This is a genomic window from Tsukamurella sp. II2bb, assembly GCF_057815145.1.
This window is the reverse complement of record NZ_JBYPZI010000002.1, coordinates 1-114,268: the sequence shown is the minus strand read 5'-3', so window position 1 is coordinate 114,268 and position 114,268 is coordinate 1. Positions and strand designations below refer to the sequence as shown.

The following is a 114,268-nucleotide window of genomic DNA, read 5'->3' as shown; positions in this document are numbered from 1 at the left end:
AAGTTGCGGCCATCGCTGAACGGCACGTAATCGTGCGGGTGCCAGTCCTTCGCCACGCGGAGGTGGCGGTTGATGTTGTCCTCCACCACGGGCTCGAGCTCGGTGAGCAGTTGCAGGTCGGTCAGTGTCGACATGATCAGCGCCTCGGTCGGGAAACGAACGTCCTCGATGGTAGGGCAGCGGTACGGCAGGCGCAGGCGAACGCGTCGTACAAGAACCCTCGTTAACCCTCGTTGCCGACGACGCCCGCACCGTCGCGCCCGCTCGGCAGCCGGCCGGCGGACGGGCGGGCGAGGTCGTACTGCGCGAGAATCCTCGTACCAGACACCGAGCCCGGGAGCAGCATGACCACACCGTCCGCGGATCGATCCACTGAGTCCGCGCAATCCGCTCAATCCGCCGAGATCGCCGCCGACGAGACCGGTGACGTCGCGCGGGGACTGAGCATCGGCGCCGGCGCGACGGTTCTTTTCCTGTTGCTGCGACTCCTCGCGGTGGCGGATTGGAACTGGAACACGGCGAGCGCGATCATGGCGGTGACCGACATCGACGGCGCGCTGACCATGTTCTTCGGCACGCTCATGGCCGACGCGGCGTTCACGGGAGCGCTCGTGGTCCTCCTACTGCCGCTCACCCTGCTCACCCTGGTGTGGCCGCTGCGCGGCATTCGCAGATCCGCCGTCGACACCGGCCTGATGCTCGCCCTGTTGATCGCCGCCGCCGCTGCACTCTCGGCCACGTACCGCTACGTCTGGGTGCCGATCGGTGCCGTCGTGGTGGGCATCGCGCTCGTCGCGATGCGCCTGTCCTGGCGGCGCGGCCGGCTCAAGCGGCTCATCGATCTGGTGTTCCGGCGCGTCTCGATGATCACGGCGATCGGCCTGCTCGCGCTCGCCGCCCTGGTCGACACGCCGTGGGTGCCGCTCGAGGACGTCGTGACGACGACGGGGACCGTCCACGGCTACGTCCTCAAGGCCGAGCCCGGCTTCCTGACAGTGCTCACCGAACCGGACCGCGAGGTCCGCATCATCACCACGGCCGACGTGCTCGAACGTCGCGAGCCCACCGAGGGAACATAATCGGACCCCGGTCCGTTACAGTGCTCGAAGGGTCCGGAAGGGACCCGTTCGGGAAGGACAGGCCATGCAGTTCGGAGTCTTCACCGTCGGCGATCTGAGCGCCGACCCCACCACCGGGAAGACGATCAGCGAGCACGAGCGGATCGAGGTCATGACCGCCGTCGCGCTCAAGGCCGAGGAAGTGGGCCTCGAGGTCTTCGCCGCGGGCGAGCACCACAACCCGCCGTTCGTACCGAGTTCCCCCACCACGCTGCTCGGATACATCGCCGCAAAGACCGACAAGCTTCTGCTCAGCACCTCAACGACGCTCATCACCACCAACGATCCGGTGAAGATCGCCGAGGACTACGCGATGCTGCAGCACCTCGCGAACGGACGCGTGGATCTCACGCTGGGCCGCGGCAACACCGGCCCCGTGTACCCCTGGTTCGGCAAGGACATCCGCCAGGGCATCCCGCTGGCCGTCGAGAACTACCACCTGCTGCGCCGGCTGTGGCGCGAGCCCGTCGTGGACTGGGAGGGCCGGTTCCGCACCCCGCTGCAGAGCTACACCTCGACGCCCGCACCGCTGGACGGCACGCCGCCCTTCGTCTGGCACGGCTCGATCCGCTCGCCGGAGATCGCCGAACAGGCGGCCTTCTACGGCGACGGCTTCTTCCACAACAACATCTTCTGGAACAAGGAGCACACCGAGCAGATGGTGAATCTGTACCGGCAGCGCTTCGAGCACTACGGGCACGGCTCCGCCGATCAGGCGATCGTCGGCCTCGGCGGTCACGTCTTCATCGGCGACACCGAGGCGGAGGCCAAGCGCCGGTTCCGGCCCTACTTCGATAACGCGCCCGTCTACGGCCACGGGCCGTCGATGGAGGAGTTCGAGGCGATGACGCCGCTCACCGTGGGCACCGTCGATCAGGTCATCGAGAAGACCCTGGCCTTCGCCGACTACGCGGGCGACTACCAGCGGCAGCTGTTCATCGCGGACCACGCGGGGCTCCCGCTGGAGATGGTGCTCGAGCAGATCGAGATCCTCGGGACCCAGGTGGTGCCGGTGCTGCGCAAGGAGTTCGAGCTGCGCCGACCCGCCCACGTGCCCTCGGATCCGCCGACGCACGAGTCGCTCGTCGCGGCCGGGCCGGATTCCCCGCACCACCTGGTGCTCCCGGCCCAGGACCGCGTCGCGCAGGATCTCGTCGCCGCGAAGGAGGCCTGACGGTGTCCCGTTCCCTGGTCGTCGTTTCGGGCGGCGTGTCCGAGCCCTCGTCGACCCGACTGCTCGCAGATCAACTGGCCGACGCCACGCGAGCCGCGGTCTCGGCGCGCGGTGAGGCGCTGGAGGTGACCGTGATCGAGGTCCGCGAGCTGGCCCGCGACCTCGCGACGGTGATGACCACCGGCGTCGCCACGCCCGCGCTCACCGCGGCGAAGGACGCGATCTCGGCTGCGGATGCGCTGATCGCCGTGTCTCCGGTGTTCACCGCGAGCTACAGCGGCCTGTTCAAGATGTTCTTCGACGCCCTCGACCCCGACGCCCTCACCGGGGTGCCCGTGGTCGTGGCCGCCACGGCCGGGACGCCGCGGCACTCCCTGGTGCTCGATCACGCCCTGCGCCCGCTGTTCAGCTACCTCCGCGCGCAGATCATGCCGACCGGCGTCTTCGCCGCCACCGAGGACTTCGGTTCGTCGGAGCTCGCGGCCAGGATCTCTCGGTCCGGGGCGGAGCTCGCCGACGCGCTCGTCCAGGCCGACGGTGCCGTGGCCGGCTTCGGCGGCCCCTCGGACCTGGGCGCCCCGAAGCGGTCCGGGAAGACGACCGAGCTGGGCCCCGTCCCCGACTTCGCCGACCTGCTCCGCGGCCACACCGGCGATTGACCCGACCTCAGCTCGGCGCGTCCGTGTTGCGGGATCGAGACCGTCGCACCATGACCTACCGGGGCGGTGCCCCGCCTGACGCGACCGGCGTCGGGTCCGTGAAGGTCACAACGGCATAGCGCCTGGAACGCGCACCTCGTCGTCGAGTGCGGAACGCCGTGGCGCCTCGGCATCGTCGGGCAGCTTGCCAAGGAGGGCGAGGACGACGCAGCCCAGGGCGGCGAAGCCCGGCCAGACGAGGACGAGCACCCAGGAGGCGAGGTCGCCGAGGAAACCGCCGGAGTGGTCCGCCGGCGCGAAGACGTTCGCGCCGTTCAGCCGGATCTTCGGGGCGGCGGTGAAGTCGAGCCCCGGGGCGCCGGGCCCAGTGAATCGGGCGTCGACGACCGCCTGGCCGAGGACGACCGCGATCGCCACGCCGATCACAGCGGCGCCGAGCGTCATCGCCACGCCCCGCGGCGTGCGCCGCCGGCCGCGGAACAGGCCCACGGCGGTGAGCACGCCGCCTGCCGCGGAGATCGCGACGAACATCGCGGTCGCGACGAAGAAGTTGTCGAACTGGTCCGAACGGAGCACCGGCTGCCCGCTGCCCAGGACCACGCCGCTCACCCCCGGCACCGTCGTCCCCCAGACGAGAGCGGCGGCAGCGCCGAGGACGGCCCCGACCACGGCGGGGACGACCACCTGCGGGGTGGAGCGGGTCGACGTGTGAGTAGCCATCGCCGATCAGCCTATCGAGCGGACCTCTACGAGGCCGGTTCAGCGTTCCCCGCTCGACGAGTCGAGCTCGCCGTGGCGCGAGCACCGCGCCGTCCACCCGTGCGGGTGGACCTGGACGATCATCCGGCGCGCGCAGTACGTGCAGTACCGCGGCGGCTCGAGCCCGAGGAGGGCGGCGGTGAAGACGGGCGCCCCGTCGGCGAGCGGTTTGCCGGTGTAGACGTTGAACACCGGCTGCGGGTCGGCCACAGTGGTCACAGCGTCTCGTTGAGGGCCTTGATCGGCATCTTCAGCTCGCCGAGCAGGTCGAGATCGGTCTCGGCCGGACGCCCCAGGGTGGTGAGGTAGTTGCCCACGATCACGGCGTTGATGCCGCCGAGGATGCCCTTCTCCGCGCCCAGGTCGCCGAGGGTGATCTCGCGGCCGCCGGCGAACCGCAGAATGGTCCGCGGCAGCGCGAGCCGGAACGCGGCCACTGCCCGCAGCGCCTCGTTCGGCTCGAGCACGTCGAGGTCGCCGAAGGGCGTGCCGGGGCGCGGGTTGAGGAAGTTGAGCGGCACCTCGTCGGGCTCGAGCTCGGCGAGGTTCGCGGCGAACTCCGCCCGCTGCTCGAGCGTCTCCCCCATGCCGAGGATGCCGCCGCAGCAGACCTCCATGCCGGCCTCGCGGACCATGCGCAGGGTCTCCCAGCGCTCCTCCCACGAGTGGGTGGTCACGACCTTCGGGAAGTGCGAGCGCGAGGTCTCGAGGTTGTGGTTGTAGCGGTGCACGCCCATCGCCTTGAGCTCGTCGACCTGCTCCTGCGTGAGCATGCCGAGGCTGCAGGCGATCTGGATGTCGACCTCGTTGCGGATCGCCTCGATGCCCGCCGCCACCTGCGACATGAGCCGCTTGTCCGGCCCGCGCACGGCCGCGACGATGCAGAACTCGGTCGCACCCGTCTTCGCGGTCTGCTTCGCGGCCTCGACCAGCGACGGGATGTCGATCCACGCGGAGCGCACGGGCGACTCGAACAGGCCCGACTGGCTGCAGAAGTGGCAGTCCTCGGGGCAACCGCCGGTCTTGAGGCTGATGATGCCCTCGACCTCGACCTCGGGCCCGCACCACTTCATCCGCACCTCGTGCGCGAGCTGCAGGACCTCGTCGAGCTTCTCGTCGGGCAGCTGCAGCACCGCCAGCACCTGCTCCTGCGTCAGTCCCTCGCCGCGCTCGAGCACCTGCTCGCGCGCGACCTCGATGATGTCGGCCAGAACCCCGGTCATGTGAACTCCCTCGTCGGCTGTGCTCGGTCGGCTGCGGTCTGCGACACACCTACGCGTCGCGGGCTATCGAGCACTGTACAGCGTTCAATTCGTGAACGGTGTTCAAGGCTTCCATCACGCGATCCCCGTGTGCCGCGCCAGCCAGTCGGCGTCGAACCACGACGCGGCCTCGGCCCGGAACCGCTCCGGGCCGAGCCGGGGCGCACCGTCGGGGATCCTCCCCACGATCGGCACGCCCGTGACCTCCGGCAGGTCGATGACGTTGCACTGTTCGGCCAGGCCAGGGGCATCGGGCCAGCGGGCGAGCACGACGCCGGCGCACCGGACTCCCCCCGCCTCCAGCGCACGGGTCGTCAGTTCGGTGTGGTTGAGCGTGCCGAGCGCCGGATCGGCGACGACCACGACCGGGGCGCCGAGATCACGTGCCAGGTCGATCAGCGTGAACGGCGTTCCATCCTCGTCGACCCCGAGCCGCACCAGCACGCCGCCCGCCCCCTCCACGAGGACGGTTCCCTCCTGCGACCGGCACACCGTGGCGGCCTCGTCCCGCCCGAGCGGGGCCTTCCCGGCCCGACGGGCAGCGGTCAGCGGCGCGAGCGGCTCGGCGTACCTGCGGTGTTCGACGGTGACCGCTCCCGGCACGAGGCGCGCGACCTCGGCGGCATCGGACAGCTGACCGTCCTCGTCGCGCTCGGCACCGTCGGCGACCCCCGTCTGCGCGGGCTTGACGACGGTGACTGGCCCGCGCTCCAGGAGCGCTGCGGCGAGCGCGGCCGTGGCAACGGTCTTGCCGACCCCGGTGGAGGTGCCGGTGACGCAGACGATCATGCGACGGCCCGCCGGATCACGGCGACGGCGGTCGCGATCTCGGCGTCGGTGAGATCCGCGCGCACGGTGATCCGCAGGCGGGAAGTCCCCTCCGGCACCGACGGTGGCCGGAAGCAGCCGACGTGCACCCCCGCGGCCGCGCAGGCGTCCCGGGCCGCGACGGCGCGCTCGGGCTCGCCGAGCACCAGCGAGACGACTGCCGAGGTCGGCTCGGGTGCGCCGATGCCCTGCGCGAGGGTGCGGGCGCGATCGAGCACCCGGCCGGCGAGCGCGGGATCCGCACGCAGCTCCGCCAGGGCGGCCGCCGCCGCGGCGACCGCCGCCGGTGCCAGGCCGGTGTCGAAGATGAACGGACGCGCAGCGTCGACGAGGTGCGCGCGGACCCGCTCGGGACCGAGGACGACACCGCCCTGCGAGCCGAGCGCCTTGGACATGGTGGCCGTCACGACCAGGTCCGGTTCGCCCGCCAGGCCCAGCTCGTGCACCAGTCCCCGACCGCCGTCCCCGCGGACGCCCAGCCCGTGCGCCTCGTCGACCACGAGGGCCGCGCCATGGGCGCGGGCCGCCGCATGCAGCTCGGCAACGGGCGCGAGCACGCCGTCGGCGCTGTAGACCGAATCGGTGAGGACGATCGCACGCTCCTCGGCACGATCGGCGAGGGCGTCTCGAACGGCGTTCACGTCACCGCGCGGGGTGACGACGATCCGGGCGCGGGAGAGCCGGCAGGCATCGACGAGAGAGGCGTGCGATCCGCCGTCGGAGACGACGAGCGCGCCCCGGCCCGCGAGGGCGGTGACGACGCCGAGGTTGGCCAGGTAGCCGGAGGAGAAACACAGGGCCGACTCGGCGCCCACGAACTCGGCCAGGTCGCGCTCGAACTCCTCGTGCAGCTCGGTCGTGCCGGTGACCAGCCGCGATCCGGTCGCTCCGGCGCCCCAGACGCGGAGCGCATCCGCCGCGGCGTCGAGCACGCGGGGATGGCGACTGAGGCCCAGGTAGTCGTTCGAGGCGAGGTCCAGGCCCGGCTCGTCCGGGCGGCGGGCGGTCAGCGTGCGCCGCAGCCCCGCTTCGACGCGGTCGGCGGCGTAGCCGTCGAGCCAGCTGAGAGGGTCGACGTGGACACTCGCGCGAGCCGGAGCCTGAACACCCCGGCGGGCCGGGACTTGAACACCGTTCATGCTGCCACTGTAGCGCTGCGGTCGGCGGCCGGGATGAGACGCCAGTAGTGCGCGCGGCTCGGACCGTCGCCGGGCGGTCTCGACGCCCCGACGCGCAGGTCCGGGTCATCACACCCGAGCGATGAATCAGGGCTGCCGCAGGGTCGCGCGTACCGCGGCCGAGGCTCCTCGGCAGATCGTGGCGACGTCGTCGGGGGTGCAGACGAACGGCGGCATCGTGTAGACGAGGTCGCGGAAGGGACGCAGCCAGACGCCGGCGGCGATCGTCGCGTCGGTCGCGGCTGCCATCTCGACGGGCCGGTCGAGCTGGACGACGCCGATCGCCCCGAGCACGCGCACATCGACGACGCCGGGCACCTCGCGCAGAGGGGCGAGCCCGTCCCGGAGCCCCGCTTCGATGGTCGCCACGCGCGCCGCCCAGTCCTGCGAGAGCAGCAGCTCGGTGCTGGCCACGGCGATGGCGCAGGCGAGCGGGTTGCCCATGAAGGTGGGACCGTGCATGAGCGCCCCCTGGTCCGAATGCGCGATGGTGAGCGCGACCTCGTCGGTGCAGAGCATGGCGGCGAGCGTCAGGTAGCCGCCGGTCAGCGCCTTCCCGACGCACAGGATGTCGGGCGTGATCCCGGCGGCGTCGCACGCGAAGAGCGAGCCGGTGCGCCCGAAGCCGGTGGCGATCTCGTCGCAGATCAGCAGGACGCCGTGCCGCCGGGTGATCTCGCGGAGCGCGGCGACGTAGGCCGGCGGATGGAACCGCATGCCGCCCGCGCCCTGGACCACCGGCTCGATGATGACTGCCGCCAGCTCGTGGGCGTGCTCCCCGACGAGGCGATCCAACTCGGCGACATAGGCCTCGTCGAACTCCGCCGGCGGCGCGGGCGCGAAGACCTGCGTCGCGAGCACGTCGGTCCAGAGGGAGTGCATGCCGCCGTCGGGATCGCAAACGCTCATCGGGGTGAAGGTGTCGCCGTGGTAGCCGCCGCGCCAGGTGAGCAGCCGGTTGCGTCCGGTCGTGCCGCGGGCGCGCCAGTACTGCAACGCGGTCTTCACGGCCACCTCGATCGACACCGAACCGCTGTCGGCGAGGAAGACCCGGTCGAGACCGTCGGGCGTGATCCGCACCAGGAGTTCCCCCAGGCGGGCGGCGCTCTCGTGGGTCAGGCCGCCGAACATGACGTGCGACATGGTGTCGATCTGCGCCTTCGCCGCGGCGTCGAGGACGGGGTGACGGTAGCCGTGGATCGCGGCCCACCACGAGCTCATCCCGTCGACCACCTCGGTGCCGTCGCCCAGGCGCAGGCGCACTCCCTCGGCGCCGGTCACCACGCGCACTCCGGACGCGCCGGGTGCGGCGTACGGGTGCCACAGCGTCCGAGCGTCCGCGGCGAGGATCTCATCGGGCGTCATGGGGGATCACGGTAGTCCCTCACGATTTCCGGTTCTGCTGATGTGGACGTGCTCCAGCGCATGTCTACCTCCCCCCGACGGGAAATCGTGAGCGATAGGGTGGCCCGATGGCGGAGATCAGCGGCACTGGCCCCTCGGCGCGACCGGTCGGCTCCACCTACCGCCTGCAACTCGGCCCCTCCTTCGGATTCGACGATGCCGCGCAGCGGATTCCGTACCTCGCCGACCTGGGCGTGACCCATCTGTACCTCTCCCCCGTACTCGAAGCCGTCAGCGGCTCCGCACACGGCTACGACGTCACCGATCCGACGACGGTGCGCGCGGAGCTGGGCGGCCGCGCCGGGCTCGAGCGACTCGCCGAGACGGCCCACGCCGCCGGTCTGGGCCTGGTCATCGACATCGTTCCCAACCACCTGGGCGTCGGTCGGCCGGAGCAGAACCCGTGGTGGTGGGACGTGCTCACCCACGGCCGGAAGTCCACGTACGCGCACTACTTCGACATCGACTGGGATCCCCGCAACGGGGTCGGAGGCAAGCTGGCGCTCCCCGTGCTGGCGACCGCGGAGGATGCGCGGGCGATCACCGTCGACCGGAGCGGCGCTGCGCCGGTTCTGCGCTATCACGAGCGCACCTTCCCGATCGGGCGCGACACCGGCGGCGATGCCGAGCACGTGCACTACGCCCAGCCCTACCGTCTCGTGCCGTGGAAGGCCCCGGTGCGGACCTATCGACGATTCTTCACCGTCGACGATCTCGCCGCGGTCCGCGTCGAAGATCCGGAGGTCTTCGCCGCGACGCACGCCGAGATCGGGTCGTGGTTCACGGACGGCATCGCCGATGGGCTGCGGGTCGACCATCCCGACGGCCTCGCCGACCCGGTGGACTACCTGCGGCGACTGCGCGAGCTCACCGGCCCCGACGCGTGGATCGTGATCGAGAAGATCCTCGAGCCACGCGAACCCCTCGAGCCCACCCTGCCGGTGGCCGGGACCACCGGCTACGACGCGCTCCGCGAGCTCGGTCACGCACTCCTCGATCCCGCCGGGGAGCCGGGTCTGAGCGCGATCCACGAGCGCTGGACCGGGAACGACGGTGGCGCGGGTCCCCTGAGCGTCGCCCGGAACGAGATCGCCGACGAGCTCGCGCACGGCGACCTCGGACCCGAACTCCGGCGGCTCGCCCGGGCCGCGCTCGGCGAGTCGAAACCGCGGTCCCTCGCCGGGCCGTCGGCACAGCTGGTCGAGCGGGCCATCGTGCGGTGGGCGCGCGAGACGCACTACTACCGCGACGACTACCCGGTGCTCGCCGAGACCGCCGCACGTCTGCGCGAGGACGTCCGGACCCGCTCCCACTGGTGCGACGACGTCGAACCCGGCAGCGGCGCCGCCTTCGACCTGGTCGCGGGCGCGCGAGATCGGGGCGCCGAGACCGCGGCGCGGTTCCCCCAGTTCACCGGTGCGCTCACCGCGAAGACGGTCGAGGACACCCTGTTCTATCGGACCGCCCGCCTGCTCTCGCTGCAGGAGGTGGGCGGCGCACCGTCGGACTTCGGGCCGAGCGATCCGCACCCGGCCCTCGCCCGGCGCGCGGCGCAGTGGCCCGCGACGATGACGACGCTGTCGACCCACGACACCAAGCGCGGCGAGGACGTGCGCGCGCGGATCGGTGTGCTGAGCCAGTGCCCGGACGACTGGGCGGCCGCCCTCGAGTTGTGGATGCCGCTGCTCCCCTCGCCGCCCGACCCGCTGACCGGCCTGTTCCTCCTCCAGACCGCGTTCGGGGTGTGGCCGGTGGACGGCGTGATCACCGACGAGTTCCGGGGACGGTTGCGCGCCTACGCGGAGAAGGCCATGCGGGAGGGCCGGATCGGTACCTCCTGGTCCGCGCCCGACGGTGCCTTCGAGGCGGCGGGGCACGCCTTCCTCGACGCGCTCCTCGACGGCCCGGTGACCGGCGCGATGACGGATCTCGTGGGAGAACTCGCCCCGCACGGCCGGTCGGACTCCCTGGCCCAGAAGCTGCTGCAGCTCGCGGGGCCGGGCGTCCCCGACGTCTACCAGGGCACGGAGCGTTGGGAGGACTCCCTCGTCGACCCCGACAACCGGCGCCCCGTGGACTGGGCGGCGGCGGACGATTCGCACCCCAAGCAGCGGCTCGTACGGGCCGCGCTGCAGCTGCGGCGCGAGCGCCCGAAGAGCTTCGTCGGGGGTTCGTACGCACCGGTCCTCGCCGACGGGCCGGCCGCGGACCACCTGCTCGGCTTCGTGCGCGGATCGACCGGTGAACGTCCGGATGTCGCAGCCCTCGCGACCCGGCGTTCGCTCGTTCTCGACCGGTGCGGCGGGTGGCGGGACACTCGGGTGTACCTGGGCGACGGACCCTGGACGGACCGCCTGACAGGGCGCGTCATCGCAGGTCAGCCGCCACTTTCCGAGGTCTTTCTCGAACATCCTGTCGCCCTTCTGGTCCGCGACTAGAAAACTTGTCGGTGGCTTCGCGCACACTCAGGGCATGAACAGCGAAACCCCGCGGCCGGTCACCACGGCACTCGTCCAGTCCGCCACCGCGCGCGCCGGCGTCAGCGGCAACCGGATCCGCGCCTCGTCGCTCGCGCGGGTCGCGGAGTCGCTGCGCGACCACGGCCTCCCGGCCGATCTCCTGCCCACCGGTCGCCTGGTGCTGATCGCCGGCACCTCGCGCCTCACGGCGCAGACGCTGCCCGGCGGCGCCATCGAGGTACGCGCGCTGCGCGAGGGCCGCAACTCCGTCCTCGGACTGCTGGACGATCCGGAGGAGGTCGCGCACCTGCTGATCCGCTGCGCGGGCATGGCGTCGGCGTGGGAACTCACCGCGGAGATCCACGATCGGCTCATCCTCGCAGGTGATCGCACGGTACTCGCCGAGGTGCCGATGAGCGATACGCTCTACGTCCGTCTCGGTGAGCGTACGTTCATGGAGGTCTTCGCGGAGGATGCCAGCGCATGCCTGGGGGCTCCCGCCACGGTCACCCTCACCACGCACATCTGCACCCACTCGCTCGACGATGTCTGGCGCTTCCGCACTCTCGACCAGCACGACTATCGGCCCATCGGCTGCATCACCGGTGGCCGGCACGAGACCGCGGAATCGGCGCTGGCCACGGTGGAACGGCATCGTGCAAGGACGGCGGAGTGGGAGAAGCTGCATTGACCGCTATCGTTGCCACCGATGTCCACCTCTCCCTCCGGCACCGGTCACCTCTTCGAGGTCTGGGCGCCGTGCCCGCACCGCGTGCGGCTCTGGCTCGATGGCGCCGTCCACGCGATGCATCACGACTCCGACGATTGGTGGCGGGTCACGGTGCCCGCCGCGCCGGGCGCCCGGTACGGCTACCTGCTCGATGACGACGCGACGGTGCTGCCCGACCCGCGTTCGCCGCGCCAGCCCGACGGGGTGCACGCCGCGTCGGCGCTGATCGAACAGGTCGACGGGCCGCGGTGGGCGGGCCGGGAACTGCGCGGCGCCGTCGTGTACGAGCTGCACATCGGCACGTTCACCCCCGCCGGCACGTTCGACGCCGCGATCGAACGACTCCCGCACCTCGTGGAGCTGGGCGTCGGCTTCGTCCAGGTGATGCCGGTCAACGCCTTCAACGGCGAGTACGGCTGGGGCTACGACGGTGTCGGCTGGTTCGCCGTGCACGAACCCTACGGTGGGCCGGCGGGCCTGGAGCGGTTCGTCGCGGCCGCTCACGGCCTCGGCCTCGGCGTACTGCTGGACGTGGTGCACAACCACCTGGGGCCGTCGGGCAACTACCTCGGACGGTTCGGTCCGTACGAGACCGACGGCGCGAACACCTGGGGCCGGACGATCAACCTCTCCGGCGACGGCAGCGGCGAGGTCCGGCGGTTCATCCTCGACGACATCGCCTGGTGGTTCCGCCGCTACGGCGTCGACGGCCTGCGACTGGACGCGGTGCACGCGCTCGTCGATCACTCGGATCGGCACATCCTGCAGGACGCCGCCGCGCTGGCCGCGGAGCTGTCGGCCGAGCTGGGCCGGCCGCTGGCACTGGTCGCGGAGTCCGACCTCAACGATCCGCGGCTGGTCACTCCGGCGGCGCTCGGCGGCTACGGCCTCACAGCCCAGTGGGACGACGACGTGCACCACGCCGTCCACACCATCGTCTCCGGCGAAAGACAGGGCTACTACGCCGATTTCGGTAGCCCCGAATGCCTGGCGACGGTGCTCACCGGGGGCTTCTTCCACGCCGGCACGTACAGCTCGTTCCGGGGACGGATGCACGGCGCCACGATCGATCCGGAGCGGGTGGCACCGTCGCAGCTCCTGGCGTACACCTGCACGCACGACCAGGTGGGCAACCGAGCCCGCGGCGACCGGCCGTCCGAGTACCTCTCGGACGGACAGCTCGCGGTGAAGGCGGCACTGGTGCTGTTCTCCGCATTCACCCCGATGCTGTTCATGGGCGAGGAGTGGGGCGCCCGGACCCCGTTCCGGTTCTTCACCAGCCATCCCGAGCCGGAGCTCGCCCGCGCGACCGCCGAGGGCCGGCGGGCGGAGTTCGCCGAGCACGGCTGGCCGCCCGGCGACGTGCCCGACCCGCAGGACCCCGCGACCTTCGCCGCCTCGCACTTGGACTGGTCCGAGGCGGCGCAGCCCACGCACGCGCGGCTCCTGCGCGTCTACCGCGAACTCATCGCCCTGCGCAGGGACCCCGTGCTCGCGGACGACGACCTCCGGGCCGTCCGCTGCGACCATCCGGGCGAGCCCACGTGGTTCGCGGTCCACCGGGGCGATCTGACTCTGGTCGTCAACTTCACGGCGGATCCGGTCACCGCGCCGTTCACCGGTGAACCGGTCCTCGCCTGGCAGTCACCGGAGGTGCAGCCGTCCACGACCACGCTGCCGGGGCACTCCTTCGTGGTCCTGCGCCGTGCAACCTGAACCGAATCCGCCGACCCCCTGTTGCTAAGCGGTTGCTTTGTGAGAACCTTGCGCGTATGCGAATCGGATTGGGCATCAACTACACGGACGGGTTCAAGGCCACGGCCGACGAGGTCCTCGACCTGGAGCGGGCGGGACTGGACATCGTCTTCGTCCCCGAGGCGTACTCGTTCGACGCGGTGAGCGCGCTCGGCTACCTCGCCGCGAAGACGGAACGCGTGCAACTCGCGTCCGGCATCCTGCAGATCTACACCCGCACTCCCACGTTGACCGCGATGACCGCCGCGGGACTCGACAACGTCTCGGACGGCCGGTTCATCCTTGGCCTGGGGGCGTCCGGACCGCAGGTGATCGAGGGCTTCCACGGCGTGAAGTACGACGCGCCGATCGGCCGCACCCGCGAGATCATCGAGATCTGCCGTCAGGTCTGGCGGCGCGAGCGCCTCGACCACCGCGGCAAGTACTACCAGATGCCGCTCACCAAGGAGGACGGTGGCACCGGGCTCGGAAAGTCGCTGAAGCTGATCAATCATCCTGTGCGCGAGCGCATTCCGGTCCTGCTGGCCGCGCTCGGCCAGAAGAACGTCGCGCTGGCCGCCGAGGTCGCCGAGGGCTGGCAGCCGATCTTCTTCCTGCCCGAGAAGGCGAAGGACGTCTGGGGCGAGGCGGTCGCCGAGGGTAAGGCGAAGCGCGATCCCGCGTTGGGCGAGCTCGATGTCTACGCGGGCCCTTCGCTGGCGATCGGCGAGAACGTGGACCACCTGCTGGGCTTCGTCAAACCGCACCTCGCGCTGTACATCGGCGGCATGGGCGCCAAGGGCAAGAACTTCTACCACACCCTGGCCACCAACTATGGCTACGGCGCGGAGGCCGACCGGATCCAGGAGCTCTACCTCGCGGGCGACAAGGCCGCCGCGGCGGAGGCCGTCCCGGACGAGCTGGCGCGCAGCGTCTCCCTGATCGGCCCGAAGGGCTTCGTCAAGGAGCGGGTCGCGGCGTTCGAGGAGGCCGGGGCCACCGTGCTGAACGTGACGCCGATCGCCGAGGACGCGGCGGGCCGCGTGAAGCAGATCGAGCTGCTCCGCGACCTCGTGTAGTCGCCGACTCAGCGCTCGCGGGGGGCGGTCCGGGATGAATTCCGGGCCGCCCCCGGTTGTCATTTCAGTGACCGAAGCATCCTTCCCCCTCCCTCGCCTGTCCCTGCTCGAGCTCGCCCCCGTCGTCGACGGTGCGTCCTTCGGTGACGCCCTGCGCGACACTGTCGCAACCGCGCAGGAGGCCGAACGCCTCGGCTACGAGCGGGTCTGGGTCGCCGAGCATCACTCGATGCCGGGCATCGCGAGCTCCGCCCCGGCGGTGCTGATCGGCCAGATCGCCGCGGCGACCTCCACGATTCGGGTGGGCTCCGGCGGCGTGATGCTGCCGAACCACCAGCCACTGGTCGTCGCCGAGCAGTTCGGCACCCTCGACGCCCTGTTCCCCGGCCGCATCGACCTCGGGATCGGCCGCGCGCCCGGCACCGACCAGCTCACGGCGCACGCGCTGCGCGGCGGCCGGGTCAGCGAATCCGTCGACGACTTCCCCCAGGCGCTCGCCCACCTGCGGGCCTTCCTCCGCGACGACTTCCCCGCCGATCACCCGTATGCGGCCATCACCGCCACGCCGGGCATCGGCTCCAACCCCGAGATCTGGCTCCTGGGCTCGTCGACGTTCAGCGCGAAGCTGGCCGGCCTACTCGGCCTGCCCTTCGCCTTCGCACGGCACTTCGCACCGCAGGCCACCCTGCCGGCGCTCGCCGAGTACCGCGAGACCTTCCGCCCCGGCGATCTGGACGCTCCCAACGCGATGCTGACGGTCACCGTCGTCGCCGCGGACACGGACGAGGAGGCGCAGCGCATCGCCGCGCCCGCGAAGGCGTCGATGTACCGGGTACGCACCGGAAACCCCGGCCGGATGCTGACCTACCAGCAGGCCGCGGCGCAGCCCCTGACGCCCGAGCAGGAACACGCGATCGCCCCGACCACCTCGGCGTGGATCGTCGGCTCGCAGGAGACGGTCCGCGACGAGCTGCGCGAGCTGCTCACCCGCACGCAGCCGCAGGAGCTGATGATCTCCGGCATGATCCCCGGGCGCGACGAACGCGCGCACAGCCTCGCGCTGATCAAGGGCGCGGTCGACCAGCTCGGTTGACGCTCAGGCGGTGACGTCGCCGTTGAACAGGACGCGGGTGGGGCGAACCCTCACGACGATCTCCTCGGGCACGGCGTTGCGCCGGCCGAACTCCTCGCCCCGCTCGGCGCCCATGTAGCGGACGCCGCAGGCGGTACAGATCGTCAGCAGGTAGTCGGGGTCGTCGACGAACTCCGCGACGCCCTGAACCTGGGCGAACGCGTAGGGCGGCTCCTGCAGGTCGACGGACACCGCCACGCGCGGGTCCTTCGCCAGCAGGCGCCCCTTCGGGGTGTCCCGGCCGGTCGCGAAAACGAGGGCGCCGTCGTCCACGACGAACCAGACCGGAGTGGTGAGCGGGCGTCCGTCACCGGCGAGGTAGGCGAGGTGACCGGTCCGCGTTCCCGCGCTCAGGAAATCGACGACGGCCAGGGTCAGGTTCTCGCTGATCTGCATGGGGTCGAGGCTACGTCTCCACCCGGATCTCCACCCGACGGTCGATCCGCTGCGGGCCCGATCGCGACAGAGTGATGCACATGAATACAGCAACCACCGTAGTCATCGCCGTTCTCGCCATCGGCTGGATCTTCTACCGCCAGCTGCAGGCCCGACCGCTCAAGGACAGGACCTCCCGTATCGCGCTCGTCCTCGCCGCCGTCGGCCTGGTCCAGACGGTGCAGTACGTCTCGACCGGCGGAGAGGTCGGCGCGGGCCACGCGATCGCGGCCGCGCTCGGCCTGATCATCGCCGTGGCGCTCGCCTATCCGCGGGCGCTGACCACCAAGGTCTTCCCCGGCCCCGACGGCCGCTACCTGCGCCAGGGCACGGCCGCAACGATCGGCCTGTGGATCGTCGCGATCGGCCTGCACATCGCCGTGGACATCCTGGTCCCCCTCGCGCTGGGCGATCACACCGGCCGCGGCTTCGCCGGCGTCACCACGATGCTCTTCATCGGCGTCACGCTCTACGCCCAGTCCTGGTTCCTCCAGCAGCGCGTCGCCGCACACCGCGCGCAGCAGCCGATTCCGGTCTCCTGACCGGACGGACTCAGTACGGACGGTCCAGCAACTCGCCGTCATCCGCCCACGGGTCGAGGACGCGGCTGATGAACCACCGCCGCAGAACTGCGCCCTGCGTGGCGCCGGTCCGCTCGAGTGCCACCACTCCGCGTTCGATCTCGGCGATACTCGGTGAGGTTCCTCTCACGGGGTTACCCGGTGGACAACAAGGGGGCGATCGACGGTGTCTGTGATCGGGGACGGAATCCGGCTCCGCCACGCCAGCACGGTGACCAGGAGTCGACGATGATCCGCTTCACCGACTTCCTGCCCGTGCCGCACCCCGAGCGCACCAAAGTGAAGTTCAACATGCGCGCCGGCCGCGATGGGGGCAACGCCTGGGACCTCATGACCGGCGACGATCCCGAACTGTGGCTGGACATGAACCGCCACCGCGAGAAGAACAACACGAACAACAACATGGGCTCCGCGGAGTACCTCCTGGCGTTTGCGCAGTACTACCCGTACGGACCCCAGTACTTCATCTTCGGAGGCGCCTTCCGCGTCACGAATTCGGTTCCCACGGTCTTCGGCGGACCCGGCTACGACCTCGAGCTGCTGGACCTTCACTCGGAGTACATCCAGCGGCTGATCGTCAAGCTCGAGGTTCCCGTCGGACGGAACGTCTACCTGCGCAAGTACCTCGGTCTACAGGAGAGCGAACTCAACCCGGAGGTGTACGAACTCGCACCGGACACGAAACTCGGCACGTTCCCGGGTTATAACACCGTTCGACTCAAGCACCACGAGCTGCAGAGAATCATCCGGAACGACGAGCCGAGCTGGAAGGACGCTCTCTCCAGCGTCAAAGGCGTCTACGTCATCGCCGACACCAGCAACGGTCGCCTGTACGTGGGGTCCGCGTCGGGCGAGGCCGGCGGCCTCTGGCAGAGGTGGTCCGGGTACGCACATCTCGCGAATCTGACGGGCGGCAACAAGGAGCTCACACGAATTCGATCCGAGCTCGGCGATCAGCACATCATCGACAATTTCCAGTACTCGATCCTTGAGATCTTCGATCCCAAGACGAAGGCCGAGACGATCCTGCTGCGTGAGTCCTTCTGGAAGAACGCGCTCGATAGCCGCCGTCATGGCATGAACTCGAACTGACCGCCACCCGACGTCATGCCGAACTCCTGTCAGATGAGCGTTCGCGTGCACGGGCTCGCGCACCGTCATCACCCGCTGCAGCCGCCACCGGCTCAGTTCCGTCTGGTGCTCCGTCAGCGTGTTCCGGTAGCGCTCCTGTCCTCGGTGCTCGCACCGGTCCCCGGAGCGGGCACGGTGGCGAAGGAAGGCGGCGACGCCGCCTCGGGTGGGTACGTGATACGACGCACACTTCAGTCAATTACTTACCGTAGCTATGCTTAGCCTCAGCTGGACCACACAGCTCATCCCGAGGAGGTCTCATGGGCTTACGCAAAGGTCTATCCCTGCTTGCAACGATCGGCATTGCATCGATGTTGATTCTTGGCGGTCCGAGCGCCGGGATCGCCTCCGCGGTTCCTTCGTACCCGGTCGGGAATGAGGTCTACACCAGCAAAGACGACATTCCGAAGAACGGCGTCGGCTACAACGTCGCGGAGTTGCTGCGGAACTACTCCGAGCCCGCCGGTCCCTCCATCATCCTCCCCAAGGGAATCGAGAGCACGCTGAGCGTGGCGAACGCCAAGGCCGTGACCGACCAGGTGGCGATCTCGGATACGTCGACAGCGACACTGTCCGTCGACATCTCGAAGTGGAGCACATTCATTCCGGCCAGCGCCTCGTTCTCCAGGTCCTACGGAGTCACGTACACGCAGGGCACGACGAAGACCTTCACCCAGACCGATCAGATCAAGATCACCCCCAAGGTCGAAGGGCTTTCCGCAACGCCCTACTACTACAAGACGCAGATGAGCGGCGACCGGTGGATCTACCGAGACGGCAAGCTGCAGCAGGCGAACATCCAGCCCAACAGCTTCAACGCCGACATCGTGTACGCCCAGGGCTGGGAGATCAAGAGATCGAACGGATCGCCCGCCGTCGCCGGCACCGACTACTAGACCACCGACTACCAGACGAGGATCGAAACCGATGGCACTCCGACTCTCCACCTCGGGACCGAAGTCGCACTCGAGTCTTTTCACGGCTGCCGCAGCCGTTGCCCTGTGTGCGGGCGTGGCTCTCGCTTCTGCGCCAGGCACGGCCGTTGCGGACAGCGGACCGATCAAGTTCATCGAAGGCAGAACGGGCAACGACTACTACAAGTATCCCGATTCGTGCACGGTCAAGGCGATCCAGGGTAAGGATTCCGACACGCGCTACGGAATGACCGTGTTCTGCGGGAACACCGGACAGTTCAGCAGCTATCTTTTCCAGTACACGAACAGTTACGGCGAGAACATCCGGACGACCAAGCCCGTCGGCATCGAATGGTATCAGCCGGTTCGGATTCTCCCTGGCGACGATCCCTTCATCCAGACCGACCTGGTGATCACCCCGAAGAACTGATCCGGCCCGACGGGGAGCTACGTCAGGTAGCGGTACGCCGGAGACCCCGGCTCGAGCCGCTCGCAGTGCAACCGCGAGGAGTCCATCCGCTGCAACAGCGCACCGAGGTCCCCGGCCCGCCCCAGCTCCACACCTACGAGCGCCTCACCGGTGTCCCGGTTGTTGCGCTTGACGTACTCGAACAGCGTGATGTCGTCGTCGGGGCCGAGGACGTCGTCGAGGAAGCGGCGCAGGGCGCCGGGTTCCTGCGGGAAGGCGACCAGGAAGTAGTGCTTGAGCCCCTGATGCACGAGCGATCGCTCGATCACCTCGTTGTACCGCGAGACGTCGTTGTTGCCGCCGGACAGCAGGCACACCACCGTCGCGCCGGGCTCGAACCGCAGCTGCGAGAGCGCCGCCACCGACAGCGCGCCCGCGGGCTCCGCGATCACGCCCTCGTTCTGGTACAGGTCCAGCATGGCGGTGCAGACGGCGCCTTCGTCGACCTCGATGATGCCGAGCTCGCCGGACCTCACGTCGCAGACTTCGTGCGCCGGCCAGACCGACGCGCCCTCGGACACGGCGACGTCGTACCCGATCGAACCGATCCGCTTGACGGCGGCACCGTCGACGAAGGGGTCGATGGTGGGCAGGTCGACCGGCCCCCCGGCCTCGAGAGCGCGCGCCAGTGACGGCGCCCCGGCGGGCTCGGCGCCGACGATCGTCGCGGACGCGGACTGCGAGCGCAGGTAGCGCGTGATGCCGGCGAAACAGCCGGCGCCGCCGACGGGCATCACCGTCACGTCGGGCACGACGCCGCCGAGCTGCTCGACGAGCTCCACGCCGATGGTGCCCTGCCCCGCGGTGGTCCGGGGATCGTCGAAGGCGTGCACCCAGGTCGCGCCCGTGGAAGCGACGTCGGCCTGCGCGGCGGCCGCCGCGGCGTCGTAGGTCTCGCCAGTGGCGATCAGCTCGACGTACCGGCCGCCGTGGGCACGGATGCGGTCGCGCTTCTGCTTGGGTGTGGTGGTGGGCACGTAGATGCGGCCGTGCACCTCCATCGCCCGGCACGCGAAGGCCACGCCCTGCGCGTGGTTGCCGGCCGAGGCCGCGACGACGCCCGCGGCCTTCTCGGCCTCGGTCAGCTGCGCCATCAGGTTGTACGCGCCGCGGATCTTGTAGGAGCGGACCACCTGCAGGTCCTCGCGCTTGAGGTAGACCTTCGCGCCGGTCAGCGCGGAGAGCCGCTCACAGTGCTGCAACGGGCTCACCGACACGACGCCGGCGAGCCGCGCGCGGGCGTCGATGATCGAGTGCACCGTCAGGTCGGCGGCGGCACTGGACATCGATGAAGGCGACATGCCCACCATTTTCCCACCCCGCCGGAACGCGCCTCACCCCACCCGCCGCACTCTGCCATCATTGCCAGGTGTTCGACAGTGACCGCATGCGCTTCGGGTTCGCCGCCTCAGTCATCGGAATGGCCTTCGCGGCGTTCACCCTCCGCTGGAGCGAGCACCTCCCACTCGCTCCGATCCTCGCCGCGGTGCTGTGCGTCGTGGTCGTGGCCCGGGCTGTCCCGGCGGCCCGCCTCACCGAACGCGGCTGGATCGCCGTGGAAGCGGTCGGCGCCGTTGCCGGCGCCGCGCTCTTCGTGCTGCAGCAGAACCCGGGCACGGGCGTCGTGCTCTACACCTCCGCCGTGTACTACGGGGTCCGCTTCCCGCAGCGGGTATCGATCCCCCTCGCGGCGCTGCTCGGCGGCACCGTCGCGGTGGGGCTCGGACTCCAACGCTCAGGGGATTTCTGGATCGGCCTGACGATCGCGGTCACCGTGTGGGCGGGCATCGCGCGACGGACCCGCCGCGAGCGCACGCAGGCGCTGGAGCAACTCGTCGACCAGACCCGACTCACGGCGGAGTCGGAGGCCCGCGGCAGTGCGCTCGCCGAGCGCGCCCGCATCGCGCGCGAACTGCACGACGTCCTCGCTCACACGCTCTCGGGCGCGGGCATGCAACTCGAGCTCGCCGACGCGCTGCTCGAGGCCGACCGCCCCGGGGACGCCCGCGCCGCCGTCCAGCGCGCCCGCCGCGCGATCGCCGACGGGGTCACCGAGGCCCGCAGCGCGGTCCATGCCCTGCGGGAGGACACCGTCGACCTCCCGACCGCGCTCGCCGCGCTCGCGGACGGGCCCCGGGAATCGGTGCACTCCGGGCCCGTCGAGCTGACGGATACGCAGGCGCGGGCGGTGCTGCGGGTCGCGCAGGAGGCGATCACCAACGCCCGGCGGTACGCGGTGGGCGCGCCCGTCACGGCCAGCCTCTCCGCCACGCCCGACGGTGCCGAGCTCACCGTCGTCAACGGCCCCGGTACCGCGAGCGGGATCCACGGCTCCGGCATGGGGCTGATCGGCATGCGCGAGCGAGCGTCCGAGGCGGGCGGCACGCTCCACGCCGGCCCCACCGGCGACGGCGGCTGGGCGGTCCGCCTGATCCTGCCGCCGTCCGCCTCCCCGACGAAGGAGCTGTGAGTGAAGGACATCCGCGTGGTCGTGGCCGACGACCAGGGCACCATCCGCGACGCCGTGGCCGCGATGCTCGACCTCACGCCGGGGATCAGCGTGGTCGGCGTCGCCGCCGACGGCGTCGAAGCGGTCGCGCTGGTGCGGGAACAGCGCCCCGACGTCCTGCTCACCGACCTGCGGATGCCGAACCTCGACGGTGCCGGCGCCACCGAGCGCGTCCTCGCGGACGCCCCCGAGACCGCCGTGATCCTCCTGACCACCTTCGACGACGAGGAGTCGATCCTCCGCGGCCTGCAGGCCGGCGCCCGCGGGTATCTCACCAAGAACGCGGGACGGACCGAGATCGCCGCGGCGATCACGGCGGCCGCCGCGGGACAGTCCGTGCTCGATCCGCAGGTGCAGCAGCGCCTGCTGGCGTCGGCGACAGGGGGCTCCGGAGCCGGTCGGGCACCGTCGGGCCCGCCGACGGTGCCGCCCGCGGATCTGACGCCCCGCGAGACGGAGGTGCTGCGGCTCATCGCCGACGGGCTGACCAACCGCGACATCGCCGCGCGCCTGTTCGTCAGCGAGTCGACGGTGAAGACGCACATCAACAATCTGTTCGCGAAGGCGCAGCTCCGGGACCGCGCGCACGCCGTCCGGTACGCCTTCGATTCCGGGATCGCCGCATCCGGTCAGGGCGATTGAAAACCTTCTTCTCTGCGCGCCAACGACTTACGGTCGATCATCATGGCGACAACGATTCTCTCCCCGCCGCGGGCGGTGTTCGGCTCGTCCGCGGACACCCCAGGCGACGCGGTGCGGCTGGTCCCGCGCCGGCGTCCTGGACGCTGGCTCGCCGCCGCCGCGGTGGCCGTGCTCGGCGCGATGCTGGTGCACACCGTCCTCACCAATGAACGCTTCCACTGGCCCACGGTGGCGCACTACTTCACCCAGGCCGCGATTCTCAAGGGCCTCTGGCTGACGCTGTGGCTCACCGCCGTCACCTTCGCGGCGGGCTTCGTTCTCGGGGTCGGTCTGGCGGCGATGCGCCTGTGGGGCGGTCCACTGCTCCGCGCGGTGTCCTTCGGCTTCGTCTGGATCGTGCGGTCCGTTCCGCCGTTGGTGCTGCTGCTCTTCTGGTTCCAGCTCGCCTCGCTGTATCCGAAGCTGTCGCTGGGTATTCCGTTCGGGCCTGAGTTCGTCACGGTCGACACCACCCATCTGATCAGCGGCCTGGTCGCGGCGTTCATCGCGCTCACCCTCGACGTGGCCGCCTTCGCCGCCGAGATCGTGCGGGGCGGGCTGGTCTCCGTGGATCCGGGACAGACCGAGGCGGCGCGGTCGCTGGGCCTGAGCCCGCGCCGCATCTTCCGCCGGATCGTCCTCCCGCAGGCGATGCCCGCGATCATCCCCGCGTCCGGCAATCTGCTGATCGGGCTGCTCAAGTCGACGTCGCTGGTCAGCGTCATCGCCGTGACCGACCTGCTGTACTCGGTGCAGCTCGTCTACAACCAGAACTTCACCGTGATGCCGCTGCTGCTGGTCGCCACGATCTGGTACATCGTGATCACCTCGGTCCTGGCCGTGGGCCAGTACTTCGTGGAGCGTCGCTTCCACCGTGGTCGACTGGGCGTCCGTCCCTTCCGGGAGGTCCTCGCCGACGCGGCGCGGCTGCGCCCGCGGCTCCCCGTGCGCGCGGCGGGTCACCGCGGATGAGCGCCGTCGAGGTCCGCGGGCTCCGGAAGTCCTTCGGCGGCACCGAGGTGCTGCGCGGCGTCGACCTGGACGTCGCACCGGGCGAGGTCGCCATCATCCTCGGCCCCTCCGGGTCCGGGAAGTCGACGTTGCTGCGGTGCATCAACCACCTGGAGCGGCCCGATGCGGGCTATGTCCGGGTGGACGGCGACCTGATCGGCTACCGCGAAGGCGGCAAACGGGTCGGGTTCACCGGCCGCCGGGAGCGGAGCGAGCGGGGCCAGTCCAGCACCGTCCTGCGCGAGCTGCACCCTCGGGACGTGGCGCGGCAGCGCCGCCGCATCGGGATGGTCTTCCAGCAGTTCAACCTCTTTCCGCACTTCACCGTGTTGGAGAACCTCGTCGAGGGCCCGATCGCCACCGGCGTCTCCCCCGCCGAGGCGGCCGACCGCGGACGCGAGCTCCTCGCCCGCGTCGGGCTCGCGGGCCGTGAGAGGGCGTACCCGTCGCAGCTCTCGGGCGGCCAACAGCAGCGGGTGGCGATCGCCCGCACCCTCACGATGCGACCCGACGTCGTGCTCTTCGACGAACCGACCTCCGCGCTCGACCCGGAGCTCGTCGGCGAGGTACTGGCGGTGATCCGCGACCTCGCCGAGTCGGGCATGACCCTCGTCGTCGTGACGCACGAGATCGGCTTCGCCCGCGACGTCGCCGACACCGTGATCTTCATGGACAACGGCCGCATCGTCGAGACCGGCCGGCCCGAAGCGATCTTCGCCGACGCCGAGCACCCCCGCACCCGCGAATTCCTCGCGGCCGTGCGCTGATCCCCGCTACATCCGAATCCGAGGAGACCCCATGCGCAGCCGCGCCCTACTCGCCCTGCCGCTGATCGCCGCCGCCACCGTCCTCGCGGCGTGCGGCGGTTCGTCCGATCCGGCGGCGCCGAGCTCGGCCTACCCGATCCCGACGCAGGACGTGGTGTCGTCCGTCGCCGTCGATCCCGCCGCTCAAGCCCTGCTTCCGGCCGGAACGAAGGAACTGACGCTGGGGCTGACCCGGCAGCCCGGCATCAACAACCTGCCCCACGCCGGGGAGGTGCCGGACGGCAACCCGGTGGGGCTTGACGTGGACCTGCGCAACGCCGTGGCGAAGGCGCTGGGCGTGACCTGGAAGCAGGAGATCGGGACCTTCTCCACGATCATCCCCGGCGTTCAGAACGGCCGGTACCAGGTGGGCCAGGGCAACTTCGGCGTCACCAAGCCGCGCCTGGAGGTGGTCGACTTCGCGACCTACCTGAACGACGGGCAGTCCTTCGTCGGCTCGTCGAACTCCGGCCTGACGAGCGTGAAGACGCTGGAGGACCTGTGCGGCAAGAAGATCGTCACCGGCTCGGGCACCACCTTCCAGCAGATCCTGGAGAAGGGCGTGCAGCAGTGCACGTCGAAGGGCAAGCCCGCGTACACCGTCCAGTACCTGGACGACCAGGGCGCCGTCATTCTCAGCTTGCAGAACAACAGGGTGGACGCGTACTTCGGCCCCACGCTCTCCCTGCGCTACCTGGTGGACAAGGTGCCCGGCACGAGGTTCCTCGGCGAGTACTCCACCACCGTGGTCGGTTTCGTGACTGCGAAGGGATCGCCGATCGCGCCGGCGATCTCGCAGGCGATCAACACGCTGATCGCGCGCGGCGAGTACCAGAGGCTGTTCGAGAAGTGGAAGGTCCCGTCCTCCGCGCTGCCGAAGTCCGAGGTCAATCCGGCCGCGGGGTTCTGACCGGTGACGATCGAGTCGCTCGCCTTCCTCACCCCCGGCAACTACGCCGACGAGAATCCTGCCGCCGGACTCGAGGACACCCTGCGGCTCATCGAGTTCGGTGAACGCCTGGGCTACCGCGGCGCGTGGGTACGACAACGCCATCTGGAGCACGGGATCTCCTCCGCAGCGGTCTTCCTCGGCGCGGCCTCGCAACGCACCAGTGCGATCGAGCTGGGCACCGCCGTCATCCCGATCGGCTACGAGAACCCGTTCCGGCTGGCGGAGGATCTCTCCCTCGCCGATGCGTTGTCGCACGGCCGGATCCAGGCGGGGTTCTCGACCGGGATGCCGCACGCGGATCTGCTCGCGGACGTGGTCTTCGACCAGCGCCCGACCGAATCCGGGTACGCGCGGGTGGCGCGCACCGTCGAGCACCTACGGGGCGCGTACCTGGGCGACGAGGGCACCCGGATCGAGTCTCCCGGCAACGTGCAGCGGCCCCGCCTGCAGCCGCACGCGCCGGGTCTCGCCGACCGATCGTGGTACGGCGGAACGTCTCTCGGGTCGTCGCGGTGGACCGGCGAGTCCGGCCTGCACCTGCTCACCGGCAACATCGTCTCGGCCGCGGGTATCGACTCCGATGATTTCGGCACCGTGCAGGCCGCTCTGATCGATGCCTTCCGGCGCGCGGGCGGCGAGGGCAGGCGGGTCGCCGTCGGGCGGGTGATCGTGCCCACCGACAGCGCCGACCGCGCCACCGCGGCGCGCTACCGGGAGTACGCGCGGTCGCGCCACGACCGCACCCTCGCAGCGCACGGCGAGAAGCGCACGCTGTTCGCAGAGGACCTCGTGGGACCGATCGCGGAGATCGCCGAACGGCTCGCCGCAGACCCGGCGTTCACCCCGGAGACGGGACCGGTCACCGAGTTCCGGCTCGAGCTGCCCTACGAGTTCGACGTCCGCGACTACGAGCAGATCCTCACCGACGCCCTCGCCCTGCTCCCCGCGACCGCCTCCGCCGCCTGACGGGGTGAGGAGCACATCATCCGTAGACCCCACTGCGATGGCCGACATCGACTACCAGGATCGTGAGCACACCGTCGCGGATGTCACACAGGACTCGATAGTCACCCACGCGGTACCGCCAGATCCCGGGCCGATCGCCCGTGAGCCCCTTTCCCCGCGTCCGCGGATCATCGAGCGCACCGATGGCATCCATGTAGTCGAGAATCCGTCGCGCTGTCGCTCGGTCTAGTCTCCTGAGCTGCTTGACGGCCCCGCGGTCGTACGCGACGTCATAGGCCAAGTTCACGCCTGGCATCGGCGGCCGACAGTGCTTCGTCGCCGCGTTCGAGTGCCGCCACCGCGGTGAGGTAGTCGGCTCGGTCTTCCAAATACCGGGTCAGCGCCTCTTTGACGTAGAAGCTCTTGGACCGGCCGGTATCCCGAGCGAGCTGGTCGAGCTGCTGTTCCAGGAGCGGTTCAAGTCGAACGGTGAGCATGGCGACCTCCTACCACACAATTGTATTGCGTGTAATACAGCAGGTCAAGGCTAGGTCCGGGTCTCACGGAGGGTGCGGACGAGATTCTTCTGGATCTTGCCGGTCGCGGTCTTGGGAAGGGCTTCGACGAAGACGATCTCCTTGGGTGCTTTGAAACCCGCGAGGTTCGCGCGGGCGTACTCGAGGAGGGCGTCACCGTCGGCCTCGCTCGACGGTGACGTGACCACGAAGGCCGTCACGGCCTCACCCCAGCGCTCGTGCGGGGTGCCGACCACGGCGACCTCGGCCACGGTGTCGTGGCCCAGGAGGACGCGTTCGACCTCCACCGAGGAGACGTTCTCGCCGCCCGACTTGATGATGTCCTTGGCGCGGTCGGTGAAGTAGACCACGCCCTCGTCGTCGAGATAACCGATGTCGCCGCCGTGGAACCAGCCGTGCGCGAAGGCCTCCGTGTTGGCGGCGGCGTTGTTCCAGTAGCCCTCCATGAGTTGCGGCGAGCGGTAGACGATCTCGCCGACCTCGCCGGGCGGGAGGAGGGCACCGTCGGGGCCCATGATCGCGACGTCGGTGGAGACGGTGGCGGGACCCCACGAATCGTCCTTGACACCCTGGTGCCCGGCCCACTGGAGCTCCGAAGCCGGCGTCGTCTCGGTCTGGCCGGAGCCGAGAATGATCGCGGCGGAGGCGAACCGGGCGCGCAGCGCCGCGAGGAGTTCGGCCGGCATCGGCGCCATGGCGTACATCCCCGCGACGAGGAACGAGGTGTTCTCGTCGTTGAGTTCGGGCCGGGCGAGCAGGGCGGCCCACATCATCGGCAGCAGGGTGATGTGGGTGACCCGGTGGTCGACGAAGGCCCGCGCCAGCTTCTCGGGGTCGAATCCCCGCAGCAGCACCGCGGTACCGCCGGTGATGAGAGTCGGCATCATCAGCGCGTCGAGCGCGGTGACGTGGAAGAGCGGCAGTGCGATCGGCTGCACCACGGGCACGGTGTCCGGGCGCAGGCCGAGGCCCAGCGCGGAGGACAGCGCCGAGATGTGCACCGCCACATGACTGGTGACCACGCCCTTCGGGCGCGCGGTGGTACCGGAGGTGTACAGGCAGTGCAGCACGTCGCGGTCCTCGACGATCGTCTCGACCACCGAATCGTCGGGATCCAGGACCGCCGGGAACGCGGTCGACGGTACGCCTCCGACCTCGGCCGGTACCTCGCCCGCACCGTTGGAGACGACGTACACGGCCTCCACCGCGTGTTCCGCGGCGCCCAGGGCGGCGGTCAGCGCGGGGACGAAGACGTCCTCGGTGATGACGGCGCGGACACCGCTGTCACCGAGCTGATAAGCGACATCCCCCGGCGCGAGCATCAGATTGAGTGGCATCGCGACCACGCCGAGCTTCGCGCACGCGAACAGGGAGACCGCGAACTCCCAGCGGTTCTGCATCTGCAGCGCGATCGCGTCGCCCCGCCCGAAACCGCGCGCCTGCAGCCCGCGCGCGAGCGCATTGGAGCGGCTCTCCAGTTCGCGGTAGCTGACGGTGTGCTCCCCGTCGACGATGGCGATCCGATCGCCGAAGGATCGGGCGCCGCGGGTCGGAAGGTCTCCGACGCAGACGCGATGAGTGAGGTTCACCGCGAGGGGATCGATACCGGACATATCGGGGCGCATCGCTCGGCTCATGGCGGCACCGTAGCCCGTCCGCGGCGAACGCGCGCGGGGAACGGGTGAAGATGCGCTAACCGACGCGCCGGGCGGCCCCGTCCTGCTGCGGAACCGGAAGCCCGAGATGATCCCGGAGGGTGGTGCCCGCGTACTCGCCGCGGAACGCTCCTCGCTCCTGGAGCAACGGCACGACCCCGTCGAAGAAGTCGTCGAGACCGGTCGGCGTGAGGTGGGGAACGAGGATGAAGCCGTCGGCGGCATCGGCCTGGACGAAGGTGTCGATCTCGTCGGCCACCTGTTGCGCCGTGCCGACGAACTGCGGCCGGGTGTTGAGCTCGATCACGAGCTCACGGATCGACAGCCCGCCGGCCTCCGCGCGAGCGCGATAGGCCGCCACGATCTCCCGCGGGTCCGCGTGCAGCACGCGCCCCCGCACCGCCGGGGCGTCGTAGACCGGCTCCACGTCGGGCAGTGGACCATCAGGATCGAAGGATTGCAACTCCCGGCCCCACACCTGCTCGAGGAAGTTGAGCGCGGTCTGCGGCCCGACCTGGCTGCTGCGGATGTCGCGGGCCTTCTCCTGCGCCTCCTCCGCGGTGTCACCGATGACCGCGGCCGCCCCGGGGAAGACCTTGAGCAGGCCGGGATCGCGGCCGCGGTCGGCGGCTCGCCGTTTGACGTCGGCGTAGAACGCACGGCCGCTCTCCAGGGAGCCGTGGCGGGTGAAGATCGCATCCGCCTGCGCCGCCGCGAAGTCCCGCCCCTCGCCGGAGTCGCCCGCCTGCAACAGAACCGGGTGCCCCTGCGGCGAGGGCGGCAGCGGCCCGCCGCCTCGCACATCGAACTGCGTTCCGTGATGGACGATCTCGCCGCCCCAGCCGTCCCAGACCTTCCGGGCGACGGTGACGAACTCGTCCGCCCGCCGGTACCGGTCCGCGTGCGCGAGGAAGCCGCCACGCCGGAAGTTCTCGCCGGTGAAGGCGTCCGAGCTGGTGACCATGTTCCAGGCGGCGCGTCCGGCACTGAGGTGATCGAGCGTGGCGAACTGCCGGGCCACGTCGAAGGGCTCGTTGAAGGTGGTGTTGATCGTGCCGGCGAGACCGATCCGGTCGGTCACCGCGGCGAGCGCCGCGAGCACCGTGAAGGTGTCCGGCCGGCCGACGACGTCGAGATCGTGGATGCGGCCGAGGTGTTCGCGTAGCCGCAGTCCCTCGGCGAGGAAGAAGAAGTCGAACTTCGCGCGCTCGGCGGCGCGGGCGAGGTACACGAAGGAGTCGAACTCGACCTGGCTGCGCGCCGCCGGGTCGGACCACACCGTGTTGTGATTGACCCCGGGGAAGTGTGCGGCGAGATGGATCGGCTTGCGGTGCGTCCCTTCCCGTACCGGGACGCCGTCGGGTCGGGTGGTCACAGAAGCCCCCATTCCTTCGCCAGGAGTTCATGGCTGCGCAGGCGAGCCGCGTGGTCGTGCGTGATCGAGGTGATGACGAGTTCGTCGGCCCCGGTGCGCTCGGCGAGCGCACGCAGGCCGTCGGCGACGCGACCGGAGTCCCCGACGAACTGCGTGTCGGTGCGGTCGGCCACCGCCGCGCGCTGGTCGTCGGTCAGGCCGGCGCTGTCCCTCGGGTAGGCGATCGCGCCGGTGCCGGTGCGGATCGAGTGCACCCAGGCGGGGAAGCCCGCCGCCAGATCCCGTGCCCGGGAATCGGTCTCAGCGACCACGACGTCGGCGCTCACCACGACGTGCGGCGCTGCGAGCCGCTCGGACGGGCGGAAGGCGTCCCGGTACGCCCGAGCCGCCTCGACGGTGGTCGCGGGGCTCACGTGGTAGTTGGCCACGAAGGGCAGCCCGCGAGCGCCGGCGAGCTGCGCACTCTCCCCCGCACTGCTGCCGAAGATCCACACCGGCACGTCGCGAGCCGCCTCGGCGACGGGCGAGCGCAGCGGATGTCCGCCGGCGGTGTAGGTGCCGCCGACCAGGGCGAGCACGTCGTCGACCTGCTGCGTGTAGCTCGGGGGCTCGGCTCCCGGGTGGTAGAGCTGCTCGTATCCGGCGACGATCGCAGGATTCGGCGCCGGCGCGCCGGCCGGCGGCGTGCGCAGGCGCTGTCCGGTGCGGCCGAGCCCCAGGTCGACGCGGCCCGGATGCAGCGCCGCGAGCACCCCGAAGGCGTCCGCGACGGCCGGTGCGGTGGTGAAGCCGATCAGTACCGCCGCCGAGCCGACGCGGATCCTGCTGGTGCGGGCCAGGATCTCACCGATGAGGACGGCGGGAGCGGCGCTCGCGACATGCGCGAAGTGGTGCTCGGCCACCCAGTACCGGCCGTACCCCCAGTCCTCGGCGCGGCGCGCCAGGTCCAGCGTGTTCCGCAGGGCGTCCGCCGGGGTCGACCCGGCTGGGATGGGCGCGAGATCGAGGACGTTCAGCCCGGTCATCAGGCGCCCCGCACGGCGGCGAAGCGGTTGGCCGCGGGCCCGAGCGCCAGGATCTCGCGCAGGGATCCCGACCGCGGCGCACCTGGGAGCAGCGGGACGAACGCCGAACGGAGCCGCGGTAAGTCGACGGCGTTGACGCCGGGGCGCAGCCGGGCACCGTCGAAGCCGAGGGACCGCCACCCGGCGACGGTCCGGGCGAGGCCCTCCCCCGTCCCGGCGAAGACCCGGGTGTCGTCGGCGGCGGGTTCGCGGCGGTCCAGCTTCTCGATCCGGCGCAGCGCAGTCCGCTCGGAGTCCGCCAGGTGCACCGTCACATCGACGATCAGCACCGGGACGCCCGCGGCCCGGAGCCGGCGCGCGGTCGCGGCCAGCTGCTCGTCGGAAGCCGCGGGAACGATCGCGACATCGGCGTCCGCGGCGACGGACTCCGATGCGGCGTCGGTGACCCGGACCACGACCGGTGGCCGGCCCTGCGGCGGGCGCGGGGTGATCGACGGGCCCTTCACCGAGAAGTTCTCGCCCTGGAAGTCGATGTAGTGCAGCCGGTCCCGGTCGATGTACCGCCCGCTCGCGACGTCCTTGACGACCGCGTCGTCCTCCCAGCTGTCCCAGAGGTCGCGCAGCACCTCGATGTACTCGCGGGCCTCCAGCGCCTGCGCGGACGCGTCCTGGGCCCCCTTGCGCCCGAAGAGCGCGGCGTCGGCGGCGGCGCCGGTGGTGGCCGGGAGAACGCCGGCCCGCCCACCGCTCACGTAGTCGAGCGTCGCGATCGCCTTCGAGGCGTGGAAGGGCTCGGTGTGGGTGGCGGTCACGGTGGGGACCAGGCCGATCCGCGGGACCGACGGTGCCACCCGGGCCGCGAGCAGCGTCGCGTCGAAGCGGCCGGAGAGGCGGTCCCGGGCGGTCAGCGAGAAGGAGTCCGCGAACGTGACGAAGTCGGCGGCGGCCGCCTCCGCGGAGCGGGCCAGCCCAACCCAGTGCTCCGCGGAGGTGGCCTCCAGTGGGTCCGCGCCGACCTCCGCGAACGCTGCGGGATGCCAGCCGAAGGGCTCCAGGGCGATCCCGAGGACAGGGCGAGAGGTAGGCGCGGTCACGGATTCGACAGTAGGCCGCGCGGTTTCGTCTGTGACCCCTTGCGCTCAGCGTGGATCCAAGGGAATCCTCAGGCGACGAGAGCGGCGAGGGTCGCAGCCGCGACCATCGGCGGGCCGTGCGGCACCGCCCGATCGCGGGCGGCCAGCGCCCATGTCACGGTGAGGACCTGCGCGGCGAGAATCGCGAGCAGTACCGCAGGGACGCCGCCGGACCAGCCGACGGCAGCGCCCAACGCGGGTGCCAGCTTCACATCGCCCGCGCCCATGCCGCGGGCGAGGAAGGCCGCGCCGTTGACCGCCGTCCAGAGCGCGGCCCCGAGGAGCGGGGCGGAGGCACCGTCGAGCCCGGCCCAGAGCGAGCCGAGCACCGCGGCGCACGCGGCGGGCAGTGTCAGGACGTTCGGCAGACGCCGTTCCCGCACGTCGAACCAGCACAGTGCGGCGCACCACACCGTGAAGACACCCCCGAAGAGCCCCCACTCCACGGGGCCAGTGTGTCAGGGTTGCAGGGCCTCGCGCAGCGCATCGGGAATCGGGATGGAACCCGAGCCGTCCGTGGCGATCACCGCGTACACGATCCGCCCGGCGACGGCCTCGGTCGGCTGATCGGCGTCGAGGTCGGTCACGAAGACGAAGTCGATGGTGAAGCTCTTGGTCCCGATCCGGCCCGGCCGCATGACGAGCTCCGAATCGCCCTCGTCGGTCAGGCCCGCGGCGTAGTCGAGTTCGACGTGCACGACCTGCCAGTCGTAGCCGGCGGCGAGCTGCACCTCGTACGACAGCCCTCGGTCGACGAAGAAGTCGCCGATCGCGGTGTCGATGTAGCCGAGGTACCACATGTTGAACAGGACGCCCTGGCGGTCGATCTCGTAGTAGCGCGGCCGGAACCGGTAGCGGAAATCGGTCATCATGCCTTCCTCGCGGCGGCCAGCGCCGCAGTCATCGCCTCGCGCGGCGCGGGGCGGCCGGTGAACCACTCGGCCTGCCGGAAGGCCTGGGCGAGCAGCATCGTCAGTCCGCCCGCGGTCCGCGCGCCCCGGGCCGTCGCGGCGGCCACGAGCTGCGTGGGCCACGGGTCGTAGGCGACGTCCGCCACTGCCGGCGCAGCCGACGACAGCGCGTCGATGAGCGGGGCGTCGTCGGACTGGGTCGAACCGGGCAGCGTGGAGACGACGACGTCGGCCTGCGGCACGGACTCCGGCGTGAGTGGGGCCCACGCGGCGGTGAGCCCGAAGGTCTCGGCGCACGCGAGCGCCCCCTGCGCGCGCTCCTCCGAGCGGGCGAGCACCGTCGTGCGGCGAAAGCCCCGGCCGGCCAGCGCGGCGAACACCGGGCGCGCCGTGCCGCCGGCACCGACCACGACCGCGGATTCGCCGGTGGCCCCGCACTCGACGAGGAGGCCGTCGGCACCGTCGACATCCGTGCAGTCGGCGAGCCAGCCCGCGTCCGTGCGGACCAGGGTGTTGGCGGAGCCGATCGTGACGGCGCGGTCGGTGCGCTCGTCGGCGAAGTCGAGCGCGGCGAACTTGCCGGGCATCGTCACCGACAGGCCCACCCACTCGGGGCCGAGCCCGCCGACGAGGCCGGGCAGGGCCTCGGCGTCGCACTCGATCCGCTCGTAGGTCCAGTCCAGGCCGAGCGCCGCGAAGGCCGCCCGGTGCAGCACCGGCGAGAGCGAGTGGGTGATCGGCTTGCCGAGGACGGCGGCGCGCCGGGTCACGACCCGCACCCGACCGTGAGGAACTTCGTGTCGCACGCCTTCTGGCGGTTGCGCTCGTGCTGCGCGAAGTCGTCGGTGAACAGCGTGGTCCCCTTGTTGTCGACGGTGACGAAGTACAGCCACGGCCCCGGCGCGGGGTTCTCGGTGGCGACCAGCGCGGCACTGCCCACGGCGCCGATCGGCGTGGCCGGCAGGCCCGTCTTGGCGTAGGTGTTCCACTCGGTCTTCTTGAGCAGCTTCTCGCCCGCGACGTCGATGCCGGTCACGGCCTCGCCGTAGTTGACCGTGGAGTCCATCTCCAGCTTCTGGTTCTTGGCGAGACGATTGAGGATCACCCGCGCGACCTTGGGGTAGTCGTCGGGCTGGTTGACCTCGCGCTCGACGATCGACGCGGAGACCAGCACCTCGTAGGGCGCGAGCTTCGCCGCGGACGTGCGGCTGGCGCTCAGCAGTCCCTGCGCCTCGTACTGCTTCGCGGACGCGCTGATCAGCTGCTTGAGGATCGCCTGCGGCGACGCCGACGGGTCGATCTGGTCCCAGGTGCCGGGCGCGATCAGGCCCTCGATCCGCCGGTGATCGCCCTTGAGCCGGTTCACGGTGGCCGCCGCCCACTCGGGGACCCCGAGGTCCTCGACGGACGCGGCCGAGGCGACCTTGACGAAATCGGCCTTCGGCGTCTGCTTCTTGGTCCCGCCGTCGGTGTGCGCGGTGGCGGCGGAGAGCTGGCTGAAGATGCCGAGCGAGACCTTGTTGTCCTTGTTGCGCTTGTCGTCGAGGACCGCGCCCGGCGAGACGTTGAGCATGCCGACGCGGTGCGCCCGGGCCGGATCCACCAGCATGGTCACCGCCTCCGACGCCGGCAGGCCCTTGCGCAGCTCGTAGTAGCCGGCCGAGATGGGCTTGTCCCCCGCCGCGCGGTTGAACGCGCCTACCGACTTCACGACGCCGGCGTCGACCAGGCTCTGCGCGAAGTCGGAGTTGTTCTGGCCGATGACGTGCACGACCACCTCCGGGCCGGCCTGGCCGGTCGGGAAGTCCTCGGGCGCCCGGCCGCCGAACAGGGAACCGCGCACCGTCCACAGCACGCCGCCGACGACCACCAGGAAGACCGCGATCAGCGCCAGCAGCGCGACGCGGCGCCGGCGCTTGATCCGGGCCTGCTGCTGCGCGATCCGCCGGCGCTCGGCGCGGGTGGGGGGCCGACGCTGCTGCTGCCCTTCGATCGACACCGGGTCGGCGCGCTGGTTGTTCCACCCGTCGCTCACTCGTCGACCTCCTCGGGGCCGGGGACCGGCCGCCGCTCATCGAGCCACCCCTGGAGGATGGCCACCGCAGCGGCCTGATCGATCACCGCTCGCTGCTCCTTCGCCCGCACCCCGTTCTCGCGCAGCGCCCGCTGCGCGGTGACGGTGGTGAAGCGCTCATCCGAAAAACATACCCGCGGCGGTGTTGCATTCGCGGCACCGAGTACGTCGGCGAGCCGTCGGGCGAAGGTCTCCGCCATCCGCGCCGACGAGCCGCGCTCCCCCCGGAGGGTGCGCGGCATGCCGACCACGATCTCGACCGGCTCGTAGTCCACGACCAGCTGCGCGATCCGCCGCAGATCCGAACCGTCCTTGGCCGCGCGGACCGTTTCGACGGGTGTCGCCAGTATTCCGTCCGGGTCCGAGACGGCCACCCCGATGCGGGCCTTACCCACGTCGAGGGCCAGCCGGCGGCCCCGCTGCCACGACGACACCGTCAGGCGCCGACCGTCCGCACGACCTCTGCGCGGATCGCGGCGAGACCGGCGTCGATGCCCTCGGCATCGGTGCCCGCGCCCTGCGCGAGGTCGGCCTTGCCCCCGCCGCGGCCGCCCACCGACGGGGCGGCGGCCTTGACCAGGTCGCCCGCCTTGACCCCCAGGTCCTGGGCCGCGTCGTTCGCGGCCACGACGAAGGGCACCTTCTCGCCGTCGACCGCGAACAGGGCGATCACCGCCGGCTCGGCACCGAGACGGCCCTTGAGCTGCGTGACCAGGCCGCGGAGCTCGCCGGCGGTCACGCCCTGCGGCGCCCGCGCCGCCACGAGCCGGACCGCGCCGACGCGCTCGGGGCTCGACGCCAGCTCGGCGAGCGCCGAGAGCGCCGCCTGCGCGCGCAGCTTCTCGAGCTCCTTCTCCGCGTCCTTGAGGCGGGTGACGAGCGACTCGACCCGCGCGGGCACCTCGTCCGAGGGCACCTTCAGCGAGGACGACAGCGCGGAGACGAGCGCGTGCTCCTTGGCGAGGTACTTCTGCGAGTCGAGGCCCACGTAGGCCTCGACGCGCCGCACGCCGGAGCCGACGGAGCTCTCGCCGAGCAGCGTCACCGGGCCGACGAGGCCGGAGCTGGCGACGTGCGTGCCGCCGCACAGCTCCATGGAGAAGGGGCCGCCGATCTCGACGACGCGCACCCGCTCACCGTAGTTCTCCCCGAACAGGGCCATGGCGCCGCGCCGCTTGGCGGTCTCCAGATCCGTGACGTCGGTGTGCACCTCGTAGTCGGCCTGCACCGCCTCATTGGTCACGCGCTCGATGTCGGCGCGCTGCTGGTCGCTCAGGCCGCCCGACCAGCGGAAGTCGAACCGCAGGTAGCCGGGCTTGTTCAGCGAGCCTGCCTGCACGGCGTTGGGGCCGAGCACCTGGTGCAGCGCGGCGTGCACGAGGTGGGTGCCGGAGTGCCCCTGGGTGCTCCCGTGCCGGTGCGCGGCGTCGACCGCGACGGTGACGGTGTCGCCCTCGGCGACCTCGCCGGAGGCGACGGTGCCCTGGTGCCGCCACAGCGTCTTGGCGACGCGCTGCACGTCGGTCACGACGATCTGCGCGCCGGCGGCGGTGGTGATGGTGCCGATGTCGGCGAGCTGGCCGCCGGCCTCGGCGTAGAGCGGGCTGCGGTCGAGCACGATCTCCACGTCGTCGCCCTGGTGCACGACCGGCACGCGGACACCGTCCTTGACCAGCCCCAGGACCTGCGCGTCGGAGACCAGCTCGTCGAAGCCGGTGAACTCCGTCGGGCCGCGGTCGATGAACTCGCGGAAGACCGACAGGTCGGCGAGCGCCGACTTGCGCGCGTTCGCGTCGTCCTTGGCGCGCTGGCGCTGCTCGGTCATCAGGGCCCGGAAGCCCTCCTCGTCGACGGTCAGCCCGGCCTCGGAGGCCATCTCCAGCGTGAGGTCGATCGGGAAGCCGTAGGTGTCGTGCAGGGTGAAGGCGTCGTCGCCGGAGAGCACCGTCCGCCCGGCGGACCTGGTGGAGTCGACGGCGTTGCCGAACAGCGTCGTGCCCTGCTCCAGGGTCTTGAGGAAGGCCTGCTCCTCGCCGGTGGCGACGGTGCGGATGCGCTGCGCGTCGTCGGCGAGCTCGGGGTACGACGGGGACATCGTCGAGATGACGGTGTCGACGAAGGCACCCATCGTCTCGCCGGTGGCGCCGAGGAGGCGGGCCGAGCGGACGACCCGGCGCAGCAGGCGGCGCAGGACGTAGCCGCGGCCGTCGTTGCCGGGGTTCACGCCGTCCTGGATGAGCATCACGGCGGTGCGGGTGTGGTCGGCGATGACGCGGAAGAGGCGGTCGTGCTCGGCATCGCCCGCGTTGTACTTCTGGCCGGTGAGGCCCTCGGCGCGGTCGATCACGGGACGCAGCAGGTCGGTGTCGTAGACGTTGTCGACGCCCTGCAGCAGGAAGGCGACGCGCTCGACGCCCATGCCGGTGTCGATGTTCTTCTTCGGCAGCTCGCCGAGGATCTCGAAGTTCTCCTTGCCGCCGCCCTGGCCCCGCTCGTTCTGCATGAAGACGAGGTTCCAGATCTCGATGTAGCGGTCCTCGTCGGCCTCGGGGCCGCCCTCGGCGCCGTACTCAGGGCCGCGGTCGTAGAAGATCTCCGAGCAGGGGCCGGCGGGGCCGGGGATGCCCATCGACCAGTAGTTGTCCTTCATGCCGCGGCGCTGGATGCGCTCCGGCACCTGGCCGACCTCGAGCCACAGGTCGCGGGCCTCGTCGTCGTCGAGGTAGACGGTCGACCACAGGCGCTCGGGATCCATCCCGAAGCCGCCCTCCTCGACCGGATTCGTCAGCAGGGACCACGCGAAGCGGATGGCGTCCCGCTTGAAGTAGTCGCCGAAGCTGAAGTTGCCGGCCATCTGGAAGAAGGTGTTGTGCCGGGTGGTGATGCCGACCTCTTCGATGTCCAGTGTGCGGACGCACTTCTGGATGGACGTGGCGCGCTCGTACGGCGGGGTCTGCTGGCCCAGGAAGTACGGCACGAAGGGCACCATGCCGGCGATGACGAACAGCTGATTCGGGTCGTTCAGGACCAGCGACGCACTCGGCACCTGGGTGTGTCCGGCCTTGACGAAGTGGTCCGTGAACCGCTTCCGAATCTCATGGGTCTGCACAACGATCCTTCGTGTTCGATTTCGATCTCGACCTATGAACCTTACCGGCGACGCAGGATCCCGCGCAGCCGCGTTACCCGCGGGCCGATCTCGCGCTCGAAGCCGTGGTCGGTGGGGGCGTAGTAGTCGACGCCGACCAGGTCGTCGGGCGGGTACTGCTGCGCGGCGACGCCGCCCGGCACGTGGTGCGGGTAGACGTACCCCTGGGCGTTGCCGAGCTTCTCCGCGCCGGCGTAGTGACCGTCGCGCAGGTGCGGGGGCACGGGCCCCGCCTTACCCGCGGCGACGTCGCCGAGCGCCGCTCCGATCGCGGCGACGACACCGTCGGACTTGGGCGCCGAGGCGAGGTGGATGGTGGCCTGCGCCAGGGCCAGCCGGGCCTCCGGCATGCCGATCAGCTGCACCGCCTGCGCGGCGGCGGTGGCGACGAGCAGAGCCTGCGGGTCGGCCATGCCGATGTCCTCGGAGGCGTGCACCACGAGGCGCCGGGCGATGAACCGCGGGTCCTCGCCCGCCGCGATCATCCGGGCCAGGTAGTGCAGCGCCGCATCCACATCGGAGCCGCGGATCGACTTGATGAACGCGCTGATCACGTCGTAGTGCTGATCGCCCGCGCGGTCGTAGCGCACGGCCGCGGTGTCGATCGAGGACTCGACGGCCTCCAGGGTGATCTCGGCCGCGCCCTCCCCCAGCGTCACGTCGGCGGCGGCCTCCAGCGCGGTGAGCGAGCGCCGGGCGTCGCCGCCGGCCAGCCGGACCAGGTGCTCGCGGGCCTCGTCGGCGATGGTGAGCGCACCGTCGTAGCCACGGGGATCCGCGAGCGCACGGTCGATGAGCTCGGAGATGTGCGCGGGCTCCAGCGGGCGCAGCTGCAGGATGAGCGAGCGGGACAGCAACGGCGAGACCACCGAGAAGCTGGGGTTCTCCGTGGTCGCCGCGACGAGCAGCACGACCCGGTTCTCCACGGCCGCGAGCAGCGCGTCCTGCTGGGCCTTGGAGAACCGGTGCACCTCGTCGATGAAGAGCACCGTCTGCTCGTCCACCAGCAGGCGCCGGCGGGCCAGCTCGATGACGGCGCGCACGTCCTTGACGCCCGCGGACAGTGCCGAGAGCGCCTCGAACCGGCGGCCCGTGGCGCCCGAGATGAGCGAGGCGATCGTCGTCTTGCCGGTGCCGGGCGGGCCGTACAGGATCACGCTGGCGGCACCGGCACCGTCGATGAGGCGGCGCAGCGGCGTGCCCGGCCCGAGCAGGTGCTCCTGGCCGAGGACCTCCTCGAGGCTCGCGGGACGCAGGCGGACCGCGAGGGGGGTGCCGCGGTGCGTGGGGACGAACTCGACCGGTCCCCGGGCCGACGGTGCCTCCGCCGGCGCCCCGAGGTCCCCGTCGTCGCCGAACAGGGACCCGGTCACCGGACGCGGACCTCCGCGGGACGGCTCATGGCGCGCGGACCTGCGCGGCGGCCGCGAGGGCGAAGTCGTGCACCCGCGGGTCCGCGGCGGCCAGGCGGTCCCAGCGGGCGGCGAGATCGGTGTTCGACCAGGCCGGGAGGCTGTCGAGGTGCCCGGCGTCGATGCGGCTGGCGGAGTCGAGCCCGAGGGCCCAGTAGGTCGCGAGGGTGAGCCAGGCGAGCTTCGCGGTGGTGACGTGGCGGCGCAGCGCGACGTCGTCGGCGAGGCGGGGCCACAGCCGCACGACCTCGGAGCGCCAGGCCTCCACGATCGCCACGTCGAGGTCGGACGAGTGGCCGTCCTGGACGCAGTCCGGGTAGGTCAGCAAGACGTAGGCCACGTCCAGCGCGCCGTCGCGGAAGCCCGCCCACTCGTAGTCGAGGAAACGCACGGCGCCGCCCACGACGTGGGTGTTGTCCGGGCCAACGTCCGACGGGCTGAAGGCGCGGAACGGTCCCTCGGTGAACAGGGCGACCGCGGCGTCGAGCACGGCGCGGGCGGCCTCGTCGATCCCGCCGAGGGCGAGCGGCACCGCCTCGGCGGCCCGGGCGGCCTCTCCGGCGACCGGGTCGTTGCGAGAATCGGTGTGCTCGCGGCGGGCGAGCACGGACAGGTCCCGCTCGCGGCCGTAGGTGCCGGCGTGCATGCGGCCGAGGGCCTGCGCCCACGCGGAGAGCACCGTCGCCGCGCCCTGTGCGGGCGTGCGGCGCAGCACGTCCGCCATCGTCTCGCCCTCGCCGAGGTCCTGCAGGACGAGGATGCGCTCCTCGGCGTCGGACGCGAGCAACTGCGGACCGGGCCGCGCGTCGACGGGCAGCGCCGTCGCGAACTTGTAGGCCGCGCCCTCCCGGGCGAAGGCCTCGGCGTGATCGCGGTCGGAGTGGTCGGCCGCGCGGAGCTGCTTGATGACTACGGAACGCGGCAGGAACGGGTTGTTGTGCAAGACGCGGACCCGCATCACCAGGGTGCGGCCGGAACCACCCAGATCCTCCGGTTCTCCCAGTTCAACGGGTGCGCCGACCCGGCGACCCAGCAGGCCCTCCACCGCAGTGAGGGCCGCCCTCGTCGTCTCGTACCCCAGCGCGGCAACCATCGCCTCCAACCTACCTCAGCGGCTCGTCCGGGGTGGCTGCGTGCTGAGCCCCGAGAATGTCGTGCAGGATCCGGTGCACGATCGCATCGCTGCGCAGGAAGTAGCGCACGACGCGGCCGTCGCGTTCGGCGCTGGCCCACCCCGCGTGGCGCAGCACCCGCAGCGCCTGCGAGGCGGCGTTCTCCCCGATCCCGGCGAGGGCTGCGAGCTCCCCGACACCCATCCCGGGGCGGGCGTGCATGGCGGTGAGCAGCCGCAACCGCGTCTCGTCACCGAGCAGGGCGAACCTCGCCGCCCACTCGCTCAGGTCCTCGACATCGACCTCCGTCATCGAACCCCACTCCATCCGACATCTTTGTGATTGGACAGATATAGTCCTCCGCATGCGCAGAGCCGGCCGTGTCCTCGGCCTTCTCACGATAGCCGCCCTCGCGACGTCAGCCTGCTCCTCGGCGCCCGCGTCCGACGGGGACCGCCTGGTCCTGGCCGAAACGCAGGAGCTGGGCGCGTTCAACCCGCTCCTGGGCTACGGCGAGCTCGGGGTGTCCCCGCTCTACGACGGGCTGTTCCGCCCCGACGCACCGTCGGACGCCGCGGTCCCGAACCTGGTTCCCGCGCTCGCGGACGCGGCACCCCAGCGGGTGGCCCCGCGCACGTGGCGGATCCCACTGCGCTCCGGGGTCACCTTCTCCGACGGCAGCCGCTTCGACGCCGCCGACGTGGTCGCCACCTACGACGCAGCCCGCGCCCCCGAGGTCGCCGCCGACATCGCCACGCACGTCGCGCCCGTCGAGGAGGTGCGGGCCGACGGCGAGAACGCCGTCACCGTCCGCCTGACCACTGACGCCGATCCGACTCCCTACCTGCTCCTGGGCATCGTGCCGTCCGAGCGGGTCGAGGCGCGGCCCGCCGCGCAGTGGTCGCTCAACCGCGATCCCGTGGGCACGGGCCCGTACCGTCTCGAGTCCGTCGCGAACGACCAGGCGGTGCTCGTCGCGCGCACCGACCGCGGCGAGCCGCCGGCCGTGCGCCGGGTGGTCTACACCCTGGTCGCCGACGACAACGCCCGGGCGCAACGCATCCGGGCCGGGGAGATCGACGGGGCCTCCCTCCCGCCCAAGCTCGCCGCGTCGCTCGACGGGCGAGGCGGAGTCCGGACCGTGACCGTCAAGTCGTCCGACTGGCGCGGCGTCTCGCTGCCCTCCGGGAACCGGTTCGCCGCCGACCCCGTCGCGCGCCGGGCGATGAACCTCGGCGTCGACCGGGCCGGCCTCGTCTCGGGCGTCCTGGGTGGCGCCGGCGAACCCGCGAGCACGCCCTACTCGTCCGTGTACGGCGCCGCGTACGAGCCCGCCGCTCAGTTCGGCTTCGACCAGGACAGGGCCCGCCGGCTCCTGGACGAGGCGGGCTGGCTCACCGGTCCCGACGGCACCCGTGCCCGCGACGGGCAGAGCGCCGCGTTCCCGCTGCTCTACAACGCCTCCGACTCGGTGCGGCGCGACCTCGCCGTCGCGTTCGCGGCCGCCATGAAGGCGCTCGGCATCGTCGTCACGCCGCAGGGCAGCAGCTGGGACGACATCGAGAAGCGCACCGGTGACGCCGCGATCCTGCTCGCCGGTGGCGAGACGCCGTTCAGCATCGACTCGCAGGGCTACGACGCGCTGCACACCCGGGTGCCGGCCTCCTCGCCGTACAGCAATCCGGGGAACTTCACCGCGCCCGGTCTCGACGGTCTGCTCGATCAGGCCCGCGAACTCGCCCCCGGTCCGGCCAAGGACGAGGCGTACCGCCGGATCCAGCTCACCTACGCGGCCCAGCCCTCCGGGGTCTACCTCGCGCACCTGCATCACGTCTACGCCGTGCGCTCCTCGGGCTGGACTTTCGCCGCGCCGATCCTCGAGCCCCACTCGCACGGTGTGAGCTGGGGGCCGTGGTGGAATCTGCCCTCGTGGCGACGCTGACCCCGGCGCGGCGCAGGCGGCGCGGCCCCGCGATCGGCCGCCTGCTGGTGACCCGCGCCGCCGTTGCCGTGCCCCTGCTGGGCATCGTGTCCGTCGCGCTGTTCGCGCTGGCGGACCTCTCCCCCTTCGATCCGCTCGCGACCTACCTCGGCGCCGATTACCAGTCAGCGACACAGGCGCAGCGCGAGGCGGCGCGCGCCGCGTACGGCCTGGACGCGACGTGGTGGTCGGCGTGGTGGCACTGGATCAGCGGGCTCCCGTCGGGCGACCTCGGCTGGTCGGCGACGCAGCGCCGGCCGGTGACGGAGGTGCTCGCGTCGGGCCTGCCGTTCACCCTGGGTTTGTCGGCGGCCGCACTGGTCCTCGCCGCAGCCCTGGCGCTCGTGCTCGGCGGGGTCGCCGGGATGCGACGCGGCAGTACGCTCGACCGCGCCGTCTCCGGCCTGGCCACCGCGCTGGCGGCCACGCCGCCGTTCGTCATCTCCCTGGTGCTGGTCGCCGTCTTCGCCGTGGCGCTGCGCGCCCTGCCCACCTCGGGCGCGCGCGGCCCGGGCGACCCGTACACGCTGGGCGGGATCCTCACGCACGCCGTGCTGCCGCTGATCACGCTGACGCTCTCGCAGCTGCCGTGGCTCCTGCTGTCGATGCGCTCCGCCGTGGTGGACGCCGCCGATTCCGATGCGGTACGCGGGGCGCGCAGCCGCGGGATCAGCGGCCCCGGCCTGCTCCGCCGGCACATCGCGCCCGTCGCGGTGCTACCGACGCTGGCGCTGCTCGGCACGCGCCTGCCGGAAGTGATCGCCGGCGCGGCCGTCGTCGAGGTGGTCTTCAGCTGGCCCGGCCTGGCCGCCACGCTCGTCGACGCTGCGATGGCACTCGACTTCCCGCTCTTCGCCGCGCTGTCGCTGCTCGCGGCGGCCGCCGTCCTGATCGGCTCCGCGGCGTCCGACGCCGCCGCGATCTGGCTGGACCCGCGGATCGAGATGGCCGGATGAGGCGCGCCGCCCCCTGGGCCGTGCTGGCGGCGCTCGTCGTGGCCGCGCTCGCCGTGCCGTACCTGGCCGGCCCGCAGACGGCGGACTTCGGGGCGGCCCTGCTCCCCCCGGGCTCCGGCACGGCCCTCGGGACCGACCACTCCGGCTACGACATCGCGGTGCGCACGGCCTCGGCCCTGCGGATCTCGCTCCTGCTCGCCGCTGTCTGCGCGGTCCTGTCGACACTGCTCGGCCTGTTCGTGGGCACGGCCGCCGCCGCGGTGGGCGGTTGGTTCGACGCGGCGCTCATGCGGCTCGTGGACGGCGTGAACGCGCTGCCCCACCTGGTGGTGGGCGTGGTCATCGCCGCGCTGTGGCGCGGGGATCCCGTCGCGATCGTGGCGTCCATCGCGCTCACGCACTGGCCGGCCGTCGCCCGCGTCGTGCGGGCCGAGCTGCTCTCGACGGTCTCGTCGGGGTGGGTGGAGTCCTCGCGCCTGGCGGGCGCGAGCCGGCTGTTCATCGCGCGGCGGCACATGCTGCCCGCGGTGAGCGGCCAGGCACTGGTGGCGGCCGTCGTGCTGCTGCCGCACGCCGTCTGGCACGAGAGCACGCTCTCGTTCCTGGGCGTGGGCCTGTCCCCCGACCGGGCGAGCCTGGGATCGCAGCTCGGCGAGGCCCGGGGCGACGTCCTCACCGGGGCCTGGTGGACGTTGGCGGTGCCGGGCGCCGCCCTGGTCCTGACGGCACTCGCCTGCGCGGCCTGCGGCGCGAGCCTGCGCCGCGCGACGGCCGCACCGACGCCGCAGGTGTGGCGATGACGGCCTGGACCCGCGCGCTGACCGTGCGGGCCGGTGCGGCGACGGTGCTCGACACAGTGGACCTCGATCTGCGAGCCGGAACGCTCACCGCGCTGGTCGGCGAGTCCGGGTGCGGAAAGTCGATGGTCGCCTCGGCGCTGTGCGGCCTGCTGCCGGCGGGGACCGTCACCACGGGCGAGGTGACGGTGGCCGGCCGGACCCTCGGGCAGGACGACGCGGCGTGGTCGGCGGTGCGCGGGCACGTGGTGGGCCTGGTGCCGCAGTCACCGGTCACCTCGTTCACCCCGGTACGGACGCTGGGCTCGCAGCTCGAGGAGGTGATCCGCACCCTCAACGGCACGCGCTCGGCCGCGCAGCTCTGCGCGGCGGCGAGCCTGCCCCCGGAGGCCCTGCCGCTGTACCCGCACGAGCTGTCCGGCGGGATGGCGCAGCGCGCGGCCCTGGCCGCGGCGGTCGCGGGCGCACCGTCGGTGGTGCTGGCCGACGAGCCGACGTCCGCGCTGGACCCGGACACCGCTCGCGGGGTGCTGAGGCTGCTGCGCAACCTGGCCGACGACGGCGCCGCCGTCCTGGTGATCACCCACGATCTGCCCTCGGTGCTGGCCGCCGGGTGCGAGGCGCTGGCGGTGATGCGCGCCGGCCGAGTCCTCGTGCAGGGCCCGCCCGCGCATGTGCGGGCGGCCGCCGTCGCCGACGACTACATCGCCGCGTTCTTCGAGGAGGTCCGATGACCGTAGTGCCGATCAGGGTCCGCGGCGTCGTGGTGCGCCGCGGCGGTCGCACCGTCCTGGACGGGGTGGACGTCGACGTCGAGCCCGGCGTCTGGACCGGGGTCACCGGCCCTTCCGGGGCCGGCAAGACGACACTGCTGCGCGTGCTGGCGGGGCTGCTCGCGCCGGACGCCGGCACCGTCGACCATGGCGACGGTGCGCCGCGCCCCCGGCCCGGCGCGGTGGCGCTGCTCGCGCAGCATCCGCGAACGGTGTGCAATCCCCGGTGGACGGTGGCGCAGGTGATCGCCGAGCCCCTGCGCATCGCGGGACGGCCCGTCGACCGCGGCGCCGTGGAGGCCGCCGCCCGACGCGCCACCCTGGACCCGGATCTGCTGGACCGGTTCCCGTCCCAGGTCAGCGACGGTCAACTGCAGCGGGCCTGCGTGGCCCGCGTACTGCTGCAGGAGCCCGCGTTCGTGTTCGCCGACGAGCCGGCGGCGATGCTCGATCCGGTCGCGGCGCGGGCGGTGCTGCGGGTGCTCGAGGAGCTCAGCGATGCTGGCACCGGGATCGTCCTGGTCAGCCATAACGGGCCGCTGGTGCGGGGCCGGTGCACGACGCTCGTCGACGTTCAGTCGAGCGGCGCGACGTCCACGGAGACGTCGATCCTCGATCCCTTCGAATCGGTGTAGATGACGCCGCGCAACGGCGGGACGTCCTCGTAGTCGCGGCCGAAGGCGACGGTGACATGCCGCTCGTCGACGAACTTGTTGTTGGTCGGGTCGAAGGGCAGCCAGGCGCCGCCCGGGAGCCAGACCGCGGCCCACGCATGGGTCGCTCCCGCGCCCACCACCCGGTCCTGTCCCGGCGGCGGCTCCGTGGCGAGGTAGCCGGAGACGTACCGCGCGGCGAGCCCCTTGGACCGCAGGCACGCGATCGCCACCCGCGCGAAGTCCTGGCACACGCCCTCCCGGCGCTCCATCACCGTGCCGACACGGGTCGAGACGTTCGTGGCGCCGGACTTGTAGGCGAAGTCGGTGTAGATCCTCGTCGTCAGCTCCTCGACGGCCTCCACCAGCGGCTTCCCGGGCGTGAAGACGGTGTCGGCGTAGGCGCGCACGGCGTCGTCGATCTCGGGCGGACGCTGGTCGAGCCGGAACTGCGCGGCGATCGCCCCCGCCTCCCCGACCGGGCGGGCGAGCTCCCACGGGGCCAGCGCGGGGCCCTCGTCGGTGATCGACCGGTCGAGCGGGTCGACCTCGACGAGTGACTCCCCGCGCACGAGCAGCCGGGTGTGCGGCGTGGTCACGTGGAAGTAGGTGTCGGTGTTGCCGAAGGCGTCCACCCCCTCGGAGCGGTCCGAGGGCTCGGGGCCGATGGTGATCGCGTGCTCCTCGACCCGCTGATCGGGAAGCTCGCGCGGCGACAGATAGCACCGGCCGAAGCTGGAGGTGACCTCGGCGTCGTAGGTGTAGGTGGTCTCGTGCACCACGCGGTAGCGCCGGGTCGACGAGTCCTCGGTCCGGCGGGAGAAGCTCAGGCCCACGACTGCACCCCCACCCAGATCGGCCGCGCCGTGGCGGGCGGCGCGAACCGCGTACGCTCCAGCACGTCCGAGATCCCCCGTAGCCCCTCGTCGACGGCGTCGAGCAGGCTCTCGAGTTCCGTCCGGCGGCCGTCGGCGACGATCTCCGCATCGTCCGGATCGAACCGGCCCAGGCGCGCGAGCGCCTCGCCGACGGTGCGCTCGCAGGTGGGGCTGCGCAGCTCGTCGGGCAGCTGCGCCAGGTCCGCGGCCAGCGCGGTCAGCGCCGCGACCAGCGAGCGCGGGTTCGTCGCGTCGAGGAACATCAGCTCGACGGCGGCGCCCGCGCGCAGCACCGCACGATGCCGGCGGCGGTAGGTCACCGCCGACTCGCAGCTCACCAGGTAGGCGTCGAGCAGCCCGGCCTCGACCTCGGCGGCGTTCTCGGGCACGACCATCGCCCGGGTCACCGCGGACAGCTGCAGGCCGCGTTCGATCCGCCGGCCCGCGTCCATCATCAGCCATGCCGGGTCCTGCACCAGCGACTCCCGGCCCAGGCCGGCGAAGGCGAGCAGGGAGACCAACACCTCGCCGAGCGTCTGGTCCAGCTGCTCCCCCGCATCGTCGACGTCGGCGGCGAGCCGTCCGAGCGACCGCTCGGCGCCGCTGAGCACCAACCACGTGTCGGTCGACATCTGATCCCGCACGGCACGCAGGCAGGCCCGCAGCCGCACCCCGGAATGCGCGACGCTGCCGGGGACGTCCAGGTCGAGCGTCAGCCGGCGCAGGCGGCTGAGAACGTCGGTCTGCTCGGCGCCCTCGACGACGATCGGGCCGAGCTGATCCGTCACGGTCGCCGCCACCACCGCGTCGAGCAGCGGCTGCAGGACCCCCGTACCGGCCTGCCACGGCCGATGCCGGAACTCGCGGCTGCGGTCGTGCGCCATCGACAGCAGCCGGACGGTCGCCTCGGCCCGTTCCGCGTAGCGACCGATCCAGAACTGGTCGGAGAGGACGCGGGGCGTCGCCACCGGCCAGCTCGGCGCGGCGCCCGGCCGGCCGGACCGGGGCGCGGTCGCCACCCGGACGGGGGCGCGGACGTCGTCGGGAGTGGGCACCCAGACGTCCCGGGCGGCGGACGAGTGCAGGAGGGCACCGTCGGCACCGTCGAGCAGGACCTGGCCGAGCCCGCCCGGGAGCACCGTGTACCCCGAATCCTGCGCGAGGGAGAAGGCGCGCAGGGCGAATCCCCGCTCGGTCACCGTGCCGCGGGCGATCGACGGACGGGCGGTGAACGGGACCAGGCTCTTGACGCACCACACCGACGGGTCCGCGGCGACCCGTCCGCGCAGGTCGTCCACCTGCGCGGCGGTCAGGGCGGTGCCCACGAAACGCTCCCCGGTGCCGAAGTTCAGCACGAGCTTGTCCTCGAGCGGGCCGTCGATCGCGGCCCGGCCGGCGGGCGTCGCGGCGTGCAGGGTCGGGGTGGACGGCAGCAGCAGGTCCTCGTCGAGGAGGTCACGGCACAGTTGCGGGAGATAGGCGTGCAGGGCCGGGTTCTCGAGCACCCCGGAACCGAGGGTGTTGACGACGGTGACCGCACCGCGCGTCATCATCTCCACCAGCCCGACGACGCCGAGCTGCGAGTCCGTGCGCAGGTCGAGCGGGTCGGAGAACTCGGAGTCGACGCGGCGCAGGATCACGTGCACGCGCTTCATCCGCCCGAGGGAGCGCATGAAGACTCCCCCGTCACGCACCGTCAGATCGGAGGCCTCGACGAGCGGGAAGCCGAGCACCGACGCGAGGTACGCCTGGTCGAAGGCGGTCTCCGAGAAGGAACCCGGGCTGAGCACCACGACCGTCGGGTCGTCGACGCCGGGCGGCGCCGCCTCGACGAGCTGCACCCGCAGCGCGGCTGCGAACGACGAGACCGCCCGGGGCGTCTCCTCCCGGAACTCGCGCGGCAGTGCGCGGGAGGTCACCCGGCGGTCCGCAAGCACGTAGCCCACGCCCGACGGGGCCTGGGTGCGGTCGGTGACCACGGCGTACCCCGTGCCGTCGGCGGGCTCGCCCACGTCGACGGCGTGGAGGAACAGCGAGCGGGGGCCGGGCGGCGGGACGCCGACGGCCCGCCGGATGTAGCCGGGGTGCGCGAAGACCACCTCGGGCGGCACCAGACCGCTGCGCAGGGTGCGCTGTTCGCCGTAGAAGTCCTTGAGCACGGCGTCCAGGAGCAGCGAGCGCTGCGCGACGCCCCGCGCGAGGGTGTCCCACTCGTCGGCACCGAAGAGCACCGGCAGCGGGTCGAGCCGCCACGGCCCGGGCTCCGCCGGATCGGCGTTCGGGTCGACGGTGTCGAGGGCGTTGTAGGTGATGCCCTCGTCGTCGATGAGGCCACGGACCCGCGCGGACAGCCGACGCAGGCCGGCCCGGTCGAGGGCCTGCAGACCGTCGATGCTCACGGACGCACCCGCCTGTGCCGCACCGGCTACTTCTGTTCTGCGGCCCGGTCCGCGGCGGCCGGCTCGGCCTTCTTGGGCTTGGCGTCCATACCCGACTCGCGGCGCTGCTGCACCGTGATCGCCGCGGGCGCGTCGGTCAGCGGGTCGACGCCGCCGCCCGACTTCGGGAACGCGATGACCTCGCGGATCGACGGAGCGCCGGCGAGCAGCGAGACCACGCGGTCCCAGCCGAAGGCGATGCCGCCGTGCGGCGGGGCGCCGTAGGAGAAGGCGTCGAGCAGGAAGCCGAACTTCTCGCGGGCCTGCTCCTCGTCGATGCCCATCACCGCGAAGACCCGTTCCTGCACGTCGCGGCGGTGGATACGGATGGAGCCGCCGCCGATCTCGTTGCCGTTGCAGACGATGTCGTAGGCGTACGCCAGGGCGCTGCCCGGGTCGGTGTCGAAGGTGTCGACCGACTCCGGCTTGGGGCTGGTGAAGGCGTGGTGCACGGCCGTCCAGGCACCGTCACCCACGGCCACGTCGCCCGAGGCGGTCGCGTCGTCGGCGGGCTCGAACAGCGGGGCGTCGACCACCCAGGTGAAGGCCCAGTCACCGTCCTTGATGAGACCGAGCTTCTCGGCGATCTCGCCGCGCGCGGCACCGAGCAGGGCGCGCATCTGCTTGGTGGGGCCTGCGGCGAAGAAGACGCAGTCGCCCGGCTGGGCGCCGACGTGCGCGGCGAGGCCGGCCCGCTCGTCGTCCGACAGGTTCTTGGCGACGGGGCCGGTCAGCTCGCCGTTCTCGCCGATGAGGACGTACGCCAGGCCCCGGGCCCCGCGCTGCTTGGCCCACTCCTGCCACGCGTCGAGCTGGCGACGGGGCTGGCTCGCGCCGCCCGGCATGACGACGGCGCCCACGTACTGCGACTGGAAGACGCGGAACGGGGTGTCCTTGAAGTACTCGGTGCACTCGACCAGCTCGAGCCCGAAGCGCAGGTCCGGCTTGTCGGAGCCGAAGCGGCGCATCGCCTCCGCGTAGGTCAGGCGCGGGATCGGGGTCGGGATCTCGTGCCCGATCAGCGCCCACAGCCCCTTGACGATCTGCTCGCCGAGGGCGATCACGTCCTCCTGGTCCACGAAGCTCATCTCGATGTCGAGCTGGGTGAACTCGGGCTGCCGGTCGGCGCGGAAGTCCTCGTCCCGGTAGCAGCGCGCGATCTGGTAGTACCGCTCCATGCCGGCGACCATGAGCAGCTGCTTGAACAGCTGCGGGCTCTGCGGCAGAGCGTAGAAGGTGCCGGGCCGCAGCCGCGCGGGCACGAGGAAGTCGCGCGCGCCCTCAGGGGTGGACCGGGTGAGCGTGGGCGTCTCGATCTCGGTGAAGTCGTTGAGCGCGAGGATGTTGCGCGCCACGGCGTTGGCCTGGCTGCGGAGCTTGATCGCGGCGGCGGGGCCCTCGCGGCGCAGGTCCAGGTAGCGGTACTTCAGTCGCGCCTCCTCGCCCGGCTCCTCGTCGAGCTGGAAGGGCAGCGGCGCGGATTCGTTGAGCACCGCGAGCTCGGTGACGTTGACCTCGATCGCGCCCGACGGCAGGTTCGGGTTCTCGCTGCCCTCGGGCCGCTTCTCGACGGTGCCGGTCACCAGCACGCAGTACTCGGAGCGCAGGCGGTGCGCCTGCTCGGCGACGTCCGACTCACGGAAGACGACCTGGGCGACGCCGGAGCTGTCGCGCAGGTCGATGAAGATGACTCCGCCGTGGTCACGCCGCCGCGCCACCCAACCCGCGAGGGTGACGACGGTGCCGGCATCCTCCGCACGCAACGATCCGGCCAGGTGGGTGCGCAGCACTTTCGGGTGTCCTTTCGACGAGAATCACGACCGTGGACATGCTACGGGGAACTGTTACACCCGTGGACACCCGTCTCGTGGAAAGCTGTTGGGCATGACCTTCAGGGACGACAGTTCTATCGACTCCAGCGGTGCGAGCGCAGGTGGTGGCGGCGGCGGAATGGGCCGCGGCATGGTCATCGGTGGCGGCGGCATCGGCACCGTCGTGATCGGCCTGATCATCTACTTCCTGACCGGCAGCACCGGCGGCGTCACGCAGCAGCCGGCGCAGCCGGGTGCCGGACAGGGCCTCTCCGCCGGCGCGGAACAGGTCAAGCGCGACATCGCCGCGTGCAAGACGGGCGCGGACGCGAACAAGAACACCACCTGCCGCATCGTCGCGACGTCGAACTCCCTGGACAAGGTCTGGGCGACGCTCGTCCGCGGTTACCAGAAGCCCGCGGCGCTGAAGATCATGCCCACGGATGCGCAGGCCATCAACACCGCGTGCGGCGTCGCCAGTGCCGACACCGGGCCGTTCTACTGCCCCGCGGACCACTGGGCGGTGTTCCAGCTGGACTTCATGGAGCGCGTGCTCAAGAAGATGGGCGGCTCGAACGCGCCGTTCGCGCAGGAGTACGTCGTCGCGCACGAGTGGGGTCACCACATCCAGACGCTGCTCGATGACATCAAGAAGGCGCAGCAGGGCAGCGGCGCGCAGGGCGGCTCGGTCCGCGTCGAGCTGCAGGCCGATTGCTACGCGGGTGTGTGGGCGTCGAAGGCGGACAAGGGCGCGGACGCGATGCTCAAGCCGCTCACCCAGCAGGACATCGCGGGCGCGATCCAGACGGCCCAGGCCATCGGTGACGACACGATCCAGCGCAACGCGGGTCGCAACCCGAATCCGGAGTCGTTCTCGCACGGCACCTCGGCGCAGCGCGTGAAGTGGTTCTCCCAGGGCTACAAGACGGGCGACATGAAGCAGTGCAACACCTTCACCGGCACCATCTGATCCGGCGATTCGATGCTCGAGACGTTCATCCGCTGGGCCGCGTTCTTCGGCGGCTGGCTCCTCTTCGCGGGTCCACTCATCCAGGCCCGGCTCGAACTGGAGGCGGAGGCCGCTGAGCTGCGCAGCATCCGGGCGATTCCGGACGCGGCCCTGCCGCCCGTACGGCTCTCGCGCTGGTGGTGGCTGCTCCCGCCGTTGGCGCTGTACCTGACCCGGCGCCGGCAGGCCAGGTACATCGCGGAGGTGCGTGAGAAGCTCACGCCCGAGCAACGACGGGGCCTGTGGCACTTCTTCTCCGTCGCCTGGGCCTGGCTGGCCGTCGCCTCCGGCGCGTTCCTCATCGCACTCAAGGAGACCTACGAACTCTCGCACCACCACCATTGGGGTGTGCCGGCGTTCTGGATCCTCTGCTTCATCGGCCTCGTCACCGTGAACGGCGTGAACGCGGCGACGATGAAGAAGGCGCCGGACCGGGCGTCGTGAATCCACGGCTCAGAGCCCACACAAGGCCATATCTGGCTTCGTGTGCCGTCTAAGCCGAGGATTCACCGGGCACGCGACGTGCCGCACACGGCGCCGCGATCGCGCGTAACGTGTCGACTCCCATCTGGTTCAGCACCGAGGAGCCGTCATGACCGACCGAACTCCGAACGAAGAACCGACAACCGGTCACGCCGCGGATCCGCCTCCCGGACCCACCAGGACATCACCGGTCGTTCTCGGCGTCGCCGTCACCCTGATCGTGGTCTTCGTCGTGGTCTCCATCCTGCTCATGACCTGGGCTGACGACGCCAGCGCGACCGAGACGGTGTGGTCACGCTACATGTACATCTACGGCGGCTTCGAAGCCATCGTGTTCACCGGCGCCGGCTGGCTGTTCGGCACACGCGTCAGCCGGAGCGCGGTCAAAGTCGCCCAAGCCGATGCAGCAGCGGCGAAAAAGGATGCCGCAGCCGCGCAAGAGGAGGTCAGCAAGAGCAAGAAGCTACTCGGCATGGCGCGCATCGTCGCCGACACTGTCGATACACGGCACGCAACCAGTCATGTCAGCTTCGCAGAGGTGGGACCGAGTCAACCGGCAGAAGCCGACGCACCGGTCCACCCCGAACGTCCGGCGTCCGACGAATCCAGCACGATACTCACGGCGTTCAAGCGAGAACTCGACCGTCTCTATCCACGATGATCGGTGATTCGCCTCCGCGCGGGTCCGATGGCGCTCGTTCAACGAGCGCGCGCATAGGCTGGGCGCATGGCTGACTCCACCCCTGCGGGCACCCCGATCGATGCACTGGCGGATCGTCTGGCGCTACGACTCGCGGAGGTCGACCCGATCGAAGCCACCGCGGTCGGCATCACCGACTTCGACGACCGCCTCACCGACTTCTCCCCCTCCGGCGTCGCCGCCCGCACCGCGGTCGCACGCGAGACGCTCGCCGAACTCGCGACGCTCACGCCCCGATCCGACGCCGATCGGGTGACCGCGGACGCGCTGCGCGAGCGGCTCGGCGTGGAGGTCGAGCTCGCCGAGGCCGGGCGCACCGTCGGCGATCTCAACGTGATCGCCTCCCCGCTCCAGGCGATCCGGGACGTCTTCGACCTCATGCCCGACGGTGACCCGCGCCTCGCCGCCCGGCTCGCAGCCGTCCCGGCGGCCGTCGAATCGGCGATCTCCGGTCTGCGTGCCCGGCTCGCGGACGGGTCCTGGCCCTTCGCCGAACTCCAGGTCCGCGAGGTGCTCGCGCAGGCGCGGGAGGCGGGCGGACAGGTCGTGGCGAACGCGGCGCGGACGGCGGAGGAGGCACCGTCGACCCTGACGGACGAGATCACAGCGGCCTTCGCCCGCTACGCGGAGGTCCTCGAGACGGAGATCGCGCCCACGTCCGTCCCGGTGGACCGGCCCGGCGGCCTCGGCGTCGGCCGCGAGGTGTATCCGCTGTACTCGCGCCTCTTCCTGGGCACCGCCGTCGATCTCGAGGAGACGTACGCCTGGGGGCAGGAACTCCTGGCGTCGATCGTGGCGGAGCAGCAGGAGGTCGCGGAACGGCTGTACCCGGGCGCGACGGTCGCCGAGACGCTGACCAGGCTCGACACCGAGCCCCGGTACACCCTGCACGGCACCGACGCGCTCCGCGAGTGGATGCAGCGCACCTCCGACGAGTCCGTCGCGGCCCTCGCGGGTACCCACTTCGACATCCCCGCGCCGCTGCATCACCTGGACTGCCGGATCGCACCCAGCAGCAGCGGCGGCATCTACTACACCGGGCCGTCGGCGGACCTGACCCGGCCCGGCGCGATGTGGTGGTCGGTGCCGCACGGCGTCACCGAGTTCCACACCTGGCAGGAGAGGACCACCGTCTATCACGAGGGCGTGCCCGGCCATCACCTGCAGATCGGGCAGGCCGTGATCGCGCCGCTCAACCGCTGGCGCAAGCTGTACTCGTTCACGTCGGGCCACGGCGAGGGCTGGGCGCTGTACGCCGAGCGGCTCATGCGCGACCTGGGCTTCTTGGGCGACGACGGTGACCTCATGGGCATGCTCGACTCGCAGCGGCTGCGCGCCGCCCGCGTCGTACTGGACATCGGTGTGCACTGCGGCTTCGAGGCGCCCGCAGAGGTGGGCGGCGGCGCGTGGACCTACGACAAGGGCTGGGCGTTCCTGCGCTCGCACGTCGCCATGTCCGACGAGCAGCTGCGCTTCGAGTACCACCGCTACCTCGGTTGGCCGGGGCAGGCACCGTCGTACTCCGTGGGCCAGCGCGTCTGGCAGCAGACCCGCGACGCCTACCTCGCCGCGCGCCCGGGGTCGTCGCTGAGGGACTTCCACCGCGACGCCCTCGCCCTCGGCGGCATGGGACTGGACACCCTGCGCGCCGCGATCGTTTAGAGCTGCCGCATCGGTAGCGCGGCCGAGATACGCACAGAGCACGACATCTTTCGAAGCGTTCTGCGACGAATCCGTCGGGCGGATCCAATGGGCTAGCGCAACACTAAGCGGCCAGGTCCGATAGTAGCTGGTCGAGCGCCTCGGATGGCGTGCGCCAGTTGAGGCGTTTGCGGGGCCGGCCGTTCAGTTCGGCAGCCACGAGGTCGAGGTATCCCGGCCCCCACTTGGAGAGGTCGGCGCCTTTGGGAAAGTACTGGCGGAGAAGACCATTCGTGTTCTCGTTCGTCCCACGCTGCCACGGAGAATGGGGATCGCAGAAGTAGATGTCCACGCCTGTGGCGGCGGCGATCGACTGATGGTGGGCCATCTCCGCGCCTTGATCCCACGTCACGCTCCGTCGCAAGTGCTCGGGCAGCGCGGTGATCTTGGCGATCATCGCCGCCGCGACGGTATCCGCGCTGTGGTCGCCGGGAAGGTGCAGCAGCATCACGAAGCCGGTCGCACGCTCGACGAGCGTGCCGATCGCCGACCCCGACTCGGTCGACCCGAGGATCAGATCGCCTTCCCAGTCGCCGGGGATCGCTCGATCCTCGACCGCTTTCGGGCGTTCGCTGATGTTGACCATCTCCTGGATGAACCGGCGTCGTTCCGTGGTGCGATGCGGCTTGCGCATCGTTCTGCCGGTGCGAAGATGCCTGGTCAACTCCCGTTTGAGCTCACCGCGACCCTGCACATACAGAGCCTTGTAGATCGTCTCGTCAGACACGCGCATCTCCGGATCATCGGGAAACTCCACCCGCAGCCGGTGGGAGATCTGCTCCGGACTGTAGTTGCTCGTCAGCCACTGCTGCACCACCTCACGCAGCCGCGGGCAGGCCGCCAACTTCGTCGGGGTGTCACGATGCGCGGCAGCTTCGGCCCGCCGCTGCGCGGTCGACGCGCGATACCGCGCCGGGTAGACGTACTCCTTGTCCTTGACGAACGTCGACGCCGTCCCCAGCCGCCGCAGTTCACGACTAATCGTGCTCGGTGCCCGATCCAGCCGCCGCGCGATCTCGTTGACCCCGACCTTCTCGGCCCTCAGCAACGCGATCTCCTCCCGCTCGGCGAACGATAACCGCTGGTAAGAACCACGACACGGGACACGAACAGCTGGCTTCACACCACCACACTGCCGGAACCACTTACGGGCGGTGCTGTCCGACACACCCGCAGCGACAGCCGCCTCAGCGACCGGCAACTCCCGCCGAATCCCCTCCCAGAACTCACCTTCACGCCCACGCAGATACACAACGCATCACCCTTCAGACTGGGTGTTGCGCTAGCCCCTTGGACCCAAGTCGATTCGCATCGCAGAACGCTTCGAAAGATGTTGCCCCCGGCCGGCTCTGAGGCGCCGAGGTCCTCGCACCCCGGCTCAGCGGGGCACGAGGACCGGGAGCACGGCCTTCCTGATGCGAACGGTGACGGGCAGTTCCTGCAGGTAGTCGCCGTCGGCATGGACGGGGATGGGGCGATCGGCGGAGACGACGACCTCCTGGCCGCTGAAGGTGAGGACCTCGGGCCGGGCGACGTGCCGGCCCGTCTTCGCCTCCCCCATCGCGCCGATCAGCTTGAGCTTGTTGCCGGCACCGTCGACGGCGAGGACGTCGATGCGGCCGTTACCGGACGAGGCGGCGGGGACCATGTGCAGGCCGCTGCCGTACCAACCCGAGTTGGCGATGACCACCATGTGCACCGGACCGGAGTGGACGGCACCGTCGACCTCGATGCGGAAGCCGGCGGGCTTCCAGCGCAGCGCCGCGATCGCCGGCGCGAGCCGATACGCGAGCGGCCCCATCCAGCGGAGCCGGTTGATGAGCTCCGTGGCCACGGAGTCGAGGCCCACGTAGACGTTGCCGACGGCGACCTCGTCGCCGATGGTCAGGATGTCGAGGTCGGCGCGGCGGCCGTCGGTGAGGACGTCGGCGATGGCCGACGGCTCGTCCGGCAGGCGCAGGTGGCGGGCCATGTCGTTGCCGCGGCCGGCCGTGACGATGCCCATGGGCGCGCCGGGCACGCGGAGCACGCCGGTGGCGACCTCGCGGATCTGGCCGTCTCCACCGACGGCGACGGTCAGCGCACCGGAGGCTGCGGCCTCCTCGGCTCGCCGCCGGGCGTCGGCGCCCGACGTGGACTCCACGACCGCGGTCACCACGTCCCGACGGGCGAGTTCCGCGGCGACGGCCGCCCACCGCGTACGCGCGACCCCGCCGCCCGAGATCGGGTTGAGGATCGCGACGACATCCGCGCCGCTCACGGGAGCAGGATCCCGGGGTTGAGCACGCCCTGCGGGTCGAGGGCGGCCTTGACCGCGCGCAGCGCCGTCACCTGCACGTCGCCGATCTCCTCCAGGTAGGTGGCGCGGTGGTCGGTCCCGACGGCGTGGTGGTGCGTGATCGACGCGCCGGCCGCGCGGATCGCGGCGTTCGCGGCGGCCTTGGCGGCGCCCCACTGCGCGAGCGGATCCTCCAGCGCCTTGCAGATGACGGTGAAGTACAGCGAGGCGCCGGTCGGGTAGACGTGCGAGATGTGGCACATCACGACGGCGGGCGTGCCCTGCTCGCCGAGCGCGCCGGTGAGCGCGGCGGTCACGTCGGCCTTGAGCCGGTCGAGGTTGGACCAGAAGGTCACGGTCTCGAGCGTCTCGACCAGCGCGCCCGCGTCGAGCAGCGGATCGCGCAGGTAGGGGCCGCGGAACCGGCCTGCGCGCCAGGCCTCGCCGGTTTCCTCGCCGAGGAACTCGCCACCGAGCTCGACGAGGCGCGCCGAGACGTAGCCGTCGCGGCAGTCGACATCGGGCTCGTCGCCCTCGAAGCCGACCACCATGAGGCAGCCGCCCACCGCGGCCTGGCCCGCGGCGCCGGGGTTCGCCAGGTTCAGGCCGGTCTCGGCCTCGTCGGACAGGCGCAGCACCGTCGGGCGGACCGAGCCCTGGGCGAGCACGCGCATCGCATGCGCGCCGGCGACGAAGTCGGGGAAGCGCCAGCCGTAGAACCGGCGGACCGCCGGAACCGGGTGCACGCGGACGCGCACCGCGGTGACCACGCCGAACGCGCCCTCGGAGCCGAGGAAGAGGTGCCGCAGGTCCGGCCCGGCCGCCGACTTCGGGGCGGTGCCGATCTCCGCGACCCCCTGCGGCGTCGCGACGGTGAGCCCGACGACCATCTCGTCGAACCGGCCGTAACCGATGGAGGACTGCCCGGCCGAGCGGGTCACGGCGCAGCCGCCGACGGTGGCGCCCTCGTAGGACTGGGGGAAGTGGCCCAGCTCGAAGCCCTGCTCGGCGAGGAGCCGCTCCGCCTCGGGCAGGCGGGTGCCGGCGGCGAGGGTGGCGACCTGCGAGACCACGTCGAGGTCGATCAGGCCGGTGAGGCCGCGCAGGTCGAGCGCCACGACGGGCTTGCTCCGCTCCGGCGCGAGGCCGCCGGTCACGGAGGTGCCGCCCGCGAACGGGCTGAGCGTGAGGTCCTTGGCGGCGCACACGGCGAGGACCTCGGCCACGTGCTCCGCGGTCGACGGGGTGACCACGACGTCCGGCGCGTCGGCGGTGTCGCCCGCGCGGAACTTCAGCAGGTCCGGCGTGGAGAAGCCGCGCAGGTGGCCGAGCCGGGTAGCGTCATCGGTGGCGACCGTCACACCCGTCTTCTGCAGAGCGGAGAGCGCGCGACCGGATACCCGGGAGGGCATCAGGAAGGGCTGCTCAGGCTCGCCCGGGCCGCCGTCGATGCCGAGCATGGTGAGCGCGCCGAGCACCGAATCGGACAGGTGCATGGGGTTGGCCGGATCGCCCCAGCGCCCGGGCTCGAAAGCGACGACGGGGAGATCAACCTCGGACGAAATCATGATACATTTGTACACATGATGTCGCAGGATCTCAATCCCCGTGGTGCGGCGACCCGGGGCCCGGCCAACGCCGTCGACGACGAGCACATCCTGGACGCCGCGCGCGATCTGATGTCGACCATCGGCATCCGCCGGACCACGATGGCCGACGTCGCCCGCACCGCCCAGGTCTCGCGCGCGACGCTCTACCGGCGCTACCCCAACGTGCAGGCCCTCGCCGCCGCCGTCACCACCCGCGAGTTCGTCGCCGCGCTCACCTCGGTCGGCCTGTTCGACGGTGCCACCGGCCGCGAGACCATGGCCCGCACCGTCGCGCACGTGACCGCCGCGGCGCGCTCGCACCCCCTCCTGCGGCGCATCGTCGAGCTCGATCCCGAGTTCCTCATGCCCTACTTGCTGCACCGCACGGGCCGCACCTCACGCGCGCAGCTCGAGGCGCTCACCACCGGCATCATCGCCGGCCAGGCCGACGGCAGCATCCGTGCCGGAGAGCCCGCCGAACTCGCCGCGGTGGTGTTGCAACTGGCGTGGTCGTCGGCGCTGACGGGCCCCGTCTTCACCCCGTCGGCCGACCTGCTGGACGCGCAGCTCTTCGACCTCATCGACCGGTACCTCAAGCCGTGATCGCCGCGCTCGACTCGCTCCCCTCCGCCTCGCGGCTGTCCGCCGCGCGCCGCTCGGCAGACCTCGCCGCGCTGGAGGCCGACCCCGCCGTCGACCTGCTCGTGATCGGCGGCGGCGTCACCGGCACCGGCGTCGCGCTCGACGCCGCGAGTCGCGGCCTGAGCGTGGCGCTGGTCGAGAAGCACGACCTGGCCTTCGGGACGAGCCGCTGGTCGAGCAAGCTCGTGCACGGCGGCCTGCGCTACCTCGCGTCCGGCGCCGTCGGGATCGCGCACGAGAGCGCCGTCGAGCGCGACGCCCTGATCCGCACCGTCGCACCGCACCTCACTCGGCCCCTGGCCCAGGTGGTGCCCCTGCTCGGCGACCTCTCCCGACGGGACGCCGCCCTCACCCGCATCGGCTTCCTCGCCGGCGACGTGCTGCGCCGCACGGCGGGGACGCCCTCGTCGGAGCTCGCCCGGTCGCGCCGGATCCCGGCCGAGGAGGTGGCCGCCATGGCACCCACCGTCCGGCGGGCGGGGCTGCGCGGCGGCCTGCTCAACTGGGACGGACAGCTCACCGATGACGCCCGACTCACCGTCGGGATCGCGCGCACGGCAGCGGCGCACGGGGCCACGATCCTCACCCACTGCGCCGCGTCGCAGGTCACCGGCACCGCCGCGACGGTGACGGACGAGCTCACCGGCCGCTCGTTCACCTTCCGCGCGAAGACCGTGATCAACGCGACGGGCGTCTGGTCGGGCACCGTCGACCCCACGGTGACGCTCCGGCCGAGCCGCGGCACGCACCTCGTCTTCCGGCAGGAATCTTTCGGCGGCCTCACCGCCGGCCTGACTGTGCCCGTGCCCGGCTCCTTCGGCCGGTACGTCTTCGCGCTGCCACAGCCGGACGGGCGGGTGTACGTGGGGCTGACCGACGAGGAGGCCGACGGCCCCCTGCCCGACGTCCCGACGCCCTCGGACGACGAGATCGACTTCCTGCTCGCGACCGTGAACCTCGCACTGGAGAGCCCCCTGACCCGCGCCGACGTGGTCGGCACGTTCGCCGGCCTGCGCCCCCTCCTGGACTCGGGCGCCGGGCAGACCGCGGACGTCTCGCGCAAGCACGCGGTCCTCACCCGGGCCGACGGCCTCGTGACGGTCGTCGGCGGCAAGCTCACGACGTACCGGAGGATGGCGGAGGACGCGGTTGACGCCGCGCTCTCCGCAGCGGGCCTCACAGCCGGGCCGTGCGTCACCCGGACGCTGCCGCTCGTCGGCGCGGCACCGCGGGCCGAGCTGCGCCGGATCGACGCGCCGGAGCGGCTGGTCCGCGCGTACGGCACCGAGGCCCCCGTGGTCGCCGCCCTGGCTGCGGCGGACCCGGCCCTCGCGGCGCCCGTCGCCGAGGGCACCGAGGTCACCGGGGCCGAGTTGGTCTTCGGCGCCCTGGCGGAGGGCGCGGTCACGCCTGCGGACCTGCTCGAACGGCGCACGCGCTTGTCCCTGATCCCGACGGTGGCCGCGGCGGCCGCCGACGCCGCGCGCGCCGCCCTCGCGCGTCAGTGATGATGCGCGGGCACGTTCCACGCCGGTAGCCGGTCCGGGTAGCGAACCCAGGCCTCCGGCCCCTCGGCGACCTCGTCGTCGGTGAGCAGCGCACGGTCGAGCAGGGCGCGCATCCGATCGGCGTCGAGCCGCACACCGATGAAGACCAGCTCCTGCTGCGGCACACCGTCGACCTGCGACCAGTACGCGGCGGGCTCGATGGTGAGGTTCGGCCCGGCCTGCGACCACACTCCGACGAGGTCGGGGCGGCTCGCGATCCAGCAGAACCCCTTGCTCCGGAGTACGGCGCGCACCTCGCCGAGGGACTCCAGGAGCCGCTGCGGGTGGAAGGGCCGGTCTGCGCGGTACGCCGTCGAGGAGATGCCGTACTCCTCGGTCTCGGGCACATGCCCGCCGATCACCTCGTCGTCCCAGCCCGCGACCGCCGACGCGGCGTCGTGGTCGAACAGACCCGTGCCGATCACCTCGGACACGGCGATCTCGCCGCGCCGGAGCGGACGGACCCGGGCGCGCGGGTTGAGCCGGCGCACCGTCGCCTCGACGGCACCGGCCGCCGCCGCGGAGACCAGGTCGAGCTTGCTGATCAGCACGACGTCGGCGAATTCGACCTGATCGATCAGGAGGTCGGCTATCGACCGCTCGTCGCCCGCCGCCGCTCCCATGCCCCGCTGGGCGAGGCTCGATCCCCGCGCGATCTCGCCGAGGAAGGTGCTGGCATCGACGACGGTGACCATCGTGTCCAGTGCGGCGACGTCGCCGAGGCGGCTGCCGTCGTCGAAGGTCCAATCGAAGGTCGCTGCCACCGGCATCGGCTCGGAGATACCCGTGGACTCGATCACGAGGTGATCGAAGCGCGGCTCCCCGTCGGGCGTGCGCTGCCGGGCGATGGCACCGACGGCGTCGACCAGGTCCTCGCGCAGGGTGCAGCAGATGCAGCCGTTGCTCAGTTCGACGAGCTTCTCCTCGGTGCGGTCGAAACCGCCGAGGTCGACCAGCGCGGCATCGACGTTCACCTCGCTCATGTCGTTGACGATCACGGCGATGCGCAGACCCTCGCGGTTGGTGAGGAGGTGGTTGAGCAGGGTGGTCTTGCCGGCGCCGAGGAAGCCGGAGAGGACGGTGACGGGGAGCGGGGCGGAGGTAGGCATGCCACTAATAGTAATCATTTTCATTAGTGGCGCCACGGCGGGCCCGTCAGCCGCCCGTGTAGTGCTCCGCCATCGCCGGGAAGTAGTCGTCGAAATCCGGTGCGGCATCGCCCTTCTCGGCGGCAACGAGCGCGTCGAGGTAGTACTCCCAGCCCGGTCCGACTTCGGCGGCATTCGCAGCATCGTCGAGGTGATGGACGAAGGTCAGGCGGGTGCGGTCACCGTCGGGCTCGACGAACGCCTCGAGGTTCCACTCGCCGTACTCGTCGGTCGCGCGCACGCCGAGCCGGCGGGGCGGCTCGCAGACGGTGATGGTCATCGGGATCACCGGCGCACCCTCCTCGAAACCCAGCGTCACCTGCACCACCGAACCGACGCCCGGCTCGCCCGTCCACGCGCCGAACCAGCGCGCGGTCCGGTCCGGCTCGGTGATCGACGCCCACACCTCGTCGACGCCGGCGTCGAAGTAGCGCTCGAGTATCAGGTCGCGTCCGCCGCCGGTGGCCTCCACGCGTCCCGTCGCCTGCTTGGTCATGCCGTACCCCGTTCCCATGTGCGATCGGCGTCTCCGGTCGCTTCAATGTCATCGCCGTCGCCCCGGCTGCGCGCGCGGTCGCGCCGTGCGCGATGCACCTCGGTCTCCAGCGCGGGCGAGGCGAGCAATCCGGCCAGGCGCGCAGGTCCGCGCACCCGCGCCAGCCAGTCGTCGACCTCGTCGAGAGCGTCCGGCCGCAGGACGTAGGTCCGCTCGCGTCCGTCGGCGTCGCCGCGTTCCCGGTCCTCGCGATCCGCGCCTCCGCGATCCGCCTCGACGAGGCCCGACTCGCGGAGTACCCGCAGGTGCCTACTCACGGCCGGGCGGCTGATGTCGAACTCCGCAGCGATCCGCCCCGCGGTCATCGGAGCACCGCTGAGCAGGACCACGATCCGGCGACGCACCGGGTCGGCGATGGCTGCGAAGGCGCTCACCCGAGAAGCGTAACTCAGCGGTTACGCACCTGTCTAGAAGAGCGCCTCCTGCAGATCCGGCGCGGCGGCGCCGTGGATCCGGGGCGTGCGCGGGACGCGCTGCGGCGGGCTCGCGTACGGATCCTCCAACCGCACCAGCCCGAACTCCTCCAGCATCGGCGTGACGCGGGCCCGCAGATGCGCGCGGTACTCCGCCGAGACCCGGCCGGTGGAGCCGTAGAGCTGCCGGTAGCGGCGCACCAGCATCGGATGATTCTCGGAGAGCCAGCCGAGGAACCAGTCCCGGTACCGTCCCGTGAGGTTGAGCGCCATCACGGAGGCGCTGGCGGCGCCCGCCTCGGCGAGGGCCGCGAAGAGGGCACGCAGCGACGCCGCATCGTCGGTGAGGTACGGGACGACCGGCGCGACCATGACATGGCACTCGAAGCCCGCATCGGCGATGGCACGGATCAGGTCCAACCGCGCCTCCGGCTTGGGCGCTCCCGGCTCGAGCGATCGCTGGAGTTCCGGATCGAGCAACGCCAAGGACACCGACAGCTGGACCGGAACCCTGGTGGCCGCCGTGGCGAGCAGCGGAAGGTCGCGGCGCAGGAGCGTGCCCTTGGTGAGGACCGAGATCGGCGAGCCCGCGCCCGCCAGGGCGCCGATCACGCCCGGCATCAGCCGGTACCGGCCCTCCGCCCGCTGGTAGGGGTCCGTGTTCGTGCCGAGCGCCACCGGCTCACCCCGCCACGACGCCCGGCGCAGCTCCTTCTTGAGCACCGAGACCAGGTTCGTCTTGACCACGATCTGGTTGTCGAAATCGCCCCCGGCGTCGAACTCCAGGTACTCGTGGCTGGACCGGGCGAAGCAGTAGGTGCAGGCGTGGGTGCACCCGCGATACGGATTGACCGTCCAGGTGAAGGGCAGCGCCGACGACTCGGGCACCTTGTTCAACGCGCTCTTGCACAGCACCTCGTGGAAGGTGATGCCCTCGAACTCCGGCGTCGTGACCGTGCGCCCGAGTCCCTCGAGGCCGGGCAGCGCACGCACGCCCGAGCCGGCTTCGCTCAGCAGCTGACCATCCCATCGCACATCCCTAGTCGAACATTTTGTTCGAGGGTAGTCAAGTATTCGAACGCGGCGCGCCTACCAGGGCGGGCGGGCGATCTCGTCGACCTCGGCGGCCGTGAAGACCAGCTCCTCGGAGCCGCCGACCTCCCGGGCGATCCCCGCGGCCCGGAACAGGGGCCTGTCCCGCATCGGGGTCGACGATGCCTGCGCCCGCGCCTGCTCCGCGAGCACTCGCGCGACATCGCGCACGTCGGAGTCGCGATGGCGATCGAGCGCCTCCGCGAGCCGCCGGGTGCCGAGCATCGGCAGCTCCCGTCCGCGCACGCGGCCCCGGACCGAGTCCTCGTACAGGGCGACCGGCAGCCGCACCGTCGTCCGGCCGTGCCGCAGGCGCAGCGAGACCTGCGCGAACCGGGCCACCTCGGCGACCAGATCGACCTCGTCGGCGGCCATCAGATTCATCCGCCGCGTGCGCAGGGTGCGGTGCGTGAGCACCCGGTGGTCCAGCACCACCCGGCGCCGCGCGACACCGAGATAGCCACCGAGGCCCGGCGCGGCGCCCGCGATCAGCACCGCGATCCCCCACCCCGGCCCCGCCAGGACGGCGACCACGACGGCGACGAGCACCGTCGCCGCCAGGCCCACCCCCAGGGCCCGACGCACCTTCGGCAGCACCACCCGCGGCGGGATCAGATCCACGTCGACGGCGTCCTCCGCGCTCAGCTCCCGCGGATCGCGGGCGCCGGGCTCGGCGGGACTCGACGACACGGGCGCTACCCTGCGCTCTCGGGGCTCTCGTTGCTTTCCGTCACGATCACGTCCACGACGGTATCGAGTGGCAGCGCCCGCTGCTCACCCTTCGCCAGATCCTTGAGCATCACCACGCCCTGCTCCAGCTCCGAATCGCCCAGAATCAGGGCGAACCGGGCGCCGGAGCGATCCGCGGCCTTCATCGCGCCCTTCATCGCGCGATTGCCGTAGGCCATGTCGGCGGCGACGCCGGCGTGGCGCAGGCGTCCCAGGAGCGGGACCATCGCATCGCGCGCGGCATCGCCGAGCGGCACCCCGAAGGCGACGACGCGGGGCGACGACGGCGCGCGCTTGCCCTCCGCCGCGAGGGCCAGCAGCGTGCGGTCGACCCCTAGCCCGAAGCCGACGCCGGTGACGCCCTCGCGTCCGCCGAGCTGCTCGACGAGGCCGTCGTAGCGGCCGCCGCCGCCGATGCCGGACTGCGCACCGAGACCGTCGTGGACGAACTCGAAGCAGGTCTTGGTGTAGTAGTCGAGGCCGCGCACCAGGCGGGGGTTCACGACATAGGGCACGCCGAGCGCGTCGAGGTAGCCGAGCACCTTCTCGAAGTGCTCCTTCGGCTCCGGCGTGAGGTTGTCGATCATGAGCGGCGCGTCGGCGGTCATCGCCTTCACCTCGGGCCGCTTGTCGTCGAGCACGCGCAGCGGGTTGATCTCGGCGCGGCGCCGGGTCTCCTCGTCCAGGTCGAGCGCGAACAGGAACTCCTGCAGCTTCTCGCGGTACTGCGGGCGGCACGTCGCATCCCCCAGCGAGGAGATCTCCAGCCGGAAGCCGTCGAGGCCCACACTGCGGTAGGCGCGGTCCGCGACCGCGATCACCTCGGCGTCGAGGGCGGGATCGTCGACGCCGATCGCCTCGATGCCCACCTGCTGCAGCTGCCGGTAGCGGCCCTCCTGAGGGCGCTCGTACCGGAAGAAGGGCCCGGCGTACGCGGCCTTGACCGGCAACTGGCCGCGGTCCAGGCCGTGCTGGAGCACGGCGCGGACGACGCCCGCGGTGCCCTCGGGGCGCAGCGTCACCGACCGGTCGCCGCGATCGGCGAAGGTGTACATCTCCTTCGCGACCACATCCGTCGACTCGCCGACGCCGCGGGCGAAGAGCGTGGTGTCCTCGAAGATCGGCAGCTCGATGTAGCCGTACCCCGCCTCCGCGGTCGCGCGCAGCAGCGCGGTGCGCACGGCCAGGAAATCGGCCGAGCTGTTCTTCTCCCCCGACGGCACCGGGATGTAGTCCGGGATGCCCTTCGGTGCCTGGAAGCTACCGGCGCTCACAGTCCGTATCGTCCTTTCCGCTCCCCGGGCGTCTGGGTGCCCGTGAGTCCCTGCAGGAACGGGTTCGCGGCGCGCTCCCGTCCGATGGTGGTGGCCGGCCCGTGCCCGGGCAGCACGACGGTGTCGTCGCGCAGGGGCAACAGCTTCTCGGCGATCGAGCGCAGGAGCCGCTCGTGGCTGCCGCCCGGCAGGTCCGTCCGGCCGATCGAGCCCTGGAAGAGCACGTCACCGTCGAAGGCGACGGTGACCGTCTCGCCCTCGACGGGGGTCCCGTCACCGTCGACCGCGGGAGCAGCGACGGTGAAGACGATCGACCCCGCGGAGTGGCCGGGCGCGTGGTCGACGCCGAAGGTGATGCCGGCGAGTTCGACGGGCTCGCCGTCGACCAGGTCGATCACCTTCTGCGGCTCGACGAAGACCTGGTCGCCGATCATCGCGCCGAGCGCCGCGCCGATCCCGACCGCGGGATCGGCGAGCATCGGCCGGTCGCCCTCGTGGATGTACACCGGGATGCCGTACTCGTCGGCGAAGGGCTGCGCGGTCCACGTGTGGTCGAGGTGACCGTGGGTGAGCAGGACCGCGACCGGATTGAGGCGGTGCTCGGCGAGGAGCTGCTTGAGGGGCCCGACAGCGTCCTGACCGGGGTCGATGACGACGGCGTCGGAGTCCGGACCGGCTGCCACGACGTAGCAGTTGGTCTGGAACACCCCCGCGGGGAATCCGGTGATCAGCATCCGACCATTGTGGCACCAGACCCGGTGACGGCGTCCATCAGGTTTAGCTGGCAGACTTGGCGATCAGTCGTGCCCGCCGGATGTCGGTAATGAGGAGGTCGTCACACCGTGCCGAGCAATGAAGAGCGTCGCCAGGCCGCTCGCGAGAAACTCGCGAAGCAGAACGAGCGGCGCGAAGCGGATGCCCGCAAGCGCAAGATCAAGGCCGGCGCGATCGCCGGCGTCGTCGTGCTCGGGCTGGTCGCCGCCGGGTGCTACATCTGGCTCCCGCAGGGGCCGAGGGCCCCCCTCCGGGTCGGTGCCGAGGACCGGTACAACTCCCTGCACGTGAGCTGCGACTTCGCCGACCGGCCCGACCAGGGGGCGTCACTGCGGGAGAACATCGCGAAGGCCCGGCAGCAGATCGCGCAGCAGAAGACCGGCATGGACAAGCTGCCCGCGGATCAGAAGAAGACGGCGCAGGACCAGATCGACGCCGTGGAGAAGCAGATCGTCGAGGCGGAGAAGTCGCTGCCCGCGCTGGACAAGCTGAAGACGAAGAACGAGGGCGTCGCCAAGCCCGAGGGCAAGGACGTTCCGAACACCGGGACCGCCACCGGCACGATCACCACGAACGCCGGCATGATCGGCTTCGAGCTCGACCGGTCGAAGGCGCCGTGCAACGTGCAGACCTTCGTCACGCTGATCCAGGCCAAGTACTTCGACGGCACCACCTGCCACCGCGAGGTCAACAGCCCGGCGGATCCCAAGGCCGGGTCCACCGACCTGTTCGTCCTGCAGTGCGGTGACCCGACCGCGACCGGCAGCGGCGGCCCGAACTGGACCTCGCCCGACGAGAAGCCCTCCTTCCTGCAGAAGGCGGGCGGGGCCGCGAACCCGATGCAGACCACCCCGAGCGTGATCTACCCGGCCGGCACGATCGCCGTCGCGAATGCGAACACCGAGGCCAATCCGATGACCGGCCAGCCCGGGACGACCAACACCGGGTCCAGCCAGTTCTTCCTGGTCTACAAGGACACGACGCTGCCGGCCAACTACGCCGTGATCGGCAAGGTGGACGACGCGGGCCTGACCGTGCTGCAGCAGATCGCGAAGAAGGGCATCGTCGCCAAGGACGGCGCGCCCGCTCCGAAGCCCGGCGACAAGCCGGTCACCGACGGCAAGCCCAAGGATCCGGTGAACATCACCACCATGGCGCTCGCGTCCTAGCCGAGCCAGATCGAACGCCCCCGCCATCGGCGGGGGCGTTCGTCGTTCACTGGGCCGAGGTCACGCGGTAGACGTCGTAGACGCCCTCCACGTTGCGGACCACGTTCAGCACGTGCCCGAGGTGCTTCGGATCGCCCATCTCGAAGGTGAAGCGCGACACCGCGACCCGATCGCGGGACGTGGTCACCGAGGCGGAGAGGATGTTGACCTTCTCGTCGGCGAGCACCTTCGTCACGTCCGAGAGCAGACGGTGCCGGTCGAGCGCCTCCACCTGGATCGCGACGAGGAAGACCGACGACGCCGACGGCGCCCACTTGACGTCGAGGAAGCGCTCCGGCTCCTTGCGCAGCTCCGCGACGTTGGTGCAGTCGGTGCGGTGCACGCTCACGCCGCCACCGCGCGTGACGAAGCCGACGATCTCGTCGCCCGGCACCGGCGTGCAGCACTTGGCGAGCTTCGCCAGCACGCCCGGCTGCCCGGTGACGAGCACCCCGACGTCGGTCGACGTACTCGGGCCCGAGATGGTCGACGGGGTGCTGCGCTCCGCGAGCTCCTCCGTGGCCTCCTCGATGCCGCCCAACTGCTCGAGCATGCGCTGCACGACGGTGTGCGCGGACACCTGGTGCTCGCCGACCGCCGTGTACAGCGCGGAGACGTCGGCGTAGCGCAGTTCCTTGGCGATGCCCGCCATCGACTCCGCGTTGGTCAGGCGTTGCAGCGGAAGGCCCGAACGGCGCACCTCCTTGGCGATGGCGTCGCGGCCGTTCTCCAGCGCCTCCTCGCGGCGCTCCTTGGCGAACCACTGCCGGATCTTGGCCTTGGCCCGCGGGGAGACCACGAAGGACTGCCAGTCGCGCGACGGCCCCGCGTTCTCGGCCTTACTGGTGAAGACCTCGACGACCTCGCCGTTCTCCAGCTTGCGCTCCAGGGCGACCAGCCGGCCGTTGACCCGGGCGCCGATGCAGCGGTGCCCGACCTCGGTGTGCACGGCGTAGGCGAAATCGACGGGAGTGCTGCCCGCGGGCAACGTGATCACATCGCCCTTCGGAGTGAAGACGAAGATCTCCTTGACCGCCAGGTCGTAGCGCAGCGACTCCAGGAACTCCCCCGGATCCGCCGCCTCCCGCTGCCAGTCGAGCAGCTGGCGCATCCACGCCATGTCGTCGACCTCGGCGGTGTCGGTGCCGCCCTTGCCGTTACGGCCCTTGGTCTCCTTGTAGCGCCAGTGCGCGGCGATGCCGAATTCGGCCGTGCGGTGCATCTCCCGGGTGCGGATCTGCACCTCCAGGGGCTTGCCCTCCGGACCGATGACGGTGGTGTGCAGGGACTGGTAGACCCCGTACCGCGGCTGGGCGATGTAGTCCTTGAACCGGCCCGCCATCGGCTGCCACAGCGAGTGCACCACGCCCACCGCCGCGTAGCAGTCCCGCACCTCGTCGCACAGGATCCGCACGCCGACGAGGTCGTGGATGTCGTCGAAGTCGCGGCCCTTGACGATCATCTTCTGGTAGATCGACCAGTAGTGCTTCGGCCGGCCCTGCACATCGGCGACGATCCGCTGCACCGCGAGGGCGCCGTTGATCTCGGCGCGCACGGCCGCCAGGTAGGTGTCCCTCGACGGTGCCCGATCGGCCACGAGCCGCACGATCTCGTCGTACTTCTTCGGGTGCAGGATGGCGAAGGCCAAGTCCTCCAGCTCCCACTTGACCGTCGCCATGCCGAGCCGGTGCGCGAGGGGCGCGATCACCTCGAGCGTCTCGCGGGACTTGCGGGCCTGCTTCTCGGGCGGCAGGAAACGCATGGTGCGCATGTTGTGCAGCCGGTCGGCGACCTTGATCACCAGCACCCGCGGATCGCGGGCCATGGCGATGATCATCTTGCGGATGGTCTCCGCCTCGGCGGCGTTGCCGAGTGCCACCTTGTCGAGCTTCGTGACGCCGTCCACCAGGTGCGCGACCTCGGAGCCGAACTCCGCGGTGAGCTGCTCGAGGGAGTAGCCCGTGTCCTCGACGGTGTCGTGCAGCAACGCCGCGACGATGGTGGTCGTGTCCATCCCGAGCTCGGCGAGGATCGTCGCGACGGCCAGCGGATGCGTGATGTACGGGTCGCCCGACTTGCGCATCTGCGAGGCGTGGCGCTGCTCGGCGACGTCGTAGGCCCGCTCGATGAGGGCCACGTCCGCCTTCGGATACACCTCCCGGTGCAGCGCGACCAGCGGCTCGAGCACGGGCCGCACATGATTGCGCGCGCCCGTCATCCGGCGCGCCAGGCGGGCCCGGACCCTGCGGGTCGTGGACCCCGTGGTCTCCTGGGGCACGCCCGGCTGACCCGGCGCGTCCGGTGTCCGCGCTGTGTCCGACCCCTGCGACTGCAACGACATGGTGCCTCCCCGCCCGGACGGAAGAACTGGACTAGGGATTCAGCCTACCGAGACCGCGGACACCGTGACGGCCCCGCCGGCCGATTGCTCGAGCCGAGCCCGTCCGCCGAGCGCCTCGAGCTCCAGGACGACCGCCACCCGATCGACGATCGCCCCGGCGCGCCGCAGCAGCGCGACCGCCGCCCCGACGGTGCCGCCGGTCGCGAGAACGTCGTCGACGACGAGGATCCGCTTGCCCTCGAGCGCGATCCCCTCCGCGGGGATCTCGAGCGCCGCCGAACCGTATTCGAGCTGGTACTCCTCCCGCAGCACGGGCGGCGGGAGCTTGCCCGCCTTGCGCACCGCGAGGATGCCCACCCCCAGCCGCAGAGCCACCCCGGACCCCAGGAGGAAGCCCCGCGCGTCGAGGCCTGCCACCAGGTCGACGGTGACGGCACCGTCGCCCCCACTGCCCGCCGCGCCACCCGCCACGCCACCCGACTCGCGGCCCGCCGCGGCGAGCGCGTCGATGACGGCGGCCAGCGCGGCACCGTCGGCGAAGACGGGCGTGAGGTCCGCGAAGACGACGCCCGGCTCCGGGAAGCCGGCGACGTGCCGGGTGTGCGCGGCGACCGCCGCGCGCGCCGCGTCAGTCACGCCGACGGCCGCGCTTGGACTGCGGACGGGCCGGGGCCCGATCGAGGCGTACGGCGCCCGGATCCGCTGCGGCCACCGCGTCCGTGGCCTCGCCCGCCTCGGCGCGGGCACGGCGGGCCAGCACCTTCTCGTTGTGCGCCCGGTACTGCGGGCGCCGCTCCTTGAGCGAGACCAGCAGCGGCGCGGCGAAGAACACCGACGAGTAGGTGCCGACCAGGACGCCCACCAACTGGATCAGGCCCAGGTCCATCAGCGTTCCGACGCCCAGCATGCCCGCGGCGACGACCATCAGCGCGATGATCGGCAGCGCCGAGATCACGGTGGTGTTGATCGAGCGCATGAGCGTCTGGTTGATGGCGAGGTTCGCCTGCTCCCCGTAGGTGCGCCGGCCGGTGTTGAGCACCCCGCGCACGTTCTCCGCGACCTTGTCGAAGACGACCACCGTGTCGTACAGCGAGAAGCCGAGGATGGTGAGCAGGCCGATCACGGTGGCCGGGCTGACCTCGAAGCCCGACCAGGCGTAGACGCCGGCCGTGACCACCACGTCGAAGAACAGGGAGGCGAGCGCGGCGAGCGCCATGTCCCATTCGCGGAAGCGGACCGCGATGTAGATCGTGACGAGGACGAGGAAGACGGCGAGCGCGATCAGGCCGCGCTGCGTGATCTGATCACCCCAGGTGGAACTCACCCCCGAGAAGCTGATCGTGTTCTCCGCCGGCTTGCCGTCCTGCGCGGGCGGGTGGAAGGCCTCGAAGAGCGCGTTGCGCGCCTGGGTGATCTGGTTGTTGTCCAGCTCGGACAGCGCGACCTGGTAGGTCTGGGCGGCCCCGGTACCCGCGGTCTGCACGGCCGAGGGCTCCACGCCCGTCGCCTCGCGCACCGTCTCGCGGACCTTGGCGGTGTCGACCCGGGAGTCGCCCACCGGGAACTGGATCTGGGTGCCGCCCTCGAAGTCGATGCTGAACTTGAAGCCGGGGATCAGGATGCCCAGGATGGCGATCACGATGATCACGCCGGTGGCGATGTAGTACCTCCGGCGCTTGCCGACGATGTCGAAGGCGCCGGTGCCGGTGTAGAGCTTGGTGAAGAAGGACGCGTTCTTCTCGCTCGCGATGCTGGTGTCGGTCATGCTCACGCCTCCCCGGTGGTAGCTGCGACGCGCTTGCGTTCCCGGCCGATCGCGGCCACGGCGCCGAGGCCGTTCATCGACGGCTTGGCGAAGAAGTCCGTCTTCGACGCGAAGTACACCAGCGGGTGGGTCACGAGGAAGACGATGACGACGTCGAGGATGGTCGACAGGCCGAGCGTGAAGGCGAAGCCCTGCACGTCGCCCACGGCGAGCACGTAGAGCACGACCGCCGACAGCAGCGAGACCGCGTTACCCGTCCAGATCGTGCGCCGGGCGGACGCCCAGCCGCGTGGCACCGCGGACCGGAAGCTCCGGCCCTCTCTGATCTCGTCCTTGATCCGCTCGAAGTAGACCACGAAGGAGTCGGCCGTCATGCCGATGCCGATGATCACACCGGCGATGCCCGCGAGGTCGAGCGAGTAGCCGATCCACCGGCCGAGCAGGACCAGCAGACCGTAGAGCAGCGCGACCGACAGGGCCAGCGACAGCGCGACCAGCACGCCGAGCGCGCGGTAGTAGGCGAGCGCGTAGATCAGCACGAGCACCAGGCCGATCGCGCCGGCGATGAGACCGGCCTTGAGCGATTCGAGGCCGAGCGTGGCGCTCACGGTCTGCGCGGTGCCGGGCTTGAAGGACAGCGGCAGCGAGCCGTACTTGAGCACGCCTGCGAGGTCGCCGGCCGTCTTCTGGTTGAAATCGCCCGTGATCTGGGTCTGGCCGCCGGTGATGGGGCCGTTGATGTTCGGGGCGGTGATCACCTGCGAGTCGAGGACGAAGGCGGCCTGCTTGCCCACGTTCTTCGAGGTGAAGTCGGCCCACACCCGGGAGGCGTCGCCCGTGAACTCCAGGGTCACGACGTACTGGACCTGGTTCTGCGGGATGCCCGACGACGCGTTCTTGATCGACTGCCCGTCGATGATCGCGGGGCCCAGCGTGTAGACGGCGCGCGGCTGCCCCTCCTTGCGCTCCTCGGGACGATCGCAGGTGACGAGCGGCTTGGCCGGATCGTCGTTGCCGGCGAGCGGGTCCGACGGGAGGTTGCAGTTGAGGCTCTCGGCCGCCTTCTTCTGCACGGCCGGGTCGGTCGACTGGCGCGTCTCCCGCGCCTGCGCGATCGCCTTCTTCGCCGTCTCGGGATTCGTGAGGTCCGGCGCGGGGGTGTTCACGGCGGCGGCCGGCTGGGAGCCGAGCACCGGCCGGACCTTGAGCTGCGCCGTCTGGCCGAGGGTGCGGGCCTGATCGCCGTCGGTGCCGGGGACCGTGATGATCAGGTTCCGGCCGTTGATCTTGACCTCGGAGCCGGAGACGCCCAGGCCGTTGACGCGCTTGTTGATGATGTCGCGCGCCTGCTCCATCTGATCCGCCTTCGGATCCTGACCGTCCGGGGTGACGGCCTGCAGCACGACGGAGGTGCCGCCCTGCAGGTCGATGCCGAGCTTGGGTTTCGGCTGGCGGTCCCCGGTGAAGAACACCAGCCCGAAGACCACGAGCAAGATCAGCCCGAAGGCGATGAGGAGTCGCGACTCGGTGCGGTCGCTACTCGATGTTTTCCTGGCCACGGGCGGTTACGACTCCTCGGCGTGCGGAACTTCCCCGGCGGGCGCTGCCGGAGAAGTTCGTCGGTGGTGAAGGTGATGCTGGAAGTCAGCGGTCCTCGGACCGCTTGTCCACGTCGATCGGGTTCTCGTCGGAGATGGTCTCGATCGACGGGGCACCGAGTTCCTCGGGGGTCAGGACCTTGGCGATGGCGCGCCGGACCCACGTGGTGGTGATGCCGGGCGCGATCTCCAGGTCGACGGTGTCCTCACCGAGGCCGACGACGGTGCCGTAGAGCCCGGTGCTCGTCATGACCTTGGTGCCCGGGGTGAGACTGGACTGCATCTCCATGGTGGCGTTCATCTGCTTCTTCTGCTTCCGGAACTGGAAGAACATGAAGACGAGCATCAGGACGAGCAGTAGGGGCAGCAGCAGGTTTCCCATGGTTCTCCTTGGTGGTGTGGTCGCAGGCGCTCCGCGACCTCGCCGCCCAGGTCTTAGGCAGCACTCGGTGTTCCAGTGTTCCACATCTCGCAGCGGTCAGGCCGGACGGTGCACGACCAGCGGCAGCACGACCGCCGCTCCGGCCTCCCGCAGCCGTGCCGCGGCGACGGTCACCGCCCACCCGGTGCCGGACTCGTCGACGACGAGTAGCACCGAACGCCCCCGCACGGCCGTGCCCGCGGCCCCGACGTCGATCACGTCGAGCCAGTGCGCCGCCTCCTGGGCGCCGGAGGCGTCGCGCCCGGGGGCCGGACCGCGCGGCACCGGCAGGGTCACCCGGTCCAGCCGGCCGACCTCGGCGATCCGATCGGCGACGGGCTCGACCGGCGCGGGACGATCGGTCAGCTGCAGCGAAGCGACGATCTCCGGGCGGGCGCGCCACTGGTCCCGCCACCGCGACAGGGTAGCGACGGCGGCGTCCGCCAGATCCGCGATCGCCCGCTCGTCGCCCGTCCGGGCGGCGCCCAGCGTGCCCGTCCATTCGGGGGCGTCGGCGAAGACCAGCACCCGACCGGGCTCGGCGGCGAGATCCGGCTGAATCCGGCCCTTGCGGCCCGCGACGCCACCCGGCCACATCTTGCGCGGCTCGAGCACCTGGCTCTGGGAGCGCAGTGCGCCCGCCACCGCACGCGCGGTCTCGGGCGGTACCGGGTCCCCCAGGCCGTCGGGCACGTGACCGAGACAGACGGAGCAGCGTCCGCAGGGCGCCGCTTCGGGATCGTCGAGCGACTCGGTGAGCAACTGCATCAGGCACCGCTCACCCCGGGTGTAGGCCCGCATGATGTCCGCCTCGCGGCGGCGGGTGGCGACGATCCCCTCGTAGTGCGCCGCGTCGTAGTGCCAGGGCGCGCCCGTGGCGCGGTAGCCACCGTCGACCCGCTCCACCGCACCGTCGACGGCGAGCTGCTTGAGCATGAGATCGATCCGGGTGCGGCGCAGCCCCGTCGCGGCCTCGAGGGCGATGGCGGAGAGCCCCTCCCCCGACTCGTTCTCGGCGAGGGCGCCGAGGACGCGGTCCATCTGCTGCGGATCCGGGATCGTGGCCGTGGCGAAGTAGTCCCACACGCCCGCATCGGATTCGGAGGGCAGGAGCGCGACGACGGCGTGATCGATCGCGCGGCCCGCACGACCGACCTGCTGGTAATAGGACACGGGCGAGGGCGGCGAGCCCACGTGGACCACGAAGCCGAGATCCGGCTTGTCGAAGCCCATCCCGAGCGCCGAGGTGGCGATGAGGGCCTTGATCTCGTTGGCGCGCAGGGCGTCCTCGAGCCGCGCCCGGGTATCCGGGTCGAGCTTGCTCGTGTACGCCGCCACCGGATAGCCGGGCCCGTGCACCGCGCGCACACCGTCCACGAGGCGCTCGGCGTCCGCCACCGTGAGGGCGTAGACGATGCCGGAGCCGGGCAGGTCCGGCAGGTGCCGGGCCACCCAGGCGTACCGCGTGATCGGCGCCAGCGCGGGCAGCACGTTCAGCTGCAGCGAGCGCCGCGCGAGCGGGCCCCGCAGCACCAGGGTGGCGTCACCGAGCTGCGCCGCCACGTCCTCGGTGACGCGGGCGTTGGCCGTCGCCGTGGTGGCGAGCACCGGGGTCTGCGGATGCAACCGGGTGAGCACGTCGGAGACCCGGCGGTAATCGGGCCGGAAGTCGTGCCCCCAGTCGGACACGGCGTGCGCCTCGTCGATCACCAGCAGCCCGAGGGAGCCCTCGAGGGCGGAGAGCACCCGCCGGCCGAAGGACGGGTTCGCCAGGCGCTCGGGCGAGACGAGCAGCACGTCCACCTCCCCCGCGGCGAGCGCGGCCTCGATCGCGCTCCACTCCTCGAAGTTCGACGAGTTCAGCGTGGCCGCGCGCAGCCCCGCGCGGCCGGCGGCGGCGACCTGGTCGCGCATCAGCGACAGCAGCGGGGAGACGATGAGCGCCGGCCCGGCCCCCTCCGCCCGGCGCAGCGCCGTGGCCACCCAGTAGACGGCGGATTTGCCCCAGCCCGTGGCCTGGACGACGAGGACCCGGGCGGCGGGTTCCAGGAGCGCCGCGATCGCGGTCTCCTGATCGGCCCGCAGCGCGGCTCCCGGCCCGGCCAGAGCCTCGATCACCCGCCGCGCCCGCTCCGCGCGGGCCCCCGTCAACGTGCTCTCCGACATGGTGCGTACCCCCTGATCGACTCCTCGCCGAGGGTAGTCAGCCGCACCGACAAGTTCTGGGGTCCGGCGCGGTCACCGTGCCGTCGCGGCGGTGAGCGCCTCCAGTTTCGCGACGCCCCGCGGGTGGAGGCGCTTGCCGAAGACCATGAACAGCACCGCCGGCACGTAGACGAGCGGGGCGAGTTGCAGCGCACCCACCAGGCCCAGCCGGTCGGCGAGGGCGCCGATGAGGATCGGCGCCAGGGCGAGGCCCAGCAGGTTGTTCGCCAGCGTCAGCGTGCCCAGCGCCGAGGCCCGCACGGAGTTGTGCGTCAGCGAGGCGACCATCGCGGCCGCGGTCCCGGAGCTGCCCGCGACGAAGAACGCGCCGACGCCCAACAGGACCAGCTGTGCGGTGCCCGTGGGCAGCCGGAAGGCGATCAGGAGGGCGACCAGCGCGATCGCGCAGTAGATGATCCCGGCGGTCCACTTCCGGGTCCCGTCGGCGAGGCTGAACCGGTCCGCGAGGAAGCCGCAGACGATCATCCCGCAGCCCGCGAGCAGCACGACCACGGCGGCCGCGCCGCCCGCCTTGTCGACGGGAAGCTCGTAGGCCTCCTTGAAGTAGCTCGGCAGCCAGGTGAGCATCACCGCGGCCATGAACATCTGCAGGCCGCTGCCGAGGTACGCGCACACGACGGGCGGGCTGGTGAACAGGCTCGACAGCGGGGCGCGGGTCGCGCCGACGGCTTCGGTCCTCTCCCCCGACGGTGCCGGCCCGGCCCCGTCGACCTGGTGCCGCTCGACGCGGGCCTCGGTGACCACGAGCTTGAAGGTCGCGACGAGCAGCAGACCGAGGACGGCCGCGGCGCCGAGCGACCAGCGCCAGCCGAAGTGGACCGCGATGACGCCGCCGAGGCCGGTGCCCAGCATGGTGCCGAAGGAGCCGCCGGCCATGAAGGAGGCCGACAGCGCGGCGTGCACCCGGGGCGCGAACAGGCTGAGCACGAGTGCGGCGCCCACGCTGCCGTAGGCGGCCTCACCGACGCCGACGACGAACCGGGCCGCGAGGAGTTGCTCGTAGTTCTGGGCGAAGGCGCAGGCCAGCGTCGCCACCGACCAGAGCGACGCCATGACGACGAGGCTGCGTACCCGGCCGAGGCGGTCGGCCAGGATCGATACGGGCAGCGTCAGCAGGCCGACCACGAGCGCCACGACGGACACCAACGAGCCCTGCTGGGCCTTGTCGAGGTTCAGGTCCTGCCCGAGCGGGACGAAGACAGCGGCGAGCACCTGCCGGGACACGTAGTCCGACAGGAGCAGGCCGAATGCGAGCGCGAAGACCACCCACGGGTAGATCCGCCGCCGGCGCCGCGCGGGTGGGGTCGGCGCATCGTCGGTGTCCGCGACGTCACCTGAGCGAGTGGTCATGAGGGGCATGGGGTCTGACATCCGTTCCGTTCCTCTCCGGGCCGGGCCCGGTGTGTGATCGAGATGACAGTATGGGTATCGGGCCGCGTAGACTGTTCCCTGCGAGACGAATTACTGTTCATCTCGGGACATGCGGGGGATGCCGATGCTCACGACCACTCGCCCCCTCGTCCGCTACGGCGCGCTGTCCACCTTCTCCGAACTCGCACGCGCCCTGGGCGCCGATCCCCCCGCGCTGCTCCGGGCGAGCGGCCTCGACCCGAACGGGGTCGCGGTCCCGGACCGGTGGGTCCCGGCGGACGCCGTCAACGACCTGCTCGAACGCACCGCGGCCGCGACGGGCTGCGACGACTTCGGGCTGCGGATGGCAGAACTCCGGCGGCTGTCGCACCTCGGCCCGCTCAGCCTCGTCCTCCGCGAGGAACCCGACGTGCGCAGCGCGCTGGACCTGCTCATCCGGCACGAGCGGATGTACACCGAGGTGGTGCGCACCCGGGTGTCGGTGGCCGACGGGGTGGCGACGGTGCGGGTCGACATCGAGCTCGAACGCCCGGCGCCCGACCGACAGGCGGTGGACCTCGCGGTCGGCGCGCTGTACGGCCTCCTCCGCGAGCTGATCGGCCCGAACTGGAGCCCCCTGTCCGTGTCCTTCGGGCATCCCCCGCCGACCCGGATCGACACGGCCCGCCGGATGTTCCGCGGTGCCCTGCACTTCGACGCCGACCACAACGGGGTCCGCGTGCCCGCGGGCGACCTCGATCGCGCGATCACGACCTCGGACCCGCAACTGCGGGAGTACACGCGCCGGCTCCTGGACGGCGACGCGGGCGGGCGCGACTCCACCGCGCGGATCCGCGAACTCGTCGACGTGCTGCTCCCGACCGGACGGTGCTCGGTGGAGCAGGTCGCCCGCAGCCTCGGCGTGGACCGGCGCACCCTGCACCGGCGTCTCGCGGCCGAGGGCACCACCTTCACCGAGGTCGTCGACGACACCCGCGCCGCGCTGGCCCGGCGTCTCGTGGCGGGCCGCACGTACTCGTTCGCGGAGATCGCCGGGATCCTGGCGTTCTCCAGCCCGTCGAACTTCTCGCGCTGGTTCCGTGCCCGGTTCGGGACCACGCCGCGGCAATGGCGTCGCGACGCGCAGTCCGGCGGCGAGCGCTGACGACCGCTCCCAGCAGGTGCACAGTCCGGCCGCAGGGTAGCTCAAGGGCGCCGGTCGAGGGTCGTTCCCATGACAGCCGAGATCGCACCCGACCACACGGTCACGACCGGGGCCAGACCGACCGAGGCGGAGATCGCACCCGTCCTCGACATCGTGATCCCCGTCCACAACGAGGCCCATACGATCGCGCACTGCGTGGAGACGCTCCGCGCGTACCTCGACGCCGAACTGCACCTCCCCGCGCGGATCACCATCGCCGACAACGCGAGCACGGACGACACGCTCCGTACGGCACGATCACTGGCGGCGGCGATCGAGGGCGTGCGGGTGGTGCACCTGGACGCGAAGGGCCGGGGCCGTGCCCTCCGCCGGGTCTGGGCGGAGTCCGACGCCCGCGTGCTGGTCTACATGGACGTCGATCTCTCGACCGACCTCAGGGCACTGCACCCGCTGGTCGCCCCGCTGCTCTCCGGGCACAGTGACCTGGCGATCGGCACCCGCCTCGGCCGCGGCGCGAACGTGGTGCGCGGACCCAAACGCGAGTTCATCTCCCGCGGCTACAACCTGCTGCTGCACACCACGCTCCGGGTGCGCTTCTCCGACGCCCAGTGCGGATTCAAGGCGATCCGTACCGAGGTCGCGCGCCGGCTGCTGCCGCTCGTCCAGGACGGCGAATGGTTCTTCGACACCGAGCTCCTGGTGCTCGCCGAGCGGGCCGGCCTCCGCATCCACGAGGTCCCCGTCGACTGGATCGACGACCCCGACAGCCGGGTCGACATCGTGGACACCGTGAAGAAGGACCTGCGCGGCGTGGTACGGGTCGGCCGCGCGCTCGCCAGCGGCACGCTCCCCCTCGACGACGTGCGGCGTGCACTCGGACGCGAAGAGCCCCACCTCGCGGGCGTCCCCCGTGGCATGGTGGGCCAGCTCGCCCGGTTCGCCGTCGTCGGCGCCGCGAGCACCGTCGCGTACGCGATCCTCTATCTGCTGCTCCACCCGCTGATCGGGGCGCAGAGCGCCAATTTCGCCGCGCTCGTCATCACGGCGGTGGGCAACACGGCCGCCAACCGCGCCTTCACCTTCGGAGTACGCGGCAGGACGGGTGCGGTAGGGCATCACCTGCAGGGCGTCCTCGTCTTCCTGATCACCTGGGCGCTGACCGCGGGGAGCCTGTCCATGCTCGAGCACGTGGCACCGGAGGCGAGCCGAGAGACCCAGCTGGCGGTGCTCGTGGTGGCGAACCTCCTGGCGACGATCACGCGCTTCCTCGGACTGCGCCTGATCTTCCGTGCCGCCGGCGCCGGGGCGGACGCCCGGTGAGCCGTTCCCGCGAGCGGGTGGCGGCCTCGCTCCTGCTGATCGGGACCGCGATCGCTTACCTCTGGGGCCTCGGCCGGGCGGGGTGGGCGAACGCCTTCTACGCCGCCGCGGTCCAGGCCGGAACCGTCAGCGGGAAGGCGATGTTCTTCGGCAGCTCCGACGCGGCCAACTCGATCACGGTCGACAAGCCGCCCGCCTCGCTGTGGGTGATGGAGGTCTCCACCCGCATCTTCGGGGTGAACTCGTGGGCGATGCTCGTGCCCCAGGCCCTGCTCGGCGTGGCCTCCGTCGCGCTGCTGTACGCGACGGTGCGCCGCCGCTTCGGCCCGGCGACGGGTCTCCTCGCGGGATTCCTGCTCGCGGTGACGCCGGTCGCAGCCATGATGTTCCGCTTCAACAATCCCGACGCCCTGCTCGTGCTGCTGATGATCGCGGCGACCTGGGCTATGCTCCGCGCCGTCGAGGACGGCCGCTGGCGGTGGCTCATCGCCTGCGGCGCCTTCGTGGGGCTGGGCTTCCTGACGAAGCAACTCGCGGTGGTGTTGATCGTGCCCGGCCTGGCGCTCACCTATCTGGTGGCGGGGCCGCCGAAACTCGGAAAGCGCATCGCCCAGCTCCTCGCAGCGGGCGCCGCGATGATCGTCGGTGCCGGGTGGTGGCTGGTCACCGTCGAGCTGTGGCCCGCCGCGTCCCGGCCGTGGATCGGCGGCTCGCAGCACAACTCCATCCTCGAGCTCACCCTCGGCTACAACGGTCTCGGGCGGCTCAACGGGAACGAGCGGGGCAGTGTCGGACCCGGACGCGGCGGCATGGAGATGCCCGCCGGCTTCGAACTCCCCGCGGGAATGGAGATGCCCGGGGGCCGCGGCGGGATGTTCGGCGACGCCGGCATCCTGCGCATGTTCGATCCCGCGCAGGCCGGCCAGATCGCATGGCTGCTGCCCGCGGCCCTGATCGCGATCGTCGTCGTACTGATCCTGCGCGGCAGGGCGCCGCGCACCGACGGTGACCGCGCCGCGGTCATCGCCTGGGGCGGCTGGCTGCTCATCACCGGGCTGACCTTCAGCTTCATGGCGGGCATCTTCCACGCCTACTACACCGTCGCGATGGCGCCGGCGATCGCGGCGCTGGTCGCCATCGGCGTCGCAGTGGGGTGGCGGGAGCGGAGCCGGCGATGGGTCCGGATCGTCGGTGCCGCCGCGGTGGCGGCGACCGGTACGACCGCGTGGTACATCCTCATCGAGACGCCGCATTGGAATCCGTGGCTGCGCTGGGTGATCGCGGCGGCCGCGGCGATCGGCACCGTCGGGACCCTCGCGACGCTCCTGCCCGCGGTCCGGCCGACGCGGGGCGTCGTCGGCGTCATCGCGGTCGCGGCGTTCGTCACCGCGACCGCCGGACAGGCCGCGTTCGCGGCCGAGACGATCGCGACACCCCGGCAGGGTGCGATCGTCTCCGCCGGACCGTCGAGCGGCCACGGCTTCGGTCCCGGGCGGGACGGAGCCGGGACGACCGCCGTCATGAAGCGCGCGCTCGAACGCTTCGGTCCGGGTGCCGACGGTGACCCGGGGCGCGGGCCCTCGTTCCTGACGGGCAGCGCGCCGAGCGCGGCGCTGAAGTCCCTGCTCCTGCAGGACGCGGACCGCTACACCTGGGCCGCGGCGACGATCGGTGCGAACAGCGCCGCCGGCTATCAGCTGGCGACGGAGAAGCCGGTCATGCCGATCGGCGGCTTCAACGGCACCGACCCCTCTCCCACGCTCGCGCAGTTCCAGCAGTACGTGCGGGACGGCAGGGTCCACTACTTCCTCGCCGAGTCGGGCGGGTTCGGCTTCGGACGCGGTTCCGGCACCGCGGCGGAGATCCGGGCATGGGTGGAGAAGACCTTCCCGGCGCGCACCGTCGACGGGGTGACCGTCTACGACCTGACCGCCCCGCGTTAGAACAGGCGCTCGTCGCCGGGGTCGACGTCGCTGCGGACCTCGATGCCGGTGGCGAGCGCCCCGGCCGGGGGCTCCAGCCCGAGATGGTGCCACGCGGCCCGGGTCGCGACGCGGCCGCGCGGCGTGCGGGCCAGCATGCCGGCGCGCACCAGGAAGGGCTCGCACACCTCCTCGACGGTGCCGGGCTCCTCACCGACGGCGACGGCGAGCGTGGACACGCCGACGGGGCCGCCGCCGAAGCTGCGGAGCAGCGCCCCGAGCACGGCCCGGTCGAGGCGGTCGAGACCCAGCTCGTCCACGTCGTAGACCTTCAGCGCACCCCGTGCCACCTCGACGGTGACGACACCGTCGGCCCGGACGTCCGCGAAGTCGCGCACGCGCCGCAGGAGCCGGTTCGCGATCCGGGGCGTGCCGCGGCTGCGGCTGCCGATCTCGGCGGCGGCGTCGTGCTCGATCGCGATGCCGAGGATCTTCGCGCTCCGCTCGATGACGCGCACCAGGTCGGCCGTCTCGTAGAAGTCCATGTGCGCGGTGAAGCCGAACCGGTCGCGCAGCGGCCCGGTCAGCGCGCCGGACCTGGTGGTGGCGCCGACCAGGGTGAACGGGGCCACGTCGAGCGGGATCGAGGTGGCGCCGGGCCCCTTGCCCACCACCACGTCCACCCGGAAGTCCTCCATCGCGAGGTAGAGCATCTCCTCGGCGGGGCGGGCCATCCGGTGGATCTCGTCGATGAACAGCACGTCGCCGTCGACGAGGTTGGACAGCATGGCCGCGAGGTCGCCGGCGCGCTCCAGCGCCGGTCCGGAGGTCACCCGCAGCGCGGTGCCGAGCTCGGCGGCGATGATCATCGCGAGGCTGGTCTTGCCGAGGCCGGGCGGGCCGGAGAGCAGGATGTGGTCCGGGGTGCCGCCGCGCAGCTTCGCGCCGTGCAGCACCAGCTGGAGCTGCTCCCGGACCTTCGGCTGGCCGATGAACTCGTCGAGCGACTTCGGTCGCAGCGATTCGGTGTCGTCACCGGTCAGGGCCGCCGGGCCCATGATGCCCTCGGCGCCCTCGAACTCGCTGCCCACCTCGTCGTCGTACTGCACGTCAGCCGCGTCCCAGGGACTTCAGGGCGTCGCGCAGGAGCTCGGAGACGGACTTGCCGGGGCCGGCCTCGATCGCCGCGGCCACCGCCGGCTCCGCCTGCTTCGGGGTGAAGCCGAGCCCCTCGAGCGCGTCGATCAGCTGCTGCGCGACGCCGCCCACCGGCGCCGTCGCCCCGGCCGGGCCGGAGACGTCCGACGATGCCGCACTCACCTTGTCCTTGAGCTCGATGTGGATGCGCTCGGCGACGCGCTTGCCGATCCCGGGGATCAGGCACAGCGTCTTGAGGTCGCCGGAGGCGATGGCCGTCTGCATCTGCGCCGGGGCGAGCACGGCGATCGCCGCCATGGCCAGCCGCGGACCGACGCCCTGCACCGTCTGGAGCAGGTGGAACAGCTCCTGCTGCGGACCGTCGGTGAAGCCGTAGAGCGTCTGCGAATCCTCCCGGACCACCATCGACGTGAGCAGGAAGCCCTCGGCACCCCGGGTGAGCGTTCCCGCCGTGTTCGGGGCGACCAGCACCTTGTACCCCACGCCGCCGCACTCGACCACCACGTGGTCCAGACCGATGTGCCGTACCTCGCCGCGCAGCGACGCGATCATCGCACTCCCCCCGTGACCGTGCGGCCCACGCCCGCACTACCTTTGCCGCTGCCGCGGCGTTGCGCCGCGAGCCGCTGCTCGAAGACCTTCTTCTGTTCCGCCGCCCGGCGTTCCGCCTCCGCCATGCGGGCGATCATCGGCGCCCGCCAGCTGTGGCAGACCGCGAGCGCGAGCGCATCGGCGGCGTCCGCCGGCTCGGGCGCCTTCTGCAGCCCGAGAATCCGGGTGATCATCGCCGTGACCTGCGCCTTCCCCGCGTTGCCGTTGCCCGTCACGGCGGCCTTGACCTCCGACGGGGTATGGAAGTGCACGTCGATCCCCCGCCGCGCGGCGGCCAGGGCGACCACCCCGCCCGCCTGCGCGGTGCCCATGGCCGTGGAGACGTTGTGCTGGGCGAAGACCCGCTCGACGGCGATCACGTCGGGCTGGTGGGTGTCCATCCAGTACTCCGCCGCGGTCCAGACCGCGAGCAGCCGCTCCGGCAGCGGCATCGCGGCCGGGGTGCGCACCACGTCGACGTCCAGTGCCGTGACCCTGCGCCCCACGCCCGTCTCGACCACCGACAGGCCGCAGCGCGTGAGCCCGGGGTCCACCCCCATCACCCGCATCGCCGCACCTCCGAAGCACCGTCGAACACTCAAACTCCTGTTCGAGAGCATACATGCTCATAGCGCGCATCGATGGAGTGACGCGCCGCCGACTACTCGCAGATGACGGTCGGCACCGGGTCGTACTTGACGGTGCGGGTGTGCCGGGAGACGTTGCCCGACCGGGTGTCGGTGATCGTGCGGGTGTTGCTGGTGGTGAAGCCCGGCTGACCGCTGCTCGCGACGCAGTGGGGCCCCTTCGGCAGGCGGATCGTCGACGGCTCGGTCGGCAGGCTGCGCGATCCGGTGCTCGACGAGACCTCGCGGGTCTTGGTGCTCCACAACCGGACCGTCACCGAGGACGCCCCGGCGCTGGACTCGATCAGGATGCCGTAGGGCGTGTCGTTGCGGAACTTCAGGTCGATCGCACCCTCGAAGACCGTGGCCTCCCGGGCCTCGGGGTAGCGCGAGATGTAGTAACTGTGCTCGGTGTGCCCGGCGTCCTCGAGCCCGGCGAAGTACGCCGCGTTGTACAGCGTGGTCGCGAACTGCGAGATACCGCCGCCGACCGCCTTGTCCGGCCGGCCGTGGTTGATGATCCCCGACTCGACGTACCCCTGCGCGAGGCCCCGCGGGCCCGTGTAGGTGTTCAGCGAGAAGGTCTCCCCCGGCAGCACCACGGCACCGTTGACCTGCTGCGCGACGCGCCGGATGTTCACGCCGGAGGCGTCGCTGAAGCCGCCCGTCGTGAACTCGCTGACCACCTCCCGCACGCCCAGTTCCTTGGCCCGGGCGGTGGTCAGCTTCGGCTCCACGGTCGTGAACTGCGCCGTGGCGGTGCGCCCCTGCACGGACTGCTCGGTGACGGCCTTGGCGACGGCGTCGATGGTCGGGTCCCACACCACCTCCCGCCCGGGGACGGCGTCGACCACGGTGGGCGTGCTCCCGCTCAGGGAGAACGTGGCGTCCTTCGGCTTGACGACCGCGGACTGCAGCCGCGTGCCGAGCACCTTCTTCGCGGCCTCCCGGTCGACCGTGGGCGCGAGGTTGCCGGCACCGTCGGGCCGGAAGGACAGGAAGGTGCCGATATCGGCCCCGGACAGCTTCCCGACGGTGCCCGCGGGCACCTGCCCGGCCCCGTCCCGGCGCAGGACGACCTCGGAGGCGACCGCCCTCGCCGCGGCGCCGGAGGCGACCGCGTTCACCGTGTCGACCGACACCGTCGGCGTGACCCGGTCCGTGGGAAGCGTGATGTCGGTCGAATCGGGCCACGCGGCGGCGACGGCCTCCGCCGCCTTCGCGGGGTCGATCCGATCGCCCGGCTTGGGCACGACCGCCACGGTCGATCCGGACCGGTAGACGACGGCACCGTCGCCCGACTCCTCCGTGAGCGGGCCGGCCGCCTTCGCGAGGGCGGCGTCGAAGACCTTCCGGTCCACGACGGAGGCGGGGTGCACGGGCCGCGCGCTGACGAGTCCGACGAGATCGCGCAGCGGCGTCCGCGCGTCGATGGCCCGCTGCACCGTGCCCGGGACGTCCATCGTGAGCCCCAGCTCCGCCGGCGTGAGCCGGACGGTGCCCTTCGCGGTGCGCAGCGTGATCGGCTCGGCGTCTGCGCGGCGGGCCGCGTCGCTCAGGCGGGCGGCCGCGGCATCGCGACCCAGGGCACCGAAGCCGACCCCGACCGCCGTCGCACCGTGGACGGTCTCCGCACGCCCCGTCTCCCACAGGGCGGCCCCGCCTGCTCCGAGCAGCAGGGCCACCACCACGGCGAGCGCCGGGGCGCGGCGCGGAGTCGTTCGGTTGCGAATCACAACCTGAGAATATCCTGACGCATTGTTACCGAACAGTAGACCCGATGCGGTCACCTCAATCCGGAGGCGTCAGTCCTCGTCGAGCTCGGCCAGGACCTCGTCGGAGATGTCGACGTTGGTGTAGACGTTCTGCACGTCGTCGCTGTCCTCCAGCGCGTCGACCAGCTTGAAGACCTTGCGGGCGCCCTCGGCGTCGACGGCGACCTCGACCGACGCCCGGAAGCCGGACTCGGCGGAGTCGTAGTCGATCCCCGCCTCCTGCAGGGCGGTGCGGACGGCGATCAGGTCGGTCGGCTCGCAGACGATCTCGAACTGCTCGCCCAGGTCGCTGATCTCCTCGGCGCCGGCGTCCAGGACGGCCATCAGCACGTCGTCCTCCGCCTGACCGTTCTTGTCCAGGGTGACGATGCCCTTGCGGGTGAACAGGTAGGCCACCGAGCCCGGGTCGGCCATGTTGCCGCCGTTGCGGGTCATCGCCACGCGGACCTCGCCCGCGGCCCGGTTCCGGTTGTCGGTGAGGCACTCGATGAGCACCGCCACGCCGTTCGGCCCGTAGCCCTCGTACATGATGGTCTGCCAGTCGGCGCCGCCCGCCTCCTCGCCGCCGCCGCGCTTGCGGGCGCGCTCGATGTTGTCGTTGGGCACCGAGGTCTTCTTCGCCTTCTGGATGGCGTCGTAGAGCGTCGGATTGCCGTCGGGATCACTACCACCGGTGCGCGCTGCGACCTCGATGTTCTTGATCAGCTTGGCGAAGAGCTTGCCGCGCTTGGCGTCGATCGCCGCCTTCTTGTGCTTGGTGGTGGCCCATTTGGAATGGCCGCTCATCGATCCCTCGATTCCGTTCGGGTGCGGTGCATCAACCCCGAGAGTTTACGTGAAAGCCTTCTCCAGCTCCGTCAACGCGTCCTCGAGATGGTGAATGATCCGCTGCACGTGCGGCACCGACGTGCGGCACGCCGTGATCCCGAACTCCAGGTTCCGGTTGTTCGTGCAGATCGTGATGTTCACCGCCTGCCCCTCCCACGGGATCGACGCGGGGTACACGCCGTCCAGGTGGGCGCCGTTCCAGTACATCGCCTCCCGCGGCCCCGGGACGTTGGAGATGATCAGGTTGAACGGCGGCCGCGAGACGCCCTGGTACCCGGGCAGCATGCCGGGGGCCAGGCCCGCGATGTTGGCCGCGCTCACCGCGAGCACCTGCAGCGGCGACAGCTCACCCATGACCTTGCGGGCGGAGATCACCGATTCGCGGATGACCTTGAGCCGCTCACTCGCCTCCGGAAGGTCGGTACCCAGGGTCGCGATGATGGCGCCGACCGCGTTCGAGGCATCGACATCGTCGGCGTCCTTGCGCAGCGACACGGGGACCATCGCGGTCAGCGAGCGGTCCGGCAGCTCGCCGAGCTCCGCCAGGTAGGCGCGCAGGGCGCCGCCGCACATCGCGAGCACCACGTCGTTGACGGTCGCGCCGGCGGCCTGGCGCACCGCGTCGATCCGGTCGAGCGAGTAGGACTGCGCCACGAACCGTCGGGCACCGCCGATCGGCACGTTGAAGATCGTGTGCGGGGCCTGGAACGGGGCCGTGTAATCGTGGTCGCGGAACGCGCTGCCCGCCACCTTCAGCGACGCCGGGAGCATGCCCAACACCTCGCCCGTCAGCCCGCCGACCTGCTTCACCGTGTCCACCGGGCTGAACGGGAGCAGGCCGCTCTTCTCCTTCGCGGGCGCGGTGGCCTTCTTGCGCCGTCCCAGGCCGGGCTGCCACACGACCCGGCCCTCCATGTCGTTCGGGTCGTTCGAGAGCGCGAGCGTCATGTACCGGAGGGCGGAGACACCGTCGACCAACGAGTGGTGCACCTTCGAGAAGACGGCGTACCGGCCGTCCTCGAGCCCCTCGACCACGTGCACCTCCCACATCGGACGGTGCCGGTCGAGCAGGGTCTCGTGCCACAGCGACACCTGCTGGAACAGCTCGCGGATGCGGCCGGGCTTCGGCAGGGCGGTGTGCCGGACGTAGTAGTCCATGTCCAACTCGTCCACCGACGACCACCAGGTGTTGCCGAGGATCCCCACGGGGTCCGCGGGACGCCGGCCGAACTTCTCGCTGATCTCGGTGCGCCCGCGCATGGTGTCGACGACCGACCGCACGAAGTCCGGACCGGCGCCCTCGGGGGGCGTGAACAGCTGCAGCCCGCCCACGTGCATCGGATGCTCGCGGGACTCCGCCAGCAGGAACATCGAATCGGTCACCGGCATGTAGCCCACGGCGCCACTCTCCTCGCTCTACGGCGGCGGAGTCACCCGCGCCGGACCATGTCCACGAAGCACCGGTGGATCCGCAGATCTCCCGTGACCTCGGGATGAAAGGATGTGGCCATCGTCACACCCTGTCGAACAGCGACCACCGTACCCGCCGTCGCACCGGCCTCGGCGGGCACCCTGGCGAGCACCTCGACGCCGTCACCCACCCGCTCGACCCACGGCGCGCGGATGAACACCGCGCGCACCGGGTCACCGTCGATGCCCGCGACCGCGAGGTCCGTCTCGAACGAGTCCACCTGGCGACCGAAGGCGTTCCGCCGCACGGTCATGTCGATCGCACCGAGGCAGCGCGCGTCGGGCCGGGTGTCGAGCACCTCGGAGGCGAGCAGGATCATCCCCGCGCAGGAGCCGTACGCCGGCAGCCCGTCCGCGAGGGCCGCGCGGAGCGGATCGAAGAGGTCGAAGACGCCGAGCAACCGGCTCATGGTGGTCGACTCACCACCGGGCAGGACGATGCCGTCGACCGCCGCGAGGTCGTCGACGGTCCGTACCGCCGTCGTGGCGGCCCCCGCCGCCTCCAGCGCCCGACGGTGCTCCCGCACGTCGCCCTGCAGGGCCAGTACCCCGATCCGCACAGTCACGATGAGCCAGCCTAGGCGGCTACCTCCGGAAGCGGTGCAGCCCCTCCTGGATGACGACGGCCACGAGGGTCCCGTCGAGCGCGAAGATGCGCCCGGCGGTCAGCGCGCGGCCCTGGCCGGCCGACGGTGACGTCTGGTCGTAGAGGAGCCACTCGTCGGCCCGGAACGGGCGCAGGAACCACATGGCGTGGTCGAGCGACGCCACCTGGGTGTCCGCGCCCGGGTGCGCCACGCGCGCCGAGCCGAGCAGGGTCATGTCGCTCATGTAGGCGAGCGCGCTCGTGTGCACGTTCTGGTCGTCCGGGAGCCGTTTGATGTGCCGGAACCAGACCTGCTGGTGCACGGCCCGTCCCGCGTACTGCTCGGTCGCCTCCTGCGGCACGATCCGGATGTCCCAGTCGCTCCACTCCTCGAACAGCCCGAGACTCTCGCGGGTGGCGTTCGGATCCTCCCGCGGGCTCGGCACCGTCTCCGGGTCCCGCATGGGCGGCATCTCGTCGGCGTGCTCGATCCCCTCCTGGCCGGGGATCTGGAACGAGGCGGACATCGAGAAGATCGCCTCGCCGTTCTGCACGCCGTTGACCAGGCGGGTGCAGAAGGACCGGCCGTCGCGGATCCGGTCCACGAGGAAGACGGTGTCGGCGTCGGGGTTGCCGGGACGCAGGAAGTAGCCGTGCAGGGAGTGGACCTGCAGTTCGGCGGGCACCGTCTCGATCGCCGAACGCAGGGCCTGCCCGGCGACCTGACCACCGAAGGTGCGCACCAGGATCGAAGGGGCGTGAATGCCGCGGAAGATGTCGCGGTCGATCTTCTCAAGACTCAGCAGTGCTTCGATGTCAGCCACGAGGGGAGACTCTACTCAGGTCACCAGCCCGGTTCGGTCGGTTCCGTGGTGGCGTCCACGACGATCACCGTGACGTTGTCCCGCCCGCCCGCATTGAGCGCCGCGGCGACCAGCTGATCGGCGCATTCGTCGATCGGCACATCGGTATCGAGGATCTGCCGGATCTCCTCGTCGGTGAGTTCACCGTTGAGTCCGTCGGAGCACACGAGCAGCTTCTCGCGCGGCTGCGCCGGCACGATCCAGAAGTCCGCGTCCGGCTCCATCCCGGCCCCCAGGGCGCGCGTGATCACGTTGCGGCGGGGATCGACGCGGGCCTGCTCCGGGCTCAGGAAGCCGCCGTTGATCAGCTCCTGGACCTGCGAGTGATCGACGGTGAGCTGCTCGAAGTAGCCCTCCGCGAGCCGATAGGTGCGCGAATCGCCGATGTTGACCACGAGCCAGTGCGGCACGCCCTCGTAGGTGGTCAGCAGGACGCCCGTCACCGTGGTCCCGGCGCGCTTGCCGGTGTCCGAGTCGATGGCCTCGATCGCCGCGTGCGCATCGCGCAGGCGGTCGACGACCTGCTCCATCACGACCTGCGCGTCGGCGGGTTCCGGCCCGAAGACCTCGGCGAGCGCCTCGAGCGCGGCGGCGGAGGCGACCTCGCCCGCGTCGTGGCCGCCCATGCCGTCGGCGAGGAGGAACATGCCCGGTCCGGTCAGGGCACCGTCCTCGTTGGTCAGGCGGACCCGGCCGGGATTGCTGATGGCGACCCACTTCATGGACACGCCGCCCTGCTCGCCGTAGACGATCTCGGAGCGCGCCTCCCCCGCTTCGGTCGTCATCCTGCGAACACCTTGAAACTCCGCTGGCCCATGTGCACGACGCTGCCCTTCTCCACGGCGTACCTCACTCCCTTGGTGAGCTCGGTCCACGAATCGCCGTACGCGATCGCGGACCCGTTGGTCGAGCCCACGTCCTCCACCCACAGTTCACCGCGGGTGATGCCGAACAGCAAGTGCGTCTTCGACACCGAGGCGGTGTCGTCGACCAGCACGTGCTTGGTGATCTTGCCCGGATCGGCCCCGCCGGGCAGAACGGGCTCGCGGCCGATGATGCCGTCGCCGCGGACGTCGATCGAGTGGCCGTCGTCGAAGCGCAGCACGATCGGCGCTCCGCCCGACGGGGCGGCGGCCGCGGGGCGCCCCTGCGGCGGCTGCGCCTGCGGAGGCAGGGGACGCGCGGCGGGCGGCTGCGGCGCGCCCTGCGGGCGCGGCATCGGCTGCGCACTGGGGCCCGTGGGGCCGCTGGGACGCGGGGCGAAGGGCTGCTGCTGCGGGGCCTCGTAGGCGGGCGCCGGGCCCGCTGCCGGCGACTCGCCCGCGGTGGGCGGCGGGCCGAAGCGCGGCGGGATCGGCCGCAGGCCGGGGACGTCGTCCGGGAGGGGCGGCAGCGACGGGGGCTGCATCCGCTCGCGCGTCTCCCCCGTCCCGACGACCGCGGTCGCGGCGTCGGCGCCGCGGTTCTCCTCGGGCAGCGGCTTCGGAATGCGCTGGAGGGTGCTCTCCGAGTCGCCGGTGACCAGGCCGCCGAGCGGGCCCGACGGGGCCGGCGCCGCCGCGCGGGCCGGAGTCGCGACGTCGGCCTCGTCGACCACCGTCGACCCCGAGGCCTTCTCGTGCACGCCACGATGCGCACCGTCGGCCAGCACCGACCACGCCGGCAGGTAGACCAGCGGCGCGAGAACGTTGAAGACGACCGAGCGGATCGCCGCCGACGGGAAGCCGACCGGACGGTGGGACTGCGCGTCGACCACCTTCAGTCCGGCGAGCAGCTTGCCGGGGCTGGCGCCGAAGACGCCGTGCAGCACGATCGACGCGACGATCGCGACGGCGGCACCGACGCCGAGGAGGATCCAGCCCTTCTCGAGGCCGGCGGCGATGTTCACGATCAGGGCGACCGCGACCACGGTGGCCGCGACGCACAGGTCCGCGATGTACGCGAGCACACGGAGCACCGTCGGTGCGGCCTCCACCTGCGCCCCGCCCAGGGACGTCCGGGCCCCGTACTCCTGGGTGGCCCTGGCCGTTGCTTGGTCTGACATCCTCCGCCTCACTGCTTCCACTTCACATCCCGCGTCTGCCCGACACGCGCAGCCTCGACGCTAGCGCGAATCGTCGGAGACCGGCGGGCGACATGCCGTTACCAGCCGCGTTCCGCCAGGCGATGCGGCTGCGGGATGTCATCGACGTTGATCCCCACCATGGCCTCGCCCAGACCGCGGGAGACCTCGGCCAGCTTGGCGGGGTCGTCGTAGAAGGTCGTCGCCGCGACGATCGCCTTGGCCCGCTGCTCGGGGTTGCCCGACTTGAAGATGCCCGAACCCACGAAGACGCCCTCGGCGCCGAGCTGCATCATCATCGCCGCGTCGGCCGGGGTCGCGATGCCGCCGGCCGTGAACAGGGTGACGGGCAGCTTGCCGTTCTTGGCGACCTCGACCACGAGGTCGTACGGCGCCTGCAGCTCCTTGGCGGCGACGTACAGCTCGTCCTCGGGCAGCGAGGTCAGGCGACGGATCTCGTCGCGGATCTTGCGCATGTGGGTGGTGGCGTTCGAGACGTCACCGGTGCCGGCCTCGCCCTTGCTGCGGATCATCGCGGCGCCCTCGGTGATGCGGCGCAGCGCCTCGCCCAGGTTGGTGGCGCCGCAGACGAAGGGCACGGTGAAGGCGAACTTGTCGATGTGGTTCGCATAGTCGGCCGGGGTCAGCACCTCGGACTCGTCGATGTAGTCCACGCCCAGGGCCTGCAGGATCTGCGCCTCGACGAAGTGCCCGATGCGCGCCTTCGCCATGACCGGGATGCTGACGGCCTCGATGATGCCGTCGATCATGTCCGGATCGGACATGCGGCTGACGCCGCCCTGCGCGCGGATGTCCGCGGGCACGCGCTCGAGGGCCATGACGGCCACGGCGCCGGCGTCCTCGGCGATCTTCGCCTGCTCGGGGGTGACCACGTCCATGATCACGCCGCCCTTGAGCATCTCGGCCATCCCGCGCTTCACGCGCGCGGTGCCGGTGACGGGTGCGGTCTGCGGATCAGTGGTCACTGATGGGTCTCCTCGTAGCTCGGGGCGTGCGGGGCTCCAGTATTCCCGATGACGGTGCGCCCTCCCCCGCCCGGGTCTGCGCCACGACCGCCGGAGGAAACGTTGCAGACCACCGTCACCGTCGAAGCCCCCACTCCCGCGGGACCCTTTCACCCAACAGTGGGTTGCAACCGCCGACTCTGTGAAAACTCCCCGCGGGAGCGCCGGGAGCGAAACCGACTCGCGCTGGCTGTGATTCGTGGATGATGGAGGCGTCGGCGTGGGGGCGCCGAGGTCGGGGGCCGATATGCCTGGTGGGGAAGCGGTGCTGCGCAAGCACCGATCGGAGATGCTGGCGACGGGTGCCACCGACCGGAAGATTCGCAAGTGGGTCGACGACGAGCTGATGACCCGGGTCTGGCGCGGCAGCTACCACCAGGGCAAGAGACTCGCGCCGTGGGTCGAACTCGCGCTGTCCGCCCAGGCCGCCGCCGAGCGATCGAGTGCCGGACTGGTGCTCAGCCATGCCGCCGCGGCCGCTCTGCTCGGCATGGAGGTGCTCACCTTCGACTGGAGAACGATCGACTTCACCCGCGACGGGCGGCGCGGAGGCGGCATCGACGGTCGACGCCGAGTCCACATCCGCCGCCTCGACGCCGAGGACGTCACCGCCGTCGAGGGCATTGCGGTGACGACGATCGCCCGCACGGCGCTCGACCTCGCGCTGGCCGGGAACTTCGAGCAGGCGATCTGCGCGCTGGACGCGGCACTGCGGATGGGCGTCACGCTCGACGAACTGCACGCCGCACTCGACCGGCTCGGCAGGCGCAAGGGCATCGCAACTCTCCGGGCCGCCCTTCCCGAGGCGGACGGTCGCTCCGAGTCCGTCGGCGAATCCCGCAGCCGCGCACTGATGCTCACCTGGCCCGAGATCCCGCGGCCCGATCTGCAGCGGGAGTTCTTCACTCCCGCCGGCGCGCTCGAAGCCCGCGTGGACTTTCTGTTCGGGGAGAACGTGGTCGGCGAGTTCGACGGCGAGGGAAAGCGCAAGAAAGGATTCGACGCGGATGCCCGGCTCAAGCGCGACACGCTGCTCATGGATCGCGGTCTGTGGCCGACCCACTGGCGATGGAAGGACTGCACGGAGTCGGATCGGCTGCGGACGAAGCTTCAGGACGCGCTCCGGCCCCACCGCCTGCTCCTGGACAGCTCCTCCCGCGGGACCTCTTCACCGAGTCCCGGGTTGTAACCCGCTGCTCGGTGAAAACTCCCCGCGGGAGCACCGGGCCGGCGGCGTTTCGGCGGGGAGACGACGGATCCGGGGGGGCTCAGCGCAGCCAGACGGACCGGGCGGGCTCGGCGGCGACGGCGCGACCGTCGCCGCGGGAGATCACCAGCCCCGCGGCGCTGACGGTGTAGATCGTGTCGTCCTTGGTCTTGCCCTTGGCGTCCTGGTTGACCGCGCGGTACGTCCCGTCGCCCGACGAGGCAGCGGGCAGCGTCAGACCGCTGTTGTCCCCCGACGCCCGCGCACCGCGGTAGGTGAACGCACCGCCGGCGCTGCAGATCACCACCCGCGAGCCGGCGCCCGCGCCCGAGGTGAGCAGGGCGAACTCCAGCTGCTCGCCGCCCGCGCACCGGGCCGGACTACCGACGAAGCCGTAGGCGTCGGTGCCGGGCACCGTCGGGACCGGCCCAGCCGTCGTGGCGGGCACGGTGGTCGTGGCGGGCACGGTGGTCGACGGTGCCGTCGGCGCGACGGCCGAGGTCACCGGCGCGGTCGCGGTCACCGTCGACGGGGCGACCGGGTCCGCGCCGCGCCCGAAGGCCAGGTAGCCGACGGCCACGAGGGCGACGACGAGCACGGCGATCAGCGCCGCCAGCGCGATGACGCGCCCGTTCCCGCGCTGCGCGCTCCCCGCCGCAGCAGCCGGGTACGCACCGCCCGGATGCGTACCGAGCGGAGGCGTCGTGGGCGGGGGCGGGAAGTACGCGGGGATCGGCGTGGGCGGCGGCGTCGGCCGGATCACGGTGGGCTCCGCGGCCGGCGCCGGCGGCCGGTTCGGGGCGGTCGCGCCGACAGCCGGACGCGCCGGACCCGCCAGTGCCGCGCGGAAGGCGCGGGCGAACTCGGCGTTGTCGGGGAACCTGTCCTGGGGCTGCTTCGCCATCGCGCGGGCGAAGACCGGTCCCAGGCCGGCCGGCACCCCGGCGAGCCGCGCGGCCGGGTCCGGGACGGGCGCGCGCAGGTGCGCCATCATCACCGCGCTCGGCGAGCCCGGGCCGTAGGGCGGCGCACCGGTGAGCAGTTCGAAGGCGGTGCAGGCGAGCGAGTACTCGTCGGCGCGGTTGTCGAGAGGCTTGCCCTCGATCACCTCCGGCGCCAGGTACGCCATCGTCCCGACCGCGACGCCGGTGGCCGTCAACGAACTCGCGTCGTCACTGGCCTTCGCGATGCCGAAGTCGACGAGCTTCACCGCGGCCGGCCGGCCGGACCGCCCGGGCTCGATCAGGATGTTCCCCGGCTTGACGTCCCGGTGCGTGAGCCGCCGCTCGGCCCAGGCCCAGTCGAGGGCGCTGCCGACCTGTTCGACGATCTGCGCGACGGTCTCGGCCGGCAGCGGCCCGCGGGTGCGCAGGTACTGCGCGGCGTCCTCCCCCGCGACGTACTCCATCGCGAGCCACAGCCGCTCCTCGTACTCGCCCCGGTCGTAGATGGTGACGATGTTCGGGTGCCGCAACCCGGCCAGGATGTCGGCCTCGCGGAGGAAGCGCGCGGCGAAGTCCTGATCGCCGCCGAACTGCGGGCCCAGGAGCTTGAGCGCGTCCTGGCGCGGCAGCCGCGGATGATCCACGAGGAAGACCTCGCCCATCCCGCCCGCCCCGAGCCGGCGCACCACGCGGTACCCGGAGATCTCCTTCGGCGCCACAGCAGCTCCTATTCGACGGGGGCCGGCGCGCCCGGGGCCGCGCCGGAAGCGAGGGCGGTGCGCACGCCCGGGATCAGGTCGGCGAGCGCCGCCGGGTAGACGGGGTCCGTCAGCGCCCGGATCTCCTCCGGCGTGCACCAGCGCATCTCGTCCAGGGTGCGACGCTCCAGGTCGGTCCAGCCCGACGGTGCCGGATCGAACCGATCGCAGGCGACGGCGAAGAAGTACTCGACCGAGTCGATCACCTCACCGTCGAACGTGAAGACGGCCTCGCGGCGGTACAGGGGCCCGACGAGGTCCGCGGGCGCGATCGTCCGGCCCGTCTCCTCGCGCAGCTCCCGCGCGGCGGCGGCGCGCAGGTCCTCGCCCCGCTCGACTCCCCCGCCGATCGTGAACCACCAGTGCCCCGACGGGGTCGTACCGTCCGGTACCGGCTCGTGCCCACGGGCGAGGAGGACCGCACCGTCCGGATCGACGACGATGACGCGCGCCGACACCCGGCGCTCGTCGGTCACCGCGAGCAGCGCCGCGGGAAGCACCCCGCCCCGGTCGACGATGTCGAAGTACTGCGGCATCGGCGCCGTGCCGCCGAGGTGCAACCAGCGCACGAACCGCCGGCCGCGCAGCGCGCGCGTGTCGCGGACCGCGTCGTTGTGGAACCGGCGGGCCATCGTCACGCGGGTGTCGGCGTCGGCGATCTCCGCCACCAGTGACCGCGGCAGGGACTCGATGTCGATGGCGCCGATGGCCGCGGACAGCCGGTTCTCCCTCGGCATCCGGTCCTCGGGAGCCGCGTTCTCGGCCCGGTCGGCGGCGGCGCGCAGCGCCTGCCCCTGCTCGGGCGGCAGCGTCGCGGCGACCGCCCGGGCCACGGCGGAGCGTCGGGCGAGAGCCGCGTCGAGGGCGGCCAGCGAGAGGTCGACCCGCACGTGCAACCGGTCCAGACGGTGCGCCGTCTGGTACGCCAGCGCCGCGACGATCAGCACGGCCATCACGATCAGGCCGATGACGAGGACCGTCATCGCCGTGAGATTCAGCATGGCACGGCCCTCACCTCAGTCATGGGGCCCGCTCGTCTCGCGCCCGGCACCTCAGTCATGGGGCCCGCTCGTCTCGCGCCCGGCACCTCAGTCATGGGGCCCGCTCGCTTCGCTCCCGGCGCCCGGGATCGACACGACGACACCCGGCACGGCGACGGTCTCGTAGACACGGATCACCTGCTCGGCGACGACGGACCAGTCGTAGCGCCAGACCACCTCGGAGGCGTGCGTGACCAGCTCGGCGCGCCCGAAGTCGTCGTCGAGCAGCTCGACGATGGCGCGGCCGAGGGCGGCACCGTCGCCCACCGGGAAGAGGCGGCCGGCCTCGCCCCCGTCGAGCACGCGCTCGAAGGCGTTGAGATCGCTCGCGACCACGGCGGTGCCCGCGGCCATGGCCTCGACGAGCACGATGCCGAAGCTCTCTCCCCCCAGATTCGGCGCCACGTAGACGTCGGCGGAGCGCAGGGCGGCGGCCTTCTCCTCGTCGGTCACGGCGCCCATGAGCCGCAGGTGGCCCGCGTACGGGCCGGCCTCGCGCCGGAGCTTGTCCTCGTCCCCGCGGCCGATCACGAGCACCTCGACATCGGGCTGCGCCGCGACCACGGCGGGCAGCGCCTCGAGGAAGACGGCCATGCCCTTGCGCGGCTCGTCGTACCGGCCGAGGAAGAGCACCGTCTTACCGGGCCTCGGGTAGCCGGGCAGCGGGTCGGCGTCGGCGAAGGCCCGCACGTCCACGCCGTTGGGGATCTCGATGGCGTCGGAGCCGAGCGACTCCATCTGCCAGCGCCGGGCCAGCTCCGAGACGGCGATCTTGCCGCGGATCTTCTCGTGCGAGGGCCGCAGAACGCTCTGGAAGACCGACAGCACGAGCGACTTCTCCGTGGAGGTGTGGAAGGTCGCGACGATCGGCCCGTCGGCGATCGCCAGCGCGAGCATGCCCAGGCTGGGCGCGTTCGGCTCGTGCACGTGGAGCACGTCGAAGGCGCCCTTGCGGATCCACTTGCGCAGCCGCGCGAAGGCCTTGGGGCCGAAGGAGAGCCGGGAGACGGAACCGTTGTACGGGATCGCGACGGCCTTGCCGGAGGAGACGGCGAAGTCCGGGAGCGGCGTGTCCTTGGACGAGGGCGTGAGGACCGAGACCTCGTGGCCCCGCTCGATCAGCACGCGCGCGAGGTCGACGACGTGCGCCTGCACCCCGCCCGCCACGTCGAAGGAGTACGGGCAGATCATTCCGATCCGCATCTACACCCCGTCCACGGAATCGCGGGGAGTCCCGAGGATGCGGTCGCGCCGGGCCTGCGACCAGTCGGCCTCCCACAGCGGCTGGAGCATGTGCCAGTCGGCGGGGTGCTCGGCGATGTTCCGCTCGAAGGCGTGCGCGAGCTTCTGCGTCGCGTCCGCGATGCCACCGGAGACGTCGATCGGCGCCTCGGACTTGAAGCCCCAGGCGTCGCCCTCGAACCAGCAATGCACCGGCAGCAGCGGCGCGCCGGTGTCGATCGCCAGCTTGGCCGGCCCGGCGGGCATCCGCGTGCGCTCGCCGAAGAAGGTGACGGGGACGCCGTGCCGCGCGAGGTCGCGTTCGCCGAGCAGACAGATCGGGCGCCCCTCCCGCAGCCGCTGGGCGAGCGCCTGCATCGGCGGCTGCTCCCCGCCGGAGAGCGGGAAGATCTCGAAGCCGAGCGACTCGCGGTACGCCACGAACCGCCGGAACAGCGACTCGGGCCGCAGGCGCTCGGCGACGGTGGCGAAGCGCCCGTAGGTCTGGGCGAGCCACACCCCGGCCATGTCCCAGTTGCCGCTGTGCGGCAGCGCGAGCACGGCGCCGGTGCCGGCAGCCATGGCCTCGTGCACGCTGGGCACGTCCACGTACCGATCGAGCCGGGCACCGAGCTCGACGAGATCCATCGAGGGCAGCCGGAAGGACTCGCGCCAGTACCGCGCGTAGGACCGCGACGACGCCTCGATCAGGCTCTGCGGCACCGCATCCGGCGTGGTGCCCAGGACCCGGGCGAGGTTCTTGCGGAGCTGGGTGTTCTCCCCGCGCGCCCCGAGCCGCCCGCCGAGGTCGTCGATGAGGAACTTCGCGGCGAACTCCGGCATCCGCTTGGTGACGGCCCACCCGGTCCGGTAGGCGAGGTCGGCGACCTCTTCGCGGGGGTCGATCACGCCTGCTCCTCCTCGTGCCGCACGGCACCCTGCGGCAGCGGCAGGAGCTCGGTGGCGCCGGGCGAGCGGCGCACGCTCAAGGCCCGCTGCACGACGGTGACGATGCTGGTCACCGCCAGGAACCACATCGCGACGTGGATCGCCCACCACACGCCGAGGCCGGTGAATCCGGCTCCCACGAGCACGATGATCAGGCGTTCCGGGCGTTCGATCCAGCCACCGTCGCCCCGCAGGCCCGAGGCCTCCGCGCGGGCCTTCGCGTAGCTGATGACCTGCGAGGTGACCAGGCAGATCAGGGTGGCGACCAGCAGGTTGTAGCGATTGTCCGCGGTGAAGACGGCCCACCAGGCGAGCCCGGCGAAGACGGCCCCGTCGGCGACGCGATCGCAGGTGGCGTCGAGCCAGGCCCCGAACCGGGTGCCTCCCCCGCGCACGCGCGCCATGGCCCCGTCGAGCATGTCGAACATGACGAAGAACCAGATGATCATGGTTCCCCAGAAGAGCTCGTCCACGGGGAAGAGCCACAGCGCCGCGCCCACGGAGCACACGGTGCCGAAGACGGTCACCGCGTCGGGCGTCAATCCGGTCCTGATCAGCACCTTCGCGATCGGACGCGTGACCTTGGAGACCACCTCGCGGTTGAAGATCGACGACACGCTAGCGCTCCTCCTCCCAGGCCTTGGCCATCAGCGCCCGGGTCTGTCCGAGGAGCTGCGGCATCACCTTAGTGCCCGAGAGGACCGTGATGTAGTTCGCGTCGCCGGGCCAGCGCGGCACGATGTGCTGGTGCAGGTGCTCGGCGATCGACCCGCCGCCGGCGCGCCCCAGGTTGAAACCGACGTTGAAGGCCGCCGGCCGGGAGATGCGCTTGATCACCCGGATCGTCTTCTGGGTGAGCTTGATCAGCTCGACGGCCTCGTCGTCGGTGAGTTCCTCGAGGTCGGCCACCTGGCGGTACGGGACCACCATGCAGTGCCCCGGGTTGTAGGGGAACAGGTTGAGCACCACGTAGCAGTGCTCGCCGCGCGCCACGATGAGGCCGTCCTCGTCCGCCAGCTTCGGGATCTCGAGGAAGGCGGTGCTGCCCTCGGGAACGGGAGGGGTGTCGACGAGGTACCGCATCCGGTACGGCGTCCAGAGCCGCTCGATCGACTCGTCGCCGTCCCCGACGCCGAAGTCGGTGTGCGCACCCTGCGCGCAGCCCTCGGTGGCGTCCGTCATCGATCCCCTCCTCCCGTTCGTCCGTCGATCCCGCTCAAGCCGTCCCGACGGTGCTCTCCGCCGGGCCCAGCAGTTCGGCCGTCGGGGACTCGTTGCGCCGCGCGTGCACCCAGTCGACGATCCGCTGGACCGCGTCGTCGACGGGCACCTGGTTGACCTGCGTGCCGTCACGGAACCGGAAGCTCACGGCGCCCGCCTCCTGGTCGCGCTCGCCCGCGAGCAGCATGAACGGCACCTTCTGCGTGGTGTGGTTGCGGATCTTCTTCTGCATCCGGTCGTCGCTGTGGTCGACCTCGGCGCGGATCCCGTGCTTCCGCAGCGCGCGGATCACCGTCTCGAGGTGATCGCCGAACTGATCGGCGACGGGGATCCCGACCACCTGCTGCGGCGCCAGCCACGCGGGGAAGGCGCCCGCGTAGTGCTCGGTGAGCACGCCGAAGAAGCGCTCGATCGAGCCGAACAGGGCACGGTGGATCATCACCGGGCGCTGCTTGGTGCCGTCGGGCGCGGTGTACTCGAGCTCGAACCGCTCGGGCAGGTTGAAGTCGAGCTGGATGGTGGACATCTGCCACGTGCGGCCGAGCGCGTCCTTGGCCTGCACGGAGATCTTCGGGCCGTAGAAGGCGGCGCCGCCCGGATCCGGGACGAGGGTCAGGCCCGAGGCCTCGGCGACGGCGCGGAGCGTCTCCGTGGCCTCTTCCCACACCTCGTCGGAGCCCACGTACTTCTGCGGATCCTTGGTGGACAGTTCGAGGTAGAAGTCATCGAGACCGTAGTCCCCCAGGAGCGACAGCACGAACTGCAGCGTCGTGGTCAGCTCCTCGTGCATCTGCTCCTTGGTGCAGTAGATGTGCGCGTCGTCCTGCGTCATGCCCCGCACGCGGGTCAGGCCGTGGATCACCCCGGACTTCTCGTACCGGTAGACGGAGCCGAACTCGAAGAGCCGCAACGGGAGCTCGCGATACGAGCGACCGCGCGCATCGAAGATCAGGTTGTGCATCGGGCAGTTCATCGGCTTGACGTAGTAGTCCTGGCCGGGCTTGGTGACGTTGCCCTCGTCGTCGTACTCGGCGTCGAGGTGCATCGCCGGGAACATGCCGTCCTTGTACCAGTCGAGGTGGCCGGAGACCTCGTACAGCGTGCTCTTGGTCAGGTGCGGGGTGTTGACGAAGTCGTACCCGGCCTCGATGTGCCGCTGGCGCGAGTACTCCTCGAGCTCCTTGCGGATGATGCCGCCCTTGGGATGGAAGACCGGCAGGCCCGAGCCCAGCTCGTCGGGGAAGCTGAACAGATCGAGCTCGGCGCCGAGCTTGCGGTGGTCGCGCTTCTCGGCCTCGGCGAGCAGCTCGAGGTACTCGTCCATCGCCTCCTGCGACTCCCAGGCGGTGCCGTAGACGCGCTGCAGATCGGCATTGTTCTGGTCGCCGCGCCAGTACGCGGCGGAGCTGCGGGTCAGCTTGACCGCCGGGATGTACTTGGTGGTGGGCACGTGCGGGCCGCGGCACAGGTCGCCCCAGATCCGTTCGCCGGTGCGGGGATTGAGGTTGTCGTAGGCGGTCAGCTCGGCGCCGCCGACCTCCATCACCTCGCTGTCCTCCGCCGCGCCCTTGTCGTCGATCAGCTCGAGCTTGTAGGGCTCGCCCGCCAGCTCGGCGCGGGCCTCGTCCTTCGACCCGTAGACGCGACGGCTGAATCGCTGCCCCGCCTTGATGATCTGCTTCATCTTCTTCTCGAGGGTCTTCAGATCCTCGGGGGTGAAAGGCTCGGCGACGTCGAAGTCGTAGTAGAAGCCGTCCTTGATGGGCGGGCCGATGCCGAGCTTGGCGCCCGGGAAACCGTCCTGCACCGCCTGCGCGAGCACGTGCGCCGCCGAGTGGCGGATGACGCTGCGCCCGTCCTCCGTGTTCGCCGCGACGGCCTCGACCTCGGTGTCCGTCTCCGGAGTCCAGCTCAGGTCCTTGAGCGCGCCGTCGGCGGTCTTGACGACGACGACGGCCTCCGGCCCCTTGTTGGGCAGGTCCAGGTCGCGCATGGCGGCCCCGGCGGCGATACCGGCGGGGACGACGAAGGTGGTGCTCACACTGCTCCTAGTCATGTAGCGGGCGGCATACCTGGCCGCACGCGGTTGTCAGTACGTCCGATCCTATCGGTCGCCACTGCCGCGCCGCCCTCCGAGGCGACGCTCACGCGAGCCGGGCGCGCCGCTCCTGCGGGGTCTGCCGCGGGCAGCTCAGGCACTTCGTCATCCCGGGGCACAGATAGAGCAGGCAGCAGGAGCCCCGTCGGACGACGGTGCCCCGCCCGCGCACCTCCTCGAACCGCGCGGGCGGGGCGTCCGGACCGCAGGCCAGAAGAGCGGCGCGCGCACTGCCGGGCGGGTCCGGCGTGGCGAGCGCCGCCGCGGCGATCGAATCGGTGGCGATCGCCCACAGGGCGCGCTCGGACGCCCCGGAGGCCGCGGCCACGTCCGGGATGAGGCGACGGAAGGTCCGTGCCAGGGCTCCGTCGGCGTCGCCCGACGGTGCCGGCTCCCCCACCTCCGGCCAGCCGCCGGGCCCGGACCGGACGCCGTCGGCGCCGTCGAGACCCTGGACCGCGAGCCGCGCCAGCGCCCCGGAGAGGGCGTACCAGTAGAGGACTCCCGCGACGCGCAGGTCCGGCGCGCCGGTTCCGCGGCGCAGGGCGGCGACGGCCTCGCGCGTCGTCACGGTCAGCCGAAGACAGGGCTGGCGAGCCAGGGCCAGTCGATACCGAACCAGCCCGCGATCATGCTCGCCGCACCCAACAGCCACACGGTGGCGAGGACGATCGCGCAGGTGCCGATCGCGAACAGCGCTTTGACGACGAGGTTCTGCCCCGCGAGCCAGTCCGCGAACCGGTCGTAGCGCGCGCGGGCGTAGTGCAGAAGCCTGTGCGCCCAATCGAATTCGGTGGCGAGGATCCCCAGGCCCGCGAAGACGATGAGCCACCCCGGTCCCGGATACGGGATCGCGATGATGCCGCAGACGAGGACGACCCCGCCGACGATGCCCACGGCGATCCGCCAGGCGAGGGCACCGTGCCGCGTCGACCTGATGCGCTCGCGCCACGCACGCGGGCCGGTGTGCGGACGCTCCGTCTGCTGATCGGACATGGCTACACGGTACCGACGCGGACGCCGCGCCGGGCGCCTCCCGTGCACCCGCACCGCTCCGTCGGGATCGCACAGTGCACATGGACGTTTCCTAAGGGTTGCGATCGCCATTGTTATGCCCGCTCCCGTCGTGCGCGGACGGCCATTGTCGAGGACCTGTCGATCGCAAATATGTGGAACCGGTTCTCTTATCCTGCTTGGGATTTCGGTACTGCACAGTAGCTTTCTCACGGTTCGGAGATTCCTTTCAAAAGCATTTGAAATCGGCCGCGATGCTGCTAACTTCAGAACTCCCAGGAGATACACAGGCGGCGCTTCGAAAACACTCTGCGAGCGCTTGCCTCGGCGTCTCCCGGGTCCCATCCCCTTGATCGGCGCGCCCACAGGCCGGCGCGCCGTACCTTCATGAACCGGAGGCCCTCCATGTCCGCTACGTCCCCCAAGCATGCCCGGAAGACGGTGCGCCGCAGCGCCGTTGCGGCCACCGCTGTCGCCGCGGCTGCTGCCATGACGGTCGCCACCCCGGCCGCCGCCAACGCCGCTCCCACCGGCAACCCGCAGATCGACTCGTTCCTCGCCTCGGCACCTCTCCTGCCCGGCGGACTCACCTCCGCCGGAATCCTCGCGATCTCGCCCCAGATCGACCGGGGCGTGAGTCTCTACAACCAGATCCCGGTGCTGAGCGGCCTGATCCCCGTCACCAACGCGGCGGGCGCCGTCATCGCGATTCCCGGCGTCCCGCAGGTGACCCTCCCCAACGGGACGAAGGTCGGGGCGTACCCCTACGCACCCACCTGGGCGGGCGTCGGAGTCGACAACGTCTTCTCCGTGGGTGCACCGCTCGGACTCGGCGGACTGACGAACGTCACCTACGGCATCGTCGGCAGCAACGGGGCGGGCAACGGCAGCATCGGCGGCTCCGTGACCTCGCTGAACGGCCCGCTCGGCAGCGCCCTGGGCCTGTCCACCTCGCTGAGCGCCACCACCGCCAACGGCCTGACCACCTGGACCCCGACGCTCGGCCTCACCGCCACGGCGCCCCTCGGCCTCGGCGGCGCGTCGGCGACGATCGTCCCGGTCAAGGTCACCTACGGCCCGAACACGTTCATCGTGGGCCTCCCGGCCATCAACCTGGGCCTGACCACACCGCTGGGCGGCGGGACCCTCGGCCTGAACCTGGGCGGCATCGGCTTCCAGAACGGCCAGCTCGTCCTCGTCCTGCCGAGCCTCACCGGCAGCATCACGACTCCGCTCGGCAGCGCCGGAGTCGGCGTGACGCCGGGCACGATCACCGTCGGCACCGGCGGCCTCACCGTCGACGCACCGGACCTCGTCGCCAATGTGAACCTGCTGAACAACACCGTCAAGGCCGATGTCGCCGTCGACGGCGGCAGCGCGGCGATCACCCCGGCCGGCGCCGCCGTGACCGGCCCGGCGGTGGCCGGCAGCGTCACGACCCCGATCGGCGGCGGAGCCGTCACGGCCTCCACCGGCAGCGCCTCCGCCGGCGCGAACGGCGTCACCGTGACCGGTCCGGCGGCCGCCGGCGCGGTCGACACTCCCGTGGGCGGCGGCAGCGCGGCCGTCACGACCGGCAACGCCACCGTCGGCAGCAACGGCAACGTCTCGGTGACCGGCCCGACGGCCGCGGCCGAGGTCCACACCCCGGTCGGCGCTGCCGGCGGGCATGTGGAGACCGGCAGCGTCTCGGCCAACCCGGGCGCGGGCACGGGCTCCGTGACCGGCCCGTCGGGCGGCGTCGAGGTGAGCACCCCGGCCACCGGCTCGCACGGCGTCGAGGCCGACACCGGTGCGGCGACCGTCAGCACCGGCGGCGGTGTGAACGTCACCGACACCCCCTCGGTGGACGTGCACTGACACTGACGATCCGTACGGCGGCCGGGGCCTTCGCGCCCCGGCCGCCGTCGGCGTACCGTTCGACCATGAGTAACGATTGGCGGGAGAGCACCGTCGAGAAGATCCGTGGCCTGATCCTCGAGGCCGAGCCCGACACCGTCGAAGAGGCCAAGTGGCGCAAGCCGTCCAACCCCGACGGGGTGCCCACGTTCTCCCTCGGCGGGCTGCTGTGCACCGTGGAGACCTACAAGGACAAGGTGAAGGTGACCTTCGCCAAGGGCGCCTCGGTCGACGACCCGGCCGGCCTGTTCAATGCGAGCCTCGACGCCGGCACCCGGCGCGCCATCGACCTGCGCGAGTCCGACGAGCTCGACGGTGCCGCCTTCCGTGACCTGATCCACCGCGCCGCCGCGGTGAACCGGGCCTGATCGGATTCTCCGCCGGCGAGCGTCCCGCGGCCGGGCTCGCCGAGCTCGACGCGCTCGGCTGAGCCGTCAGCGCTTCCCGAGTTCCTCCGCGAGCATGACGATGATGCCGCTCGGGCCGCGAACGTAGGTGAGCCGGTAGATGTCCTCGTAGACGCCGACGCCGCGGAGCGGATGACAGCCGTGCTCGGCCGCGATCGCGAGGGCCTCGTCCAGATCGTCCACCGAGAAGGCGACGCGATGCATACCGATCTCGTTCGGCAGCGTCGGCTCCGTCTCGATGGCCTCGGGGTGGATGTACTCGAAGAGTTCGAGACGACCTTGGCCGTCGGGTGTTTCGAGCATGGCGATCTTCGCGTGATTGCCGTCCAGCCCGACCGCCGTGTCCGTCCACTCACCACTGACGGTCTGCCGCCCGATCACCGTGAGCCCCAGGTCCGTGAAGAACGCGATCGTCGCCTCCAGGTCCCGGACCGCGATCGCGACGTTCTCGAGTTTGATGTGCATGCCATGGACGCTACCGAGCCGGAGAGGCATCTCGGTCAGGGTTCTCGTTGCTCGGCCTAGATTCCCCGCTCGTCCTCCACCATCGCCGTCAGGATCCGACGCGCGCGGACGGCGGCCCGGTCCGCCTTGACGTTGACGTACCGCCGTGGGACCGGGTCTTCGTCGAGGCACCGCTGCATGGTCTCGAGGACGGCGACGTCCCGGTCGGCCATCGTGTGGAAGACCTCGATCAACTGCTCGCCGACGTCGGGTGAGACCGAGGGGCCCCGCCACGAGATCTGCAGAAAGACATGGGTGACTCCGGAGGACCGGGGTGTGAAACCGTGCGTCCGCACGAGCTCCAGCTCCGGACCGCTCGCGCCGATGATGGTGTAGGTCTGCTTGTGCAGGCCCGGCGTCACGAACGTGCCCGTCTCCGTCCGGCCGAACGCGCCGGACGCGGTGGCATCGTCGAGCCCGGTGACGGCGGCCTCCCACGGAGCCAGCGGCGCGTCGGGCAGTTCTCGACGGTACGAGACCGAGAGCTCGGAGACCTCGACGTCCTCCAGCGGCGGCAGCGCCTCGATGCCGGGCGGCACCATCTCCGGGTGCATCGCGAAGACATTGGAGAGGTCGAGGTAGTGCTCGTGCAGCAGCTGCAGGCCGGCGGCCACCTCGCGCCGTTCCCCGACGCTCGCCCAGCCGTCACCGTGCAACCAGGGCGTCGCCGGCGGTGGCCGCAACCGCTCGCCGCCGGGTGTCCCCGCCCAGATCCAGACGAAGGGTCCGCGCTCGACGACCGGGAAGGCCCGCACGCGCGCGGACGAGGGCGGGTGGTCCTGAGACGGCACGCTCACCCAGCGTCCGGTCGCGTCGTAGGTGCAGCCGTGGTAGCCGCACACGATGAAGTCGTCCTCCCGGTGTCCCGCCGACAACGGGTAGGGCCGATGCGCGCAGCGGTCCTCCAGCGCGGCGATCGTGCCGTCCGACAGACGGAACAGCACGACCGGTGTGTCGAGGACGCGCCGCGCAGTGAATCCGTATCCGACCTCGGCAACGGTGGCGACGACGTACCAGCAGTCCCTCGGATAGTCGGCGACGGGATGGTTCCGGGCGGTGTCGTTCATACGTCCAACACCAGCTTCTTCGACAGGGAGCGGGAAACGCAGAGCATGATCGTCTCGCCACGTTCCCTTTCCTCCTTGGACAGGATCGAGTCGCGGTGCTCGGGCGTGCCCTCGAGCACGTCGGCCTCACAGGTGCCGCAGATGCCTTCCATGCAGGATCCGAGCACGTCGACGCCGGCCTTCTCGACCGCGTCGAAGATCGTGGTGCCTGCCGGAACGGAGACGGTCACTCCCGAGCGGGAGCACACGACCTCGAACGAGTCGAGCGCATCCTCGGACGCCGCGATCTCCTTGGCCGCGAAGCGCTCGATGTGCAGGCTGCCGTCGGGCCACGGCGCGCACGCCTCCTCCACGGCGTCGAGGAAAGCGCCTGGGCCGCAACAGTAGATCACCGTGTCCGGCGTGGGCGTTCCGAGCGTCGCCGCCAGATCGATCCGACCGTTCTCACTGCTCGGCCAGATCGTGACCCGCTCGTCGTCCTCGAATCGGTCCAGGAAGGCCATCGACTCGCGGGAGCGGCCGCAGTAGAGCAGGCTCCACGCGCCGCCTCGTGCCTCGGCGGCCTCGATCATCGGGAGGATCGGAGTGATCCCGATGCCGCCGGCGACGAATCGATAGTTCGCGGAGGCCACCAGGGGGAAATGATTGCGCGGACCCCGCACGCGGACGGTCGCGCCCTCCGTCAGCTTCTCGTGGACGTACGCCGAGCCGCCGCGGCTGTCCGGGTCGCGGAGGACGCCGATCTTCCACGACGACTCGTCCGCGGCGCTGCCGCACAGCGAGTACTGCCGCGTCAGCGACGGCCCCAGAAGGAGGTCGATGTGGGCGCCGGCGGTCCACGCCGGCAGCGGTGCACCCGCCGGGTCGCTGAGCGTGAGCTCGACGACACCGTCCGCCACCTCGCGCCGGCCCGTGATCCGAGCGTCGACCTCCGTCTCGGTGGTGGTGGTCGCTTCGCGGGAGCGACGAATCGGTGGACGAGCGGGAGTCCGTGCCGCGGCGGGCCGCAGAGGCCGTTGGTCGCGGGGGCGGGGCTTCTGCCCGATCGGCGTCAGCGTGACCATCATCTTCGTGTAGCCCCGGACGAAGTTCGACTGGAGGTACTCCGGCTCCTCCACCACTTCGATGTCCTCGAACCGTGCGAGCAACTCCTCCCAGAGGATCCGCAGCTGTAGTTCCGCGACGCGACTGCCCATGCAGCGGTGCACACCGATGCCGAACGAGAGATGGTGACGGGCGTTGTGCCGGTCGATGATGAAGTCGTCCGGATTCTCAAAGGTGCGCTCGTCCCGGTTCGCCGAGGCGTACCACATGACGACCTTGTCGCCCTTGCGGATGAACTGACCGTTCAGGACGGTGTCCTTCTTGGCGATCCGCCGCATGTAGGCCAGCGGCGTCTGCCAGCGGATGTTCTCGTGGACGAACTTCGGGATCAGGCTGTGATCGGCTTTGAGACGGTCGAACTGATCCGGGAACAGGTTGAGTGCGTACACGCCGCCCGACATCGAGTTGCGGGTGGTGTCGTTGCCGCCCACGACAAGCAGGATCAGATTTCCGAGGAACTCCATCGGCCTGTTGATCAGATCCTTGGTGTCCTCGGACATCTGCATCAGGGTGATCAGGTCGTATCCCGGCTTCTCCCCCGCCTTGAGGCGCGCCGCCTTGTCGTGCCACAGGGCGCTGAAGCTCTTCGCCATCTCGGCGACGCCCTCGTACATCTCGTCCATGTCGACATCGCCGCCGGTGGCCGCGGCGCTGGCGCCCGCCAACTCGGTCCAGTGCACGAGCTTGCGCCGTTCCTCGTAGGGGAAGTCCAGCAGGGTGGCGAGCATGCGGGACGTCAGCTCGATGCTGACCCTGTCCACCCAATCGAACGGTTCGCCGACCGGCAGGTCGTCGAGGACCTCCTGAACGCGCGACCGGATCAGTCCCTGCATCTCCTCGAGGTTCTGCGGCGCTACGACCCCCTGAACCGCTGCGCGCTGCTCGTCATGGCGTGGCGGGTCCATCGCGATGAACATCTCGATGTCCAGGCCTTCCGGCGGTACGCCGATGATGATCTGCGGCTCGGCCGAGTAGGTCTCGAAGTCGCGGTCCACGGTGACGATGTCGTCGTACCGCGTGACCGACCAGTACGGCCCGAACGCGCTCGACGCCCGGTAGTGCACCGGCGCCTCGTTCCGCAGGCGCTCGAAGTAGGGGCGCCACTGGCCCTGCCGCCACATGAACGGGTTGCTCATGTCGATCTCGGTCAGCGTCACCGAGTCGACGTCGGGGATCTCCTCCTCGACGAAGTCCGGCTGCCGGTCACCCAGAGCCAGCTTCTTGGCCTTCTGGAAGAGGTGCAGGCCCTGGACCTGCCGTTCCATCGGGATGGTCGCCTGGGCCTTGTTGATGACCCGATCGAGAAAGCTCACGGTCCAACCGCCTTGCGGACGAAGATGTGTGGACCTCACCAAACTATGCCCGCCCGTCACGTCGCGCGGCCGAATCGCATGTTCTCGATCAGCCACCGGGCGGCGCGTGGAGCCTCACCCGCATCTCCATCCTCCGCGGTCGCTACCAGGTGGTGCACACCGCGCAAACTCGTCAGCAGCTCAAACCCCGTGATCGTCTGCGGTGCGATGACCACGCCGTTGGTGCGATTGAGAAGGAGCTTGACCCGGCGGGAAGGCTAATCATCGTTGAGCGGATCACTGCTGGTAGGCCGGTATACGAGCAGCTTCGCATCGTCGGGCAACGAGTGCCACAGGCGCAGGTTCTCCTAGTGTACGGTGCCATCGGCGAGGGAAGGCGCTCGCCGAACGGATCCGCACCGCCGGCGCGGGGATCGGCGGCTACGACTGCCCCACCACCGTCGGCGCGCCCCTCGCGGCCGGCAAGGAGACCCGCGAGCTGGACGGGAGCACCTACGACCTGGAACTCCCGATCCGGGCCGACCTTGCGCTCATCACCGCGCACCGGGCCGACCGCGCGGGGAACCTCGTGTACCGCAAGACCACCCGGAACTTCGCCCCCCGCGATGGCCACGGCGGCCGAACTGGTGGCAGTCCAGGTGGACGAGATCGTGGGGGAAGTGGGTGACCTGGACTCCGAGAACGTGATCACCCCGAGCATCTACCCGGACCGGATCGTCGCGATACCTGCAAGCCGCCTGGCCTTGGCGGGTGCCCGGTGACCGTCGCGGTCGCGCTGCCCGCGGCCGACCTGGTGCGGCACGCGCAGCCGATGACTAAGGCGGACATGGCCGCCCGGGTAGCCGCGGACATCCCGCCGGCTCCTTCATGAACCTGGGGATCGGCCAGCCCACGACGGTGGCGAACATTATAGCCCGGCTCGATGCTCGGATCCTCGTCAATGCGGTTTCGCGACCACGACGGTCGCGCGCCGCGCCGTCGTGAGCAGCCAACCAATCAGCAATGCGATGATGACAATGTCCAGCAGCGGGTGGAATACGCTGAATGCGTTGCGCTGCACCGCGAAGAACCGGACCACACCGCTCGTTCCGCCGACCAGAGTCGCCACAATGGCCAGAAACGACGCGCGCCGGGTCGGCCGCGCAAGGAGCGACCCGCCCAAAGCAGCATAAGGGACAGCGAAGGCGGCGGACGCGATTACCGTCTGGGTGACGTGGAGAACCCAAAGTTGACTGAAATGGGTCGTGGCTGTAACCAACAACAACACACCTGCGACCTGTGCGCGAAGAGCAGCTGAACTGCGTGGACCGTTCAACGTAAACACCCCCTTTGATCGGTCATCTTCTATCGAACGCATGCTATCCGATGGAGCGGGGCCCGGTTGTCCGGACACCGATCTGTAGCTATGCCCCAGAAGAGCGGATCCCACGGGAGGATGCTCGCACGCGAGTTTACCGCACGGCGCGGCAGGTCGCTGTCTAGACGCTGAAGTTCAGCGCGTGTTGCGCCGGCAGTAGCGAAGCTACGTTCCAGTAGTGGGAATAGTTGACGTTGGTCGTCAGGGACTCGGTGATCGCCTTGTCGATGTACAAGTGTCCGTCGAGATGGTCGCATTCGTGCTGGACAATTCGTGCTGACCAGCCGAAAAGTCGTCGCTTTACTTGTTGCCCCCTTGGAGTGGTGTAGGTGAATTCGACTGCCTGGTGGCGGCCGACCACGGCTTGGAATCCGGGCACGCTCAGGCAGCCTTCGTAAAAGTATGCCTTCGTCGGTGTCAGTGGTCTCCACACAGGGTTGATCGCGACGAGGTCTTCGAGTGGTTCGATTTGCCGAGCGTGGCGGATATCAGCGGGGAACCTCTCGAGGGCACTGTTGCCGAGCACTGCGATGCGTAGGCCAAGCCCCACCTGCGGGCCTGCTAGTCCCACCCCCGGGGCCGCGTGCATGGTCGCCAGCATGAGCCGGCCGAGCTCGACGAGGTCTCGGCTATGACCATGTGGTGGAATTGTCCTACTGCGGTGGCGCAGGCACGGCTCGCCGGCGGTTAAGACAGCTGAGGCCGGGGGCAACTGTTGAAGGCGGCGATGGCCCTTCCGAGCGCGACTGCAGGTTCGATCGCCGAGTCCCACTGTGGTAGAGCGTCGTCGGTCGCGTGCGCCAGGTTTACCGAACTGCCGAACATACCCACGCCGGCACCTAGCATGAGATCGCGTCGACGGATACCACGCATGAGATCTTCTCCCCTCGGGTTCGGCTGCTGTTGGCTCGGGTTTGCAAGGTGAGGTGTCTTTCGTCGTATGCCTCTTCTGCGTGGGCAATGACGTTGTTCGTCTCTAGCCCTAATGAGGTCGCTGTGCGTCATTCCACACGTCCGTGTGCCGCGTCTGACCGGGCGCGGGCCGACCTCCGCGGTGAGGCTCGTTCGTTCGAGGCGAGGCGATTCGGCTAGATGCCGAACCGGTCCACTCGTGATATCGACACCCATAGCGCGTCCGCCCCAGTCCGGTCCCAGTGTCGGCGGCGCTCCTCATCGAGTGCGGCGTCTCCGAGGCGGGACTGCACTTCAGCTCAGGTCATCCCCAGTGCCTGGATGTGGCTGAGCGCGCCCAGAATCCGCGGGATCAGTGCGGCGATCTCACTGCGAACGATTCATAGTGGTGGCGGGGCACCTCTAGCTGGCCGGATGGCCATCTGAGCATCACGTGGGTATGGATCGACTCGCACGTCACGACCAGGTCGTCGAAGACATCGCGCACCAGGTCGGTCGGGAGCGTCCGCGCTTGGGCCTGCGTGATCGCTTGGGTGACCACCGTGTGCGCTTGGTATTCATCGCGAACCGGCTGTCCCTCGCCGGCCCACGCGCGGGCCCACGCCCAGATCTGCAAGCTACGACGCCATACGAGCAGAAGACTCGTCTAGCACGGCGTAGGTGTATTCCCCGCTGTCATGCTTGAGCGCCAACGAATCCGGGTGTGCGGCCGTCGTAGTGGCCAATGCCTGGGCAAGATTTGACACATGTATCCCCTTCACGAAATCTCGAGAACTGAAAACGATCTGCACGGCTCGGTGCATGGGTAGTGGGAACTAGCTGTCGATAGTGCCGGTGCGGCCGTGCACCGCCGTCACCATCTGCGCCAACGTCGCTTCCTGCGCCGGCGTGCGGGCGAAGCTCGTGAGGTTCAGCAGCGGGTTGAACCGCTTGCGTGCGATGGCCTTGGCGTAGGTGAACTCGCGCAGGCCGTCGGCGCCGTGGATACGGCCGAAGCCCGACTCGCCGACGCCGCCGAACGGCAGGTTCGGCACCCCGGCGAAGGTGATGATGCCGTTCACCGCCGCCATGCCCGAGCGGATCTTGTCGGCCAGCTCCATGCCGCGGGCCTTGGAGAAGACCGTCGCGGCGAGGCCGTACTTCGTGGCGTTCGCGAGCTCGACCGCCTCGTCCATGGTGTCCACCTTGGCGACGGTGACCGTCGGGCCGAAGGTCTCCTCGGTGACCGCGACCGAGTCCTCGGGGACGTCGACGAGCACCGTCGGCTGGACCCAGCGCTCGCCGACGGCGTCCGCGCCGCCGACGAGGGCGCGGCCGCCGCGGGCCAGGGCGTCCTCGATGTGCGCCTTGATGATCGGCAGCTGGCTCGGCATGGTGATCGGGCCGATCTTGGAGTCGACCGCGTCGTTGGCGGTGACCTCGCGGGCCTTGGCGACCAGCTTCTCCAGGAACGGGTCGTAGACGTCCTTGTGCACGTAGACGCGTTCGACGCCGACGCAGGTCTGCCCGGCGTTGGCGAAGGCGCCCCACGCGGCGGCGTCGGCGGCGGCGTCGAGGTCGGCGTCGCGGTCGACGAGGAAGGCGTCCTTGCCGCCGGCCTCGATCACGACCGGGGTGAGAGTCTCGGCGCACGCGGCCATGACCTTCTTGCCGGTGGCGGTGGAGCCGGTGAAGGCCACCTTGTTCACGCCCGAGGTGCACAGGGCGTGGCCGGTCTCGCCGAGGCCGGTGACGGTCTGCAGCACCGGGCGGCCTACGGCCTCCTCGAAGGTGCGGGCCAGCCACACTCCGACGCCGGGCGTGTACTCGGAGGGCTTGAAGACGACGGCGTTGCCCGCGGCGAGGGCGTAGGCGATCGAGCCCATCGGGGTGAAGACGGGGTAGTTCCACGGACCGATCACGCCGACCACGCCCAGCGGGTGGTAGCGCACCGACGCCGACTGGTTCGCCATGACCAGGCCCGAGCCGACCCGACGCGGCCCGAGCACCTTCTTCGCGTGCGACGCCGCGTAGGAGAGGTGGTCGATGCCGAGCGCGGCCTCGAGCAGGGCGTCGCCGTGCGGCTTGCCGGTCTCGTCGTGGACGATCTGCGCCAGCTGGTTGATCCGGCGGGTGATCACGCCCTTCCAGGTGTTCAGGGCCTTCTTGCGGCCCTCGAAGCCGATCTCCTGCCACCAGTCGGCCTGCTCCCGGGCCCGGGCCACGACGGCGTGCACGTGGTCGGCGGAGTGGATCGGGTAGGACTCGACGACGTCGCCGGTCCGCGGGTTGAGAGAGTCGAAGGTCTTGGTGTTCGCTGCGGTCATGCTGACTTCCTGATCTCGTCGGCCGCCTTCTCGGCGATCATGATGGTGGGGGCGTTCGTGTTGCCGCGGGTGATCATCGGCATCACCGAGGCGTC

The 114,268-nt window shown here is 71.1% G+C and carries 109 protein-coding genes (1 of these 109 cut by a window edge); 38 read left to right on the top strand and 71 right to left on the bottom strand.

All coding sequences use genetic code 11. The features are described 5' to 3' along the window. Together AC21LY_RS06525 and AC21LY_RS06520 are read right to left on the bottom strand one after the other, a co-directional pair. On the bottom strand, nt 1-137 hold the 5' end (the start) of the coding sequence (locus AC21LY_RS06525) for an acyl-ACP desaturase (protein ID WP_489045976.1). Its footprint begins 817 nt before the window's first position; the window shows 137 of its 954 coding nt (coding positions 1-137); its start codon is at nt 135-137; the stop codon falls past the left edge of the window. Between the two features lie 86 nt (nt 138-223). Next, entirely contained in the window at nt 224-346 is a 123-nt protein-coding gene (locus tag AC21LY_RS06520) for a hypothetical protein (protein ID WP_489045993.1), read from the bottom strand. Between AC21LY_RS06520 and AC21LY_RS06515 the strand changes: the two genes are divergently transcribed. The 3 genes from AC21LY_RS06515 to AC21LY_RS06505 all read left to right on the top strand — a co-directional run bounded on the left by AC21LY_RS06515 (nt 345) and on the right by AC21LY_RS06505 (nt 2,951). Further along, nucleotides 345-1,079 carry a hypothetical protein gene (locus AC21LY_RS06515; protein WP_489045536.1) on the top strand — a complete coding sequence of 245 codons (735 nt, stop codon included), beginning with the start codon at nt 345-347 and terminating at the stop codon, nt 1,077-1,079. The genes AC21LY_RS06520 and AC21LY_RS06515 overlap by 2 nt on opposite strands. A 64-nt stretch (nt 1,080-1,143) precedes the next feature. Continuing rightward, the gene (locus AC21LY_RS06510) at nt 1,144-2,292 is read left to right on the top strand and encodes an LLM class flavin-dependent oxidoreductase (RefSeq protein WP_489045535.1); all 1,149 of its coding nucleotides are present in this window, start codon (nt 1,144-1,146) and stop codon (nt 2,290-2,292) included. A gap of 2 nt (nt 2,293-2,294) precedes the next feature. Next, nucleotides 2,295-2,951 carry an FMN reductase gene (locus AC21LY_RS06505; protein WP_489045534.1) on the top strand — a complete coding sequence of 219 codons (657 nt, stop codon included), beginning with the start codon at nt 2,295-2,297 and terminating at the stop codon, nt 2,949-2,951. Between the two features lie 105 nt (nt 2,952-3,056). On the opposite strand, the gene AC21LY_RS06500 is transcribed toward AC21LY_RS06505, so the two are convergent. The 6 genes from AC21LY_RS06500 to AC21LY_RS06475 form a co-directional block, all read right to left on the bottom strand. Further along, a complete protein-coding gene (locus AC21LY_RS06500; protein ID WP_489045533.1) occupies nt 3,057-3,671 on the bottom strand; it encodes a hypothetical protein in 615 nt (204 codons plus the stop codon). Between the two features lie 39 nt (nt 3,672-3,710). Further along, nucleotides 3,711-3,902 (bottom strand): biotin synthase auxiliary protein BsaP, encoded by a 192-nt coding sequence (bsaP, locus tag AC21LY_RS06495; protein WP_489045975.1) that lies wholly within the window; start codon nt 3,900-3,902, stop codon nt 3,711-3,713. Between the two features lie 23 nt (nt 3,903-3,925). Continuing rightward, a complete protein-coding gene (gene bioB / locus AC21LY_RS06490; protein WP_489045532.1) occupies nt 3,926-4,933 on the bottom strand; it encodes a biotin synthase BioB in 1,008 nt (335 codons plus the stop codon). 114 nt (nt 4,934-5,047) lie between these two features. Next, on the bottom strand, nt 5,048-5,761 hold the full coding sequence (bioD, locus tag AC21LY_RS06485) for a dethiobiotin synthase (protein WP_489045531.1): 714 nt from the start codon (nt 5,759-5,761) through the stop codon (nt 5,048-5,050). Further along, a complete protein-coding gene (locus AC21LY_RS06480; RefSeq protein WP_489045530.1) occupies nt 5,758-6,939 on the bottom strand; it encodes an 8-amino-7-oxononanoate synthase in 1,182 nt (393 codons plus the stop codon). Before AC21LY_RS06480 ends, bioD begins: the two co-directional genes overlap by 4 nt. A 126-nt stretch (nt 6,940-7,065) precedes the next feature. Continuing rightward, nucleotides 7,066-8,343 (bottom strand): adenosylmethionine--8-amino-7-oxononanoate transaminase, encoded by a 1,278-nt coding sequence (locus AC21LY_RS06475; protein ID WP_489045529.1) that lies wholly within the window; start codon nt 8,341-8,343, stop codon nt 7,066-7,068. Nucleotides 8,344-8,450: 107 nt separating this feature from the next. Between AC21LY_RS06475 and treY the strand changes: the two genes are divergently transcribed. The 5 genes from treY to AC21LY_RS06450 all read left to right on the top strand — a co-directional run bounded on the left by treY (nt 8,451) and on the right by AC21LY_RS06450 (nt 15,477). Next, nucleotides 8,451-10,820 carry a malto-oligosyltrehalose synthase gene (treY, locus tag AC21LY_RS06470; RefSeq protein ID WP_489045528.1) on the top strand — a complete coding sequence of 790 codons (2,370 nt, stop codon included), beginning with the start codon at nt 8,451-8,453 and terminating at the stop codon, nt 10,818-10,820. A 34-nt stretch (nt 10,821-10,854) separates the two neighbouring features. Further along, on the top strand, nt 10,855-11,532 hold the full coding sequence (locus AC21LY_RS06465) for a hypothetical protein (protein WP_489045527.1): 678 nt from the start codon (nt 10,855-10,857) through the stop codon (nt 11,530-11,532). A gap of 18 nt (nt 11,533-11,550) precedes the next feature. Continuing rightward, nucleotides 11,551-13,287, top strand: coding sequence for a malto-oligosyltrehalose trehalohydrolase (treZ, locus tag AC21LY_RS06460; RefSeq protein WP_489045526.1), 1,737 nt, complete (start codon nt 11,551-11,553; stop codon nt 13,285-13,287). Nucleotides 13,288-13,343: 56 nt separating this feature from the next. Further along, complete coding sequence (locus AC21LY_RS06455) at nt 13,344-14,384, top strand: LLM class F420-dependent oxidoreductase (protein ID WP_489045525.1); 1,041 nt, start codon at nt 13,344-13,346, stop codon at nt 14,382-14,384. Nucleotides 14,385-14,451: 67 nt separating this feature from the next. Then, nucleotides 14,452-15,477 carry an LLM class flavin-dependent oxidoreductase gene (locus tag AC21LY_RS06450; protein ID WP_489045524.1) on the top strand — a complete coding sequence of 342 codons (1,026 nt, stop codon included), beginning with the start codon at nt 14,452-14,454 and terminating at the stop codon, nt 15,475-15,477. Nucleotides 15,478-15,480: 3 nt separating this feature from the next. On the opposite strand, the gene AC21LY_RS06445 is transcribed toward AC21LY_RS06450, so the two are convergent. Further along, nucleotides 15,481-15,912: a PPOX class F420-dependent oxidoreductase gene (locus AC21LY_RS06445; RefSeq protein WP_489045523.1), complete on the bottom strand. Its 432-nt coding sequence runs from the start codon at nt 15,910-15,912 to the stop codon at nt 15,481-15,483. 80 nt (nt 15,913-15,992) lie between these two features. Between AC21LY_RS06445 and AC21LY_RS06440 the strand changes: the two genes are divergently transcribed. From AC21LY_RS06440 to AC21LY_RS06425, 4 genes are all read left to right on the top strand, one after another. Beyond that, entirely contained in the window at nt 15,993-16,493 is a 501-nt protein-coding gene (locus AC21LY_RS06440) for a hypothetical protein (RefSeq protein WP_489045522.1), read from the top strand. Nucleotides 16,494-16,760: 267 nt separating this feature from the next. Further along, entirely contained in the window at nt 16,761-17,624 is an 864-nt protein-coding gene (locus AC21LY_RS06435; RefSeq protein ID WP_489045521.1) for a GIY-YIG nuclease family protein, read from the top strand. A 299-nt stretch (nt 17,625-17,923) separates the two neighbouring features. Further along, nucleotides 17,924-18,559: a hypothetical protein gene (locus AC21LY_RS06430; RefSeq protein ID WP_489045520.1), complete on the top strand. Its 636-nt coding sequence runs from the start codon at nt 17,924-17,926 to the stop codon at nt 18,557-18,559. A 31-nt stretch (nt 18,560-18,590) separates the two neighbouring features. Beyond that, complete coding sequence (locus AC21LY_RS06425; protein ID WP_489045519.1) at nt 18,591-19,007, top strand: hypothetical protein; 417 nt, start codon at nt 18,591-18,593, stop codon at nt 19,005-19,007. 17 nt (nt 19,008-19,024) lie between these two features. On the opposite strand, the gene ilvA is transcribed toward AC21LY_RS06425, so the two are convergent. Beyond that, nucleotides 19,025-20,347, bottom strand: a complete 1,323-nt coding sequence (ilvA, locus tag AC21LY_RS06420) for a threonine ammonia-lyase IlvA (RefSeq protein ID WP_489045518.1) — start codon at nt 20,345-20,347, stop codon at nt 19,025-19,027. A gap of 68 nt (nt 20,348-20,415) precedes the next feature. Between ilvA and AC21LY_RS06415 the strand changes: the two genes are divergently transcribed. From AC21LY_RS06415 to AC21LY_RS06390, 6 genes are read left to right on the top strand one after another with little or no spacing between them, the layout of a single operon-like run. After that, the gene (locus AC21LY_RS06415) at nt 20,416-21,516 is read left to right on the top strand and encodes a sensor histidine kinase (protein WP_489045517.1); all 1,101 of its coding nucleotides are present in this window, start codon (nt 20,416-20,418) and stop codon (nt 21,514-21,516) included. Beyond that, the gene (locus AC21LY_RS06410) at nt 21,517-22,197 is read left to right on the top strand and encodes a response regulator transcription factor (RefSeq protein ID WP_489045516.1); all 681 of its coding nucleotides are present in this window, start codon (nt 21,517-21,519) and stop codon (nt 22,195-22,197) included. It begins immediately after the preceding gene. A gap of 42 nt (nt 22,198-22,239) precedes the next feature. Further along, nucleotides 22,240-23,208 (top strand): amino acid ABC transporter permease, encoded by a 969-nt coding sequence (locus tag AC21LY_RS06405; RefSeq protein ID WP_489045515.1) that lies wholly within the window; start codon nt 22,240-22,242, stop codon nt 23,206-23,208. After that, nucleotides 23,205-24,014, top strand: a complete 810-nt coding sequence (locus AC21LY_RS06400) for an amino acid ABC transporter ATP-binding protein (protein WP_489045514.1) — start codon at nt 23,205-23,207, stop codon at nt 24,012-24,014. Before AC21LY_RS06405 ends, AC21LY_RS06400 begins: the two co-directional genes overlap by 4 nt. Nucleotides 24,015-24,045: 31 nt before the next feature. Further along, nucleotides 24,046-24,963 carry an ABC transporter substrate-binding protein gene (locus AC21LY_RS06395; protein ID WP_489045513.1) on the top strand — a complete coding sequence of 306 codons (918 nt, stop codon included), beginning with the start codon at nt 24,046-24,048 and terminating at the stop codon, nt 24,961-24,963. A gap of 3 nt (nt 24,964-24,966) precedes the next feature. Beyond that, on the top strand, nt 24,967-25,971 hold the full coding sequence (locus tag AC21LY_RS06390) for an LLM class flavin-dependent oxidoreductase (RefSeq protein ID WP_489045512.1): 1,005 nt from the start codon (nt 24,967-24,969) through the stop codon (nt 25,969-25,971). Nucleotides 25,972-25,987: 16 nt separating this feature from the next. Here AC21LY_RS06390 and AC21LY_RS06385 read toward each other — a convergent pair whose 3' ends face one another. The 15 genes from AC21LY_RS06385 to AC21LY_RS06315 all read right to left on the bottom strand — a co-directional run bounded on the left by AC21LY_RS06385 (nt 25,988) and on the right by AC21LY_RS06315 (nt 40,643). Further along, complete coding sequence (locus AC21LY_RS06385) at nt 25,988-26,266, bottom strand: type II toxin-antitoxin system RelE family toxin (protein WP_489045511.1); 279 nt, start codon at nt 26,264-26,266, stop codon at nt 25,988-25,990. Further along, nucleotides 26,241-26,447: a type II toxin-antitoxin system RelB family antitoxin gene (relB, locus tag AC21LY_RS06380; RefSeq protein ID WP_489045510.1), complete on the bottom strand. Its 207-nt coding sequence runs from the start codon at nt 26,445-26,447 to the stop codon at nt 26,241-26,243. Before relB ends, AC21LY_RS06385 begins: the two co-directional genes overlap by 26 nt. Nucleotides 26,448-26,497: 50 nt before the next feature. After that, complete coding sequence (locus AC21LY_RS06375) at nt 26,498-28,123, bottom strand: class I adenylate-forming enzyme family protein (protein WP_489045509.1); 1,626 nt, start codon at nt 28,121-28,123, stop codon at nt 26,498-26,500. 55 nt (nt 28,124-28,178) lie between these two features. Continuing rightward, complete coding sequence (locus tag AC21LY_RS06370) at nt 28,179-29,528, bottom strand: LLM class flavin-dependent oxidoreductase (RefSeq protein ID WP_489045508.1); 1,350 nt, start codon at nt 29,526-29,528, stop codon at nt 28,179-28,181. Further along, a complete protein-coding gene (locus tag AC21LY_RS06365; RefSeq protein WP_489045507.1) occupies nt 29,513-30,541 on the bottom strand; it encodes an MsnO8 family LLM class oxidoreductase in 1,029 nt (342 codons plus the stop codon). Before AC21LY_RS06365 ends, AC21LY_RS06370 begins: the two co-directional genes overlap by 16 nt. After that, on the bottom strand, nt 30,541-31,635 hold the full coding sequence (locus AC21LY_RS06360) for an LLM class flavin-dependent oxidoreductase (protein WP_489045506.1): 1,095 nt from the start codon (nt 31,633-31,635) through the stop codon (nt 30,541-30,543). The genes AC21LY_RS06365 and AC21LY_RS06360 overlap by 1 nt, the downstream gene beginning before the upstream one ends. Nucleotides 31,636-31,703: 68 nt before the next feature. Further along, on the bottom strand, nt 31,704-32,120 hold the full coding sequence (locus AC21LY_RS06355) for a prepilin peptidase (RefSeq protein WP_489045505.1): 417 nt from the start codon (nt 32,118-32,120) through the stop codon (nt 31,704-31,706). A gap of 12 nt (nt 32,121-32,132) precedes the next feature. Continuing rightward, nucleotides 32,133-32,543, bottom strand: a complete 411-nt coding sequence (locus tag AC21LY_RS06350; protein ID WP_489045504.1) for an acyl-CoA thioesterase — start codon at nt 32,541-32,543, stop codon at nt 32,133-32,135. Next, the gene (locus AC21LY_RS06345) at nt 32,543-33,364 is read right to left on the bottom strand and encodes a shikimate dehydrogenase (RefSeq protein ID WP_489045503.1); all 822 of its coding nucleotides are present in this window, start codon (nt 33,362-33,364) and stop codon (nt 32,543-32,545) included. The genes AC21LY_RS06350 and AC21LY_RS06345 overlap by 1 nt, the downstream gene beginning before the upstream one ends. Continuing rightward, nucleotides 33,352-34,620 carry an endolytic transglycosylase MltG gene (locus tag AC21LY_RS06340; protein WP_489045502.1) on the bottom strand — a complete coding sequence of 423 codons (1,269 nt, stop codon included), beginning with the start codon at nt 34,618-34,620 and terminating at the stop codon, nt 33,352-33,354. Before AC21LY_RS06340 ends, AC21LY_RS06345 begins: the two co-directional genes overlap by 13 nt. Then, entirely contained in the window at nt 34,617-35,099 is a 483-nt protein-coding gene (gene ruvX / locus AC21LY_RS06335; protein WP_489045974.1) for a Holliday junction resolvase RuvX, read from the bottom strand. The genes AC21LY_RS06340 and ruvX overlap by 4 nt, the downstream gene beginning before the upstream one ends. After that, nucleotides 35,096-37,768, bottom strand: coding sequence for an alanine--tRNA ligase (gene alaS, locus AC21LY_RS06330; RefSeq protein WP_489045501.1), 2,673 nt, complete (start codon nt 37,766-37,768; stop codon nt 35,096-35,098). The genes ruvX and alaS overlap by 4 nt, the downstream gene beginning before the upstream one ends. A gap of 41 nt (nt 37,769-37,809) precedes the next feature. Continuing rightward, nucleotides 37,810-39,180, bottom strand: coding sequence for a replication-associated recombination protein A (locus AC21LY_RS06325; protein ID WP_489045500.1), 1,371 nt, complete (start codon nt 39,178-39,180; stop codon nt 37,810-37,812). Nucleotides 39,181-39,205: 25 nt separating this feature from the next. Further along, nucleotides 39,206-40,312 (bottom strand): hypothetical protein, encoded by a 1,107-nt coding sequence (locus AC21LY_RS06320; RefSeq protein WP_489045499.1) that lies wholly within the window; start codon nt 40,310-40,312, stop codon nt 39,206-39,208. A gap of 10 nt (nt 40,313-40,322) precedes the next feature. Beyond that, nucleotides 40,323-40,643 (bottom strand): ArsR/SmtB family transcription factor, encoded by a 321-nt coding sequence (locus AC21LY_RS06315; RefSeq protein WP_489045498.1) that lies wholly within the window; start codon nt 40,641-40,643, stop codon nt 40,323-40,325. A 52-nt stretch (nt 40,644-40,695) separates the two neighbouring features. Here AC21LY_RS06315 and AC21LY_RS06310 point away from each other — a divergent pair, with 52 nt between their 5' ends. Genes AC21LY_RS06310 through AC21LY_RS06290 form a run of 5 tightly spaced genes read left to right on the top strand, consistent with a single transcriptional unit; the run spans nt 40,696 to nt 45,473 of the window. After that, nucleotides 40,696-42,273 (top strand): ABC transporter substrate-binding protein, encoded by a 1,578-nt coding sequence (locus tag AC21LY_RS06310; protein WP_489045497.1) that lies wholly within the window; start codon nt 40,696-40,698, stop codon nt 42,271-42,273. Next, nucleotides 42,261-43,268: an ABC transporter permease gene (locus AC21LY_RS06305; protein ID WP_489045496.1), complete on the top strand. Its 1,008-nt coding sequence runs from the start codon at nt 42,261-42,263 to the stop codon at nt 43,266-43,268. Before AC21LY_RS06310 ends, AC21LY_RS06305 begins: the two co-directional genes overlap by 13 nt. Then, entirely contained in the window at nt 43,265-44,068 is an 804-nt protein-coding gene (locus tag AC21LY_RS06300; RefSeq protein ID WP_489045495.1) for an ABC transporter permease, read from the top strand. The genes AC21LY_RS06305 and AC21LY_RS06300 overlap by 4 nt, the downstream gene beginning before the upstream one ends. Continuing rightward, the gene (locus tag AC21LY_RS06295) at nt 44,065-44,799 is read left to right on the top strand and encodes an ATP-binding cassette domain-containing protein (protein WP_489045494.1); all 735 of its coding nucleotides are present in this window, start codon (nt 44,065-44,067) and stop codon (nt 44,797-44,799) included. Before AC21LY_RS06300 ends, AC21LY_RS06295 begins: the two co-directional genes overlap by 4 nt. Further along, nucleotides 44,796-45,473, top strand: a complete 678-nt coding sequence (locus tag AC21LY_RS06290; protein ID WP_489045493.1) for an ABC transporter ATP-binding protein — start codon at nt 44,796-44,798, stop codon at nt 45,471-45,473. The genes AC21LY_RS06295 and AC21LY_RS06290 overlap by 4 nt, the downstream gene beginning before the upstream one ends. On the opposite strand, the gene AC21LY_RS06285 is transcribed toward AC21LY_RS06290, so the two are convergent. Genes AC21LY_RS06285 through aspS form a run of 3 tightly spaced genes read right to left on the bottom strand, consistent with a single transcriptional unit; the run spans nt 45,413 to nt 50,597 of the window. Next, nucleotides 45,413-46,327: a transglutaminase family protein gene (locus AC21LY_RS06285; protein WP_489045492.1), complete on the bottom strand. Its 915-nt coding sequence runs from the start codon at nt 46,325-46,327 to the stop codon at nt 45,413-45,415. The genes AC21LY_RS06290 and AC21LY_RS06285 overlap by 61 nt on opposite strands. Next, complete coding sequence (locus AC21LY_RS06280; protein WP_489045491.1) at nt 46,318-48,768, bottom strand: circularly permuted type 2 ATP-grasp protein; 2,451 nt, start codon at nt 48,766-48,768, stop codon at nt 46,318-46,320. Before AC21LY_RS06280 ends, AC21LY_RS06285 begins: the two co-directional genes overlap by 10 nt. 26 nt (nt 48,769-48,794) lie before the next feature. After that, nucleotides 48,795-50,597: an aspartate--tRNA ligase gene (gene aspS / locus AC21LY_RS06275; protein ID WP_489045490.1), complete on the bottom strand. Its 1,803-nt coding sequence runs from the start codon at nt 50,595-50,597 to the stop codon at nt 48,795-48,797. A gap of 94 nt (nt 50,598-50,691) precedes the next feature. On the opposite strand from aspS, the gene ypfJ reads away from it, so the two are divergent. The 4 genes from ypfJ to AC21LY_RS06255 all read left to right on the top strand — a co-directional run bounded on the left by ypfJ (nt 50,692) and on the right by AC21LY_RS06255 (nt 54,472). Next, nucleotides 50,692-51,588 carry a KPN_02809 family neutral zinc metallopeptidase gene (gene ypfJ / locus AC21LY_RS06270; protein ID WP_489045489.1) on the top strand — a complete coding sequence of 299 codons (897 nt, stop codon included), beginning with the start codon at nt 50,692-50,694 and terminating at the stop codon, nt 51,586-51,588. Nucleotides 51,589-51,600: 12 nt separating this feature from the next. Further along, entirely contained in the window at nt 51,601-52,071 is a 471-nt protein-coding gene (locus tag AC21LY_RS06265) for a hypothetical protein (RefSeq protein WP_489045488.1), read from the top strand. Between the two features lie 148 nt (nt 52,072-52,219). Then, entirely contained in the window at nt 52,220-52,771 is a 552-nt protein-coding gene (locus AC21LY_RS06260; RefSeq protein ID WP_489045487.1) for a hypothetical protein, read from the top strand. Nucleotides 52,772-52,837: 66 nt separating this feature from the next. Continuing rightward, nucleotides 52,838-54,472, top strand: coding sequence for a DUF885 domain-containing protein (locus tag AC21LY_RS06255; protein WP_489045486.1), 1,635 nt, complete (start codon nt 52,838-52,840; stop codon nt 54,470-54,472). A 103-nt stretch (nt 54,473-54,575) separates the two neighbouring features. Here the strand turns inward: AC21LY_RS06255 and AC21LY_RS06250 are convergent, their stop codons facing one another. The 3 genes from AC21LY_RS06250 to AC21LY_RS06240 form a co-directional block, all read right to left on the bottom strand. Next, nucleotides 54,576-55,763, bottom strand: coding sequence for an IS30 family transposase (locus AC21LY_RS06250; protein WP_489045485.1), 1,188 nt, complete (start codon nt 55,761-55,763; stop codon nt 54,576-54,578). A gap of 126 nt (nt 55,764-55,889) precedes the next feature. Continuing rightward, nucleotides 55,890-56,771 carry a diacylglycerol/lipid kinase family protein gene (locus AC21LY_RS06245; protein ID WP_489045484.1) on the bottom strand — a complete coding sequence of 294 codons (882 nt, stop codon included), beginning with the start codon at nt 56,769-56,771 and terminating at the stop codon, nt 55,890-55,892. After that, nucleotides 56,768-58,357 (bottom strand): FAD-binding oxidoreductase, encoded by a 1,590-nt coding sequence (locus AC21LY_RS06240; protein WP_489045483.1) that lies wholly within the window; start codon nt 58,355-58,357, stop codon nt 56,768-56,770. The genes AC21LY_RS06245 and AC21LY_RS06240 overlap by 4 nt, the downstream gene beginning before the upstream one ends. 15 nt (nt 58,358-58,372) lie before the next feature. Between AC21LY_RS06240 and AC21LY_RS06235 the strand changes: the two genes are divergently transcribed. Together AC21LY_RS06235 and AC21LY_RS06230 are read left to right on the top strand one after the other, a co-directional pair. Further along, complete coding sequence (locus AC21LY_RS06235) at nt 58,373-58,981, top strand: TetR/AcrR family transcriptional regulator (protein ID WP_489045482.1); 609 nt, start codon at nt 58,373-58,375, stop codon at nt 58,979-58,981. Further along, on the top strand, nt 58,978-60,528 hold the full coding sequence (locus tag AC21LY_RS06230; protein WP_489045481.1) for a glycerol-3-phosphate dehydrogenase/oxidase: 1,551 nt from the start codon (nt 58,978-58,980) through the stop codon (nt 60,526-60,528). Before AC21LY_RS06235 ends, AC21LY_RS06230 begins: the two co-directional genes overlap by 4 nt. Here the strand turns inward: AC21LY_RS06230 and AC21LY_RS06225 are convergent. From AC21LY_RS06225 to AC21LY_RS06195, 7 genes are read right to left on the bottom strand one after another with little or no spacing between them, the layout of a single operon-like run. After that, nucleotides 60,522-61,676 carry a GTP-binding protein gene (locus AC21LY_RS06225; protein WP_489045480.1) on the bottom strand — a complete coding sequence of 385 codons (1,155 nt, stop codon included), beginning with the start codon at nt 61,674-61,676 and terminating at the stop codon, nt 60,522-60,524. The genes AC21LY_RS06230 and AC21LY_RS06225 overlap by 7 nt on opposite strands. A 46-nt stretch (nt 61,677-61,722) precedes the next feature. Beyond that, nucleotides 61,723-62,211, bottom strand: a complete 489-nt coding sequence (locus AC21LY_RS06220) for an SRPBCC family protein (RefSeq protein ID WP_489045479.1) — start codon at nt 62,209-62,211, stop codon at nt 61,723-61,725. Continuing rightward, entirely contained in the window at nt 62,208-62,645 is a 438-nt protein-coding gene (locus AC21LY_RS06215) for an ArsR/SmtB family transcription factor (protein WP_489045478.1), read from the bottom strand. Before AC21LY_RS06215 ends, AC21LY_RS06220 begins: the two co-directional genes overlap by 4 nt. A gap of 33 nt (nt 62,646-62,678) precedes the next feature. After that, nucleotides 62,679-63,719 (bottom strand): Rv2578c family radical SAM protein, encoded by a 1,041-nt coding sequence (locus tag AC21LY_RS06210; RefSeq protein ID WP_489045477.1) that lies wholly within the window; start codon nt 63,717-63,719, stop codon nt 62,679-62,681. A 54-nt stretch (nt 63,720-63,773) separates the two neighbouring features. Further along, nucleotides 63,774-64,466, bottom strand: coding sequence for a hypothetical protein (locus AC21LY_RS06205; protein ID WP_489045476.1), 693 nt, complete (start codon nt 64,464-64,466; stop codon nt 63,774-63,776). Nucleotides 64,467-64,471: 5 nt separating this feature from the next. Beyond that, a complete protein-coding gene (gene hisS, locus AC21LY_RS06200) occupies nt 64,472-65,779 on the bottom strand; it encodes a histidine--tRNA ligase (RefSeq protein WP_489045475.1) in 1,308 nt (435 codons plus the stop codon). Beyond that, nucleotides 65,776-66,513 (bottom strand): MBL fold metallo-hydrolase, encoded by a 738-nt coding sequence (locus tag AC21LY_RS06195; protein ID WP_489045474.1) that lies wholly within the window; start codon nt 66,511-66,513, stop codon nt 65,776-65,778. The genes hisS and AC21LY_RS06195 overlap by 4 nt, the downstream gene beginning before the upstream one ends. 108 nt (nt 66,514-66,621) lie before the next feature. Here AC21LY_RS06195 and AC21LY_RS06190 point away from each other — a divergent pair, with 108 nt between their 5' ends. Continuing rightward, nucleotides 66,622-67,722, top strand: a complete 1,101-nt coding sequence (locus AC21LY_RS06190) for a peptidylprolyl isomerase (RefSeq protein WP_489045473.1) — start codon at nt 66,622-66,624, stop codon at nt 67,720-67,722. A 46-nt stretch (nt 67,723-67,768) separates the two neighbouring features. On the opposite strand, the gene AC21LY_RS06185 is transcribed toward AC21LY_RS06190, so the two are convergent. The 7 genes from AC21LY_RS06185 to AC21LY_RS06155 form a co-directional block, all read right to left on the bottom strand. Continuing rightward, the gene (locus tag AC21LY_RS06185; protein WP_489045472.1) at nt 67,769-70,102 is read right to left on the bottom strand and encodes a RelA/SpoT family protein; all 2,334 of its coding nucleotides are present in this window, start codon (nt 70,100-70,102) and stop codon (nt 67,769-67,771) included. A gap of 39 nt (nt 70,103-70,141) precedes the next feature. Beyond that, nucleotides 70,142-70,738 (bottom strand): adenine phosphoribosyltransferase, encoded by a 597-nt coding sequence (locus tag AC21LY_RS06180; protein ID WP_489045471.1) that lies wholly within the window; start codon nt 70,736-70,738, stop codon nt 70,142-70,144. Beyond that, the gene (gene secF, locus AC21LY_RS06175; RefSeq protein ID WP_489045470.1) at nt 70,731-71,867 is read right to left on the bottom strand and encodes a protein translocase subunit SecF; all 1,137 of its coding nucleotides are present in this window, start codon (nt 71,865-71,867) and stop codon (nt 70,731-70,733) included. The genes AC21LY_RS06180 and secF overlap by 8 nt, the downstream gene beginning before the upstream one ends. A gap of 2 nt (nt 71,868-71,869) precedes the next feature. Next, nucleotides 71,870-73,426, bottom strand: a complete 1,557-nt coding sequence (gene secD, locus AC21LY_RS06170) for a protein translocase subunit SecD (protein WP_489045468.1) — start codon at nt 73,424-73,426, stop codon at nt 71,870-71,872. Between the two features lie 85 nt (nt 73,427-73,511). After that, nucleotides 73,512-73,847, bottom strand: coding sequence for a preprotein translocase subunit YajC (gene yajC, locus AC21LY_RS06165; protein WP_489045467.1), 336 nt, complete (start codon nt 73,845-73,847; stop codon nt 73,512-73,514). 96 nt (nt 73,848-73,943) lie between these two features. Beyond that, nucleotides 73,944-76,052 carry a RecQ family ATP-dependent DNA helicase gene (locus tag AC21LY_RS06160; protein ID WP_489045466.1) on the bottom strand — a complete coding sequence of 703 codons (2,109 nt, stop codon included), beginning with the start codon at nt 76,050-76,052 and terminating at the stop codon, nt 73,944-73,946. Between the two features lie 72 nt (nt 76,053-76,124). Then, nucleotides 76,125-77,471, bottom strand: coding sequence for an MFS transporter (locus tag AC21LY_RS06155; protein WP_489045973.1), 1,347 nt, complete (start codon nt 77,469-77,471; stop codon nt 76,125-76,127). Between the two features lie 136 nt (nt 77,472-77,607). Between AC21LY_RS06155 and AC21LY_RS06150 the strand changes: the two genes are divergently transcribed. From AC21LY_RS06150 to AC21LY_RS06140, 3 genes are all read left to right on the top strand, one after another. Next, nucleotides 77,608-78,627: an AraC family transcriptional regulator gene (locus AC21LY_RS06150; RefSeq protein ID WP_489045465.1), complete on the top strand. Its 1,020-nt coding sequence runs from the start codon at nt 77,608-77,610 to the stop codon at nt 78,625-78,627. A 69-nt stretch (nt 78,628-78,696) separates the two neighbouring features. Beyond that, entirely contained in the window at nt 78,697-79,947 is a 1,251-nt protein-coding gene (locus AC21LY_RS06145) for a bifunctional glycosyltransferase family 2/GtrA family protein (protein WP_489045464.1), read from the top strand. Beyond that, nucleotides 79,944-81,890 carry a glycosyltransferase family 39 protein gene (locus tag AC21LY_RS06140; RefSeq protein WP_489045463.1) on the top strand — a complete coding sequence of 649 codons (1,947 nt, stop codon included), beginning with the start codon at nt 79,944-79,946 and terminating at the stop codon, nt 81,888-81,890. The genes AC21LY_RS06145 and AC21LY_RS06140 overlap by 4 nt, the downstream gene beginning before the upstream one ends. On the opposite strand, the gene ruvB is transcribed toward AC21LY_RS06140, so the two are convergent. The 11 genes from ruvB to pdxS form a co-directional block, all read right to left on the bottom strand. Continuing rightward, nucleotides 81,887-82,927 (bottom strand): Holliday junction branch migration DNA helicase RuvB, encoded by a 1,041-nt coding sequence (ruvB, locus tag AC21LY_RS06135; protein ID WP_489045972.1) that lies wholly within the window; start codon nt 82,925-82,927, stop codon nt 81,887-81,889. The genes AC21LY_RS06140 and ruvB overlap by 4 nt on opposite strands. A gap of 52 nt (nt 82,928-82,979) precedes the next feature. After that, a complete protein-coding gene (ruvA, locus tag AC21LY_RS06130; protein ID WP_489045462.1) occupies nt 82,980-83,579 on the bottom strand; it encodes a Holliday junction branch migration protein RuvA in 600 nt (199 codons plus the stop codon). After that, complete coding sequence (gene ruvC, locus AC21LY_RS06125; protein WP_489045461.1) at nt 83,576-84,187, bottom strand: crossover junction endodeoxyribonuclease RuvC; 612 nt, start codon at nt 84,185-84,187, stop codon at nt 83,576-83,578. Before ruvC ends, ruvA begins: the two co-directional genes overlap by 4 nt. A gap of 92 nt (nt 84,188-84,279) precedes the next feature. Then, nucleotides 84,280-85,980 (bottom strand): VanW family protein, encoded by a 1,701-nt coding sequence (locus tag AC21LY_RS06120; protein WP_489045460.1) that lies wholly within the window; start codon nt 85,978-85,980, stop codon nt 84,280-84,282. Between the two features lie 69 nt (nt 85,981-86,049). Next, nucleotides 86,050-86,805: a YebC/PmpR family DNA-binding transcriptional regulator gene (locus AC21LY_RS06115; protein ID WP_489045459.1), complete on the bottom strand. Its 756-nt coding sequence runs from the start codon at nt 86,803-86,805 to the stop codon at nt 86,050-86,052. 45 nt (nt 86,806-86,850) lie between these two features. Beyond that, nucleotides 86,851-88,236, bottom strand: coding sequence for a WS/DGAT/MGAT family O-acyltransferase (locus tag AC21LY_RS06110; RefSeq protein ID WP_489045971.1), 1,386 nt, complete (start codon nt 88,234-88,236; stop codon nt 86,851-86,853). Nucleotides 88,237-88,277: 41 nt separating this feature from the next. Beyond that, on the bottom strand, nt 88,278-88,886 hold the full coding sequence (pdxT, locus tag AC21LY_RS06105) for a pyridoxal 5'-phosphate synthase glutaminase subunit PdxT (protein WP_489045970.1): 609 nt from the start codon (nt 88,884-88,886) through the stop codon (nt 88,278-88,280). Nucleotides 88,887-88,902: 16 nt separating this feature from the next. Continuing rightward, nucleotides 88,903-89,727 (bottom strand): acyl-CoA thioesterase, encoded by an 825-nt coding sequence (locus AC21LY_RS06100; RefSeq protein ID WP_489045458.1) that lies wholly within the window; start codon nt 89,725-89,727, stop codon nt 88,903-88,905. Between the two features lie 20 nt (nt 89,728-89,747). Beyond that, on the bottom strand, nt 89,748-90,551 hold the full coding sequence (locus AC21LY_RS06095; RefSeq protein ID WP_489045457.1) for a PP2C family protein-serine/threonine phosphatase: 804 nt from the start codon (nt 90,549-90,551) through the stop codon (nt 89,748-89,750). Further along, the gene (locus AC21LY_RS06090; protein ID WP_489045456.1) at nt 90,548-91,810 is read right to left on the bottom strand and encodes an RDD family protein; all 1,263 of its coding nucleotides are present in this window, start codon (nt 91,808-91,810) and stop codon (nt 90,548-90,550) included. The genes AC21LY_RS06095 and AC21LY_RS06090 overlap by 4 nt, the downstream gene beginning before the upstream one ends. Before the next feature lie 98 nt (nt 91,811-91,908). Next, on the bottom strand, nt 91,909-92,757 hold the full coding sequence (gene pdxS / locus AC21LY_RS06085) for a pyridoxal 5'-phosphate synthase lyase subunit PdxS (protein WP_231855401.1): 849 nt from the start codon (nt 92,755-92,757) through the stop codon (nt 91,909-91,911). A gap of 343 nt (nt 92,758-93,100) precedes the next feature. Here pdxS and AC21LY_RS06080 point away from each other — a divergent pair, with 343 nt between their 5' ends. Next, on the top strand, nt 93,101-94,042 hold the full coding sequence (locus AC21LY_RS06080) for a hypothetical protein (protein ID WP_489045455.1): 942 nt from the start codon (nt 93,101-93,103) through the stop codon (nt 94,040-94,042). A 79-nt stretch (nt 94,043-94,121) separates the two neighbouring features. Here AC21LY_RS06080 and AC21LY_RS06075 read toward each other — a convergent pair whose 3' ends face one another. The 9 genes from AC21LY_RS06075 to AC21LY_RS06035 all read right to left on the bottom strand — a co-directional run bounded on the left by AC21LY_RS06075 (nt 94,122) and on the right by AC21LY_RS06035 (nt 103,286). Next, the gene (locus tag AC21LY_RS06075; protein WP_489045454.1) at nt 94,122-95,723 is read right to left on the bottom strand and encodes a serine/threonine-protein kinase; all 1,602 of its coding nucleotides are present in this window, start codon (nt 95,721-95,723) and stop codon (nt 94,122-94,124) included. An 8-nt stretch (nt 95,724-95,731) separates the two neighbouring features. After that, on the bottom strand, nt 95,732-96,760 hold the full coding sequence (locus AC21LY_RS06070) for an NUDIX hydrolase (RefSeq protein WP_489045969.1): 1,029 nt from the start codon (nt 96,758-96,760) through the stop codon (nt 95,732-95,734). Between the two features lie 90 nt (nt 96,761-96,850). Continuing rightward, nucleotides 96,851-98,005, bottom strand: a complete 1,155-nt coding sequence (locus AC21LY_RS06065; protein WP_489045453.1) for a glycosyltransferase family 4 protein — start codon at nt 98,003-98,005, stop codon at nt 96,851-96,853. Further along, nucleotides 98,006-98,929: a phosphatidylinositol mannoside acyltransferase gene (locus AC21LY_RS06060; protein ID WP_489045968.1), complete on the bottom strand. Its 924-nt coding sequence runs from the start codon at nt 98,927-98,929 to the stop codon at nt 98,006-98,008. Beyond that, entirely contained in the window at nt 98,929-99,588 is a 660-nt protein-coding gene (gene pgsA / locus AC21LY_RS06055) for a phosphatidylinositol phosphate synthase (protein WP_489045452.1), read from the bottom strand. Before pgsA ends, AC21LY_RS06060 begins: the two co-directional genes overlap by 1 nt. Before the next feature lies 1 nt (nt 99,589). Next, nucleotides 99,590-100,153 carry an HIT family protein gene (locus AC21LY_RS06050; protein ID WP_489045451.1) on the bottom strand — a complete coding sequence of 188 codons (564 nt, stop codon included), beginning with the start codon at nt 100,151-100,153 and terminating at the stop codon, nt 99,590-99,592. A gap of 34 nt (nt 100,154-100,187) precedes the next feature. Next, a complete protein-coding gene (gene thrS / locus AC21LY_RS06045) occupies nt 100,188-102,248 on the bottom strand; it encodes a threonine--tRNA ligase (RefSeq protein WP_489045450.1) in 2,061 nt (686 codons plus the stop codon). Nucleotides 102,249-102,336: 88 nt separating this feature from the next. Further along, nucleotides 102,337-102,861, bottom strand: a complete 525-nt coding sequence (locus tag AC21LY_RS06040; protein WP_489045449.1) for a (2Fe-2S)-binding protein — start codon at nt 102,859-102,861, stop codon at nt 102,337-102,339. Between the two features lie 2 nt (nt 102,862-102,863). Next, a complete protein-coding gene (locus AC21LY_RS06035) occupies nt 102,864-103,286 on the bottom strand; it encodes a TIGR02611 family protein (protein WP_489045448.1) in 423 nt (140 codons plus the stop codon). A gap of 423 nt (nt 103,287-103,709) precedes the next feature. Here AC21LY_RS06035 and AC21LY_RS06030 point away from each other — a divergent pair, with 423 nt between their 5' ends. Both AC21LY_RS06030 and AC21LY_RS06025 read left to right on the top strand, forming a co-directional pair. After that, nucleotides 103,710-105,164, top strand: coding sequence for a hypothetical protein (locus AC21LY_RS06030; protein ID WP_489045447.1), 1,455 nt, complete (start codon nt 103,710-103,712; stop codon nt 105,162-105,164). Nucleotides 105,165-105,229: 65 nt separating this feature from the next. Next, nucleotides 105,230-105,571 (top strand): DUF1801 domain-containing protein, encoded by a 342-nt coding sequence (locus AC21LY_RS06025; RefSeq protein WP_489045446.1) that lies wholly within the window; start codon nt 105,230-105,232, stop codon nt 105,569-105,571. Between the two features lie 66 nt (nt 105,572-105,637). Here the strand turns inward: AC21LY_RS06025 and AC21LY_RS06020 are convergent, their stop codons facing one another. The 3 genes from AC21LY_RS06020 to AC21LY_RS06010 are packed head-to-tail and all read right to left on the bottom strand — an operon-like array spanning nt 105,638 to nt 109,598. Next, nucleotides 105,638-106,075, bottom strand: coding sequence for a VOC family protein (locus tag AC21LY_RS06020; RefSeq protein WP_489045445.1), 438 nt, complete (start codon nt 106,073-106,075; stop codon nt 105,638-105,640). 56 nt (nt 106,076-106,131) lie between these two features. Then, nucleotides 106,132-107,181, bottom strand: a complete 1,050-nt coding sequence (locus tag AC21LY_RS06015) for a Rieske 2Fe-2S domain-containing protein (RefSeq protein ID WP_489045444.1) — start codon at nt 107,179-107,181, stop codon at nt 106,132-106,134. Then, nucleotides 107,178-109,598: a cytochrome P450/oxidoreductase gene (locus tag AC21LY_RS06010; RefSeq protein ID WP_489045443.1), complete on the bottom strand. Its 2,421-nt coding sequence runs from the start codon at nt 109,596-109,598 to the stop codon at nt 107,178-107,180. The genes AC21LY_RS06015 and AC21LY_RS06010 overlap by 4 nt, the downstream gene beginning before the upstream one ends. A 295-nt stretch (nt 109,599-109,893) precedes the next feature. Here AC21LY_RS06010 and AC21LY_RS06005 point away from each other — a divergent pair, with 295 nt between their 5' ends. Together AC21LY_RS06005 and AC21LY_RS06000 are read left to right on the top strand one after the other, a co-directional pair. After that, a complete protein-coding gene (locus tag AC21LY_RS06005; RefSeq protein ID WP_489045967.1) occupies nt 109,894-110,265 on the top strand; it encodes a CoA-transferase in 372 nt (123 codons plus the stop codon). Next, nucleotides 110,225-110,359 (top strand): hypothetical protein, encoded by a 135-nt coding sequence (locus tag AC21LY_RS06000; RefSeq protein ID WP_489045442.1) that lies wholly within the window; start codon nt 110,225-110,227, stop codon nt 110,357-110,359. The genes AC21LY_RS06005 and AC21LY_RS06000 overlap by 41 nt, the downstream gene beginning before the upstream one ends. A 176-nt stretch (nt 110,360-110,535) precedes the next feature. On the opposite strand, the gene AC21LY_RS05995 is transcribed toward AC21LY_RS06000, so the two are convergent. The 3 genes from AC21LY_RS05995 to AC21LY_RS05985 form a co-directional block, all read right to left on the bottom strand. Beyond that, complete coding sequence (locus AC21LY_RS05995; protein WP_489045441.1) at nt 110,536-110,865, bottom strand: hypothetical protein; 330 nt, start codon at nt 110,863-110,865, stop codon at nt 110,536-110,538. Nucleotides 110,866-111,076: 211 nt separating this feature from the next. Continuing rightward, the gene (locus tag AC21LY_RS05990; RefSeq protein WP_489045440.1) at nt 111,077-111,727 is read right to left on the bottom strand and encodes a peptide deformylase; all 651 of its coding nucleotides are present in this window, start codon (nt 111,725-111,727) and stop codon (nt 111,077-111,079) included. A gap of 955 nt (nt 111,728-112,682) precedes the next feature. Further along, complete coding sequence (locus AC21LY_RS05985) at nt 112,683-114,173, bottom strand: aldehyde dehydrogenase family protein (protein ID WP_489045439.1); 1,491 nt, start codon at nt 114,171-114,173, stop codon at nt 112,683-112,685. Nucleotides 114,174-114,268: the final 95 nt, after the last annotated feature.

Bases quoted from the DNA above. Each gene is read 5' to 3' on its own strand.
- AC21LY_RS06515 (WP_489045536.1), top strand. From the start codon at position 345: ATGACCACACCGTCCGCGGATCGATCCACTGAGTCCGCGCAATCCGCT.
- AC21LY_RS06520 (WP_489045993.1), bottom strand. From the start codon at position 346: ATGCTGCTCCCGGGCTCGGTGTCTGGTACGAGGATTCTCGCGCAGTAC.
- AC21LY_RS06510 (WP_489045535.1), top strand. From the start codon at position 1,144: ATGCAGTTCGGAGTCTTCACCGTCGGCGATCTGAGCGCCGACCCCACC.
- AC21LY_RS06500 (WP_489045533.1), bottom strand. From the start codon at position 3,671: ATGGCTACTCACACGTCGACCCGCTCCACCCCGCAGGTGGTCGTCCCC.
- bioB (WP_489045532.1), bottom strand. From the start codon at position 4,933: ATGACCGGGGTTCTGGCCGACATCATCGAGGTCGCGCGCGAGCAGGTG.
- bioD (WP_489045531.1), bottom strand. From the start codon at position 5,761: ATGATCGTCTGCGTCACCGGCACCTCCACCGGGGTCGGCAAGACCGTT.
- AC21LY_RS06480 (WP_489045530.1), bottom strand. From the start codon at position 6,939: ATGAACGGTGTTCAAGTCCCGGCCCGCCGGGGTGTTCAGGCTCCGGCT.
- AC21LY_RS06475 (WP_489045529.1), bottom strand. From the start codon at position 8,343: ATGACGCCCGATGAGATCCTCGCCGCGGACGCTCGGACGCTGTGGCAC.
- treY (WP_489045528.1), top strand. From the start codon at position 8,451: ATGGCGGAGATCAGCGGCACTGGCCCCTCGGCGCGACCGGTCGGCTCC.
- AC21LY_RS06465 (WP_489045527.1), top strand. From the start codon at position 10,855: ATGAACAGCGAAACCCCGCGGCCGGTCACCACGGCACTCGTCCAGTCC.
- treZ (WP_489045526.1), top strand. From the start codon at position 11,551: ATGTCCACCTCTCCCTCCGGCACCGGTCACCTCTTCGAGGTCTGGGCG.
- AC21LY_RS06455 (WP_489045525.1), top strand. From the start codon at position 13,344: ATGCGAATCGGATTGGGCATCAACTACACGGACGGGTTCAAGGCCACG.
- AC21LY_RS06445 (WP_489045523.1), bottom strand. From the start codon at position 15,912: ATGCAGATCAGCGAGAACCTGACCCTGGCCGTCGTCGATTTCCTGAGC.
- AC21LY_RS06440 (WP_489045522.1), top strand. From the start codon at position 15,993: ATGAATACAGCAACCACCGTAGTCATCGCCGTTCTCGCCATCGGCTGG.
- AC21LY_RS06435 (WP_489045521.1), top strand. From the start codon at position 16,761: ATGATCCGCTTCACCGACTTCCTGCCCGTGCCGCACCCCGAGCGCACC.
- AC21LY_RS06430 (WP_489045520.1), top strand. From the start codon at position 17,924: ATGGGCTTACGCAAAGGTCTATCCCTGCTTGCAACGATCGGCATTGCA.
- AC21LY_RS06425 (WP_489045519.1), top strand. From the start codon at position 18,591: ATGGCACTCCGACTCTCCACCTCGGGACCGAAGTCGCACTCGAGTCTT.
- ilvA (WP_489045518.1), bottom strand. From the start codon at position 20,347: ATGTCGCCTTCATCGATGTCCAGTGCCGCCGCCGACCTGACGGTGCAC.
- AC21LY_RS06405 (WP_489045515.1), top strand. From the start codon at position 22,240: ATGGCGACAACGATTCTCTCCCCGCCGCGGGCGGTGTTCGGCTCGTCC.
- AC21LY_RS06400 (WP_489045514.1), top strand. From the start codon at position 23,205: ATGAGCGCCGTCGAGGTCCGCGGGCTCCGGAAGTCCTTCGGCGGCACC.
- AC21LY_RS06395 (WP_489045513.1), top strand. From the start codon at position 24,046: ATGCGCAGCCGCGCCCTACTCGCCCTGCCGCTGATCGCCGCCGCCACC.
- AC21LY_RS06385 (WP_489045511.1), bottom strand. From the start codon at position 26,266: ATGCCAGGCGTGAACTTGGCCTATGACGTCGCGTACGACCGCGGGGCC.
- relB (WP_489045510.1), bottom strand. From the start codon at position 26,447: ATGCTCACCGTTCGACTTGAACCGCTCCTGGAACAGCAGCTCGACCAG.
- AC21LY_RS06375 (WP_489045509.1), bottom strand. From the start codon at position 28,123: ATGAGCCGAGCGATGCGCCCCGATATGTCCGGTATCGATCCCCTCGCG.
- AC21LY_RS06370 (WP_489045508.1), bottom strand. From the start codon at position 29,528: ATGGGGGCTTCTGTGACCACCCGACCCGACGGCGTCCCGGTACGGGAA.
- AC21LY_RS06365 (WP_489045507.1), bottom strand. From the start codon at position 30,541: ATGACCGGGCTGAACGTCCTCGATCTCGCGCCCATCCCAGCCGGGTCG.
- AC21LY_RS06350 (WP_489045504.1), bottom strand. From the start codon at position 32,543: ATGACCGATTTCCGCTACCGGTTCCGGCCGCGCTACTACGAGATCGAC.
- AC21LY_RS06320 (WP_489045499.1), bottom strand. From the start codon at position 40,312: ATGGTTGCCGCGCTGGGGTACGAGACGACGAGGGCGGCCCTCACTGCG.
- AC21LY_RS06315 (WP_489045498.1), bottom strand. From the start codon at position 40,643: ATGACGGAGGTCGATGTCGAGGACCTGAGCGAGTGGGCGGCGAGGTTC.
- AC21LY_RS06310 (WP_489045497.1), top strand. From the start codon at position 40,696: ATGCGCAGAGCCGGCCGTGTCCTCGGCCTTCTCACGATAGCCGCCCTC.
- AC21LY_RS06300 (WP_489045495.1), top strand. From the start codon at position 43,265: ATGAGGCGCGCCGCCCCCTGGGCCGTGCTGGCGGCGCTCGTCGTGGCC.
- AC21LY_RS06295 (WP_489045494.1), top strand. From the start codon at position 44,065: ATGACGGCCTGGACCCGCGCGCTGACCGTGCGGGCCGGTGCGGCGACG.
- AC21LY_RS06290 (WP_489045493.1), top strand. From the start codon at position 44,796: ATGACCGTAGTGCCGATCAGGGTCCGCGGCGTCGTGGTGCGCCGCGGC.
- ypfJ (WP_489045489.1), top strand. From the start codon at position 50,692: ATGACCTTCAGGGACGACAGTTCTATCGACTCCAGCGGTGCGAGCGCA.
- AC21LY_RS06265 (WP_489045488.1), top strand. From the start codon at position 51,601: ATGCTCGAGACGTTCATCCGCTGGGCCGCGTTCTTCGGCGGCTGGCTC.
- AC21LY_RS06260 (WP_489045487.1), top strand. From the start codon at position 52,220: ATGACCGACCGAACTCCGAACGAAGAACCGACAACCGGTCACGCCGCG.
- AC21LY_RS06255 (WP_489045486.1), top strand. From the start codon at position 52,838: ATGGCTGACTCCACCCCTGCGGGCACCCCGATCGATGCACTGGCGGAT.
- AC21LY_RS06240 (WP_489045483.1), bottom strand. From the start codon at position 58,357: ATGATTTCGTCCGAGGTTGATCTCCCCGTCGTCGCTTTCGAGCCCGGG.
- AC21LY_RS06235 (WP_489045482.1), top strand. From the start codon at position 58,373: ATGATGTCGCAGGATCTCAATCCCCGTGGTGCGGCGACCCGGGGCCCG.
- AC21LY_RS06225 (WP_489045480.1), bottom strand. From the start codon at position 61,676: ATGCCTACCTCCGCCCCGCTCCCCGTCACCGTCCTCTCCGGCTTCCTC.
- AC21LY_RS06220 (WP_489045479.1), bottom strand. From the start codon at position 62,211: ATGACCAAGCAGGCGACGGGACGCGTGGAGGCCACCGGCGGCGGACGC.
- AC21LY_RS06195 (WP_489045474.1), bottom strand. From the start codon at position 66,513: ATGCTGATCACCGGATTCCCCGCGGGGGTGTTCCAGACCAACTGCTAC.
- AC21LY_RS06185 (WP_489045472.1), bottom strand. From the start codon at position 70,102: ATGTCGTTGCAGTCGCAGGGGTCGGACACAGCGCGGACACCGGACGCG.
- secF (WP_489045470.1), bottom strand. From the start codon at position 71,867: ATGACCGACACCAGCATCGCGAGCGAGAAGAACGCGTCCTTCTTCACC.
- yajC (WP_489045467.1), bottom strand. From the start codon at position 73,847: ATGGGAAACCTGCTGCTGCCCCTACTGCTCGTCCTGATGCTCGTCTTC.
- AC21LY_RS06160 (WP_489045466.1), bottom strand. From the start codon at position 76,052: ATGTCGGAGAGCACGTTGACGGGGGCCCGCGCGGAGCGGGCGCGGCGG.
- AC21LY_RS06155 (WP_489045973.1), bottom strand. From the start codon at position 77,471: ATGCCCCTCATGACCACTCGCTCAGGTGACGTCGCGGACACCGACGAT.
- AC21LY_RS06150 (WP_489045465.1), top strand. From the start codon at position 77,608: ATGCTCACGACCACTCGCCCCCTCGTCCGCTACGGCGCGCTGTCCACC.
- AC21LY_RS06145 (WP_489045464.1), top strand. From the start codon at position 78,697: ATGACAGCCGAGATCGCACCCGACCACACGGTCACGACCGGGGCCAGA.
- ruvB (WP_489045972.1), bottom strand. From the start codon at position 82,927: ATGGGCCCGGCGGCCCTGACCGGTGACGACACCGAATCGCTGCGACCG.
- ruvA (WP_489045462.1), bottom strand. From the start codon at position 83,579: ATGATCGCGTCGCTGCGCGGCGAGGTACGGCACATCGGTCTGGACCAC.
- ruvC (WP_489045461.1), bottom strand. From the start codon at position 84,187: ATGCGGGTGATGGGGGTGGACCCCGGGCTCACGCGCTGCGGCCTGTCG.
- AC21LY_RS06115 (WP_489045459.1), bottom strand. From the start codon at position 86,805: ATGAGCGGCCATTCCAAATGGGCCACCACCAAGCACAAGAAGGCGGCG.
- AC21LY_RS06110 (WP_489045971.1), bottom strand. From the start codon at position 88,236: ATGCCGGTGACCGATTCGATGTTCCTGCTGGCGGAGTCCCGCGAGCAT.
- AC21LY_RS06095 (WP_489045457.1), bottom strand. From the start codon at position 90,551: ATGACGACCGAAGCGGGGGAGGCGCGCTCCGAGATCGTCTACGGCGAG.
- AC21LY_RS06090 (WP_489045456.1), bottom strand. From the start codon at position 91,810: ATGTCAGACCAAGCAACGGCCAGGGCCACCCAGGAGTACGGGGCCCGG.
- pdxS (WP_231855401.1), bottom strand. From the start codon at position 92,757: ATGGCCGAGATGCTCAAGGGCGGCGTGATCATGGACGTGGTCACCCCC.
- AC21LY_RS06080 (WP_489045455.1), top strand. From the start codon at position 93,101: ATGCCTGGTGGGGAAGCGGTGCTGCGCAAGCACCGATCGGAGATGCTG.
- AC21LY_RS06065 (WP_489045453.1), bottom strand. From the start codon at position 98,005: ATGCGGATCGGAATGATCTGCCCGTACTCCTTCGACGTGGCGGGCGGG.
- AC21LY_RS06050 (WP_489045451.1), bottom strand. From the start codon at position 100,153: ATGACGGACGCCACCGAGGGCTGCGCGCAGGGTGCGCACACCGACTTC.
- thrS (WP_489045450.1), bottom strand. From the start codon at position 102,248: ATGACTAGGAGCAGTGTGAGCACCACCTTCGTCGTCCCCGCCGGTATC.
- AC21LY_RS06035 (WP_489045448.1), bottom strand. From the start codon at position 103,286: ATGTCCGATCAGCAGACGGAGCGTCCGCACACCGGCCCGCGTGCGTGG.
- AC21LY_RS06030 (WP_489045447.1), top strand. From the start codon at position 103,710: ATGTCCGCTACGTCCCCCAAGCATGCCCGGAAGACGGTGCGCCGCAGC.
- AC21LY_RS06025 (WP_489045446.1), top strand. From the start codon at position 105,230: ATGAGTAACGATTGGCGGGAGAGCACCGTCGAGAAGATCCGTGGCCTG.
- AC21LY_RS06020 (WP_489045445.1), bottom strand. From the start codon at position 106,075: ATGCACATCAAACTCGAGAACGTCGCGATCGCGGTCCGGGACCTGGAG.
- AC21LY_RS06015 (WP_489045444.1), bottom strand. From the start codon at position 107,181: ATGAACGACACCGCCCGGAACCATCCCGTCGCCGACTATCCGAGGGAC.
- AC21LY_RS05985 (WP_489045439.1), bottom strand. From the start codon at position 114,173: ATGACCGCAGCGAACACCAAGACCTTCGACTCTCTCAACCCGCGGACC.